This is a genomic window from Micromonospora sp. NPDC051006 (genome assembly GCF_044456245.1).
Classification (GTDB): Bacteria; Actinomycetota; Actinomycetes; order Mycobacteriales; family Micromonosporaceae; genus Micromonospora.
Genome location: NZ_JBITFP010000005.1, coordinates 1 through 114490 on the forward strand (window position 1 = coordinate 1; position 114490 = coordinate 114490).

At 72.6% G+C, this 114490-nt stretch carries 99 protein-coding genes and 2 pseudogenes (1 of these 101 cut by a window edge); 57 read left to right on the forward strand and 44 right to left on the reverse strand.

The window, feature by feature from the left end; translation table 11 throughout:
• Nucleotides 1-536 precede the first annotated feature (536 nt).
• Nucleotides 537-914, forward strand: coding sequence for an ArsC/Spx/MgsR family protein (locus ACIBBA_RS10795; RefSeq protein ID WP_396695951.1), 378 nt, complete (start codon nucleotides 537-539; stop codon nucleotides 912-914).
• A gap of 114 nt (nucleotides 915-1028) precedes the next feature.
• On the forward strand, nucleotides 1029-2699 hold the full coding sequence (locus ACIBBA_RS10800; protein WP_396695953.1) for a right-handed parallel beta-helix repeat-containing protein: 1671 nt from the start codon (nucleotides 1029-1031) through the stop codon (nucleotides 2697-2699).
• 22 nt (nucleotides 2700-2721) lie between these two features.
• Here ACIBBA_RS10800 and ACIBBA_RS10805 read toward each other — a convergent pair whose 3' ends face one another.
• Complete coding sequence (locus tag ACIBBA_RS10805) at nucleotides 2722-2904, reverse strand: hypothetical protein (RefSeq protein ID WP_357061080.1); 183 nt, start codon at nucleotides 2902-2904, stop codon at nucleotides 2722-2724.
• A 19-nt stretch (nucleotides 2905-2923) separates the two neighbouring features.
• Between ACIBBA_RS10805 and ACIBBA_RS10810 the strand changes: the two genes are divergently transcribed.
• From ACIBBA_RS10810 to pulA, 5 genes are all read left to right on the forward strand, one after another.
• Nucleotides 2924-3583 (forward strand): hypothetical protein, encoded by a 660-nt coding sequence (locus ACIBBA_RS10810; protein ID WP_396695955.1) that lies wholly within the window; start codon nucleotides 2924-2926, stop codon nucleotides 3581-3583.
• Between the two features lie 37 nt (nucleotides 3584-3620).
• The gene (locus tag ACIBBA_RS10815) at nucleotides 3621-4010 is read left to right on the forward strand and encodes a hypothetical protein (RefSeq protein WP_396695957.1); all 390 of its coding nucleotides are present in this window, start codon (nucleotides 3621-3623) and stop codon (nucleotides 4008-4010) included.
• 190 nt (nucleotides 4011-4200) lie between these two features.
• Nucleotides 4201-4818: a hypothetical protein gene (locus ACIBBA_RS10820; RefSeq protein ID WP_396695959.1), complete on the forward strand. Its 618-nt coding sequence runs from the start codon at nucleotides 4201-4203 to the stop codon at nucleotides 4816-4818.
• 59 nt (nucleotides 4819-4877) lie between these two features.
• A complete protein-coding gene (locus tag ACIBBA_RS10825; protein ID WP_396695961.1) occupies nucleotides 4878-5561 on the forward strand; it encodes a cellulose binding domain-containing protein in 684 nt (227 codons plus the stop codon).
• Nucleotides 5562-5698: 137 nt separating this feature from the next.
• On the forward strand, nucleotides 5699-11200 hold the full coding sequence (gene pulA, locus ACIBBA_RS10830; protein WP_396695963.1) for a pullulanase-type alpha-1,6-glucosidase: 5502 nt from the start codon (nucleotides 5699-5701) through the stop codon (nucleotides 11198-11200).
• A gap of 101 nt (nucleotides 11201-11301) precedes the next feature.
• On the opposite strand, the gene ACIBBA_RS10835 is transcribed toward pulA, so the two are convergent.
• The 3 genes from ACIBBA_RS10835 to ACIBBA_RS10845 form a co-directional block, all read right to left on the reverse strand.
• Entirely contained in the window at nucleotides 11302-12930 is a 1629-nt protein-coding gene (locus tag ACIBBA_RS10835; RefSeq protein ID WP_396695965.1) for a hypothetical protein, read from the reverse strand.
• A gap of 316 nt (nucleotides 12931-13246) precedes the next feature.
• Nucleotides 13247-15043 carry a right-handed parallel beta-helix repeat-containing protein gene (locus tag ACIBBA_RS10840; protein WP_396695967.1) on the reverse strand — a complete coding sequence of 599 codons (1797 nt, stop codon included), beginning with the start codon at nucleotides 15041-15043 and terminating at the stop codon, nucleotides 13247-13249.
• A 293-nt stretch (nucleotides 15044-15336) separates the two neighbouring features.
• On the reverse strand, nucleotides 15337-16818 hold the full coding sequence (locus ACIBBA_RS10845) for an aminopeptidase P family protein (RefSeq protein WP_396695969.1): 1482 nt from the start codon (nucleotides 16816-16818) through the stop codon (nucleotides 15337-15339).
• Between the two features lie 133 nt (nucleotides 16819-16951).
• On the opposite strand from ACIBBA_RS10845, the gene asnB reads away from it, so the two are divergent.
• Nucleotides 16952-18913 carry an asparagine synthase (glutamine-hydrolyzing) gene (gene asnB, locus ACIBBA_RS10850; protein WP_396695971.1) on the forward strand — a complete coding sequence of 654 codons (1962 nt, stop codon included), beginning with the start codon at nucleotides 16952-16954 and terminating at the stop codon, nucleotides 18911-18913.
• A 107-nt stretch (nucleotides 18914-19020) separates the two neighbouring features.
• Here the strand turns inward: asnB and ACIBBA_RS10855 are convergent, their stop codons facing one another.
• The 4 genes from ACIBBA_RS10855 to ACIBBA_RS10870 form a co-directional block, all read right to left on the reverse strand.
• Entirely contained in the window at nucleotides 19021-20097 is a 1077-nt protein-coding gene (locus ACIBBA_RS10855; RefSeq protein ID WP_396695973.1) for a lytic polysaccharide monooxygenase, read from the reverse strand.
• Nucleotides 20098-20373: 276 nt separating this feature from the next.
• Nucleotides 20374-22611 carry a xanthine dehydrogenase family protein molybdopterin-binding subunit gene (locus tag ACIBBA_RS10860; RefSeq protein WP_396695975.1) on the reverse strand — a complete coding sequence of 746 codons (2238 nt, stop codon included), beginning with the start codon at nucleotides 22609-22611 and terminating at the stop codon, nucleotides 20374-20376.
• Nucleotides 22608-23603, reverse strand: a complete 996-nt coding sequence (locus ACIBBA_RS10865; RefSeq protein ID WP_396695977.1) for an FAD binding domain-containing protein — start codon at nucleotides 23601-23603, stop codon at nucleotides 22608-22610. Before ACIBBA_RS10865 ends, ACIBBA_RS10860 begins: the two co-directional genes overlap by 4 nt.
• The gene (locus ACIBBA_RS10870; RefSeq protein WP_396696487.1) at nucleotides 23590-24087 is read right to left on the reverse strand and encodes a (2Fe-2S)-binding protein; all 498 of its coding nucleotides are present in this window, start codon (nucleotides 24085-24087) and stop codon (nucleotides 23590-23592) included. Before ACIBBA_RS10870 ends, ACIBBA_RS10865 begins: the two co-directional genes overlap by 14 nt.
• Nucleotides 24088-24263: 176 nt before the next feature.
• On the opposite strand from ACIBBA_RS10870, the gene ACIBBA_RS10875 reads away from it, so the two are divergent.
• Nucleotides 24264-25445 (forward strand): XdhC family protein, encoded by a 1182-nt coding sequence (locus ACIBBA_RS10875; RefSeq protein ID WP_396695979.1) that lies wholly within the window; start codon nucleotides 24264-24266, stop codon nucleotides 25443-25445.
• A gap of 153 nt (nucleotides 25446-25598) precedes the next feature.
• Nucleotides 25599-26534 carry a carbohydrate kinase gene (locus ACIBBA_RS10880; RefSeq protein ID WP_396695980.1) on the forward strand — a complete coding sequence of 312 codons (936 nt, stop codon included), beginning with the start codon at nucleotides 25599-25601 and terminating at the stop codon, nucleotides 26532-26534.
• On the opposite strand, the gene ACIBBA_RS10885 is transcribed toward ACIBBA_RS10880, so the two are convergent.
• Nucleotides 26524-27771, reverse strand: a complete 1248-nt coding sequence (locus ACIBBA_RS10885) for a multidrug effflux MFS transporter (protein ID WP_396695981.1) — start codon at nucleotides 27769-27771, stop codon at nucleotides 26524-26526. The genes ACIBBA_RS10880 and ACIBBA_RS10885 overlap by 11 nt on opposite strands.
• A gap of 79 nt (nucleotides 27772-27850) precedes the next feature.
• On the opposite strand from ACIBBA_RS10885, the gene ACIBBA_RS10890 reads away from it, so the two are divergent.
• Nucleotides 27851-28297 carry a MarR family winged helix-turn-helix transcriptional regulator gene (locus ACIBBA_RS10890; RefSeq protein WP_396695982.1) on the forward strand — a complete coding sequence of 149 codons (447 nt, stop codon included), beginning with the start codon at nucleotides 27851-27853 and terminating at the stop codon, nucleotides 28295-28297.
• Between the two features lie 73 nt (nucleotides 28298-28370).
• On the opposite strand, the gene ACIBBA_RS10895 is transcribed toward ACIBBA_RS10890, so the two are convergent.
• A complete protein-coding gene (locus tag ACIBBA_RS10895; protein ID WP_396695983.1) occupies nucleotides 28371-29201 on the reverse strand; it encodes an MBL fold metallo-hydrolase in 831 nt (276 codons plus the stop codon).
• Complete coding sequence (locus ACIBBA_RS10900) at nucleotides 29198-29602, reverse strand: thioesterase family protein (RefSeq protein WP_396695984.1); 405 nt, start codon at nucleotides 29600-29602, stop codon at nucleotides 29198-29200. The genes ACIBBA_RS10895 and ACIBBA_RS10900 overlap by 4 nt, the downstream gene beginning before the upstream one ends.
• 80 nt (nucleotides 29603-29682) lie before the next feature.
• Here ACIBBA_RS10900 and ACIBBA_RS10905 point away from each other — a divergent pair, with 80 nt between their 5' ends.
• Complete coding sequence (locus tag ACIBBA_RS10905; protein WP_396695985.1) at nucleotides 29683-30747, forward strand: phosphatase PAP2 family protein; 1065 nt, start codon at nucleotides 29683-29685, stop codon at nucleotides 30745-30747.
• A gap of 37 nt (nucleotides 30748-30784) precedes the next feature.
• Here the strand turns inward: ACIBBA_RS10905 and ACIBBA_RS10910 are convergent, their stop codons facing one another.
• From ACIBBA_RS10910 to ACIBBA_RS10920, 3 genes are read right to left on the reverse strand one after another with little or no spacing between them, the layout of a single operon-like run.
• On the reverse strand, nucleotides 30785-32359 hold the full coding sequence (locus tag ACIBBA_RS10910; RefSeq protein ID WP_396695986.1) for a PH domain-containing protein: 1575 nt from the start codon (nucleotides 32357-32359) through the stop codon (nucleotides 30785-30787).
• 43 nt (nucleotides 32360-32402) lie between these two features.
• Nucleotides 32403-32984 carry a PH domain-containing protein gene (locus ACIBBA_RS10915; RefSeq protein WP_396695987.1) on the reverse strand — a complete coding sequence of 194 codons (582 nt, stop codon included), beginning with the start codon at nucleotides 32982-32984 and terminating at the stop codon, nucleotides 32403-32405.
• A gap of 22 nt (nucleotides 32985-33006) precedes the next feature.
• Complete coding sequence (locus tag ACIBBA_RS10920) at nucleotides 33007-33237, reverse strand: hypothetical protein (protein WP_396695988.1); 231 nt, start codon at nucleotides 33235-33237, stop codon at nucleotides 33007-33009.
• 240 nt (nucleotides 33238-33477) lie between these two features.
• Between ACIBBA_RS10920 and ACIBBA_RS10925 the strand changes: the two genes are divergently transcribed.
• From ACIBBA_RS10925 to ACIBBA_RS10935, 3 genes are read left to right on the forward strand one after another with little or no spacing between them, the layout of a single operon-like run.
• Nucleotides 33478-34584, forward strand: a complete 1107-nt coding sequence (locus ACIBBA_RS10925; protein WP_396695989.1) for an AAA family ATPase — start codon at nucleotides 33478-33480, stop codon at nucleotides 34582-34584.
• Nucleotides 34563-35558 (forward strand): DUF58 domain-containing protein, encoded by a 996-nt coding sequence (locus tag ACIBBA_RS10930; protein WP_396695991.1) that lies wholly within the window; start codon nucleotides 34563-34565, stop codon nucleotides 35556-35558. Before ACIBBA_RS10925 ends, ACIBBA_RS10930 begins: the two co-directional genes overlap by 22 nt.
• Nucleotides 35555-36505, forward strand: coding sequence for a VWA domain-containing protein (locus tag ACIBBA_RS10935; RefSeq protein WP_350872808.1), 951 nt, complete (start codon nucleotides 35555-35557; stop codon nucleotides 36503-36505). The genes ACIBBA_RS10930 and ACIBBA_RS10935 overlap by 4 nt, the downstream gene beginning before the upstream one ends.
• 513 nt (nucleotides 36506-37018) lie before the next feature.
• On the opposite strand, the gene ACIBBA_RS10940 is transcribed toward ACIBBA_RS10935, so the two are convergent.
• The 4 genes from ACIBBA_RS10940 to ACIBBA_RS10955 all read right to left on the reverse strand — a co-directional run bounded on the left by ACIBBA_RS10940 (nucleotide 37019) and on the right by ACIBBA_RS10955 (nucleotide 41146).
• Nucleotides 37019-38200, reverse strand: coding sequence for an acyltransferase family protein (locus ACIBBA_RS10940; protein WP_396695993.1), 1182 nt, complete (start codon nucleotides 38198-38200; stop codon nucleotides 37019-37021).
• Nucleotides 38197-39162 (reverse strand): alpha/beta hydrolase, encoded by a 966-nt coding sequence (locus tag ACIBBA_RS10945; protein ID WP_396695995.1) that lies wholly within the window; start codon nucleotides 39160-39162, stop codon nucleotides 38197-38199. Before ACIBBA_RS10945 ends, ACIBBA_RS10940 begins: the two co-directional genes overlap by 4 nt.
• Nucleotides 39163-39260: 98 nt before the next feature.
• Complete coding sequence (locus ACIBBA_RS10950) at nucleotides 39261-39923, reverse strand: response regulator (protein ID WP_396695997.1); 663 nt, start codon at nucleotides 39921-39923, stop codon at nucleotides 39261-39263.
• Nucleotides 39920-41146, reverse strand: a complete 1227-nt coding sequence (locus ACIBBA_RS10955; protein ID WP_396695999.1) for a sensor histidine kinase — start codon at nucleotides 41144-41146, stop codon at nucleotides 39920-39922. Before ACIBBA_RS10955 ends, ACIBBA_RS10950 begins: the two co-directional genes overlap by 4 nt.
• A gap of 151 nt (nucleotides 41147-41297) precedes the next feature.
• Here ACIBBA_RS10955 and fabG point away from each other — a divergent pair, with 151 nt between their 5' ends.
• From fabG to ACIBBA_RS10980, 5 genes are all read left to right on the forward strand, one after another.
• The gene (fabG, locus tag ACIBBA_RS10960; RefSeq protein WP_281573264.1) at nucleotides 41298-42002 is read left to right on the forward strand and encodes a 3-oxoacyl-ACP reductase FabG; all 705 of its coding nucleotides are present in this window, start codon (nucleotides 41298-41300) and stop codon (nucleotides 42000-42002) included.
• Between the two features lie 36 nt (nucleotides 42003-42038).
• Nucleotides 42039-42806 (forward strand): enoyl-ACP reductase FabI, encoded by a 768-nt coding sequence (gene fabI / locus ACIBBA_RS10965; RefSeq protein ID WP_396696001.1) that lies wholly within the window; start codon nucleotides 42039-42041, stop codon nucleotides 42804-42806.
• Between the two features lie 77 nt (nucleotides 42807-42883).
• On the forward strand, nucleotides 42884-43915 hold the full coding sequence (locus ACIBBA_RS10970; protein WP_396696003.1) for a ferrochelatase: 1032 nt from the start codon (nucleotides 42884-42886) through the stop codon (nucleotides 43913-43915).
• Nucleotides 43916-43950: 35 nt separating this feature from the next.
• On the forward strand, nucleotides 43951-44730 hold the full coding sequence (locus tag ACIBBA_RS10975) for an HAD-IIA family hydrolase (RefSeq protein WP_350872822.1): 780 nt from the start codon (nucleotides 43951-43953) through the stop codon (nucleotides 44728-44730).
• 34 nt (nucleotides 44731-44764) lie between these two features.
• Nucleotides 44765-45133: a cyclic-phosphate processing receiver domain-containing protein gene (locus tag ACIBBA_RS10980; protein WP_396696489.1), complete on the forward strand. Its 369-nt coding sequence runs from the start codon at nucleotides 44765-44767 to the stop codon at nucleotides 45131-45133.
• A 33-nt stretch (nucleotides 45134-45166) separates the two neighbouring features.
• Here ACIBBA_RS10980 and ACIBBA_RS10985 read toward each other — a convergent pair whose 3' ends face one another.
• Nucleotides 45167-45442: a hypothetical protein gene (locus tag ACIBBA_RS10985; protein WP_396696005.1), complete on the reverse strand. Its 276-nt coding sequence runs from the start codon at nucleotides 45440-45442 to the stop codon at nucleotides 45167-45169.
• A gap of 168 nt (nucleotides 45443-45610) precedes the next feature.
• On the opposite strand from ACIBBA_RS10985, the gene ACIBBA_RS10990 reads away from it, so the two are divergent.
• On the forward strand, nucleotides 45611-45952 hold the full coding sequence (locus tag ACIBBA_RS10990; protein ID WP_396696007.1) for a hypothetical protein: 342 nt from the start codon (nucleotides 45611-45613) through the stop codon (nucleotides 45950-45952).
• Here the strand turns inward: ACIBBA_RS10990 and ACIBBA_RS10995 are convergent.
• Nucleotides 45921-46541, reverse strand: coding sequence for a DinB family protein (locus tag ACIBBA_RS10995; protein ID WP_396696009.1), 621 nt, complete (start codon nucleotides 46539-46541; stop codon nucleotides 45921-45923). The genes ACIBBA_RS10990 and ACIBBA_RS10995 overlap by 32 nt on opposite strands.
• Nucleotides 46542-46682: 141 nt before the next feature.
• Between ACIBBA_RS10995 and ACIBBA_RS11000 the strand changes: the two genes are divergently transcribed.
• The gene (locus ACIBBA_RS11000; RefSeq protein WP_396696011.1) at nucleotides 46683-47237 is read left to right on the forward strand and encodes a hypothetical protein; all 555 of its coding nucleotides are present in this window, start codon (nucleotides 46683-46685) and stop codon (nucleotides 47235-47237) included.
• Nucleotides 47238-47259: 22 nt separating this feature from the next.
• The gene (locus ACIBBA_RS11005; protein WP_396696013.1) at nucleotides 47260-47697 is read left to right on the forward strand and encodes a GNAT family N-acetyltransferase; all 438 of its coding nucleotides are present in this window, start codon (nucleotides 47260-47262) and stop codon (nucleotides 47695-47697) included.
• 104 nt (nucleotides 47698-47801) lie between these two features.
• On the opposite strand, the gene ACIBBA_RS11010 is transcribed toward ACIBBA_RS11005, so the two are convergent.
• Complete coding sequence (locus ACIBBA_RS11010; RefSeq protein WP_396696015.1) at nucleotides 47802-49298, reverse strand: FAD-binding oxidoreductase; 1497 nt, start codon at nucleotides 49296-49298, stop codon at nucleotides 47802-47804.
• Between the two features lie 378 nt (nucleotides 49299-49676).
• Nucleotides 49677-50471 (reverse strand): hypothetical protein, encoded by a 795-nt coding sequence (locus tag ACIBBA_RS11015; protein WP_396696017.1) that lies wholly within the window; start codon nucleotides 50469-50471, stop codon nucleotides 49677-49679.
• 241 nt (nucleotides 50472-50712) lie between these two features.
• Here ACIBBA_RS11015 and ACIBBA_RS11020 point away from each other — a divergent pair, with 241 nt between their 5' ends.
• Nucleotides 50713-51528, forward strand: a complete 816-nt coding sequence (locus ACIBBA_RS11020) for a DUF3097 domain-containing protein (RefSeq protein ID WP_350872834.1) — start codon at nucleotides 50713-50715, stop codon at nucleotides 51526-51528.
• A gap of 15 nt (nucleotides 51529-51543) precedes the next feature.
• Here the strand turns inward: ACIBBA_RS11020 and ACIBBA_RS11025 are convergent, their stop codons facing one another.
• Nucleotides 51544-52851: a serine hydrolase domain-containing protein gene (locus ACIBBA_RS11025; protein WP_396696019.1), complete on the reverse strand. Its 1308-nt coding sequence runs from the start codon at nucleotides 52849-52851 to the stop codon at nucleotides 51544-51546.
• A gap of 124 nt (nucleotides 52852-52975) precedes the next feature.
• On the opposite strand from ACIBBA_RS11025, the gene ACIBBA_RS11030 reads away from it, so the two are divergent.
• The 4 genes from ACIBBA_RS11030 to ACIBBA_RS11045 all read left to right on the forward strand — a co-directional run bounded on the left by ACIBBA_RS11030 (nucleotide 52976) and on the right by ACIBBA_RS11045 (nucleotide 57856).
• A complete protein-coding gene (locus tag ACIBBA_RS11030; protein WP_396696021.1) occupies nucleotides 52976-53449 on the forward strand; it encodes an NfeD family protein in 474 nt (157 codons plus the stop codon).
• 5 nt (nucleotides 53450-53454) lie between these two features.
• Nucleotides 53455-54558, forward strand: coding sequence for an SPFH domain-containing protein (locus ACIBBA_RS11035; RefSeq protein ID WP_350872839.1), 1104 nt, complete (start codon nucleotides 53455-53457; stop codon nucleotides 54556-54558).
• A 175-nt stretch (nucleotides 54559-54733) separates the two neighbouring features.
• Nucleotides 54734-55540 carry a hypothetical protein gene (locus ACIBBA_RS11040; RefSeq protein WP_350872841.1) on the forward strand — a complete coding sequence of 269 codons (807 nt, stop codon included), beginning with the start codon at nucleotides 54734-54736 and terminating at the stop codon, nucleotides 55538-55540.
• A 108-nt stretch (nucleotides 55541-55648) separates the two neighbouring features.
• Nucleotides 55649-57856, forward strand: coding sequence for a transglycosylase domain-containing protein (locus tag ACIBBA_RS11045; protein ID WP_396696024.1), 2208 nt, complete (start codon nucleotides 55649-55651; stop codon nucleotides 57854-57856).
• 53 nt (nucleotides 57857-57909) lie between these two features.
• Here the strand turns inward: ACIBBA_RS11045 and ACIBBA_RS11050 are convergent, their stop codons facing one another.
• Entirely contained in the window at nucleotides 57910-59298 is a 1389-nt protein-coding gene (locus tag ACIBBA_RS11050) for an endo-1,4-beta-xylanase (RefSeq protein ID WP_396696025.1), read from the reverse strand.
• Between the two features lie 306 nt (nucleotides 59299-59604).
• Between ACIBBA_RS11050 and ACIBBA_RS11055 the strand changes: the two genes are divergently transcribed.
• From ACIBBA_RS11055 to ACIBBA_RS11065, 3 genes and pseudogenes are all read left to right on the forward strand, one after another.
• A complete protein-coding gene (locus ACIBBA_RS11055) occupies nucleotides 59605-60486 on the forward strand; it encodes a TrmH family RNA methyltransferase (protein ID WP_396696491.1) in 882 nt (293 codons plus the stop codon).
• A 53-nt stretch (nucleotides 60487-60539) separates the two neighbouring features.
• Nucleotides 60540-61358, forward strand: a pseudogene (locus ACIBBA_RS11060) (PucR family transcriptional regulator ligand-binding domain-containing protein); the annotation flags it as partial.
• A 111-nt stretch (nucleotides 61359-61469) separates the two neighbouring features.
• Nucleotides 61470-62633, forward strand: a pseudogene (locus tag ACIBBA_RS11065) (PucR family transcriptional regulator); the annotation flags it as partial.
• A 148-nt stretch (nucleotides 62634-62781) separates the two neighbouring features.
• Here ACIBBA_RS11065 and ACIBBA_RS11070 read toward each other — a convergent pair.
• Nucleotides 62782-64134, reverse strand: a complete 1353-nt coding sequence (locus ACIBBA_RS11070; protein WP_396696027.1) for a hypothetical protein — start codon at nucleotides 64132-64134, stop codon at nucleotides 62782-62784.
• Between the two features lie 100 nt (nucleotides 64135-64234).
• Between ACIBBA_RS11070 and murD the strand changes: the two genes are divergently transcribed.
• On the forward strand, nucleotides 64235-65581 hold the full coding sequence (murD, locus tag ACIBBA_RS11075) for a UDP-N-acetylmuramoyl-L-alanine--D-glutamate ligase (RefSeq protein WP_396696029.1): 1347 nt from the start codon (nucleotides 64235-64237) through the stop codon (nucleotides 65579-65581).
• Between the two features lie 12 nt (nucleotides 65582-65593).
• Here the strand turns inward: murD and ACIBBA_RS11080 are convergent, their stop codons facing one another.
• Complete coding sequence (locus ACIBBA_RS11080; protein ID WP_396696031.1) at nucleotides 65594-66655, reverse strand: hypothetical protein; 1062 nt, start codon at nucleotides 66653-66655, stop codon at nucleotides 65594-65596.
• Nucleotides 66656-66794: 139 nt separating this feature from the next.
• Here ACIBBA_RS11080 and ACIBBA_RS11085 point away from each other — a divergent pair, with 139 nt between their 5' ends.
• From ACIBBA_RS11085 to ACIBBA_RS11105, 5 genes are all read left to right on the forward strand, one after another.
• Complete coding sequence (locus tag ACIBBA_RS11085; protein ID WP_396696033.1) at nucleotides 66795-67664, forward strand: hypothetical protein; 870 nt, start codon at nucleotides 66795-66797, stop codon at nucleotides 67662-67664.
• A 26-nt stretch (nucleotides 67665-67690) separates the two neighbouring features.
• Nucleotides 67691-68557, forward strand: a complete 867-nt coding sequence (locus ACIBBA_RS11090) for a hypothetical protein (RefSeq protein WP_396696035.1) — start codon at nucleotides 67691-67693, stop codon at nucleotides 68555-68557.
• 140 nt (nucleotides 68558-68697) lie between these two features.
• On the forward strand, nucleotides 68698-69999 hold the full coding sequence (locus ACIBBA_RS11095; RefSeq protein WP_396696037.1) for an aspartate aminotransferase family protein: 1302 nt from the start codon (nucleotides 68698-68700) through the stop codon (nucleotides 69997-69999).
• Complete coding sequence (locus tag ACIBBA_RS11100) at nucleotides 69996-71489, forward strand: CoA-acylating methylmalonate-semialdehyde dehydrogenase (protein ID WP_396696039.1); 1494 nt, start codon at nucleotides 69996-69998, stop codon at nucleotides 71487-71489. Before ACIBBA_RS11095 ends, ACIBBA_RS11100 begins: the two co-directional genes overlap by 4 nt.
• Nucleotides 71490-71695: 206 nt before the next feature.
• Complete coding sequence (locus tag ACIBBA_RS11105; RefSeq protein ID WP_396696041.1) at nucleotides 71696-71929, forward strand: hypothetical protein; 234 nt, start codon at nucleotides 71696-71698, stop codon at nucleotides 71927-71929.
• Here the strand turns inward: ACIBBA_RS11105 and ACIBBA_RS11110 are convergent.
• Nucleotides 71877-73319: an acyltransferase gene (locus ACIBBA_RS11110; protein ID WP_396696043.1), complete on the reverse strand. Its 1443-nt coding sequence runs from the start codon at nucleotides 73317-73319 to the stop codon at nucleotides 71877-71879. The two genes, ACIBBA_RS11105 and ACIBBA_RS11110, sit on opposite strands and share 53 nt — an antisense overlap.
• 206 nt (nucleotides 73320-73525) lie before the next feature.
• Here ACIBBA_RS11110 and ngcE (ACIBBA_RS11115) point away from each other — a divergent pair, with 206 nt between their 5' ends.
• From ngcE (ACIBBA_RS11115) to ACIBBA_RS11140, 6 genes are all read left to right on the forward strand, one after another.
• Nucleotides 73526-74944: an N-acetylglucosamine/diacetylchitobiose ABC transporter substrate-binding protein gene (gene ngcE, locus ACIBBA_RS11115; protein WP_396696045.1), complete on the forward strand. Its 1419-nt coding sequence runs from the start codon at nucleotides 73526-73528 to the stop codon at nucleotides 74942-74944.
• 68 nt (nucleotides 74945-75012) lie between these two features.
• Nucleotides 75013-75921 (forward strand): carbohydrate ABC transporter permease, encoded by a 909-nt coding sequence (locus ACIBBA_RS11120; protein ID WP_396696047.1) that lies wholly within the window; start codon nucleotides 75013-75015, stop codon nucleotides 75919-75921.
• On the forward strand, nucleotides 75918-76829 hold the full coding sequence (locus tag ACIBBA_RS11125) for a carbohydrate ABC transporter permease (RefSeq protein WP_396696049.1): 912 nt from the start codon (nucleotides 75918-75920) through the stop codon (nucleotides 76827-76829). The genes ACIBBA_RS11120 and ACIBBA_RS11125 overlap by 4 nt, the downstream gene beginning before the upstream one ends.
• A 51-nt stretch (nucleotides 76830-76880) precedes the next feature.
• Entirely contained in the window at nucleotides 76881-77255 is a 375-nt protein-coding gene (locus tag ACIBBA_RS11130; RefSeq protein ID WP_350872866.1) for a VOC family protein, read from the forward strand.
• Nucleotides 77248-77598, forward strand: coding sequence for an ArsR/SmtB family transcription factor (locus ACIBBA_RS11135; protein WP_396696051.1), 351 nt, complete (start codon nucleotides 77248-77250; stop codon nucleotides 77596-77598). Before ACIBBA_RS11130 ends, ACIBBA_RS11135 begins: the two co-directional genes overlap by 8 nt.
• Nucleotides 77591-78019 (forward strand): SRPBCC domain-containing protein, encoded by a 429-nt coding sequence (locus ACIBBA_RS11140; RefSeq protein WP_396696053.1) that lies wholly within the window; start codon nucleotides 77591-77593, stop codon nucleotides 78017-78019. Before ACIBBA_RS11135 ends, ACIBBA_RS11140 begins: the two co-directional genes overlap by 8 nt.
• A 183-nt stretch (nucleotides 78020-78202) precedes the next feature.
• Here ACIBBA_RS11140 and ACIBBA_RS11145 read toward each other — a convergent pair whose 3' ends face one another.
• A complete protein-coding gene (locus ACIBBA_RS11145; RefSeq protein WP_396696055.1) occupies nucleotides 78203-79192 on the reverse strand; it encodes an N-acetylglucosamine kinase in 990 nt (329 codons plus the stop codon).
• Nucleotides 79193-79393: 201 nt separating this feature from the next.
• On the opposite strand from ACIBBA_RS11145, the gene ACIBBA_RS11150 reads away from it, so the two are divergent.
• The 9 genes from ACIBBA_RS11150 to ACIBBA_RS11190 all read left to right on the forward strand — a co-directional run bounded on the left by ACIBBA_RS11150 (nucleotide 79394) and on the right by ACIBBA_RS11190 (nucleotide 90527).
• Nucleotides 79394-80356 carry a MurR/RpiR family transcriptional regulator gene (locus ACIBBA_RS11150; protein WP_396696057.1) on the forward strand — a complete coding sequence of 321 codons (963 nt, stop codon included), beginning with the start codon at nucleotides 79394-79396 and terminating at the stop codon, nucleotides 80354-80356.
• The gene (locus tag ACIBBA_RS11155) at nucleotides 80353-81102 is read left to right on the forward strand and encodes a sugar isomerase domain-containing protein (RefSeq protein ID WP_396696059.1); all 750 of its coding nucleotides are present in this window, start codon (nucleotides 80353-80355) and stop codon (nucleotides 81100-81102) included. The genes ACIBBA_RS11150 and ACIBBA_RS11155 overlap by 4 nt, the downstream gene beginning before the upstream one ends.
• 25 nt (nucleotides 81103-81127) lie before the next feature.
• Complete coding sequence (gene ngcE, locus ACIBBA_RS11160) at nucleotides 81128-82540, forward strand: N-acetylglucosamine/diacetylchitobiose ABC transporter substrate-binding protein (protein ID WP_396696061.1); 1413 nt, start codon at nucleotides 81128-81130, stop codon at nucleotides 82538-82540.
• 22 nt (nucleotides 82541-82562) lie between these two features.
• Nucleotides 82563-83504 carry a sugar ABC transporter permease gene (locus ACIBBA_RS11165; RefSeq protein WP_350872879.1) on the forward strand — a complete coding sequence of 314 codons (942 nt, stop codon included), beginning with the start codon at nucleotides 82563-82565 and terminating at the stop codon, nucleotides 83502-83504.
• A 12-nt stretch (nucleotides 83505-83516) separates the two neighbouring features.
• Nucleotides 83517-84470, forward strand: a complete 954-nt coding sequence (locus ACIBBA_RS11170) for a carbohydrate ABC transporter permease (RefSeq protein WP_396696064.1) — start codon at nucleotides 83517-83519, stop codon at nucleotides 84468-84470.
• Nucleotides 84471-84591: 121 nt separating this feature from the next.
• On the forward strand, nucleotides 84592-85128 hold the full coding sequence (locus ACIBBA_RS11175; protein WP_396696066.1) for a hypothetical protein: 537 nt from the start codon (nucleotides 84592-84594) through the stop codon (nucleotides 85126-85128).
• Nucleotides 85115-87850: a M48 family metalloprotease gene (locus ACIBBA_RS11180; RefSeq protein WP_396696068.1), complete on the forward strand. Its 2736-nt coding sequence runs from the start codon at nucleotides 85115-85117 to the stop codon at nucleotides 87848-87850. Before ACIBBA_RS11175 ends, ACIBBA_RS11180 begins: the two co-directional genes overlap by 14 nt.
• Before the next feature lie 84 nt (nucleotides 87851-87934).
• The gene (locus ACIBBA_RS11185; RefSeq protein WP_396696070.1) at nucleotides 87935-88786 is read left to right on the forward strand and encodes a hypothetical protein; all 852 of its coding nucleotides are present in this window, start codon (nucleotides 87935-87937) and stop codon (nucleotides 88784-88786) included.
• A gap of 28 nt (nucleotides 88787-88814) precedes the next feature.
• A complete protein-coding gene (locus ACIBBA_RS11190) occupies nucleotides 88815-90527 on the forward strand; it encodes a bifunctional 3'-5' exonuclease/DNA polymerase (RefSeq protein WP_396696072.1) in 1713 nt (570 codons plus the stop codon).
• A gap of 15 nt (nucleotides 90528-90542) precedes the next feature.
• Here the strand turns inward: ACIBBA_RS11190 and ACIBBA_RS11195 are convergent, their stop codons facing one another.
• Nucleotides 90543-90956, reverse strand: coding sequence for a winged helix-turn-helix transcriptional regulator (locus ACIBBA_RS11195; protein WP_396696074.1), 414 nt, complete (start codon nucleotides 90954-90956; stop codon nucleotides 90543-90545).
• Between the two features lie 80 nt (nucleotides 90957-91036).
• On the opposite strand from ACIBBA_RS11195, the gene ACIBBA_RS11200 reads away from it, so the two are divergent.
• The 4 genes from ACIBBA_RS11200 (at nucleotide 91037) to ACIBBA_RS11215 (ending at nucleotide 94141) form a co-directional block, all read left to right on the forward strand.
• Nucleotides 91037-91849, forward strand: a complete 813-nt coding sequence (locus ACIBBA_RS11200; RefSeq protein WP_396696076.1) for an NAD(P)H-binding protein — start codon at nucleotides 91037-91039, stop codon at nucleotides 91847-91849.
• Between the two features lie 161 nt (nucleotides 91850-92010).
• On the forward strand, nucleotides 92011-92604 hold the full coding sequence (locus ACIBBA_RS11205) for an NTP transferase domain-containing protein (RefSeq protein ID WP_350872884.1): 594 nt from the start codon (nucleotides 92011-92013) through the stop codon (nucleotides 92602-92604).
• A gap of 38 nt (nucleotides 92605-92642) precedes the next feature.
• Nucleotides 92643-93041: a hypothetical protein gene (locus tag ACIBBA_RS11210; RefSeq protein WP_396696078.1), complete on the forward strand. Its 399-nt coding sequence runs from the start codon at nucleotides 92643-92645 to the stop codon at nucleotides 93039-93041.
• A 140-nt stretch (nucleotides 93042-93181) separates the two neighbouring features.
• A complete protein-coding gene (locus ACIBBA_RS11215) occupies nucleotides 93182-94141 on the forward strand; it encodes a phosphotransferase enzyme family protein (RefSeq protein WP_396696080.1) in 960 nt (319 codons plus the stop codon).
• 355 nt (nucleotides 94142-94496) lie between these two features.
• On the opposite strand, the gene ACIBBA_RS11220 is transcribed toward ACIBBA_RS11215, so the two are convergent.
• From ACIBBA_RS11220 to ACIBBA_RS11230, 3 genes are all read right to left on the reverse strand, one after another.
• Nucleotides 94497-95279: a hypothetical protein gene (locus ACIBBA_RS11220; protein ID WP_396696082.1), complete on the reverse strand. Its 783-nt coding sequence runs from the start codon at nucleotides 95277-95279 to the stop codon at nucleotides 94497-94499.
• 474 nt (nucleotides 95280-95753) lie between these two features.
• Complete coding sequence (locus ACIBBA_RS11225; RefSeq protein ID WP_396696084.1) at nucleotides 95754-96383, reverse strand: hypothetical protein; 630 nt, start codon at nucleotides 96381-96383, stop codon at nucleotides 95754-95756.
• 145 nt (nucleotides 96384-96528) lie between these two features.
• A complete protein-coding gene (locus ACIBBA_RS11230) occupies nucleotides 96529-96921 on the reverse strand; it encodes a hypothetical protein (RefSeq protein ID WP_396696086.1) in 393 nt (130 codons plus the stop codon).
• A 456-nt stretch (nucleotides 96922-97377) separates the two neighbouring features.
• Between ACIBBA_RS11230 and ACIBBA_RS11235 the strand changes: the two genes are divergently transcribed.
• Complete coding sequence (locus tag ACIBBA_RS11235; RefSeq protein ID WP_396696088.1) at nucleotides 97378-98151, forward strand: phosphotransferase family protein; 774 nt, start codon at nucleotides 97378-97380, stop codon at nucleotides 98149-98151.
• Between the two features lie 170 nt (nucleotides 98152-98321).
• Here the strand turns inward: ACIBBA_RS11235 and ACIBBA_RS11240 are convergent, their stop codons facing one another.
• From ACIBBA_RS11240 to ACIBBA_RS11295, 12 genes are all read right to left on the reverse strand, one after another.
• Nucleotides 98322-99731: a GH1 family beta-glucosidase gene (locus tag ACIBBA_RS11240; protein ID WP_396696090.1), complete on the reverse strand. Its 1410-nt coding sequence runs from the start codon at nucleotides 99729-99731 to the stop codon at nucleotides 98322-98324.
• Nucleotides 99728-101959, reverse strand: coding sequence for an alpha-xylosidase (gene yicI, locus ACIBBA_RS11245; protein WP_396696092.1), 2232 nt, complete (start codon nucleotides 101957-101959; stop codon nucleotides 99728-99730). The genes ACIBBA_RS11240 and yicI overlap by 4 nt, the downstream gene beginning before the upstream one ends.
• Entirely contained in the window at nucleotides 101956-102849 is an 894-nt protein-coding gene (locus tag ACIBBA_RS11250; RefSeq protein WP_396696094.1) for a carbohydrate ABC transporter permease, read from the reverse strand. Before ACIBBA_RS11250 ends, yicI begins: the two co-directional genes overlap by 4 nt.
• Nucleotide 102850: 1 nt before the next feature.
• A complete protein-coding gene (locus tag ACIBBA_RS11255) occupies nucleotides 102851-103819 on the reverse strand; it encodes a carbohydrate ABC transporter permease (RefSeq protein WP_396696096.1) in 969 nt (322 codons plus the stop codon).
• Nucleotides 103820-103886: 67 nt separating this feature from the next.
• Nucleotides 103887-105191, reverse strand: coding sequence for an ABC transporter substrate-binding protein (locus ACIBBA_RS11260; RefSeq protein ID WP_396696098.1), 1305 nt, complete (start codon nucleotides 105189-105191; stop codon nucleotides 103887-103889).
• A gap of 90 nt (nucleotides 105192-105281) precedes the next feature.
• Complete coding sequence (locus tag ACIBBA_RS11265; protein ID WP_396696493.1) at nucleotides 105282-106379, reverse strand: LacI family DNA-binding transcriptional regulator; 1098 nt, start codon at nucleotides 106377-106379, stop codon at nucleotides 105282-105284.
• Between the two features lie 244 nt (nucleotides 106380-106623).
• The gene (locus ACIBBA_RS11270; protein ID WP_396696100.1) at nucleotides 106624-107526 is read right to left on the reverse strand and encodes an amidohydrolase family protein; all 903 of its coding nucleotides are present in this window, start codon (nucleotides 107524-107526) and stop codon (nucleotides 106624-106626) included.
• Nucleotides 107523-108332, reverse strand: a complete 810-nt coding sequence (locus ACIBBA_RS11275) for a metal-dependent hydrolase (RefSeq protein ID WP_396696102.1) — start codon at nucleotides 108330-108332, stop codon at nucleotides 107523-107525. Before ACIBBA_RS11275 ends, ACIBBA_RS11270 begins: the two co-directional genes overlap by 4 nt.
• 103 nt (nucleotides 108333-108435) lie before the next feature.
• On the reverse strand, nucleotides 108436-110283 hold the full coding sequence (locus tag ACIBBA_RS11280) for a protein kinase (protein WP_396696104.1): 1848 nt from the start codon (nucleotides 110281-110283) through the stop codon (nucleotides 108436-108438).
• Between the two features lie 52 nt (nucleotides 110284-110335).
• Nucleotides 110336-112153, reverse strand: coding sequence for a protein kinase (locus ACIBBA_RS11285; protein WP_396696106.1), 1818 nt, complete (start codon nucleotides 112151-112153; stop codon nucleotides 110336-110338).
• A 73-nt stretch (nucleotides 112154-112226) separates the two neighbouring features.
• Nucleotides 112227-113558 (reverse strand): glycosyltransferase family 4 protein, encoded by a 1332-nt coding sequence (locus tag ACIBBA_RS11290; RefSeq protein WP_396696108.1) that lies wholly within the window; start codon nucleotides 113556-113558, stop codon nucleotides 112227-112229.
• Nucleotides 113559-113696: 138 nt separating this feature from the next.
• On the reverse strand, nucleotides 113697-114490 hold the 3' end of the coding sequence (locus ACIBBA_RS11295) for an amylo-alpha-1,6-glucosidase (protein WP_396696110.1). 1150 nt of this gene lie beyond the right edge of the window; 794 of the gene's 1944 nt are visible here — the last part of the coding sequence; its start codon lies off the right edge, out of view; the stop codon is at nucleotides 113697-113699.

Consider the following 114490-nt stretch of genomic DNA (forward strand, 5'->3'; position numbering starts at 1 on the left):
TCAGAGCGGTCTTACGGATCAGATCGGTACGCATGATGGCGTGCTCCTCTGCTCGGGGGTGTCAGGTGCACGGACACGCGCATAAGGGGGGCGCGCAATGCCCGTAAGCAAGAAGGGGTCCCGGCGATCGTGGTGACCTGCTCGGGGGATGTCCCGGGGGGATGTAACCGTGCGGGCCGGCCAGCCATTCCGGCGGCGATCAGGCCCGGGTCTTGCGGGTACCGGGTAGTCAACCGAACCCAGCGGCCGGTCATTCCCGGCGGGGTTGGTCCCCGGCGCCGGCGGCGAGGCCGCGCGGCACACCATGTTCAACGACCCGGGCCCGCCCACGATTCCGCCGCCACGGTGACCCGAGCCACCGGACGGCCACCCCCAGACCGGGCAGCCGGCCCACCCGGGCAGTGGCGAACCGGACACCGGCCCCATCCAGCGCATTCGGATGACCCGGGACGTGGCCTCGGCTGCGCGGGATGGCGGGTGGGGTGCGGGGGACCGGCGTGGGTGGGGCGGATGGGTGGGCTGTCACCATGACGGTCATGGAGATCTGGAACAACCCGGCCTGTTCCAAATGCGCGGGTGCGCGGGAGACCCTGGACGAGGCGCGGGTGCCGTACCGGTTACGGGCCTACCTGGAGCAGCCGCCCAGCGTCGCGGAGCTGACCGAGGTGCTGCGCCGGCTCGGGGCGCGGCCGTGGGAGCAGTGCCGGACCCAGGAACCGGCTGCGGTCGAGCTGGGGATGGTCGACTGGCCCCGGGACGAGGCGAGCGAGTTGCGCTGGATCGAGGCGATGGTCGCCCACCCGGAGCTGATCCAGCGACCGATCCTGCTCCTCGACGACGGCGGCGCGCTGGTCGGTCGTACCCCGGAGGCACTGCGCGCGGCGGTCGACCGGTCCCCCGCGAAACAGGACTGACCCGCACCCCGCGCGGCCGGGCGGACGTCTCCGGTGCGCCGGGCCCGAGCGTTTCCGGCCAGGGGGAGCGGGAATGCGCGCGGCGGTCCATCCGAGCCGCGAGAGGAGTGCCAGGTGTCGCAGTACGGCCTGCCGAGTGTCGCGCAACGGCCCACGCCCGTCGCCGGAGCACCGCTGTACTGCGACGCGCGCGACTTCGGGTTGCAGGGCGACGGGGTGACCAACGACCAGCCGGCGCTCTCCGCCCTGGTGGACCGGCTCGGCGACGGGTACGCCGCCGACGGCCGCGCCCGGATCATCTACTGCCCGCCGGGCATCTACTCGATCCGGGACGCCGGCACGATCTGGCGCAGCGGTGTGTCGCTGATCGGGGCGGGCCCGCACGCCACCCGGTTCCTGCTGAGCAACGCGGGCAACCGGGCCGACCCGACGCCGCTGGCGTACTGGACCACCGTGCAGCACGGCGCGGACCGGGACCGGCACATCGCCGAGTGCACCTTCGCCGACTTCGAGATCGACGGCTCGGGCGTGGCGATGGCCGAGTACAGCTACCTCGCCAAGGGCCTCGGCCTGCAGTACGTCGTGCGGGGCATGTTCCGCAACCTCTACATCCACCACACCGGGGCGACCGGGCTCGGCTGCGACTTCCTGCAGGACAGCCTGATCGAGGGGTGCGTGGTCGTCGGCTGCGGCCGACTGGACAACGGCGAGGAGATCGGCGGCGCCGGGATCGGCATCGGCATCGGCGGCTGGGGGGAGATCGAGCGGCTCACCATCGCCAACTGCACCACGGTCGCCAACGGCACCAACGGGATCTTCCTCGAACTGCAGAAGGACTACTGGCCACAGCCCCGCGGCTACCGCATCATCGGCTGCCACAGCCAGGCCAACCGCTTCGGCATCTCGGACTGGGGCGCCGACGGCCTGATCGTGTCGGGCTGCACCCTCACCGGCAACCTGGAGGCCGGCTTCGACGTCTCCGCCAACGGCACCGCCGGGATCGCCGGCCGGGGCGGGATGCTGACCGACTGCGTCATCGACCGCAACGTCCACGACGGAGTCAGCATGGGCAACACGCCAGGCCCGTACACCGTTCGGGGCAACCGGATCAGCGGCAACGGCGCCCACGGATACCACGAGCACGACCTGGGCCACGGCTACCAGGGCGCCGCGTCGGACGTCGTCATCGACAGCAACGAGATCTGGGACAACGGACTCGACGGCATCCGGATCGACAGGCCGATGTCCGACGCCATCGTGGTCAACAACCGCATTCGCAACAACGGCCGGCGGTGTGCCCCGGCGGTGTCCGGAGGGGGTGACTCGGTGCGGTACGGCCACCGGGCCATGACGGACCGGTCGGCGCAGTGGTCGGTCGACGGGCACCGGGGCAAGGTGCTGCGGGTCGGCTCCCGGACGGCGGTGGTGGCCGGCAACACCGACAACGAGCTGGCCCTGGCCGAGATCCGCCCGGACGCCTGCACCGCCTGGAACGAGGACACCCCCGGCCCCGGAATGGAGTACCGGTTGCCGGAGCCGCCGCAGATCCGGGCCGGCATCACGATCAATGCCGCGGTCGACTCGGCCACCGTGCGCGGAAACCGGATCTGGGACCACCGCGACGAGCAGACCCAGACCTACGGTCTCTGGATCACCGCGCAGGGCAGCTGCGTCTCCTGCCGGATCGAGGAGAACGACTTCGCCGGCAACGCGGCGGGGCCGATCCGACTGGACACCCCGCCGGTCGGCGGGCGGTGGGACCGCAACTACCACGACGAGGACTGAGCGCCGGCGAGTGCGGGGCCGCTCAGCCGGCGTCGTCGCCGTTCGCCGTCGCCTCCGCGTGCCGGTCGCGCAGCCGCGCCCGGATCTCCTCCGGGGTGTACGCCCGACGGCGCCGTTCGGCCCGGGCGATGACCACACCGGACGCTGCCACACCGGCGAGGCCGGCGAGCCCGAGTACCTTCCACCACCGCATCCGTAGCCGCATCGGCTTAGGGTAGACCGTTATGAGCATCAGCCTGGACGAGGCGGTCGAGCTGACCCGCACCGGGGACGTGTGGGTGTTCCGCGGGCGTAGCGTGCCCGACCGCGCCATCCAGCTGACCACCAACAGCCCGGTGAACCACGTCGGCATGGCGGTGGTGCTGGACGACATGCCGCCGCTGATGTGGCACGCCGAGTTGGGAAAATCCCTGCGCGACCTGTGGTCCGGCAGTCACCAGCGCGGTGTCCAGCTGCACGACCTGCGGGACGCGGTCTGCGTCTGGGCGAACCGCTACGGGCAGCGGGCCTGGGTGCGCCAGCTCGACCCGGCGGCCGACGGGGAGATGGAGAAGGCGGTGCTGCGCACCATCGCGCGGCTGGACGGTACGCCGTTTCCGTCGACCGCCCAGCTCGCCTTGCGGTGGCTGCGCGGCCGGGTGCCGCAGCTGCCCCGGGCCGCCCGGTCGGCTCCCCGGCCCGCGGTGGCGGTGCCCGACCGGGCACTGGAGACGGCGTACTGCGCCGAGGTGGTGGCGGTGACCTACGAGGCGATGGGGCTGCTGCCGGCCGGCCGCCGTCCGAACTGGTACGACCCGGGCCGGTTCTGGAGCGGCGACGACCTTGACCTGGCCGCCGGGGCCCGGCTCGGCGCCGAGATCGAGGTACGCATTCCGCCGCGCTGAGGTTTGGCCAGCTCGGCGACCGGCAATTGCTTGCGCCGTGAGAGCCTCCACCGACCTGGACATGCTGGCCGACTTCTTCGACCGGTACGGCGTCGCGTTGACCGGTGGCGACCTGCCCGCCCTCGCCGGCTGCTATGCCCTGCCCGGGCTGGTGGTCGCCGACACGTACAGCTTCTCGTTCACCTCGCTTGCCGCGGTGGCGCTCTCCTTCGTCGGCGCCGCACCGGACTACCAGGAGCGGGAGCTGATCGCCGCGCACGCGCTCATCGAGGACGTGACGCCGGTCTCCGCGTTGCTCACCATGGTGGCGGTGGAGTGGGAGTTCCTGGACAGCCGCGGCGAGCGGGTGCCCGGCGAGCACTACCGCTACCTGCTGCGCACCACCGACGTCGGGCCGATCATCTGCACCGTGGTGCGCGCCGGCTGACCGGAGCGTCGCCGGACGGGCGCCGTTTTCCGTGCCGCACCGGCCGGTCGGTCCGTTCCCGCCGCCCGCTGTTCCGGCCGTGGCCCGGGCTGACTACGCTGGCGGACCGGCGCAGACGAGGGGGGACCAGATGCCTGTGCGGCCTGCCGGCGCAACGGAACCGGGGAACGGGCCCAGGGTGTTGGCATCGGTGCCGTGGATCGTGGTCCTGCTCGGCGTCGCGACCCTGGCGACGATCATGCTGGTCGCCTCGCTCTCCTTCCGCGGCCGCGAGCCGAAGCCGGTGGCCGCCTCGGTGCCACCGCTGGCGCTACCGATCCCGCCGGCCGAACCGAGCCCGTCGGTCACCGGTTCGCCGAGCCCGTCGCGGAGCCGGGTCACCGCCAGTGCCCGGCCGTCCCGGTCGGCGACCCGCTCCGCGCCCGCCACGACGCCCGCGTCCCGTCCGCCGTCCAGCCCGGCGACCGGGCAGCCGCTGGTCGGCACCGGGGCGCTGACGGCCACCTACCGGGTACGGGACGCCGACCGCGACGACGTCGAGGCGGAGTTGCTGGTCGAGAACCAGAGCGGCCGCGCCGAGGAGTGGACGGTGTCGTTCACGTTCACCGGCCGGGTCTGGGGCGTCCGGGTCTCCGGCGGCAGTTGGCCGATGCTGATCTACCGGGGCGACAACCGGTACGAGCTGCGCGGCACCGATCCGCTCCAGGACGGCGGGAGCATCGAGCTGGAGGTGCAGTTCAGTCGCCGGGACAGCGACGACGGACTCACCGGTTGCACGGTGAACGGTAGCGCCTGCACTCTCGCCTGAGCGGTCGGCCACCCGCCCGCGCTCGCTAACCTTGGCGGGCGGCCCGCGGAGGGAGGGACATGTCCGGCACCAGTCGCGCCCCGCGACCGTCCCACGGCAGGGCCATCGCGTCCTCGCCCTGGATCGTGGTCTTCGCCGGTGTGGTCGTCATGGTGGTGCTGCTGCTCGTCGCGCTGAGCGCCTACCGTGGCCGCAGTCCGGCGGCGCAGCTGCCGCCGGGGCCGAACCCGGCCGTGCCGCTGCCCGCGCCGTCGACCGCCGGCCCGAGCCCGAGCCCGAGCCCGAGTGCCACCCGGTCGGTGACGGTGCCGAGTCGTTCGCCGCGTCCCTCGGGACCGGCCGCGACGATCCGGGCGGGGTCGACGTCCCCGACCGGCCCCCCGCCGGCCGCGGCTCCACGGGGGTCCGTGCCCCCGCCGAGCCCGCCCGTGGTGACCGGCCGCTACCAGGTCGACCAGACGTTCGACGGTGGCTTCATCGGCACGGTGCTGATCACCAACGCGTCCGGGAGCGCTCGGGCATGGACGGTGCGGCTGACTTTCTCCGGCGGGCGGGTGGTCACTGCCTGGGTGGCGGGCGCGCCGCAGGGGACGCTGCGCGCGACGGACGACGGCGGTTACACGTACACCGGCGGGGTCGACGTGGCGGCCGGGGCCTCGGCGCGGTTGCAGTTCCATGTGGAGCGGGCCAGCACCCGCCCGGTGCTGTGCACGGTCAACGACGCGGGCTGCGCCGGTCTCTGAAGCCGCGGCCCGGCGCGCCGACGGTTGGTCTCTTACGCAAGCTCACTGTCGTGTTACGACGGTGTTTGCAAGGTATTGCAGAATGTTTCGGCAAGGGCTAGCGTGCGGGCCAATCAGCGACCAGAGGAAGGCCGTCGATGAAACCCCCGCCGATACCGCGCAAGGCCCTGCTCGCCCTCGTCTCCCTGCTCACCCTCACCCTCGTCGGTACCCCGGTCGCCGTCCAACAGCTCGGCGCGGACGCGACCGGCGGCTCGACCGACGCTCAGCCGGTGTCGGCCGTCGGCGCCGCACAGTGGCGCTCCGAGCCCTCCGCCGAGGCCCTGCTCAAGGCGGGCGACGACACCGCCCGGGCGGAGCAGTTCTACTTCGTCCTGCCGGACCGGTTCGCCAACGGCGACCCGCGCAACGACCGCGGCGGGCTGACCGGTGACCGGTTGAGCACCGGCCTCGACCCGAAGGACAAGGGCTTCTACCACGGCGGCGACCTCAAGGGTGTGATGGACCGGCTCGACTACATCCAGGGGCTGGGTACCACCGCCATCTGGCTCGCCCCGGTGTTCAAGAACCGTCCGGTGCAGGGCAGCGGCGACGACGTCTCTGCGGGCTACCACGGTTACTGGATCACCGACTTCACCCAGGTCGACCCGCACTTCGGCACCAACGCCGACCTGAAGCGGCTGGTCCGGCTCGCCCACCAGCGCGGCATCAAGATCTACCTTGACGTCATCGTCAACCACACCGCCGATGTGATCAGGTACGCCGAGGACAGGTACTCCTACGTGGACAAGGCCACCTCGCCGTACCGGGACGCGCAGGGACGGGCCTTCGAGGACCGCAACTACGCGGATGGCACCCGGAAGTTCCCGGCGGTCGACGCGACGTCCTTCCCGTACACCCCGACGTTCGCCACCCCGGCGGACGCCAAGGTCAAGGTCCCGGCGTGGCTGAACGACCCGACCATGTACCACAACCGCGGCGACTCCACCTTCGCAGGCGAGAACAGCGAGTACGGCGACTTCTTCGGCCTCGACGACCTGTGGACCGAGCGCCCCGAGGTGGTCCGCGGCCTGACCAAGGTCTACGCCGACTGGGTGACCGAGACTGGCGTGGACGGCTTCCGGCTGGACACCGTGAAGCACGCCAACCTCGACTTCTGGCCGCAGTTCAGTCAGGGCATCGAGCGGGCCGCCGAGCGCGCCGGCAAGGAGGACTTCTTCATGTTCGGCGAGGTCTACAGCGCCGACCCGGAGATCACCTCCAGCTACGTCCGGCGCGGCGGCCTGCCGGCCACCCTCGACTTCGCCTTCCAGGAGGCCGCCCGCGGCTACACCGTCGGGGCCGGCTCGGCGAAGGCGCTCGCCGACGTGTACGCCCGGGACGACCTCTATGCCGCCCGGGACACCGACGCGAACCGGCTCACCACCTTCCTCGGCAACCACGACATGGGCCGGATCGGCTCGTTCATCGCCGGCGGCGGCAGCGACCCGGCCAGCCACCTGCGCCGCGACCAGCTCGCGCACCAGTTGATGTTCCTGACCCGCGGCCAGCCGGTGGTCTACTCCGGTGACGAGCAGGGCTTCACCGGCCCGGGCGGGGACAAGGACGCCCGGCAGGACATGTTCGCCTCGCGGGTGCCCGACTACCTCGACGACGACCTGCTCGGCACCGACCGCACCCACGCCAGCGACCAGTTCGACCCGGCGCACCCGCTCTACCGCACCATCGCGGAGCTGGGCGCGCTGCGCCAGGCCCACCCGGCGCTGCGCGACGGCGTCCAGGTCACCCGGTACGCGGCCGACGGTCCCGGCGTCTTCGCCTTTTCCCGGATCGCGCCCGGCGAGCGCACCGAGTACGTGGCCGCGGTGAACAACGCCGACACCCCGCAAACTGTCACCGTGGACACCTGGTCGCCCGGCGCCACCTTCGCCGGCATCTACGGAGGCTCCGGTAGCGCGACCGCCGGGGCCGACGGCAAGCTGACCCTGACGGTGCCGCCGCTGGCCGCGGTGGTGCACCGGGCCGGCACGCCGATCGCGGCGCCCGCCGGCGCCCCCACGATCACCATCACCGCCCCGGCGCCGGACGCCCCGGTCGCCACCAGGGCCGCGGTCACCGCCCAGGTCGTCGGCGACCCGCTGGCCACCGTCACCGTCGCCGCCCGGGTCGCCGGCAACGAGTGGACCCTGCTGGGCAGCGCGCACCACGCGCCGTACACCGTGCACCACGACCTGACCGGGCTGCCCGGCGGAACCCGTATCGAGTACAAGGCGGTGGTCCGCGACGCCCGTGGCCGGACCGCCACCGCCCGCTCCACCGCCACCGTGGGCACGCCGGCGCAGGGCGCGTCGCGGGACTGGGCGGTGGTGCACTACCAGCGCCCCGCCGGCGGGTACGACGACTGGGGCCTCTACGCCTGGGGCGACATCGACCCGGCCTACGCCACCGAATGGCCCAAGGGTCAGCCGTTCGCCGGCGAGGACTCCTACGGCCGGTTCGCCTGGGTGAAGCTCAAGCCCGGTGCGAAGTCGGTGGGTTTCCTGGTGGTCGACGCCGACGGCAACAAGGACGTCGGCAACGACCGGAGCATCGACGTGACACAGACCGGCGAGGTCTGGGTCAAGCAGGGCGACGCGGCGACCTACCCGACCCGGCAGGCCGCCACCGGTGAGCCCGACCCGGCGGTGGAGGAGGGCACCGCACTGATCCACTACCGTCGGGCGGACGGCAACTACGACGGCTGGGGACTGCACCTGTGGGACGGCGCCGCCAACCCCACCGAGTGGTCCGACCCGCTGGAGCCGACCAGCATCGACGCCTTCGGCGCGGTCTTCCGGGTGCCGCTCGCGACCGGCGCGACCGGGCTGAACTACATCATTCACAAGGGCGACGAGAAGGATCTCCCGGACGACCAGCGGCTCGACTTCGCCAGCGCCGGGCGGGAGGTGTGGCTGCTCGCGGCCACCCCGGGCCGGTTGCTGCCGTCGACCGCCACCGGCGCCGGGGCGGATCTGGACATCGGCAAGCAGCAGGCGCACTGGATCGACCGCTCCACCGTCGCCTGGCGCACCGGACCCACCGACGGACGCACGTACGCCCTGGTGGCCGCGCCGGCCGGCGGGGTGAGCGTGGTCGACGGCGAGCTGGCCGGGACGTACACCACCCTGCCACTGGCCGCGCAGCGCAACGGGCTGACCGAGGACCAGCGCACGGCCTTCCCGCACCTGTGGGCGTACCGCGCCTTCACCCTCGGCCGGGGCGACCTGGCCAAGGTGCCGGCGGCGCTGCGCGGGCAGTTGCTGGTGACCGAGCGCGACGCCGACGGCAGCCTGCTCACCGCCACCGGCGTGCAGATCCCCGGAGTGCTCGACGACGTGTACGCCCGGGCCACCCAGGCGCGCCTCGGGCCGACCTTCGCCGGCGGGGTGCCCACCCTGTCCGTCTGGGCGCCGACCGCCCGGGACGTGTCGCTCCAGCTTTTCGACTCGCCCACCGCCGAGCCGAAGACCGTGGCCATGAGCCGGGACGACCGCACCGGCGTCTGGTCGGTGCGCGGCAGCCGGGCGTGGACCGGCCGGTACTACCGGTACCAGGTGCGGGCCTGGCAGCCGGCGGCCCAGCAACTGGTGACCGCCTCGGTGACCGACCCGTACTCGGTGGCGCTCGCGCCCGACTCCACGCACAGCCAGCTCGTCGACCTCACCGACCCGGCGCTCGCGCCTGCCGGCTGGTCGAGGCTGCGCAAGCCGGCGGCGGTGCCGCCGGGGCGTACGCAGATCTCGGAGCTGTCGGTGCGGGACTTCTCGATCGCCGACACCACCGTGCCGGCCGAGCGGCGCGGCACCTTCCTCGCCTTCACCGACCCGGCGACCGCCGGGATGACGCACCTGAAGGCGCTCGGTGCGGCCGGGGTGACCCACCTGCACCTGCTGCCGGCGTTCGACTTCGCCACCATCCCCGAGCGGCGGGCCGACCAGCGCCAGCCCGCCTGTGACCTGGCCGCGCTGCCACCCGACTCGCCGGAGCAGCAGGAGTGCGTGGCGGCGGTGGCCGGGACCGACGGCTACAACTGGGGGTACGACCCGCTGCACTACACCGTGCCGGAGGGCGGCTACGCCGTCGACCCGGCCGGGGCGAAGCGCACCACCGAGTTCCGCCAGATGGTCGCCGGGATCAACGGCGCCGGCCTGCGGGTGGTGATGGACGTGGTCTACAACCACACGTCCGCCGCCGGCACGGACCCGAAGTCGGTGCTCGACCAGATCGTGCCCGGCTACTACCACCGGCTGCTGGACGACGGTGCGGTGGCCAACTCCACCTGCTGCGCCAACACCGCCCCGGAGCACGCCATGATGGGCAAGCTCGTGGTGGACTCGCTGGTCACCTGGGCCCGGGCGTACAAGGTGGACGGCTTCCGGTTCGACCTGATGGGCCACCACCCGAAGGCGAACATCCTGGCTGTGCGCAAGGCGCTCGACGAGCTGACCGTGGCGCGCGACGGGGTGGACGGCCGGTCGATCCTGCTCTACGGAGAGGGCTGGAACTTCGGCGAGATCGCCGACGGCGCCCGGTTCGTGCAGGCCACCCAGGCGAACATGGCCGGCACCGGGGTGGGCACCTTCAACGACCGGCTCCGGGACGCGGTCCGCGGTGGCGGCCCGTTCGATGCCAACCCCCGGGTCCAGGGCTTCGCGTCCGGGCTCTTCACCGACCCGAACGGTGACCCGGTCAACGGCACCGCCGCCGAACAGCGCGCCCGGCTGCTGCACCAGCACGACCTGATCAAGGTGGGGTTGACCGGGAACCTGCGCGGCTACCGGTTCACCGACTCCACCGGCGCGCAGGTCACCGGAGCGCAGGTCGACTACAACGGCTCGCCCGCCGGCTACACCGCCGCGCCGGGAGAGGCGGTCACCTACGTCGACGCGCACGACAACGAGATCCTGTACGACGCGCTGGCGTACAAGCTGCCGCAGGACACCCCGGCGGCCGACCGGTCCCGGATGCAGGTGCTGGCGTTGGGCACCGTCGTGCTGGGCCAGGGCACCGGGTTCGTCACCGCCGGCAGCGAGCGGCTGCGGTCGAAGTCGCTGGACCGCAACTCGTACAACTCGGGGGACTGGTTCAACCAGATCCGCTGGGACTGCGCCCAGGGCAACGGGTTCGGCGCCGGCCTGCCACCGGCGGCGGACAACCAGGACAAGTGGTCGTACGCGAAGCCATTGCTGGCCGATCCGGGGCTGGTGCCGGACTGCGCGGCGATCGACACCACCGACGCCCGCTACGCCGAGCTGCTCAAGGTCCGCGCCTCCTCGCCGGTCTTCGGGCTCGCCACCGCGGAGCAGGTGCAGCGGCGGGTGGCGTTCCCGCTCTCCGGCCCGGCCGAGACGCCCGGCGTGCTCACCATGACGCTGGACGGTCGCGGGCTGGACCGGAACTGGTCGTCGGTCACCGTGGTGTTCAACGCGAGCCCGGATGCGGCGACCCAGCGGCTGCCCGGGCTGCGCGGTGCCGACGTGTCGCTGCACCCGGTGCTGCGCGCGTCCGCCGACCCGGTGCTGCGAAGCGCCTCGTTCGACGCGACGACCGGCACGTTCACCGTGCCGGCCAGGAGCGTGGCGGTCTTCGTGCAGCGCTGAGCGAAACGCGGACCGGCCCCCTCCCGCTGGTGCGGAAGGGGGCCGGTCCCTGTCTCGACCCGTCGTGCCGCCGGTGGCGGCCGTACGTCACCCGAGGGTGCTCAGCCGAAGCAGTTCGGCGGCGTGGCCGGGCTGCCGAGGCAGTTGGTCGGCCGGTTGCCGGTGACCGCCGACTTGTCGTCGATGATCACGCCGGAGTTGGTGGTGAAGATGCCGCCCGGCGGCCGGGTGGAGAAGTTGTGCGCCACCTTCGTCTTGTCCAGGTTGACCTGGCCCGCGACGTTGAAGATGCCGCCGCCGATGCCGATCGGGCCGACCGCACGGTTGCCGACGACCTCGCTCTTGCGAAGGACGGTGATGCTGCGCTCGTTGAACAGGCCGGCGCCGAAGAAGGCGGCGACGTTGTCCTTGATCGAGGTGTCCTCGATCGTGGCCCGGCTGCCGAAGGCGATCGCGAGGCCACCGCCGACACCGATGGTGCTGTTGCTCTCGACCTTGACGCCGTAGAGGTTCAGCGAGCTCTCGGCCGCGGCGATGCCGCCACCGGCGACCAGCGCGGTGTTGCGGCTGATCGTCGAGTGCTTGACCGTGGTGTTGCCCTCGATGTCGAGGATGCCGCCGCCGAAGCCGATCGTCTTGTTGCCGGTGATCTCGGTCTTCTCGACCCAGACCGTGCCGCCGTCGACGTCGTCGGTGAAGATCTCCGCGGCGCCGTTGGCGATACCGCCGCCGCCGATGCCGGCCTCGTTGTCCTTCACCTTGGCCTCGTACACCTTGAGCACGCCGGCGTTGAAGATGCCGCCGCCGAAGAAGAAGGCGGTGTTCTCGGTAACGGTGCTCTTGGTGATCCTGGTGGTGCCGAAGTTGGCCACGCCGCCGCCGTTGCCGCCGGACTGGTTCTGCACGACCTCGGTGTGCTCGAGGTCGGCACTGCCGCCCGGCTGCACCAGGAGGCCGGCGCCGTCGTTGAAGCCCGGCTCCTCGACCAGCGTCGAGACGCCGTCCTTCGGCGTCGCCTTCGGCACGGCCTTCAGCTCGGTCCGCGGTGCGACAGCCACGGCCTTGCCGGCCTTGGTCGCCGCCGCCGTCGTCTCGACCGAGGTCGAGTACGCCGACCAGACCGCGGCCGGCTCCGGCGCCATCAACCGGTTGAGGGTCTGGCCGCCCTTGATGGTCAGGCCCTTGAGCGTCAGGTGCCCGCCGGGGCCGACGTTGAGGATCCGGAAGTAGTCGGCGGTGGCGTCCCGGACGATCTTGGTCTTGTCACCCTTGAGGGTGATGTCCTCCGTGATCACCGGCAGGCCGTTGCCGTACTCGTCGGTCCGGGTCAGGTTGTAGGTGCACTTCTCCGCAAGCTTCAGCGTCGCGCCGTGGTTCTGGTTGGCGAATGTGATCGCCTGGATCAGCTTGTCGGTGTCGCAGGGCACCTCCTTCGCCCGGTCGTCGTGGTCCTTCTTGTCCTTGTCCTTGTCGCGGTCCTTGTCGTAGTCGTGCCGGTCGCGGCCCTGGTCGCCACGGTCCGCGCCCTGGTCGCCGTCCCGGCTGACCTGGGCGGTGGCCCACTTCAGGCCGTCGGCGCCGACTGCGCCCGCGCCGGTGGCGACACCGACCGCGGCAAGGCTGACCACGCCGGTCAACCCGGCCACGCCGCTGACGAGCCACAGCTTGCGGCGACGCTTCGCCCCCGCAGCCGGCTCCGCGGCTTCATTGTTGGTTAGGTAGTTGGACATCGGAGCTCTCTGCCCTCTCCTCGTACCAGACAGGGTCGCGCCGCCTCAGACGGCCGTCCCCTGCTACAAATCGGTTGTAGCTCCCGAAACCCAACGTATGAGAATGTTCTTCGTCTCGCGGTCAAATCCGAGAGAACCCCGCATTCGGTACACGTTCCGGTCGAGCGGGGACGGGCGGCCCGGCGAGGCGCGGACCCGGCGGAGCAACCCGGGCGGGCAGGCGGGGGCCGGATCCGGTGCAAACGGAAGAGCCCCTCCGTGCCGTCCGAAACGGCGCGGAGGGGCCTTCCGTTATGTGGATCAGCCACTCACCTGCTCAGGCGAAGCAGCGGGGAACGTTGAAGCAGTTGGTCGGCCGGTTGCCCTTGACCGCTGACTTGTCGTCCAGCTCGACCTCGCTGCTCGGCGAGTTGAAGATCCCGCCGGGCGGCAGGGTGGCGAAGTTCTCCGCCACCTTGGTCTTGGTCAACGTGACCGTGCCGTCGAAGATGTTGAAGATGCCGCCGCCGATGCCGAGCGGCCCGACGGCCCGGTTGCCGACCACCTCGCTCTTGCGCAGCGTGGTGGTGCTGTCCTCGTTGAACAGCCCGCCACCGAAGAAGCCGGCGACGTTCTCCTTGATGCTGCTGTCCTCGATCGTGGCCACGCTGTCGAACGTGACCGCCAGGCCGCCGCCGACGCCCACCGTGCTGTTCTTGGCGACCGTGGTGTGCTTGAGCGTGAGCTGGCTGTCCGCCACCGCGAGACCGCCGCCGGCGAGCACCGCGGTGTTGTCGGTGACCTTCGAGTGCTCCAGCTTGGTCTCACCCTCGACGTCGAGGATGCCGCCGCCGAAACCGATGGTCCTGTTGCCGGTGACCTCGCTCTTGTAGAGCCAGAGCGAGCCCCCGTCGACGTCGTCGAGGAGGATGCCCGGTGCGCCGTTGGCGATACCACCGCCACCGATCCCGGCCTCGTTGTCCTTGATCTTCGACTCGTCCACCTGGAGCACCCCGGCGTTGAAGATGCCGCCGCCGTAGAGGAAGGCGGTGTTCCTCATGACGGTGCTCTTGCTCAGCCGGGTGTTGCCGAAGTTGGCCAGGCCGCCACCCTTGCCGCCGGACTGGTTCTGCACGATCTCGGTGTACTCGATGTCGGCCCGGCCGCCCGGCTGCACCAGGATCCCGGCGCCGTCGTTGAACTCCGGCTCCTCGACCAGGGTGCCGACGTCGGCGGTGGCCGGAGCGGCCGGGGCCACCGCCGCACCCGGCTTGCCGACGGCGGGCGCCTCGGTCGCCGGCTTGGTGACGGCGGGCGCCTCGGTCGCCGGCTTGGCGGTGGCGGTCGCCTTGGCGGCCGTGGCCTTCAAGGTGTCAGCCTCGACCGTGGCGAACGTGCCCGCCTTGGCCGCGGCCGTCGCCTGGACCGAGTTCGAGTAGTGGGACCAGACGGTGGCCGGCTGGGTCGGCGCGCCCCGGCTGAGGGTCTGGCCGCCCTTGATGGTCAGGCCCTTCAGGGTCAGGTGCCCGCCCGTCCCGACGTTGAGAATCCGGAAGTAGTTCGCCGTCGCGTCCCGGACGATCTTGGTGTCGTGGCCCTTCAGGGTGATCTCCTGGGTGATCACCGGCAGGCCGTTGCCGTACTGGTCGTACCGGGTCAGGTTGTACGTGCAGCCCTTGGCCAGTTCCAGCGTCGCGCCGTGGTTCTGGTTGGCGAAGGTGATCGCTTGGATCAGCTTGTCGGTGTCGCAGGGCACCTCCTTGGCCCGGTCCTTGTGGTCCGAGTCCTTGCCCTTCTCGCCTCGGGCGTCGTCCTGGCCGCTCCAGTCGCCGCCGGACCAGTCGCCGCCGGACCACTCGTCCTCGCCCTTGCCCTCGCCTTTGCCCTCGTCCTTGCCGCCCTCGTCCGCCTTGCCGGCGTCGCTGACGTTCTGCTTGGGGGTGGACGCCTGCGCGTCCGAGAGCCGGTCCGGGCTTGCGGACTTGTCATCGCGGGCGGCCAGGCCACCCAGGGCCGCCAGGGCGACCACGCCGGTCAGCCCGGCGACCCCGGCGGCCACCCAGAGTTTCCGCCGCCCTGATCTGGGTGGGGCCGCAGCGGCTCCACCGTCAGGATTCGTTACGTCATTGGACATCAGAGCCTTCCGCCCTTTCCTGCTACCAGACGGGGCCGCGCCAGCCGAAGACGGCGCGACCAGCTACAAATAGGTTGCAGCCTCCGATATCCACCGTATGAGAAGGATCCTCGCGACGAGGATGTATCCGAGAAAACCCCGCATTCACCTTGCATCGGGCAGTGAACGGGGCAACCCGACGCGCCGGGCAGGAAGCGGGTGAGCAGCGCAAACGCGGCGAGCCCCGCCTCCGGCAACCGCGACGTCGCAAACGTCGCAGGCCGGTGACGGGGCTCGGCGCAGGGATGGGGCGGTCAGCCCGGCAGGCGGGGGCCCGCCTCACGCTGCTCGGCCAGCCAGGTCTCCACCTCGTCGGCCGCGCGCGGCAGCCCGGCCGAGAGGTTCACCGCGCCGGTCGCGGTCACCAGCACGTCATCCTCGATCCGGACGCCGATGCCGCGCAGCTCCTCGGGGACCAGCTCGTCCTCCGGCTGGAAGTAGAGCCCGGGCTCGACGGTGAGCACGTAGCCCTCGCCCAGGGTGCCGTCGCGGTAGACCTCCTTGCGGGCGTTGGCGCAGTCGTGCACGTCGATGCCGAGCATGTGCCCGAAGCCGTGCAGCGTCCAGCGCCGGTAGACGGTCGACTTCTCGTCCATCGCCTCGTCCACGCTCACCGGCAGCAGGCCCAGGTCGGCCAGGCCCTCGGCGAGCACCCGCATGCAGGTCAGGTGCACGTCGCGGAACTTCACCCCGGGCTTGATGGCGTCGATGCCGGCCTGCTGGGAGGCGTACACGACGTCGTAGACCTGGCGCTGCAGCGCGGTGAACCGACCGTTGACCGGCAGCACCCGGGTCACGTCGGCGGTGTAGAGGTTGCGGTTCTCCACGCCCATGTCCATCAGCAGCAGCTCACCCGGGCGGGTCGCGCCGTGGTTGTGCACCCAGTGCAGGATCGTGGCGTGCTCGCCGGCACCGACGATCGAGTTGTAACCGACGTCGTTGCCGTCGTGCCGGGCGCGCAGCGCGAAGATCCCCTCCAGCAGCCGCTCGGAGACGCCGCGGTCCGCCGGCAACGCCCGGGCCACGTCCTCGAAGCCCCGCACGGTGGCGTCGATGGCGTCCTGGAGCTGGGCGATCTCCCACTCGTCCTTGACCAGCTTCAGCTCCGAGATGGCGATCGCCAGCTCCCGGTCCCGGGCCGGCTGACCCTCGGCGCGCGCGCCGTCGTACGCGCGCACGGCCGCGTCCACCCCGGGGTCGAAACCGCGCAGCACCCGGGTACGCCCCGGCGCCAGATCGGCCAGCGCCGCGTCCAGCTCGGCGAGGTCCCCGGTCGGCAGGCCCAGCTCGGTCGACTTCTCGGCCAGCGTGTGCCGCCGGCCGACCCAGAGCTCGCCGTGCCGGCTGCGGAAGAACTCGTCGGTCAGCTTCGACGAGCGGGGCCGCATGTACAGCGTCGCGTCGTGGCCCGAGCCGGTCGGGCGCAGCACGAGCACGCTGTCCGGGTCGTGGTCACCGGTCAGGTAGGCGAAGTCGCTGCCCGGCCGGAACGGGTGGTCGGTGTCGTTGGCCCGTACCTTCTCCTTGCCGGTGGGGATGACCAGCGTCTCGCCGGGGAAGGCCGCCGAGAGCGCGGCCCGGCGCTTGGCGTAGTTGGGCACCTCCGGGCGGGGGGAGACCGGCAGTTCGGAGTCCCGCCAGCCCTGCCGCATGAAGGACAGGAACGCCTCCGGGAAGTCCGGGTCGTGCGATTCGGTGCCGTCGGCCGGCGTGCCTTCGGTGCGTTCCTCGGTCATGCTCGCTCCCTCCGCGTCATTGCTGGTCCCGACCGTACCTCCCGGGCGGAGGCCGGTGGACCCGGCGGGCGGCCCCCGCCGGATCGCCGGACGGCCGCGACGGGCGTTCGGCGCCCGTGGAAAGATGACCACCATGTGCGGACTCCTGGCCTTCTTCAGCGCGCGCGGTGACGCCGGCGCGCACCGCGACCACATCGCCGGCGCGCTGGAGTGCCTGCACCACCGCGGCCCGGACGAGACCGGCGTCGAGGTGGTCGGCGACGCCTCCGGCCGCTACGCCGACGGGGTGTTCGCCCACAAGCGGCTGGCGATCATCGACGTGGCGTCCAGCCACGAGCCGCTGCCCTACGCCGACGGCCGCTACCTGCTGACCTTCAACGGTGAGATCTACAACTACATCGAGCTCCGCGACGAGCTGGTCCGGACCTTCGGGGCGCGGTTCGCCACCGCCGGCGACGGTGAGGTGATCGTCGCCGGCTACCACTACTGGGGCGAGCAGGTGCTCACCCGGCTGCGGGGCATGTTCGCCTTCGTCATCTGGGACCGTCAGGAGCGGCGGGCGTTCGGTGCCCGCGACTACTTCGGCATCAAGCCGCTGCACTACCTGGAGACCGCCGACGGGCTCTACCTCGCCTCCGAGAAGAAGGCGCTGCTGCCCTTCGCGCACGCCAACTACCAGGGTGACGCCGGCATCGACACCGCCAGCCTCAGCCACTACCTCACCCTTCAGTACGTCCCGGAGCCCGGGACGCTGCACAAGGGGATCAACCGGATCGGCTCCGGGGAGTACCTCACCTGGACCCCGGGCGGCCGGATCGAGGTGCGCCGCTGGTACCGGCCGGTGTTCCGACCCGCCCCGGTCGACGACGAGCAGAAGCTCTTCCACGAGATCCGCGAGACGCTGCGGGAGAGCGTCCGGATGCACATGCGCTCGGACGTGCCGGTCGGCTCGTTCCTGTCCAGCGGCATCGACTCGACCGCGGTGGTGGCGCTGGCCCGGGACTTCAACCCGAACATCCTCACCTTCACCGTCGGCTACGACGTGCCCGGCTACTCCGAGATCGACGTCGCCCAGGACTCGGCCCGGCACCTCGACGTGACCACCATCCCGACCAAGATCGGGCCGCAGGACATGATGGAGGCGCTGCCGAAGATCGTCTGGCACCTGGACGACCCGGTGGCCGACCCGGCGCTCGTGCCGCTCTACTTCGTGGCCAAGAAGGCGGCCGAGCACGTCACCGTGGTGCTCTCCGGTGAGGGTGCGGACGAGTTCTTCGGTGGCTACACCATCTACCGTGAGCCGCTTTCGCTCAGCGGCGTCAACGGCCTGCCCGGCGGCGTGCAGAAGGGGTTGCGCGCGGTTTCCAAGGCGATCCCGCAGGGCGTGAAGGGCAAGAGCTTCCTGGAGCGCGGCACCACGCCGATCGAGGAGCGCTACTACGGCAACGCCCGGATGTTCACCGAGGAGGAGAAGCAGCACCTGCTGCGCCGCTACGACCCCTCGGTGCGCTACACCGACGTCACCGCGCCGATCTACGCCGAGGCGACCGAGCTGGACGACGTCACCAAGATGCAGTACGTCGACCTCTACACCTGGCTGCGGGGCGACATCCTGGTCAAGGCCGACCGGATCTCGATGGCCCACTCGCTCGAGGTGCGGGTGCCCTTCCTGGACCGGGAAGTCTTCGACGTGGCGGCGAAGATCCCGGTGGACCTGAAGCTGCCGCCCCGCTCCGACGCCACCAAGTACGCGATGCGCCAGGCGTTGCAGGGTGTGGTCCCGCCGGCGATCGTCAACCGCAAGAAGCTGGGCTTCCCCACCCCGACCCGGGTGTGGCTGCGCGGCGAGATGTACGAGTGGGCGCGGCACGTGATCGCCACCTCCGGCGCCGGTGACCTGCTCGACCTGTCGTACGCGCTGCGGCTGCTCGACGAGCACAAGCGGGAGGAGGCCGACCACTCCCGCAAGGTGTGGACGGTGCTGATCTTCTGCGTCTGGCACGCCATCTTCGTGGCGAAGACCCTCGACCCGGGCATCCAGCGCAACCAGTCCGCCCTGCTCACCAAGCCCGTGGTCGGCTCCATGGTCCGCTGACCGCCCGCCCCGACCCTGTTGATCAAGAGGTTTGCGTCACCGGAACGCCTCCGGATGACGCAAACCTCTTGATCATTTTGGGCCCACCGTCAGGGTCAGGCCTGCGGTCAGGTGCGGGCGCAGGTGATGGTTGGTAGCGGGTTGGTGCCGGTGGTGGTGGCCAGGAAGCCGAACGTGGTGGTGCCCTCCGGTGGGACGGTGCCGTTCCAGGAGACGTTGCTGGCTGTCACCGACGTGCCGGACGTGCTCTGGGTGGCGCTCCAGATCTGGTTGATCGACTGCCCGCCGGGCCAGGTCCAGCTCGCCCTCCAGCCGGCGAACGGTGTGCTGCCGTGGTTCATGATCGTGACTTCACCCTGGAAGCCGTCCTGCCAGGCGCTGACCACCCGGTAGACCGCCATGCAGTCCCCGCCGTGCGGCGGCGGGGTGGTCGGGTCCGGCGGCGGAGTGGTCGGGTCGGGCGGCAGGGTGCCTCCCGCTCCGACCCCGGTCACCTCCCCGTTGCCGCCGTCGAAGGCGACGTCCGAGCAGCCGAAGAAGTTCTCCTGGCTGTCCGAGCGCACCCAGCGCGAGTAGATGATGTGCCGGCCGCTCTTGCCGGTCGGCAGGTTGCCGCTGAAGTAGTAGTGCCCGTCGTTGGTGCCGACCGCGCCCCGCTGCGGTGGGTTGGTCACCGTCAGGAACGGCTGCTCCTCCAGGTCGCTCCAGGCCAGCGCGCGGGTCGGGCTCCAGCTGTCCTTGGTGACGTAGAAGTAGAACGTGCCGGGGTGGTGGGCCCAGTTGCTGTACCGGAACTCCATCCGCGCCCCCGCGGTCAGGTGGGTCAGCGGCCAGTCCGTGCGGGCCAGGTTGTAGCCGGTGTAGCCGGGGTTGTCGCCGCTGCACAGCTGCCCGTCCGGGATGAAGCCGACGGTCCGGCCGCCGGCGTCCGAGCGCAGCACGCTGAACCAGTTGTAGAGCGAGTTGGCGCCGCTCTGCGCCACGGCGGCGGAGCAGGCGGGGTTGTTCGGCCGGATCTCACCGGTCGGGCTGAGGCCGTCCTTCCAGCACAGGAAGGTCCGGCTGCCCGGGGTCATCGCGGCGCCGTGCGCGGCGGCCGGCTGCGGCCCACTGACCAGAGCGACGGCCCCCACCACGAGGGTCGCGGCCGCGGTGAGCAACGCGGCCGTACGGGAACGGTTCACGGGTTCTCCTGACTCGCGGAGCGCGCCCTGCGGACCGCCTCCCGCGATGCGGGGTGGCCCGACCGCCCCGCTGCGACGAGCGGATGCGACGGTTGCGGCGCCCCGCCCGGACGGGCGAGCGCCACCCACGGTCCGCCTCGCGGACCGGCGCCCTCGCGTGCTGTGGAACCCGGCTGCCGGCGGCAGCGGCAGCCCACCGCACCGCCCGGCATGCGCCATCCCACCACGCGGCGCGGCAGTGACGCAATAGCTCTTCCTCGATGTGTCAGTCCACCCTCAGAGCAGCTTCTCCAGGGTGATCGGCAGCTCGTACTGGCGGCGGCCGGTGGCGTGGTGCACGGCGTTGGCGATCGCGGCGGCCGCGCCGACCACGCCGATCTCGCCGACGCCCTTGATCCCGATCGGGTTCACCACCTCGTCGTGCATCTCGACGGTGTCCACCACCACGTCCGGGGCGTCCGCGTTGACCGGCACCAGGTAGTCGGCGAGGCTGGCGTTGGCCCAGCGCCCCATCCGCGGGTCCATCCGGGTGGCCTCCAGCAGCGCCTGACCCAGCCCCCAGAGCATCCCGCCCATCAGCTGGCTGTGCGCCATCTTGCGGTTGAGCACCCGGCCGGGGGCGAAGACGCCGACCATTCGGCGCACCCGGACCACACCGAGGTCGGCGTCCACCGCCACCTCGGCCATCTGCGCGCCGAAGGTGTGCACGCCGTAACCGGCGTCCTGCGGCGGCGGGTTCCAGGTGCCGAGCACCTCCACGTCCGGGGTCATGGTCCGGTGCATCAGGTCGGCGTACGTCTCCCCGACGTCGGGGCGGTCGCACAGCACCATCTTGCCGTCGCGGACCTCCACCCGGGCCGGGTCGGCGCCGCGCAGCGGCGAGTGGTCGTCGCCCACCGCGCGGCGGATCAGCTCGTCCCGCAGTTGGCACGCCGCCACGTGTACGGCCGACCCGACGGCGCTGGTGCCGGCGGAGCCGACCGCGGCGGTGATGTTGGGCAGGTCGCTGCTGCCCCCGACGAACCGCACCCGCTGCACCGGCAGGCCGAGCGCGTCGGCGGCGACCTGGGTCATCGCGGTGAACACGCCGGTGCCGAACTCCGAGACGCCGGCCTCGACGACGGCGGTGCCGTCGTTGTAGAGCCGGGCGCGGGCGCGCTGCGGGTTCACCGGCTGGGTCACCGGGTAGAGCGCGCTGGCCATGCCCGTGCCGATCAGCCACTGACCCTCCCGGCGGGAGCCGATCCGGGGGTCGCGGTCCCGCCAGCCGAACAGGTCGGCCGCGCGCTGGTAGCACTCCTTGAGCCCGCTGCTGGACCACGGCTGGCCGCTCTCCGGGTCGGTGTCGGAGTAGTTGCGCATCCGCAGTTCCAGCGGGTCGATGCCGATCCGCTCGGCCAGCTCGTCCATCGCGCACTCCAGCGCGAACATCCCGGTCGCCTCGCCGGGCGCGCGCATGAAGGTCGGGGTGATGGTGTTGCCGCGGACCAGGTGGTAGATCCCCTCGTAGTTCGGGCTGGTGTACGCCACCGCCGGGCTCTGCAGCGACGGCTCCGCCCAGTCGTCGAAGGGCGAGGTGAGGGCGAACTTGTGGTGGCGCAGGGCGGTGATCCGCCCGTCGGCGCGGGCGCCGATGGTGATCCGCTGCTCCTGTTCCTCCCGGTGCCCGCACGAGGTGAACATCTGCTCCCGGGTCAGCGCCAGCCGCACCGGGCGGCCCACCTGCCGGGCGGCCAGCGCGGCCAGCGCCGGGTGGTGCCAGACCATCGCCTTGGAGCCGAAGCTGCCACCGACCGCGTGGCTGACCACGCGGATCGAGATCGGCGGCAGGCCGAGCAGTTCGGCGAGGGTGAACTGGACCGAGTTCGGGCCCTGGGTCGAGTCGTAGACGGTCAGCCGGTCGGCGTCCTCCCAGACCGCGGTGCTGGCCGAGGGCTCGATCGGGTTGTGGTGGTTGGGCGCGAACCGGTAGCTCGTCTCCACGCGGATCTCCGCGTCCGCCAGCGCCTTGGCCACGTCGCCGCGCGACGCCTGCCCGGGCAGCAGGCCACCGAAGATCCGCTCCGGCACGTACGCGCGGTCACGGCCCTGGTCGAGCAGGGTGGTCGGGGTGCTGGTCTCGTACTCGACGCGGATCAGGGTGGCGGCGTGGTCGGCGCGTTCGATGGTGTCGGCGACGACGACGGCGATCGGCTGGCCGGCGTAGTGGATCGTCTCGTCCTGCATCGGGAAGAAGGTCTGCCCGGGTGCGGCCAACCCGGCCAGCGACGGCAGCAGCCGGGGCACGGTGGCGACCCGGTCCAGGGTGCGGTGGGTGAGCACGGCCAGCACCCCCTCGGCCCGCTCCGCCTCGCTGGTGTCGATCGTGGTGATCCGACCGCTGGCGATCTTCGCGTTGACCAGCACCGCGTGGGTCAGGTTGGGCACCGGCACCTCGGCGGAGTAGCGCGACTCGCCGCGTACCTTGAAGCGGCCGTCCACCCGGTTCAGGGTGGCGCCGATCGCCGGGCTCATGCCGTCTCCTCCCGTTGCGCCATCGCCGTCAGGGCGCGGACCATCGTCCGCCGGGCAAGTTCGATCTTGAACGCGTTCATGCCGTGCGGCACCGCCCCGGCCAGCTCGGCCTCGGCGGCGCGGGTGAACGATTCGACGGTCGCCGGGGCGCCGTCGAGCACCTGCTCGGCCGCGCGGGCGCGCCAGGGCTTGGTGGCCACTCCGCCGAGGGCCAGCCGGATCTCCGCGATGCGACCGCCGGCCACCGACATGGCCACCGCGACGGAGGCGAGCGCGAACTCGTACGACTCGCGGTCACGGATCTTGATGTACCGGGAGGTGGCCGCGACCGGGAGGGCCGGCAGGTCGATGCCGGTGATCAGCTCGCCGTGGCTCAGCGGGTGCTCCCGTTCCGGGGTCTGCCCCGGGAGCAGGTAGAAGTCGTCGATCGGGATGCCGCGTGACCCGCCCGGCCCCTCGGTGCGCACCACCGCGTCCAGCGCCACCAGCGCCACCGCCAGGTCGGACGGATGGGTGGCGATGCAGCAGTCGCTGGTGCCGAGCACCGCGTGTCCCCGGTTGACCCCGTCCAGGGCGCTGCACCCCGTGCCGGGGGCGCGTTTGTTGCAGGGCGCCTCGGTGTCCCGGAAGTAGCTGCAGCGCACCCGCTGCAGGAGGTTGCCGCCGAGGGTGCCCATGTGCCGCAGTTGCGGGGAGGCGCCGAGCACCAGCGCCTCGGTCACCACCGGGTAGCGCCGAGCCACCGCCGGCTGCTCGGCCACGTCGCTCATCCGGGCCAGTCCGCCGAGCCGCAGCCCGCCGTCCGGCAGTTCCTCGATCTGGTTCAACGGCAGGTCGTTGATGTCGACCAGGCGGCGGGGCTGCTCGACGTAGATGCGCAGCAGGTCGACCTGGGTGGTGCCGCCGGCCAGGAAGGCGCTCTCCGGGTCGGCGGCGACCGTGCCGATCGCGGTGCCGACGTCGGAGACCCGCGAGTAGCTAATCGGCCGCACGGTTGCCCTCCTCGTCGCGGACCCGCCGGATGGCGGTGCGGATGTGCGGGTACGCGGCGCAGCGGCAGATGTTGCCGCTCATCCACTCCCGGATCTCCGCGTCGTCGCCGGCGTGCCCCTCGTCCAGCAGCGCCACCGCCGACATGATCTGCCCCGGGGTGCAGTAGCCGCACTGGAAGGCGTCGGCGTCGAGGAACGCCTGCTGCATCGGGTGCAGCGTGTCCCCGTCGGACAGTCCCTCGATCGTGGTCACCTCGCGGTTCTCGCAGCTGATCGCGAGCGTGAGGCAGGCCAGCACCCGGCGTCGGTCCACCCAGACCGTGCAGGCGCCGCAGGCCCCCTGGTTGCACCCCTTCTTGGTGCCGGTCAGCTCGAGTCGGTCCCGCAGGGCGTCCAGGAGGCTGACCCGGGGCTCGACGAGCATCCTGCGGGCCGCCCCGTTGACCCGTAGCCGGACCTCCACCTCGCCCGGCCCCCGGACCACCGCGCTGTCCGGCGCCGGCGCGGTCCGCGTCGCCTGGAACGACTTCGCCACCTCGCACCCCCTCGTGTTCGGCCCGACCATATATTCCGAATCGTTGCGTCTTACGGCATATGGTCGGACTTGCCTCGGCCGGGAACGCCCGGCCGGACGACACGCCGGAACGGGGGCGGGGACGCGTGCGGGACGTCTTCGACGAGCTGCACCGCCACTGGCGGGCCGGCGAGCCGGTCGCGCTGGCCACAGTGGTGGCAACCTGGCGGTCGGCGCCGCAGCCACCCGGCGCCGCGATGCTGGTGGCCGCCGACGGCACGGTCACCGGCAGCGTCTCCGGCGGCTGCGTGGAGGCCGACCTCTACGAGCGGGCGCGGGCGGTGCTCGACACCGGCGTCCCCGAGCTGACCCGCTACGGCGTCACCGACGATGACGCGTACGCGGTGGGCCTGACCTGCGGTGGAGTGCTGGACGTCTTCGTGGAGCGGGTCGAGGCCGCCGGCTTCCCGCAGCTCGACGCGGTCGCCGCCACCCGCCGTGCCGGCCGTCCGACGGCCGTGGTCACCTGCGTCGAGGCGGACGCCGGAGACCCGCCCGGCACGGCGACACCTGCCGACCCGGCCAGCCGGCTCGGGCGGCGGCTGGTGCTGGCCGACGGCCGCGTGACCGGGTCGCTCGGCAGCGACCGGCTGGACGCCGCGGCCGCCGACGACGCGCTGGGCCTGCTCGCCGCCGGGCAGAGCGGGGTGCTCCGGTACGGCTACCACGGGGAGCGTCGCGGCAGCGGCGTCAGCCTCTTCGTCGCCGCGTACGCCACCGCACCACGGATGATCGTCTTCGGGGCCATCGACTTCGCCGCGGCGGTGGCCCGGATCGGGGCGTTCCTCGGCTACCGGGTGACCGTCTGCGACGCCCGAGGAGTCTTCGCGACCGCCCGGCGCTTCCCGGACGCGGACGAGGTGGTGGTCGACTGGCCGCACCGCTACCTGCAGGCCGAGCTGGACGCCGGCCGGGTCGACGGGCGGACGGTGGTCTGCGTGCTCACCCACGACCCGAAATTCGACGTGCCGGTGCTCGCGCTGGCGCTACGACACCCGCTGGCGTACGTCGGGGCGATGGGATCGCGGCGCACCCACGACGAGCGGCGCAAACGCCTGCGCGAGGCGGGGACCAGCCCGGCGCAGCTGGCCCGGCTCGCCTCACCGATCGGGCTGGATCTGGGCGGGCGCACCCCGGAGGAGACCGCGGTGAGCGTGGCGGCGCAGATCGTCGCGGGTCGCTGGGGCGGCACCGCCCGGCCGCTGGCCGAGCTGGCCGGCCCCATCCACCACCCCGTCGCGTCCGGGCCGGACCAGCCGGGCGGGTAGCGACCGACGAGGCGCGCGCGGCCGGGACGCCGGATGCTCGTTCTCTCGCGCGCCGTGCCGGCCACGTGCGACAGGATCTCCTTAGACGCGACGACGGGTTCGTGACCACCGCGACCGGGCGGCGCGGCAGCAGGCGACGAAGGGAGGACCGGGATGGGATACACCGTGGTGCTCGGCGAGGCACTGGTCGACCTGCTCGACACCGAGTGCGGTGGCGCGCCGGTCTACCGCCAGGCGATCGGCGGTGCGCCGCTCAACGTCGCGGTCGGGGTCGCCCGGCTCGGCGGAGCGGCGCAGTTCGTCGGGTCGTTCGGCGACGACGCGCTGGCCGGGCGGATCCGCGCCTTCCTGACCGCCGCCGGCGTGGGGCTGGACGGCGCGGTCACCGTGCCGGCGCCCACCGCGCTCGCGGTGGCCACCTTCGCCGGAGCGGAACCCGACTTCCGCTTCTACGGTGAGCCGCCCTCGTACGGCCTGCTCACCCCCGAGGACCTGAACGTCGCGCTGGTGGACGGCGCCGACGTGGTCTACTGCGGTTCGATCGTGCTGCTCCAACCGCCCGTGCTCGCCGCCGCGCGCCGGGCCTGGTCGCTCGCGACCGGCCTGCGGGTCTTCGACCCGAACGTGCGGCCCCGGCTGCTGGACGGGCCGGCCGCGCTCGCCGGGCTGCGTGACGTGGTGGCCGAGTTCGCCGCCGGGGCGCACCTGGTCAAGCTGAGTGGCGCCGACGCCGAGCTGCTCTATCCCGGTGAGCCGGTGGAGGGCGTCGCCGCGTACCTGCGCGAACTCGGCGCCGCCACGGTGGTGGTCACGCTCGGCGGTGACGGCGCGGTGCTCGCCGCCGCCGGGGCCGACCCGGTGCTGGTGCCGGCGCCCCGGGTCAACCCGGTGGACACCACCGGGGCCGGCGACTCGGTGATGGCCGCGCTCATCGCCGACCTGCTGGTCGACGGCGAGCCGACCGAGCCGGCCGGCTGGGTCGACCGGGTGGCGTTCGCGCTGCGCGTGGCCGGCCTGGTCTGCGAGTCTCCCGGCGGTGCCACCGCCATGCCCACCCGGGCCGACGTCCTGCAGCGCTTCACCCGCTGACCTTCGCCCCGCTCGCCGCGAGGGTGAGGACGGCGGTGAGCGAGAGAACGACCGCCCCCGCCACCACCGCGGCCATCGGCACCGCGCTGCCCTCGCCGCCCAGCCCGGCGAGCGGGGCGGCGAGCGCGCCGATCACCGACTGGACCGTACCCATCAGGGCCGCCGCCGTGCCGGCGTGGCGAGGATGCCGGTCCAGCCCCAGCGCCGTGCTGTTCGGTGTCACCATGCCGAGCGAGCCGACGAAGAGGAAGAGGCACGCCGCCACCACCCACGGGCTGCCGGCCACCGCGCCGACCAGCAGCCCGGCCGCGGCCACCGTGCCGACCATCAGGGCACGGGTCAGCAGACTGCGTGGGCTCGTCCGGTCGAGCAGCCGCGCGTTGGCCTGCCCGGCGGCGACCAGGGCCAGCGCGTTGAGCCCGAAGATCAGGCTGAAGACGGCGCCGGAGACGCCGAACACGTCCTGGAAGACGAACGACGATCCGGAGATGTAGGCGAAGAGACCGGCGAAGGCCAGGCCCTGGGTCAGGGCGTAGCCGAGGTAGACCCGGTCGCCGGCCAGCGATCGCATCGTCCGGGCGGTGGCGGCCAGACCGCCGCTGCTGCGCCGCTCGGCCGGGAGGGTCTCGGGCAGCCGCCAGGCCACCGCGGCGGCGAGCAGCAGGCCGATCACCGCGAGGACCACGAAGACCACCCGCCAGGAGCCGAACCGCAGCACCAGGCTGCCGACGCCGGGCGCGGCCACCGGGGCCACCCCGAAGACGAGGGTGAGCCGGGAGAAGTACTTCGCGGCAGCCCGCCCGGAGTGCAGGTCGCGGACCACGGCCCGGGCGACCACCACACCCATCCCGCCGGCGAAGCCCTGGGCGAAACGCGCCGCGGCCAGCGCCGGGGCGTTCGGCGCGATGGCGCAGACCAGCGACAGCAGGGCGTACGCGGCGACGCCGGCCAACACCGGCCGGCGGCGTCCCCACCGGTCGCTCAGCGGACCGGTGACCAGTTGGCCGAGGGCCATCCCGATCAGGCAGGTGGTGAGCGAGAGCTGGATCTGTGCCTGGTCGGCCCCGAGGTCCCGGGTCATCTCCGGGAACGCCGGCAGGTACATGTCCAGCGACAGCGGTCCGAACGCGGTCAGCAGGCCGAGCAGCGCCAGCAGGCCCGGGCCGGTCCGCGCCGGGCCGGTGGCCGGTTGCCCGGCCGGTGCCGACGGCATGGTCGGTTGGGTCGTCTGCGCCACGAGAGGTCTCCCCACAACGATCGTCTCGGGTACCTTAGCTCTGTGTTCAGAGGTATTTCCCGCCGAAGTGGGTGAGGTCATGTCGAACGGCCAGGACGCAGCGCGGCTCGGTGCTGCCGTGGGCGAGCTCTACCGGTTGCTGCGCCGGTCGGCGAACCAGCGGGCCAACCACGCCGCGTTGCCGCTGGCGCAGGTGGAACTGCTGCTGGTGATCCGCGCCCATCCGGGAGTGAGCGTCAAGGAGGCGGCCGGGCGGCTGCGCACGGCGCCGAACACCGTCAGCACGCTGGTGGGCGACCTCGCCACCGCCGGGCTGTTGGAGCGCGAGCGCGACGCGACTGACGGCCGGGTGGTGCGACTCCGGCTCACTCCGGCGGCCCGCGACCGGATGGCCGACTACGAACGGCACCGCACCGAGCTGCTCACCGAGGCGCTGGCCGAGCTCGACCCGGCCGCCCGGGACGCGCTGAACACCGCAGTTCCGCACCTGGACCGGCTCGCCGTGCTGCTGGGCGGACCCACCTGACCGCTCGACGCGCCAGCTCCGCTCGACGACGAGGCCGCCGCCCCGGCCGCCCACAGCCACCCGAAGACCGGCGTCAGAGGGTGCCGTCGAGTTCGGCGAGGCCGCGGCGGGCGGCGACCAGGGCAGCCTGGGGGCCGAACGGTGCGCCGGCGGCGATCTGTTCCGCCGGGGTGCCGGCACGGTGCCCGGACCGGATCAGCCCGGCCAGCTCGACCAGCTGCCGGTGCTGGGCCCGGACGAACTCCGTGCCGACCGGGGTGCCGTGCCCGGGGATCACCACCGTGCCGGGGGTGGTCAACCGGAGCAGGTCGGCGACGGCGTCCGGCCACCGCAGTGGGTAGGAGTCCTCGAAGGCCGGCGGTGCGCCCTGCTCCACCAGGTCACCGGCGACCAGCACGTCCGCGTCCGGCACGTGCACCACCAGGTCGCCGTCGGTGTGCCCCGGACCGGGGTGACGCAGCAGCACCCGCCGGCCGCCGACGTCGAGCACCGTCTCGCCGCGTACCGGGTGGGTGGGCGCGAGCAGCTCGGTGGCGGCCAGCGCGGGGGCGAGCGCCGGCCACCCGGCGCGCACCTCGGCGTACGCCTCCCGGCGCAGCCGCTCGGGGTGCTCGCGCAGCAGGGCCGCGACCCGCTCGTGCGCGTAGACCGGACGGGGCGGGTCGGCGGCGAGGGTGGCGTTGCCGAAGCAGTGATCGAAGTGGTGATGCGTGTTCACCACCGTCCACGGCGCGGCGGTGACCGCGCGGGCGGCGGCGGCCAGCTCGGCGGCCTGCCCGGTGGTGGAGAGGGTGTCCACCAGCAGCGCGGCGCCGTCGCCGACCACCAGCGTGACGTTCACCGCGAGCAGCGGCTCACGCAGCACGTGCACCCGGTCGGCGACCTCGACGAACCGGCCGGTCATGCGTGCCGCGCGGCGCGCTCCACGAACCGTCGGCGGTCGACCACCATCCGCTCCACCCGACCGTCGGCAACGATGCCATCGCCGTCGGTGACGGTCACCTCGAAGGCCAGCCGCCGTCCGTCGACCTCGGCCAGCCGGGCCTGCGCCCGGACCGTGCGCCCGATCGGGGTGGCGGCCCGGTGCTCCAGCTCGACCCGCAGCCCGACGGTGGTGGTGCCGGCCGCCAGCCGGGCGGCGGTCGCCGCGACCGTCGCGGCCTCGGCGAGCGCCAGGACGCGGGGCGTGCCCAGCACCGGCACGTCGCCCGAGCCGAGCGCCTGCGCGGTGTCGGCGTCGGTGACGGTCAACTCGACCACGGCGGTCAGCCCCGGGGCGAGCGCGGGGTCCGGCTGCTCCTGCATGGCCCACAGCCTAGGCGCTGCCTCGCCGCGCTGGTGGTCGGCGTCGGTCGATGCCCGGGCCGCCGCTAACCTTGACCGCGATGGCCGTCGTGACTGACCCCCAGCCCCCCGCCCGGACCGACCCGCCCGCGTCGCCCGACGGCGGGCGTCGCCGTCTGGTCGCCATGGCGATCTGGGGAGTCGCCTTCGTCGCCGGATGGCTGGCCATCGGCCTGCCCACCGACCCGGCGTACGCGTTCCTCTGGATCTGGGCCGGCACCATCGCCTGGAACTCGTCCCGGCCGTGGCGCAGTCACCTGCGCTTCGCCCGGGACTGGGTGCCGGTGGTGCTGCTCTTCGCGGTCTACAACCTCTCCCGCGGCTTCGCCGACAACGGGGCCACCCCGCACGCCTACGAGCTGGTCGTCGCCGACCGGTTCATGTTCGGCTGGGCGACCGGCGGGCAGGTGCCCACCATCTGGTTGCAGCAGCACCTCTACCGGCCGGAGGTGCACTGGTGGGACGTGCTGGTCAGCTGGGTCTACTTCTCGCACTTCGTGGTGGCGCTCACCGCCGCCGCGGTGCTCTGGCTGCGTAACCGGGCGCGCTGGGGGGCGTACATGCGCCGGTGGGGTTTCCTCTGCGCCGCCGGCCTGGTCACCTACTTCGTCTACCCGGCGGCCCCACCCTGGTGGGCGGCGCAGAACGGGTTGATCGAGGAGGTCGCCCGGATCTCCACCCGGGGTTGGAAGGAGTTCGGCATGCACGGCGCCGGCAACCTGCTCAACGCCGGCCAGATCGCGTCGAACCCGGTGGCCGCGATGCCGTCGCTGCACACCGCCTGGGCGCTGTTCGTGGTGCTCTTCTTCTTCAACACGACCCGTCGGCGCTGGTGGCCGCTGCTGCTGGCCTATCCGCTGGCGATGACCTTCACCCTCGTCTACTCGGGCGAGCACTACGTGATCGACGTGCTGGTCGGCTGGGCGTACGTCGGGATGACCTTCCTGGTGGTCGGCCTGGCCGAGCGCTGGTGGGCGGCCCGCCGGGCCCGCCGTGGACCGCCCGACGACCCGACCCCGGTGAGCGCGGCGGCGACCGATCCGGCTCCAGCCGGCGACGCGGTTTCGGCCGGCGACACACCGACAGTCTCCGCGACCACCCGCTGACGGGCCGGTCGGCGACCTGTCGGGCGCGCCGGCCGGGTCAGCCGGCCCGGCGGGCGGCGTGGCTCCGCCTCGTCAGCTCGGCGGCGATCGCCCAGGCCTCGGCGACGTCGCGGTCCTCGGCCGCCGTGCCCGGGCCGCCCGCGGTGTCCGCGTGCACCGTGGCCAGGCCGAGCCGCCGTTGCAGCGGCCCCTGCACCACCCGCACGCTCTGGATCCGGGCGTACGGCACGACGGCGGCCTGGCGGGTGAGCAGCCCGGACCGGACCGCGAAGACCCGCTCGTGCAGCCCCGCGCCGAGCGCGCCGCGACTGAGCGGGTGCAGCCAGCGTGCCCGCGGCGGCGGCGGGCTGAACGGCAGCCCGGCCAGCTGTACCCCGGGCAGCACCTCGGCGACGATCATCTCGGCGGTGGGCAGCCCACCGACCGGCAGCAGCCGGTCCGGGCGGTTGCGCTCGTCGGCCTCGCCGATCGAGTAGCCGGCCACCTCCAGGCGCAGCCGGAGCCAGCCCTTCATCCGCCAGAGCAGCGGCCAGGTGGCCCGCAGCGTCTGCACCCGGTCCAGCGGGACGGTCTGCGCCCGGGTCTCCAGCAGGCCGTTGCGCACCCGCAGCGTCCCCTCGTCGCGGGCCAGCCGGAAGTTCCAGTCGTCGAGCACCCGGCGCACCGGTTGCAGCAGCACACCGGCCATCGCGGTGAGGGTGCTCGCCACCGCGATGAACGACCAGGAGTCCTCGGAGAGGAACTGCGCCACCACGAAGGCCACGCCGAACGGCAGCAGGAACGCCTGCGGGGTGAGCAACTGGCTGACCAGCAGGTCCTGGTTGCGTACCGCGTGCAGCGGCCGGCCGGGCGGCACCGTCGCCGGCGTCGCCGGTGCACCCACCGCGACCGACGGCGGGGCGGTCGTGCCAGCTGCGGCGGCCGGGGCGGCGCCCGGCTGCCCGGCCCGGCCGGCCAGGATCAGCAGCCGTTCCCGCAGCGCGGCGGCGTCGGCCACGCTGAGGTACGCCAGCGGCGCCTCGGTCTTGCCGCCGCCGACCACCTCGAGGCGCAGCTCGGCGAGCCCGGTGAGCTGCGCGAGCAGTGGCCGGACCACCTCCACGGCCTGCAACCGTTCCAGCGGGATGGCCCGGGTCCGCCGCCAGAGCAGCCCCTCGTGGACGCGCAGTTCCCGGCCGACCACGTGGTAACCGGTGTTGTACCAGCTGATCACCGAGAGCACCGTCGCACCCAGCGCCAGGACGGCGACCATCGCGGCGAACCAGCCGAAGCCCACCCGGGACAGCGTCGACCAGGAGAGCCCGGCGATCACCACGACCAGTGACTTGGCCCCGTGCAGCGCTGGGCTCAGCGGGTGCAACCGCCGCCGCGGCTCCTCCGGGCCACCCGGCGTACCGGGGGCGGGCGGTGCGTACGGTCCGGCTGGCTGCGGCGCCCCGCCGGGCGGATACGCCACCACCGGGTACGGTGGCGCGCCGCCGTATGGCGGCCCGGGATGCGGCGGCGGCCCGGGGTACGGGACCGCCGGGTACGGCGCGGCGCCCGGCTCGCGGGGCGGCCCGGGGTCCGGCGCCGACGGACGGGGACCCGGCTCGGCCGGAGCGTCGCTCATCGGGGCGGCCCCACGGTCACCGGCGGCGAGCCGGGCCGGCCGGTCACAGCCCCTCCGCCCGATCTTCGCCCAGGGCGGTGAGCCGGTCGCGCAGCCGGGAGGCCTCGGCCGGCCTCAGTCCGGGCACCCGGGCGTCGCTGGCTGCGGCCGCGGTGTGCAACTGGACGGTGGCCAGGTCGAAGGCGCGCTCCAGCGGCCCGGCGCTGACGTCGACGAACTGCATCCGGGAGTACGGCACGATGGAGAGCCGGCGGACCAGCAGCCCGTGCCGGACCAGCAGGTCGTCGTCGCGCTCGGCGTAGCCCCAGGCGCGGACCGCCCGGACGATGGAGAAGGCCCGGACGGCGCCGAGCAGCAGGGCGACGGCGAGGCCCACGCCGAACAGCCAGTGCCCGCTGAGCGCCCAGCCGATCACCGCCACCAGCACCACGACGGCCAGCACCACGGCGAGCCGGACCAGCTCCACCCAGATCAGGTCCCGGGAGATCGGTTGCCACCGGACGGTCTCCGGCCAGGGTTCCAGCGGCCCGGGGACCGGGCCCGGCGGGGCGGACGGCGGGCCGGGCGTCGGCGTTGGCGGCGGTCCGGCGGCGGCCGGCCGCCCGGTGGACTCCGCTCCGGTCACCGTCGAGATCCGTTCTGCGCGCTCACGCTTCGAGCGTAGGCGATCCGGACAGCGGTGCGACCGCACGCAGGAAGCCCCGGGCGTCGAGAAAATCGCCGAGCGTCTCGCGGTGGGTGGCGCAGGCGAGCCAGGTCTTGCGCCGGTCGGCGTCGTGCAGGCGGGGATTGTTCCACCGCAACGCCCAGAGCGCCGGTGCGCGACATCCCTTGGCCGAGCAGATCAGCGGCTCGTCGGCGGGGGAGGGGGAGCTCATCCCGGCCAGTCTAGGTCGGCGGGGAGAGAAGTTGAGCGCCGGGCGGCCACGGGGGGAGCCGCCCGGCGACGGGGTGAATCGTACACGCGGTCAACCGGTACCTGTCCACCCCGAGAATGGCGATTCGACCGGCTGGGACGGCGCGGCGAAAATCGGCTTCTCCCCACCTCGGCACTCAGCCGGGCATGCGAGTCTTGATACGCACCACGCCGCGACAACCGATCATGCTGTGGAGGACCGGTGGCCCAGCCGACCACGCCCGACGCCCCGACACCGAACGGGGCGGCACCGCAGCCGCCCGCGCCGGCGACCACTCCCGCCGAGGACGCGACCCTGCTGGAACGGGCGCTCTTCGAGATCAAGCGGGTGATCGTCGGGCAGGACCGGATGGTGGAGCGGATGGTCGTCGCCCTGCTCGCCCGTGGTCACTGCCTGCTGGAGGGGGTCCCCGGGGTGGCCAAGACCCTGGCCGTGGAGACCCTCGCCAGGGTGGTCGGCGGCTCGTTCGCCCGGGTGCAGTTCACCCCGGACCTGGTGCCGGCCGACATCATGGGGACCCGGATCTACCGGCAGTCCAGCGAGAAGTTCGACGTGGAGCTCGGCCCAGTCTTCGTCAACTTCCTGCTCGCGGACGAGATCAACCGCGCGCCGGCCAAGGTCCAGTCGGCGCTGCTGGAGGTGATGAGCGAGCGGCAGGTCTCCATCGGCGGGGAGACCCACCGGGTGCCGGACCCGTTCCTGGTGATGGCCACCCAGAACCCGATCGAGCAGGAGGGTGTCTACCCGCTGCCGGAGGCGCAGCGGGACCGCTTCCTCATGAAGATCGTCGTCGGCTACCCGACCGACGCCGAGGAACGGGAGATCGTCTACCGGATGGGCGTCGCCGCGCCGGAACCGTCGGCGGTGTTCAGCACCCCCGACCTGATCGCGCTGCAACGCAAGGCCGACCAGGTCTTCGTGCACAACGCGCTGGTCGACTACGCGGTCCGGCTGGTGCTCGCCACCCGCGCCCCGGCCGAGCACGGCATGCCGGACGTCGCGCAGCTGATCCAGTACGGTGCGAGCCCGCGCGCCTCGCTCGGGCTGGTCCGGGCCACCCGGGCGCTGGCGCTGCTGCGCGGCCGGGACTACGCGCTGCCGCAGGACGTCCAGGACATCGCCCCGGACATCCTGCGCCATCGTCTGGTTCTCAGCTATGACGCGCTCGCCGACGACGTGCCGGCCGACCACATCGTGCACCGGGTGATGTCCACCATCCCGCTGCCCTCGGTCGCGCCCCGGCAGCAGGCCACGCCGACGCCGACCGTCGCGCCGCCGGGCGCCGGGTGGCCCGGGCCGCGCCCGTGACCTCAGCCACCCCTCGCCCCGCCACCGGTGACCGCTCGGAGGCCGTGCTCTCCCGGCTCCAACTGCTGGTCACCCGCAAGCTCGACGGACTGCTCCAGGGCGACTACGCCGGCCTGCTGCCCGGCCCGGGCAGCGAGGCGGGGGAGTCGCGCGAGTACCGGCCCGGCGACGACGTGCGCCGGATGGACTGGCCGGTGACCGCGCGTACCACCATGCCGCACGTCCGCCGGACGGTCGCCGACCGGGAGCTGGAGACGTGGCTGGCGGTGGACCTCTCGGCCAGCCTGGACTTCGGCACCGGGCAGTGGCTCAAGCGGGAGGTGGTGGTGGCCGCCGTGGCCGCGATCACCCACCTGACCGTCCGCGGCGGCAACCGGATCGGCGCGGTGGTCGGTACCGGCGGCGGCGCACCGTCGACCGGCCGACGCCGTGGCGTACCGCCGGCGCCCGGGCCGGGGGTGCTGACCCGGCTCGCCGCCCGCAACGGCCGCAAGGAGGCGCAGGGCCTGCTGCGTGCGATCGCCGGCACCGACGTCCGGCCCGGCCGCAGCGACCTGGGCGCCCTGGTCGACATGCTCAACCGGCCGCCCCGGCGGCGCGGCGTGGCGGTGGTCATCTCCGACTTCCTCGCCCCGCCCGAGCAGTGGGCGCGGCCGCTGCGCAAGCTGCGGGTACGTCACGACGTGCTGGCCATCGAGGTGGTCGACCCGCGCGAGCTGGAGCTGCCCGACGTCGGGGTGCTGCCGGTGGTCGACCCGGAGACCGGCGAGCTGCACGAGGTGCAGACCGGCGACCCGGCGCTGCGCCGCCGCTACGCCGAGGCGGCCACGGCCCAGCGGGCCGCGATCTCCGCCGCGCTGCGTTCAGCCGGCGCCGCCCATCTGCGACTGCGTACCGACCGAGACTGGCTGCTGGACATGGTGCGCTTCGTGGCCGCGCAGCGGCACGCCCGCACCCGGGGGACGACACGATGATCCGTTTCTTGCAACCGTGGTGGCTGCTGGCCGTGCTGCCGGTGCTCGCCCTCGCCGCGCTCTACGTGTGGCGGCAGCTGCACCGCCGGGCGTACGCGATGCGGTTCACCAACGTGGACCTGCTGCGCACCCTCGCCCCGAAGGGGCTGGGCTGGCGGCGGCACGTGCCGGCGACCGCGTTCCTGCTGTGCCTGCTGGTGCTGGCCACCGCCCTGGCCCGTCCTGCGGTGGACACCCGGGAGCCACTGGAACGGGCCACCGTGATGCTCGCCATCGACGTGTCGCTCTCCATGCAGGCCGACGACGTGGCGCCGAACCGGCTGGAGGCCGCCCAGGAGGCGGCCAAGCAGTTCGTCGGCGAGCTGCCGGAGAGCTACAACCTGGGGCTGGTCTCGTTCGCGAAGTCGGCGAACGTGCTGGTGCCGCCGACCAAGGACCGGGGTGCGGTGACCAGCGCGATCGACGGGCTGGTGCTGGCCGAGGCGACCGCGACCGGAGAGGCGGTCTTCACCTGCCTGGAGGCGATCCGGTCGGTGCCCGCCGACGGCGCGGCCGAGATCCCGCCGGCGCGGATCGTGCTGCTCTCCGACGGCTACCGGACCTCCGGCCGGTCGGTGGAGGAGGCGGCCGCCGCCGCGCAGGCGGCCAACGTGCCGGTCTCCACCATCGCGTTCGGCACCGACGGCGGGCAGGTCGACATCGGCGGGCAGTTGCAACGCGTCCCGGTGGACCGGCTGGCCCTGGCGGAGCTGGCCGAGACGACCGAGGGGTTCTTCTACGAGGCGGCGTCGGTGAGCGAGCTGAAGCAGGTCTACCAGGACATGGGCAGCTCGATCGGGTTCCGTACCGAACCTCGGGAGGTCACCCAGTGGTACGCGGGAGTGGCGCTGCTGCTCGCGCTCTGCGCCGGCGCGCTCAGCCTGCTCTGGTCGTCCCGGATGCTGTGACGGCCGGCCGTCCTCGTGGTCGGCCGGTTTGAACTCGGTCGACCGCGAGGGCGGCGGGTCGGTGTCGGGGAACCGGCGCGGTGTGCGGGTCAGTGACCGGCGAGGACGAAGACGACGGCCACCCAGACGGCGGCGAGGGTGAATCCGAGCGGGGCGATGTAGCGGCTCATGAGGGGGCTCCGGGTGGCGACTGGACGGCCCATGGGCAGGGGCGGTCCGTTGAATGGATCAGGACGCGCACACGAAGTCGTGACCGGGCGGCTCCCGGGGCCGCCCGGGGTGTGGGCAGCGCGGCTCACGATCCCCGGCGCGGGGCCGGGGAGCGGAACGGGCGGGAGCGGAGCTGGGTCAGCTCACCTGCTGGAGCCGTGGCTCAGCGGGGCTGACGATCGGCCCGGCCACGACTAGGAGGATCGCTATCTCGCACAGCGATCACCTCCTGCGGTCGGCGGGGCCCGGAACGTTGATGATCGTACACCCCGGGATGCCCCGCCGCGCACTCGGCCGACCGGCCTACCGCGCCCCCTCCCGGTGGCCGAGGCGCCCCGTGCCGGCCGGCTCCGGACACCGCCCGGGGTGGCCCGTGGAACGGGGTGGGCGGCCGGTCGGAGCGGGGCGCGTGTCGTCGCGCCGGGGGTGCGGCCACCGCCCGACGACCAGGGCCGCCAACAGCAGCGCCAGCACCGGCAACCAGCCGAGCCGGGCGACCACCCAGCCCGCGCCGTCCGGCGGGGTGTGCAGGCCGGGCAGCGCCGCGCCGGCGCGGGCGGCGAGCGCGCTGACCCCGACCAGCACCGGCTGGTGCCAGAGGTAGATCCGCACCGCGTTCCGGTTGACGGCCTCGACCGCCCGGCCGGGACCCCGCCGGGCGGTGAGCCGCAGCAGCGCCGGCCGGGCGAGCAGCCCCAGACCGATCTGGGTGCCCGCCAGGGCGACCGCGAGCAGCGACGGCGGATTCAGGTTGGACATCGCCGCACCGGGCACCCCGACGGCGCTCGCCGGATAGCCGGCGGCGATCAGGGCGGCGAGGGCGACCGCCCCGCCGAGCGCCAGCCCGGCCGCCGGCCGACGCCCGGCGAGCCGCCCGTCGGCATGTGCCAGCCCGAGCAGGTACGGCACCGCCCAGGCGGCCAGCAGGCTGACCGGCAGCAGCCCACCGGCCGTCGGCAGCAGCCGGGCGGCGAGGTCCGCCCCGGCCACCGCGGCGACCGCCGGCGCGGCGCACCACCACGGACCCCACCGGCGTACGGCGGCGCGCAGCGGGACGGTCAGCGCCACCAGGGCAGCGAGCGGCAGCAGGAACCACAGCGGGCTCACCGCCAGGGTCAGCGCGACCGCGAGGGTGCCGTCCGGGGTGCCGACGACGGTGGCCACCAGCAGCACCGCGGCGCCGGCGCCGAGCAGCGCGACGGTGGGCAGCACCAGCCGCCGCAGCCGCCGGGCGAGCCAGCCGGCCGGGCCGCCCCGGTGCCGGGCGACCGAGCGGGCCGAGGCGTACCCGGCGGTGAAGAAGAAGAGCCCGAGCGTCTGCAACAGCCAGGTGGCCGGTGCCAGGGCGGGCATCGCGGCGAGCGGACTGGCCTGGTGCAGCGACCCGTCGGAGGTGAGCACCAACCCGGTCACCAGCCAGTGCCCGAGCACCACCCCGCCGACGGCGTACCCGCGCAGGGCGTCGACGGCCCGGTCCCGGGTCATCGGGCCACCCCCGGGCCGGCGGTCCGGGCCGCGCCGGAACCGCCCGGCTGGTGGTCGCCGCCGACGGTGGCGGGCCGGGTGCCGGTGCTGCCGGTAAGCGCGACCGAGACCAGCGCGGCCAGCGTCGCGCCGCCGGGAACCAGGTAGCCGTCGTGTCCGTGGACGCCGGTCACCGGCAGGATGTGCGCCCCGAAGCCGGGGGCGGCCGGCCGTCGACCGTGCCCGAGACCGGGCAGCCGGACCGCCGGCACCCGCCGGACCCAGTCGTCCGCCGCCTCGGCCGCCCAGACCCGCCGGTCGGCGCCGAGCGCCGTCGCCCGGTCCGCCCCGGTGCCGATGCCGCCGAGGGTCACCACGTCAGTGACCTGCGCCGGGGCGTCCGCCGCGGCCAGCCCCACCACCAGCGCTCCGTAGCTGTGCCCGACCAGCGTCACGGTGGCCGCCGGACGGTGCGCGACCAGCGCGCCGAGCAGGCCGCCGAGCGCGACCGCGCCGTGTCGGGCGTCCGTCGAGCCGGCCGCGGTGAGCACCCCGTCCGGCGGGTCGTAGCCGAGCCAGGCCAGCACCGCCACCCGGGCGTTCGGGTCGGCCGCCCGCAGCGCCCGGTACAGCTCGTCGGCCTGCACCGCCGGGGCGCGCCGGGCCACCCCGCCCAGCCCCCGGTCGAAGTCGCGCAGGGTGCTGCCCACCCCGGGCACCAGCACCACGATCCGGTCCGCGGTGGTCAGATCGCCGCGCACCTCCACCGCGCGTCCGTCGCCGCGCGGGTCGAAGAGCAGGAACCGGCGGCCCTGGGCCGCCCAGTCGGCGTACGGGGGGCCGGCCGCGCGCATCGCCGCAGCGGTGACCGGGTACGCCTCGACGAAGGCGCCCGCCGCGACCGGCTCCGCCGGGCCGGGCAGGACCAGCCCGACGCCGAGCAGGGCGGCCAACCCGGCCCGAGTGGCACGTGTCCAGTTCATCGCGTCTCTCCCTTCCGGATCTTCCGGTGGGAGAGTGCGGGCGGCACCACGGTGTGGACGTCACCCCGCAGAGCCGGGTTCGCCCCGGTACCCGGGGACTACTCGCCGGCGGCGACCAGACCCGTCTCGTAGGCCAGCACCACCGCCTGGGCCCGGTCACGCAGGTGCAGCTTGGCCAGGATCCGTCCGACGTGCGTCTTCACGGTCTGCTCGGCGACCACCAGGTCGGCGGCGATCTCCTGGTTGGAGCGGCCCCGGGCGATCAGCCGCAGCACCTCGGTCTCCCGCGGGGTCAGCGCGGCCAACTCGACCGGGCGGGGTCGGCGCCGCTCCGGCCGGGCCGCGAACTCGGCGATCAGCCGGCGGGTCACCGCGGGGGCGAGCAGCGCGTCCCCGGCCGCGACCACCCGCACGGCCTGCACCAGGTCGGCGGCCGGGGCGTCCTTGAGCAGGAATCCGCTGGCCCCGGCGCGCAGCGCCTCGTAGACGTAGTCGTCCAGGTCGAAGGTGGTGAGGATGAGCACCCGCGGCCGCTCGGCGGGCCGGTCGCCGAGCAGCTTGCGGGTCGCGGCGAGCCCGTCCAGCACCGGCATCCGCACGTCCATCAGCACCACGTCCGGGTCGAGCCGGCGGGCGGCGGCGACCGCCTGCGCGCCGTCCGCGGCGTCACCGACCACGAGCAGGTCCGGCTGGGCGGCCAGCAGCGCCCCGAAGCCCTGCCGCACCATCGCCTGGTCGTCGACGATCAGCACCCGGATCATCGCTCCCCGTCCTCCCGGTCACAGGGCAGCAGCGCGTCCACCGCGTAGCCGCCGTCGTCGCTGGGTCCGGCGGTGAACGTACCGCCGAGGGAGACGGCCCTCTCCCGCATGCCGGTCAGCCCGTGCCCGCCGCCCCGCCCGGCCGGTCCTGGCGTGCCGCCGCCGTCGTTGACCACGCGTACGGCCAGCTCGCCGTCGCGGGCGCGCAGCGTGACGCGCACCACCGCGCCGGCGGCGTGACGGGCGGCGTTGGCCAGCCCTTCCTGGACGATCCGGTAGGTGGCCAGGCCCACCGGTGCCGGCGGCTCGGTGGGGACGTCGCTGTCCAGGGTCACCGCCATGCCCGCCCGTTCGGCGGACTCGACCAGCGCGGGCAGCTCGGCGAGGCCGGGCTGCGGTGCGGTCCGCGCCTCGTCCGACTCGCTGCGCAGCACGCCGAGCAGCCGCCGCATGTCGGTCAGCGCCGCGCGGGCGGAGTCGGCTATGGCGACGAACTCGGCCCGCGCCGGCTCGGGCACCGCGTCGAGCCGGTACGGCGCGGTCTCCGCCCGTACCGCGAGCATCGACATGTGGTGGGCGACCACGTCGTGCAGCTCCCGGGCGATCCGGGTGCGCTCCTCCAGCACTGCCCGGCGGGCCTTCTCCAGCTCGCTCAGCTCGGCCTGCTCGGCCAGCGCACGACGGGTGCGGACGTTGCGTCCCACCAGGTCGCCGAGGAGGAGAAGCACCAGGAACAGCAGGCAGACACCGACCTGGTTGTTCGGCGAGACGAAGATCCAGACCGGGATGAGGCTGAACAGCCCGACCCAGGCCAGGACGGCCCGGTCGACCCGTGCGGCCACGACGGTCAGCACCACGATGATGATCAGGATCTGGGTGGGGCTCCACGGCCAGTCGTCCGTCGGGCGCCGGTTGAACGTGCCGAACAACTGCCCGAGGAACATGATCCGCCAGGCCCACAGCGGCCGGGCCAGCAGGAGTGGCAGCGGTGCGACGGTGAGGATCGCGATCAGCCACGCGGTGGCGACGGGCAGCTTTCGCGAGTCGAGCAGGAACTGCGCGGTGATCAGGGTCAGCGCGACCAGCGCGAACAGCCCGACGGTCGGGGCGAGCGCGGCTGCCCGGGGCCAGCGCCGCAGCGGTAGCCGGACCGCCGGGTAGTCCGGCCCGGCGAAGGTGCGGCGCAGGGCGGCCAGGGCGCCAAGCAGGTGACGGCGATCCACCCTCCGCAGGGTAGTTCGGCAGGCCGGCCGGGTCGTGCTCCCGCAGGGTGATCCCGCGGGTCGTACCACGGTACGACGTCGGGGTGGTTAGTGATTACCCTGCGGTAACGCCTAGTCTCCAAGCCGCAGCGATCTTTGGAGAGGAACCACCGTGGCTCGTACAGTGCTGGTTACCGGAGGTAACCGGGGGATCGGCCTGGCCATCGCGCAGGCCTTCGCCAAGCAGGGCGACCGGGTAGCGGTCACGTACCGCAGCGGCGAGGCCCCCGAAGGCTTCTTCGGCGTCCGGTGTGACGTGACCGACGCCGAGTCGCTGGACGCGGCGTTCACCGCAATCGAGGGGGAGCTGGGGCCGGTCGAGGTCCTGGTCTCCAACGCCGGGGTCACCGACGACACGCTGCTGCTGCGGATGTCGGAGGAGCAGTTCACCCGGGTGCTGGACACGAACCTGACCGGCGCGTTCCGCTGCGCCAAGCGCGCCTCGGCCAAGATGCTCCGGGCCCGGTGGGGCCGCATGATCTTCGTCTCCTCGGTGGTCGCCCTGTCCGGCGGCGCCGGTCAGGTCAACTACGCCGCCAGCAAGGCCGGCCTGGTCGGTGTGGCCCGCTCGATCACCCGGGAGCTGGGCAGCCGCAACATCACCGCCAACGTGGTCGCGCCGGGCTTCATCGACACGGACATGACCGCCGTGCTGACGGACGAGCGCAAGGCGGAGATCCGCAAGTCGATCCCGGCGGGCCGGATGGCGACCCCCGACGAGGTGGCCGGCGTGGTCACCTGGCTGGCCGGCGACACCGCGGGCTACATCTCCGGCGCCGTCATCCCGGTCGACGGCGGCCTCGGCATGGGCCACTGACGCAGATCACCACGACTCAGACGGAGGAACTCCTGCATGTCCGGACTCCTGGCCGGTAAGCGGCTGCTGGTCACCGGCGTCATCACCGACGCCTCGATCGCCTTCTCGGTGGCGAAGCTCGCCCAGGAGAACGGGGCGCAGGTCGTGCTGACCGGCTTCGGGCGGCTCTCCCTGGTGGAGCGGATCGCCAAGCGGCTGCCCGAGCCCGCCCCGGTGATCGAGCTCGACGTGACCAACCCGGAGCACCTCGCCGGGCTCGCCGACAAGGTCCGCGAGCACGTCGACGGGCTCGACGGGCTGGTCCACTCGATCGGCTTCGCGCCGCAGAGCTGCCTCGGCGGCGGCTTCCTCGACGCCCCGTGGGAGGACGTCGCCACCGCGCTGCACGTCTCGACGTACTCGTACAAGTCCCTCGCGGTGGCCGCGCTGCCGCTGATGTCCGCCGGCAGCGCGGTGGTCGGGCTCACCTTCGACGCGACCAAGGCGTGGCCGGTCTACGACTGGATGGGCGTGGCCAAGGCCGGGCTGGAGTCGGCCTCCCGCTACCTGGCGCTGCACCTGGGCAAGCAGGGCATCCGCAGCAACCTGGTCTCCGCCGGTCCGCTGCGCACCATGGCCGCGAGGTCGATCCCCGGTTTCGACCAGTTCGAGGAGGCGTGGACCGAGCGCGCCCCGCTGGGCTGGAGCCTCACCGACCAGGAGCCGGCCGCCCGGGCCTGCCTGGCCCTGCTCTCCGACTGGTTCCCGGCCACCACCGGCGAGATCGTGCACGTCGACGGCGGCTACCACGCCCTCGGCGCCTGAGCCGCGCCCGTCGACGGCCCCCGGGTAATCCGGGGGCCGTCGCCGGGTCGGCATCGGCCGCGGGGAAGAATGAGGCCATGGCGTACGACGCGGTGGTGCTGGTGAGCTTCGGAGGACCGGAGCGACCCGAGGACGTGATGCCGTTCCTGCAGAACGTCACCCGGGGCCGCGGCGTGCCACCGGAGCGGCTGGCCGAGGTCGCCGAGCACTACCAGCACTTCGGTGGGGTCTCCCCGATCAACCAGCAGAGCCGGGAGCTGCTCGCCGCGATCCGGGCCGACTTCGCCGCGCACGGCCTCGACCTGCCGGTCTACTGGGGTAACCGGAACTGGCACCCGATGCTCGCCGACACCGTGACGCAGATGCGCGACGACGGGGTGACCAACGCGCTCGCCTTCGTCACCAGCGCCTACGGCGGCTACTCCTCGTGCCGGCAGTACCAGGAGGACATCGCCGCCGCCCGGGCCGCGGTCGGCCCGGACGCCCCGATGATCGAGAAGCTCCGCCAGTTCTGGGACCATCCGGGCTTCGTCGAGCCGCACGTCGACGCGGTGCGGGCCGCGCTGGAGCAGCTCGACCCGGCGAAGCGGGACAGCACCCGGCTGGTCTTCACCGCTCACTCGGTGCCCACCTCGATGGCCGCCAGCGCCGGCCCGCACGGCGGCCGGTACGAGGCGCAGCTGCGCGAGACGGCCCGGCTGGTGGCCGCCGCGGCGGCGCCCGACCTGCCGTACGACCTGGTCTGGCAGAGCCGCTCCGGCCCGCCGCACGTGCCGTGGCTGGAGCCCGACGTCAACGACCACCTGGCGGCGCTGGCCCAGGCGGGCACCACCACCAGCGTCGTGGTCAGCCCGATCGGGTTCGTCTCCGACCACCTCGAGGTGGTCTGGGACCTGGACACCGAGGCGCTGGAGACGGCCAAGCAGCTCGGCCTGGACTTCGTCCGGGCGGGCACTCCCGGCACCGACCCGCGCTTCGTGGCGATGGTCCGGGAACTGGTCACCGAACGGACCGACCCCGACGGGGTACGGCTGCGCCGACGCCTCGGCGAGCTGCCGGTCTGGGACACCTGCCCGGCGGTCTGCTGCGTGCCGCCCCGCCGCCCGTGACACCGACCCGACCCTCAGACCCCTTGGGATGACCGATGCATGACCGCAAGCCCGTGGAGAGCTGGCTCACCGACATGGACGGCGTCCTGGTGCACGAGGGGCAGCCCGTTCCCGGCGCGCCCGAGTTCATCAAGCGGATGCGCGCCTCCGGCAAGCCGTTCCTGGTGCTCACCAACAACTCGATCTACACGCCGCGCGACCTCCAGGCCCGGCTCAGCCGGATGGGGCTGGACGTGCCGGAGCAGGCGATCTGGTCGTCCGCGCTGGCCACCGCGCAGTTCCTCGGCGACCAGCGGCCGGGCGGCACCGCGTACGTCATCGGCGAGGCCGGGCTCACCACGGCCCTGCACGCAGTCGGCTATGTGCTGACCGACTTCGCCCCCGACTACGTGGTGCTGGGGGAGACCCGCACCTACAGCTTCGAGGCGATCACCAAGGCGATCCGGCTGATCAACGACGGGGCCCGCTTCATCTGCACCAACCCGGACGTGACCGGCCCCTCGGTCGAGGGCGCGCTGCCCGCCGCCGGTTCGGTGGCCGCGATGATCTCCAAGGCGACCGGCGTCGAGCCGTACTTCGTCGGCAAGCCCAACCCGATGATGATGCGATCCGCCTTGAACACCATCAACGCACACTCGGAGAGCACCGCGATGATCGGCGACCGGATGGACACCGACATCCTCTGCGGCCTGGAGGCCGGGCTGGAGACCATCCTGGTGCTCACCGGGATCAGCACCCGGACCGAGGCGGAGCGCTACCCGTACCGCCCGTCGCGGATCGTCGACTCCGTCGCCGACCTGATCGACGAGCTCTGACCCGGCCCGAGGCGCCGGGCGAAGGATGAGCGTGGTGGTCACCGAGAACCTGCCGCGGATCGTGCTGGTCGACGACCTCCGCTCGTTCGTCGACGGCCGGACGGCGCGGGTGGCCCGCACGAGTGCGGCTGGCGTCGTGGAACTGGGGCATCACCGCGGGCAGCGGTTGGACGAACTGTGGCTGGATCACGACCTCGGCGGGGACGACACCATCTGGCCCGTCGTGGAGGTGCTGGAGCAGGCCGCGTTCGAGGAGCGGCCATTCGACATCGGCGTCGTTTTCGTCCACTCGGCGAACCCTGCCGGCGCAACGAAGATCTTGCAGGCGCTGCGGCGCTGGGGCTACCACGTTCGCTCGGCCGCCGGAGCGCCGCAGGTCGGCTACCTTCCCGAGGCCGAGTAGCGACGGGCCGTCCGGGCGCTGGGCCTCCACGGGTCACTCGTAGCCGCTGGCCATGACGAGGGCTTCGGCGAAGATCTTCCAGGTGGGTTGGACGAGGAGGGTTTCACCGCGGTTGGCGTAGAGCTGTGGAAGGGCGTCGAGGGATGCTGACAGCGCGTCGAGGAAGCGTTCCAGGGTTGCGTTCTCCCACTCTCCCGGGTGTTCGCGGAGGTCGTTGAGCATCTCGTCGACGACGCGTGCGACGTCGGGTCGGGAGGTGACCTGGTCGAGGTCGGTGACCTCGGCGCCTCGGCCCGTGTCGTAGCTCATTGGAGCATCGTGCCTTCCTGCTTCGCGCAGCGCGACGTTCGGGGTTGCTGGCGTCCACCGCCCGGCTGGGCCGTCACCAGGCCGTGGTACGCCGACCAATGACGACCAGCAGCTGGTGGAGTCATCTTGCCAACGGCGGGCATACTGGGCGCCGTTCGGCTGAGGATGGTGGCGGTGGCGGAGACAGAGCTCGACCGGGCTGTTGCGCGGATCGAGGGCAGCCGCGGGTACCGCAACGTGGTCTGGGCGTACCGATGCCTCGCCGTCGGGTTGGTCTCCGGTTTGTTGGTCCTCGTGTCGGTGGTCTTTCGCTTCCTGCCGCTGACCCTCACGCTGTTCGCCGTGGCTCTGGTGGCGATCACCGCCGGGGTGGGTCTCTGCTGGGCCGGCATGATCAAGCTGTGGGCGGACCGGTTGATGCCGCGCGGCGGGACCAACCGACATCGGGCCCTGATGCGAGCACTGTGGCGGGATGTGATCAGGCCAGTGCGGCGCGGCCGTCAGGTCTAGCCGGAGGCGCCAGAAGGTCGACAGCATTGCCGGCGTCGAGGGCGGCCTGCTTCACGCGCTGGCGGTAGTCCAGCCACCATGACTCGTCGGCGGGGGGCAGGTTGTCGTTCCGGGGCAGCAGCCCGGCCGCGCCGTCGATGAGTTCGCGCACGATGTCAGCGTGGCCGGCGTGCCGTTGTGTTTCCGCGATGACGTGGACCAGGACGTGGTGCAACGTGACCGCTTCATCGCCCCACCACGGCACGCGGCCGACATCATTCAGCGCGAGGGCTTCAATGGTGGCGTCGGCGTGGGCGCTCGCGCGACGGTACAGAGCGACGATCTCCTCGCGGGTCTCATCCGCGGTCGCCCACATGTCGGCATTGGTTTCCGCTTCCTCGCCGACGTACGGCAGCTCCTGCTCGAACGGCCGGCCGAACACGACGCCGAAGTAGAGGATCTCGCAGGCCGCCGAGTGTTTCACCAGACCGAGCAGGTTGGTGGCGGTCCGGGTCAGCGGGCGGCGGATGTCGTATTCGCTGAGCCCGTCGAGCTTCCACAGCAGCGCGTCGCGGCCACCCTTCAGGTAACTGTGCAGGTCTTCCTTCATCGCGCCACTATGGCATCCGTCGGATGTCAGCACTGCCCCGCTCGCGGACGGACAGACCGGCCACGGCAGCCTGTTGTGAGCCGTCCGATGAGGACGTGGCCGGCTACAGAGGGCTGGCCGCTCTTGGCGATGATGGATCGCATGCAGGACACCGTCGCCGTCGCGCTGGTCGCATCCCTGTCCACGCTTGCCGCGGCCGCCATCACCGGGCTGATCGGTGTGTGGGCCTCCCGGCTGCAGATGGCCAACAGCCTTGCCGTCGCTCGTGCCGAGCGAGCGGAGCAGCGCACGGCGCGCAGGGACCAACTCCGCCGGGACTCATACGTGGGCTTTCTCAGCGCCTGTGATCAGGCCTATCGACGTCTCGACGGGAACTGGCTGCAGCAGGATCACGACGCGATTCGGTCGACGTCCAACGAGACGTATCTGGCCCTGCGGACCCTTGACGAGGCGTACAACCTCGTCCTCCTCGAGGGGCCCGATGATCTCGCCCGGGAAGCGGAGCTTGTCATGAGAAGCATCAACGAGGAGTGGCGCCTGCAACTCCGACTGATCCGCGATGCGCGTTCCGATTCGGCGGGTGTTCCGATCTCCGCCCTCTTCCAGCCGGAGCGGCTCACCGCGATCGAGGAGCGGACAAGGCGCAGGGACTCGTTCGTCACGGCGGCCCGTGCTGCCCTGGCTCAGGCTGCCTAGGGTCTGCGCTTACGCTCCATTTATGTTCCGTGCGGCTCGACCTGGCGACTTCGAGCAGATCATGCGCCTCTACCGGCAACTGCAGCCCGACGATCCGGTTCTCAGGGACGGCTCTGATGCGGCGGCCTTCCAGCAGATCCTGGACTCTCCAGCGCTGCATCTCTTCGTGCTCGAGCGGGATGGGGCCGTCGTCGCCACGACGTACCTCAATGTGATCCCCAACATCAGCCGGTCGGCGTCGCCCTACGCCGTCATCGAGAACGTCGTCGTCGAGGAATCGTGGCGGGGAACAGGCCTGGGCAAGGAGATCATGGCCGGCACGCTTCAGGCCGCCTGGGACGCGGGCTGTTACAAGGCGATGCTGATGACCGGCTCACGCAGGCCGGCGACGCACGCCTTCTACAAAGCCTGCGGGTTCTCCGACGACGTCAAGACAGCGTACGTGGCTCGACCGTCGTGACCCGGCGCGCCGGCGGCCACGGCCGGGCCGTCGGTCGGTCTCCGGCCTGGCCAGGTCACGAAGCTCGTGCCTGACCAGGACCGGGTCCCGAGGGTGACGGCGGTTCAGCACGACGCCGGTGGGATGCTCTGCTCGTACTGGAAGACGTTGTGCGGGTCGTACTTGCCCTTGATCTTGCGCAGCCGGTCGTAGTTGGGGCCCCAGTAGGCGGTTTCCCATTCCGCCATGCCGATGTTCGGCACGTTGACGTAGGCGCCGTCCACATAGGGTCGCAGCGCCTGGCTGAACTCGGCGATCCAGGTCTGGGCGATCGGGGTGAGGGCGTCGCCGCTGTCCGGCTCTCCGCGGGTGCCCCAGCCGGCGCCGGGCTCGGAGTAGAAGAGCGCGTCGCGATGCGGGAACGCCGCGCCGCCGCGCGGTTCCCTCGTCTGGGCTCCGGTGCCGAAGGCCTGGGTGAAGAAGTTGCTGTCCTCCGAGGGGGCCTTCTCCATGAATTCGCGGATCAGGCTGATCGCCTGCTTCGGGAAGGGCTCGTTGGTGAACTGTGAGAAGAACTTCCAGTTCGCCGGCTCGTCCTCGGTCGGGATCTGGAATCCGGCATACACGTCACCCCAGGCCCCGGTCTGCACGGTGACGGCGGGGTTGCCGATCGAGAGCAGCGGTTCCAGCAGTTCTCTCACCTCTGCCTCCCGTCCGTCCGCGAGGACGCCGAAGAGCAGGATCTGGGATTTGTGGATCTCAAGCTGGGTGCCGAGGCGGTAGTCGCTGAACGGTGCGATGCGCTGCCAGGTGTCGAAGACCTCGTGCAGGTTGTCGAGGCCCTCCCAGGTTGCCTGCAGGTAGGCGACCTTCTTCAGTGGAGTCACCTTGTAGGTGAGTGAGGTGACGATCCCGAAGTTGCCGTTTCCCGCTCCGCGGAGCGCCCAGAGCAGGTCCGAGTGATTGCCAAGGTCCACCTCGATCGCCCGCGCGCCGTCGGCCCCCCACGCGACGACGATCTCCGCCCCGATCAGGTTGTCGCAGGCCATACCGAGGTAGCGGGTGAGGAAGCCGAAGCCGCCGCCGAGGGTGGCACCGGACAGGCCAACGCTGCCTTCCGTTCCGGTCGTCACCGCGAAACCCTGGTCGCTGAGCGCGGTCACCGCCTCCAACTGGTTGAGCCCGGCGCCGACCTTCGCGGTGCGGGTGGCAGGGTCGATCTGGGCCGACTTCAGCTCGCTGACGTCGATGACGATGCCGTTGTCCACATTCGACCAGCCTTCCAGGCTGTGCCGGCCGCTTCGTACCCGCAACGCCACGTCGTTCTGCCGCGCCCAGGTGAGGGCGTTGACCACGTCCTGGGTCTCCTGGGCGAAGACGATGACCAGCGGATAGCGAACGAAGAGTTCGTCCCAGCCGAGGCTCGCCCGCGCATATCCAGGGTCGGTCGGCCGGACGATGCGGCCGGTCAGCTGCGCCGGTGGGCACTTCTCGGTGGAGGACCAGCCTGATCCGTCCGCAATGGCGGGAGTGCCTCCGGACACGAGGCCCGGGAGTACGACCGCTCCGGCGCCAACGGCTGCCGTCGCCTTGAGCAGTTCGCGGCGAGAAAGGTCGTGCATGGTCCGCATCCTCTCGATCGGGTTTCACCGGTCTTCGACCAAGAGGACTCTTGTCTTCCAGCCGGCGCGCTACCGACGGTAATACGAGAGGTTTGTCCGAGTTTGTGAGACCTTGTCACGGAACCCGGTCGGGTGACGTCGGACCGACTCCTGTGGGCGGACAGGCGTTGGCCGCTGAGGGTTTCCCGGCGCTCGGAGACTTTCGACCGTGGACTGACGCCCTGCCGGCAGCTCAAGGGTTGGCGCGACGTACCAGCGACTGTCGCTACCGGTCCGGCCTCGTCCGGCGCCTGATCACGGTGATCGTCCAGCCGAGGAACAGGACCTCGACGGCGGCGAGGGCCCAGGCGAGCGCGGTCTGCATCGCGGTGCCTCCCGTCAGGGGCGCAGCGGGGCGTTGCAGGCCGCGACCAGCGCCTGCCGGCACGCCGTGGTGAGTGGGCGCAGCGCCGCGTCGCGCTGCTGGGCCTCGTAGTTGTTGATCGCGCCGCCGGGTGCGGCGTGCCCGGCCAGCGCGAGCACCCGATCCAGCACTGCGGCCCGGGCGAAGAGCCGACGGGCCCGCGGGTCGAAGCCGGGCGGAAGGTCGGTGGCGCCGTCCGGGCGGCGCAGCGCCTCCAACGCCCCGGCCAACTCGGGCCGCCACTGGGCGACGTCGAGCCGGGTCAGAGCGGCCGTCGTCTCGGCCAGCGCGGCGGCCAGCTCCGCCTCCGCCTCTGCGGCGCCGGGCAGGGTCAGCGAGGCAGCCGGGGCGTTCGGGGGCAGTGGGTAGACCCGCCAGAGCACCGTCTCGAAGGTGTCGCCGGAGCCGGAGGTGTGCATGCGGACCTGCGGGATCAGGCCCAGGCTGCCGGCCACCACCGCTTCACCGGCGAGCAGCGCCGCGCCGGCGAAGTCGCCGGGGCCGGGCAGCCCGCGCGGGTCGCCCGGGGCGGGCAGCACCAGGCGGATCTCGTCGGGCGTGAGCTTGGCCAGGGTGGGCAGCGCGTCGCCGAGCGGGACGTCGGTCCAGGTGCCGGGGGCGTCGGCGACCAGGTGCTCCTCGTCGCCGGCGATCGCGTCGGCGACCTCGTCGTAGGGCACCAGCCCGGCACGCCATGCGCGTATCCAGGCAACGAACCGGCTCGACCGGCGGGGCGCCAGCGTCGCCGCGCCCGTTGCGGGGGTGGACATGCCGAAAGGGTACGTGGTCACCACCGGCCGTGTCTCGGCTGCCGCCCCGGCCGCGCCGCGTGCCCCCAACTGCCCGCTTCGCCCCCGTCGCGCTACCCAGCCCAGCGTCGATCATGCAGTCGTGGTGGGCGTTCTCGGCGGATCGTGACGGTTCGTGAGGCGCCACACCTGCATGATCGACACAGCGGGTCGGCGGCGCGTCGGGGTGTCGGGGGAGGCGACGGCGGTTAGCTTGATCTACATGGGGCGGCGGTACGAGAACGACGTGTTGGCGGGGGACTGGCGACGGCGCAAGGCCGTGCCGGAGGTCGACGCCGAGCCCGACCTGGTGGTCGAGGACGCGGACTCCGGCTTCTGCGGCGCGGTGGTCGGTTTCGAGCAGGGTGCGGTGGTGCTGGAGGACCGGCACGGCCGGCGGCGCAACTTCCCGATGCTGCCGGCGGCGTTCCTGCTCGACGGCCAGCCGGTGACACTGCGCCGCCCGACCCGGACCACCGCGCCGGCGCCGCGCCGCCGGACCGCCTCCGGTTCGATCGCCGTGCAGGGGGTACGCGCCCAGGTCGCCAAGGCGAGCCGGATCTGGGTCGAAGGGGTGCACGACGCCGCGCTGGTCGAACGGATCTGGGGCGACGACCTGCGGATCGAGGGCGTGGTGGTGGAGCCGCTGGACGGCATCGACGCGCTGGCCGCGGAGGTGCGGACCTTCGGGCCCGGGCCGGGGCGACGGTTGGGCGTGCTCGTCGACCACCTGGTGCCGGGCAGCAAGGAGAGCCGGATCGTGGCCGGGGTCACCTCCCCGCACGTGCTGGTCACCGGGCACCCCTACGTGGACGTGTGGCAGGCGGTGAAGCCGGCGGCGCTCGGCATCGCGGCCTGGCCGGTGGTGCCCCCGGGGCGGCCGTGGAAGGAGGGGGTCTGCGCGGCGCTCGGGGTGGCCGAGCCCGCCGACATGTGGCGGCGGATCCTGTCCCGGGTGGACAGCTTCGCCGACGTGGAGACCCCGCTGATCAACGCGATGGAGCGCCTGATCGACTTCGTCACCGAGCCCGCGGGCTAGAACGCCGCCCGGCGGTCAGGGCTCCTGGTCCGGAGTGCGGGTGAAGACGAACGTGGCGATGTCGAGCGCCCGTACGCGACCCGCCTCGTCGCGCAGCACCGAGAGGATCTCGCCGTTCTCCGGACCGGACCGGCCGCGCCAACGGTCCGGGCCCTCCGGGCTGAACCGGCTCGCCCGCTCGCCGCGCAGCAGGGCGCCCAGCTCACCGCTGGCCGCGTCCCAGGTCACGTCGAGCGGGACCCCCATCCACCACCAGCGGCCGGTCAGCTCGACGATCTCGGTGGGCGGGGCGGTGGCGGTCGGGCGCCAGGGCTGCGGAGGCGCCGGCTCGGCGTCGAGCACGGTGGTGAGGATCCGCTGGCCGAGGCGGCCGATGCCGAAGCCGTACGAGTTGGCGAAGCCGACCACGGCGGTGCGGGTGGGTCGGTGTACCGCCAGGGCGGCCACGTAGCCGGGCATCGAGCCCCCGTGCCCGACGTACACCCGCTCGCCTGCCCGGTAGAGCTCCACCCCAAGGCCGTGCCCACCGCTCCACGAGTCGAGGTCGCTGATCACCACCGGCGCGCACATCTCGGTCAGCGTGTCGGCGGCGAGCACCCGCGGCGCCGGCTCGGCCAGGAAGGCCGCCCACCGGGCCAGGTCCTCGATGCTCGCCCACAGCTGCCCGGCGGGCGCCATCGCGCCGGTGTCGGTCCGCGGCTCCTCGCGTAGCGTGCCGTGCCACGGGTGCACCACGTAGCCCCGGGCGAACGGCTCGATGGCCGCGTACGTGGTGCGGCGCATGCCCAGCGGTTCGAAGATCCGCTCCCGGAGCAGCTCGGCCCAGGGCGTCCCGGTGATCCGTTCCAGCACTCCGCCGAGCAGCCCGTAGGCCAGGTTGGAGTAGTGGTACGTCCGGTGCGCCGGGTAGGCGATCTTGTCGGCGGTCACCGCGGCCAGCAGAGCGGCCAGGTCGGAGCCCTCGGCCCGCTCCCACCACTCGCCCTCCGGCTCCCGTTGCAGACCGCTGGCGTGCCCGAGCAGTTGGCGCAGGGTGAGCGTGCCGACGGTGGTGCCGGGCAGGTGCCGCTCCAGCGGGTCGTCCAGGGCCAGCCGGCCCGCGTCGCGCTGCTGCATCACCAGGGTCGCGGTCATCGTCTTGCTGATCGAGCCGAGCCGGTACTGCAGGTCCGCGTCGGGTCGCGGGTGCTCGCCCGCGGCGGCGAGGTGGATCAGCTCGCCGGCGCGCACCACGCCCATCACGAGTGACGGCGTACGGCCGGCGAACTGCGCCTGCGCGACCAGGGCGTCGACCTCGCGGGCGGTCTCGGGCAGCAGGGACACGGGCGCCCTCTCCTCGGTTCGGTGTGGTGCGGTGCCGGCCCGGCGGGGGCGGGCGGCGGGTGCCGCCGAGCTTATCGATCATCGCGGGGCGGCCGCGCGTGCATTTGCGTGTCACGATCGTGGGGTGGACGCCGTGTTGTGGATCGTGTTGGGTGTGGTGCTGGCCGTCGCCGAGGTCTTCACGACGACGCTGTTCCTGATCATGTTCGCCACCGGTGCGTTCGCCGCCGCCGGCGCGGCCGCGCTCGGCGCGCCGTCGGCCGTACAGGCGCTGGTCTTCGCCGCGGTCTCCGCACTGACCGTGGTGGGGGTGCGGCCGATCATCCAGCGGCACCGCCGCTCGGCGCTGGAGAGCGGCGAGCAGCCGTTCGGGGTGGAGGCGATCGAGGGCTCCACCGCGCTGGTGCTGGAACGGGTGGACGCCGAGCACGGCATGGTCAAGATCGACGGTGAGCTGTGGACCGCGCGGCCGTACGACGCGACGCAGTCGTTCGACCCCGGTCAACGGGTGCGGGTGATAAAGGTCCGGGGCGCGACCGCCCTGGTCTGGCAGGACGATGTTTCTTCCGCCGGCGGGATGCCGGAAGCGAGAGGGTGAACGGGATGACAGCGATAACGGTGCTGGTGATCGCCGTGGCGTTGATCGCCGTGGTGACGCTGGCCAAGGCCGTACGGATCGTGCCGCAGCAGCGCCAGGACGTGGTCGAGCGGCTGGGCAAGTACAAGCGCACCCTCAACCCGGGGCTCAACCTGCTGGTGCCGTTCATCGACGCGGTACGCACCAAGGTCGACATGCGGGAGCAGGTGGTCAGCTTCCCGCCGCAGCCGGTGATCACCTCCGACAACCTGGTCGTCTCGATCGACACGGTGCTCTACTTCAAGGTCGTCGACTCGGTCCGGGCCACCTACGAGATCTCGAACTTCCTCCAGGCCATCGAGCAGCTGACCGTCACCACGCTGCGTAACGTGATCGGTTCGCTGGACCTGGAGCGGGCGCTGACCAGCCGCGAGGAGATCAATCGACACCTCTCCGGGGTGCTGGACGAGACCACCGGCCGGTGGGGCATCAAGGTCACCCGGGTGGAGATCAAGGCCATCGAGCCGCCGGCCAGCATCCGCGACTCGATGGAGAAGCAGATGCGCGCCGAGCGGGACCGCCGGGCGGCGATCCTCAACGCGGAGGGGCACAAGCAGTCGCAGATTCTCACCGCCGAGGGTGAGAAGCAGTCCGCCGTGCTGCGGGCCGACGGTGACCGGCAGGCCCGGATCCTCCAGGCGGAGGGCCAGGCGAAGGCGATCCGGACCGTCTTCGACGCGATCCACCAGGCCAACCCGAGCCAGAAGGTGCTGGCCTACCAGTACCTGCAGGCTTTGCCGCAGATCGCCAACGGCACCGCCAACAAGGTCTGGATCGTGCCGGCCGAGCTGACCAAGGCCCTCGAAGGTATGGGCGGCGCGCTCGGCGGGCTGAGCCGCATGGTCGGCGATGAGCCGGCGCCGGAGGCGGCCGACCACGCCAGCCAGGTGGAGCGCGAGGCGGCGGAGGCCGCGCAGGCAGCGGCCGACGCGGCCGCACAGATCCACGACGAGGTACGCGTCGCCGAGGCGCAGGCCACCGGCGGCACGCCGCAGGGGCTGCCCGCGCCGGAGCCGGTCTCCCCGGCGAGTCTGGTCAACGACCCGGCCGACCAGCGCGAGCGCGGCTGAGCTGACCCGGTCCGGCGGCCGGTCGTCGACTGAGTCGGCCGGCGTGGGGTAAATGCGAGAAAGACTCATGGGGCGCTCCGGTGCCTGCCACCATCGGTCCTAGGACGGGTGGTGACCAGGCTTCGGGGCGCCCCGGCGCGTCCCGCACCGCTTTGTCGGAAGAGCGAGGTGACGCATGAAGGACCCGGCGAATCGGATCTGGTCCTCGGCCCCGGTCCCCGGCGCGCACGATCCGACCGGTCCACTCGGCTCCCGGAGTACCGGGGGCGGGTTCGGGGTGCTGCCGTTCGTCGGCGAGCCGACGCCCGCCGGTCCGGCGACCAACGCCAGTTGGGCCTGGTCGGTCCGCCGGTTCGCCCGCGCCGCGGTGTGGCTGCTCCCCGCGTACGCCGTGCTCTACGGCGTGGTGGCGATGGCCAGCGACGGCGGGGTGGGCAACGACCCGTACCCGGCCGACGGTCGGCCGCTCTACCTGGTCGGCTGGGTGGCCGCGGTCTGGCTGGGCCTGCTCGCCCTGCTGGCCCTCACCGGGCTGCTCGCCGCCACCCGTAGTCGCCGGGCGGCCGCCGCCGGGCTGCTGGTGAGCATCGCCGGCACGGTGCTCATGCTGCCCTTCGCCGGGCTCGAGGAGCAGACCCCGGTCTTCGGTACCTCCGCGCGGGCCCTCGTGCTGGTCGGCGCCACCTGCTACAGCATCGGCTGGTTCCTCACCGGCTGGGCGGTGGCCCGCTCCGGCATGTTCAGCATGGGCGACGGGGTCATGTTGATCATCGCCGCGCCACTGCTCGGGCTCGGCGGCGCGCTGGTCGGCTCGTTGCAGACCTTCGGGGCGATCTTCGTGCTGATCGCCGGGATCGGCATCGGCTACCGCTCCGGCCGTCTGGTGCCGCGCGACATCGCCCGCGACGCGGCCTCGGCCAGCGTCGCCACCGCCGCGCCGCCGCCTCCCGCCACCCCCGGTGGCCCCCTCTCTCCCGCCTGACCCACCAGCCCGCCAGGTTGGGAAGTTGCTGGTGGGGCGCGGTGAAGTTGCTGACAAAACGGCGCGGGGGCTGGTCGGTTGGCGGCTTTCATGGCAACCCTGGGGACCATGGCCCCACCCCGCCCGCCGCTGACGCGGCTGTTCACCGTGCTGCTCGCCGGCCTGCTCGCCGGCCTCGCCCTCGCGGTGGCCGCCCTCCCCGGCAACCTGCTGCTCGGGGTGGTCACCAAGTCGGCGCTCGGCTCGTACGCGGCGCTGCCGGCGGCGCTGAAGACCCCGGCCACCCCGCAGCGCTCCTACCTCTACGCCAACGACGGCAAGACGCTGATCACCACGTTCTACGACGTGAACCGGACGGACGTCGCGCTGTCGGAGATCGCCCCGGTGATGCGGCAGGCGATCGTGGCGGCGGAGGACCGGCGGTTCTACTCGCACGGCGGCGCGGACCTGCGCGGGCTGGCCCGGGCGCTGGTCGCGAACGTCAAGGGCGGCGGCACCGAGCAGGGCGGCTCGACGCTGACCATGCAGTACGTCCGCAACGTGCTCAAGACCGACCCGAGCCGCACCGCCGAGGAGCGGCAGGCCGCGACCGACCAGAACGTGGGGCGCAAGCTCCAGGAGATCCGGTACGCGTCGGCATTGGAGCAGAGCCTCAGCAAGGACGAGATCCTCAACCGGTACCTGAACATCGCCTACTTCGGCTCCGGCGCCTACGGCGTGGCGGCGGCCAGCCAGCGCTACTTCGGCAAGGCCCCGGCCCAGCTGACCCTCGCCGAGTCCGCCCTGCTCGCCGGTCTGGTGCAGTCCCCGGAGGCGTACAACCCGATCGACGGTGACCGGGACGCGGCGCTGTCCCGCCGGGCGTACGTGCTCGACTCGATGGTCGAGACCGGGGCGATCACCGCCGCGCAGGCCGCGCAGGCCAAGGCCGAGAAGCTGACCCTGCACCCGACCGCGCAGCCGAACGGCTGCACCGCGGTCGCCCAGGGCCACGACGACTGGGGCTACTTCTGCGACTACCTGCGCCAGTGGTGGCTGACCCAGCCGGCGTTCGGCGCCACCGCCGAGGAGCGGGAGCAGGCGTTGCGTCGCGGCGGCTACACCGTGGTCACCTCGCTGGACCCACAGGTCCAGGCCACCGCGCAGCAGCAGGCCACCGCGGTGTACGGGTACGGCAACAAGCGCGCGCTGCCGATCGCCGCGGTCGAGCCGGGCACCGGCCGGGTGCTCGCGATGGCGGTCAACCGGCACTACAGCCTGGCCGCGAACCCGGCCGGGCAGGACAACCACCCGAACACCGTCAACCCGCTGATCTCCGGCGGCGACAGCGTGGACGGCTACCAGGCGGGCTCGACCTTCAAGCTCTTCACCATGCTCGCCGCCCTGGAGTCGGGCAAGACCCTCTCCACCGGCTTCGACGCGCCCGGCAAGCTCCCCACCCGGTACCCCGCCGAGGGCGAGGGCAGCTGCGACGGGCACTGGTGCCCGGCCAACGCGAACCCGGACTGGATGGACGGCTACCGGATGATGTGGGACGGCTTCGGCCGCTCGGTGAACACCTACTTCGTCTGGCTGGCCGAGCAGGTCGGCCAGGAGAAGGTGGTCGAGATGGCGCAGCGGCTCGGCATCACCTTCCGGGCCGACTCGGACGCCGCGTTCGCCCGCAACGACGCCGCCGACTGGGGTTCGTTCACCCTCGGCGTGGCCGCCACCACCCCGCTCGACCTGGCCAACGCGTACGCCACGGTGGCCGCCGAGGGGACGTACTGCACGCCGCTGCCGGTGGTCTCGGTGCGGACCTCGACCGGCGAGCAGGTGCCGGTGGGTGACCCGTCCTGCAAGCGGGTGCTCGACGCCGACGTGGCCCGGGCCGCCACCGACGCGGCGCGCTGCCCGGTGGGCCAGCAGTCGCCGTACGGGCAGTGCAACGGCGGCACGGCGACCTCGGTGAACGAGATCCTGGACGGCCGACCGGTCGCCGGCAAGACCGGTAGCTCGGAGGAGAACGCCACCGAGACGTTCGTCGGCTTCACCCCGCAGGTCGCGGTCGCCGGCATCGCCGCCAACCCGGACGACCCCACCGACTCGGTGGGCTCCGCCGTGCAGGCCAAGGTGATCGACGCGGTGGCCCGGGTGATCGCGACCGCGGTCAAGGGTCAGCCGGAGAAGAGCTTCACCGCGCCCAGCCGGGAGCTGGCCGGCGAGCCGCGCCGCCCGGTGGAGCGGCCGCCGGCGCGCCAGGAACGGCCGCGGACCCCCGACGACGACCCCCGGTCGCTGCTGGAGCGCTGGCTCGGCGGACGCGGACGCGGCTGACCCGAGCCGGGCGCCGGCGCGGAGGTGTGGACCTCCGCACCGGCGCCGCGGGTTCAGCTCGCGGTGCAGCTGGGGGTGAGGCCGGTGCCGGTGCCGTTGGCCTGGAACCCGAACTCGGTCGTCTGCCCGGCGGTGAGCCGGCCGTTGTAACCGACGTTGCGGAACTGGACCGCGCCGCTGGCGGCGCTGGACGTGGCGTTCCAGGTGTTGACCACCGTCGCCCCGGCGGGCAGCGTCAGGGCGACCGTCCAGCCGTTGGTGCCGGCCGCGCCGGCCGTCACCCGCACCGTCGCCACGAAGCCGCCGGTCCACGAGTTGAGGGTGACCGACGCGGAGCAGCCGCCACCCGTCGGCGGCGGGGTGGTGGGCGGCGGGGTGGTGGTCGGCGGCGGGGTGCTGCCGCCGTTGAGGGCGTTCAACGTGGCGGTGTACGCCGGCTTCTTGTTGCCGCCGGCGTCGAAGAGCAGCGGGGTGCCGCTGGCCCGCCACGAGTCGCTGTCCCGGATCCCCCAGACGGTGATGCCGGTGCAGCGGGCGACCGCGAGGCAGGCCCGCACCACCCGTCCGTAGTTGTCGGCCTGCGCGCTGCCGGAGCCCTCGATGTCCAGCTCGGTGATCTGCACGTCGACGCCGAGGTTGGCGAAGCGCTGCAGGTTCGCCTGGTAGTCGGCGGGCACCGGGCTCTGGGCGTTGAAGTGGGACTGGAAGCCGACGCAGTCGATCGGTACGCCGCGCGCCCTGAAGTCCTGCACCATCGCGTACACGGCGTTGCTCTTCGCGTTCTGCCCGTCGGTGTTGTAGTCGTTGTAGCAGAGCTTCGCGCCGGGGTCGGCGGCCCGCGCGGCCCGGAACGCCACCTCGATCCAGTCGTTGCCGGTGCGCTGCAGGTTCGAGTCCCGCCGGGCCCCGGTCCCGCCGTCGGCGAACGCCTCGTTCACCACGTCCCAGGAGTGGATCTTGCCCCGGTAGTAGGTGGCCACCTGGGTGACGTGGTTGACCATCGCCGAGCGCAGCGCGCTGCCGGAGAGGTTCTGCACCCAGCCCGGCTGCTGTGAGTGCCAGGCCAGGGCGTGGCCGCGTACCCGCATCCCGTTGGCCTGGGCGTGGTTCACGATCCGGTCTGCGTTGCCGAAGGTGAAGGTGTTCTGCGACGGCTCGGTCGCGTCCCACTTCATCTCGTTCTCGGGCGTGACCATGTCGAACTCTCGGTTGAGGATGCCCACGTAGGTGGCGTCGGAGAGCTTGTTGGCCGCCACCGCGGTGCCGAAGTAGCGGCCCTGTTCGGCGGCCGACGCGGCGAGCGTGGTGCCGGCGCTGGCGCTGGGCGCCAGGGCGATCGTCGCACCGGCGACGAGGGCGCCCGTCGCGGCGAGGACCAGCGCCAGGCGCCGTCGGGTTCGCGCGCGGGCCGGTCGGTCCGGCCGGACCGGAGGGTTGATCATCTGAGTGCCTTTCGAGTGTGGCGATGATTGGCCACGGCCCCGGCCCGGCGCCGCCCAATGCGCCGGGGCCCGGCCGTGCAGGCAGCACCGGATGCCCTGTCCCTCGCGTGCTCCGGCTCATCACCCAAACTCATCCGCGCGGGTCGATGTTAGCCCCGGCTTTCCGGAAGGTTCAAGCCTCGCCAAACGGCCCAGGCCGATGCCCCGCCGGCCGACCGGCGACGGTGCGCGGGCGTGAGCTGGCGCGCAGGTGATCGACAGCAGCGAGCGGGGTGGGCGGACCGGCCGGACAACTTCCGGAAATCGATGCCGGTCGGTGGCGGCGCGCCCCCGCCGGGGCCGTCCAGCGCCCGGACGCGCATCCGGCAGAATCGTCGGGTGCCCGTCCACCAGATCACCGACCCCGACGACGAGCGGATCGCCGACTACCGCGCGCTGACCGACGTCGAGCTGCGTACCCGCTGGGAGCCGCCGCACGGGCTGTTCATCGCCGAGGGAGAGTTGGTGCTGCGCCGCGCGCTGCGGGCCGGCTACCCGGCGCGGTCGTACCTGGTGGACGCCAAGCGGGTCGACCAGCTCGCCGACCTGGACACCGGTGACGCGCCGGTCTACGCCGCGACCCCGCAGGTGCTGCAACAGGCCACCGGGTTCCACGTCCACCGGGGGGTGCTGGCGTCGTTCCGCCGCCGGCCGGTGCCCACCGCCGCCGAGGTGCTCGCCGCCGCCCGCCGGGTGGTGATCCTGGAGGACGTCAACAACCACACCAACCTCGGGGCGATCTTCCGAGGGGCCGCCGCGCTCGGCATCGACGCGGTGCTGCTCTCGCCGACCTGCGCCGACCCGCTCTACCGGCGCAGCGTCCGGGTCAGCATGGGCGAGGTGTTCGCCATCCCGTACGCGAAACTGGAGCCCTGGCCCGGCGGCCTCGACCAGGTGCGGGCGGCCGGCTTCACCGTGCTGGCGTTGACCCCGGCCTCGGATGCGCTGCCGATCCAGCGGCTCGAACCGGCGCAGCGGGCCCGCGCCGCGCTGCTCTTCGGCGCCGAGGGCGCCGGGCTGACCGGCGCGGCCCAGCGCGCCAGCGACGTACGGGTGGCGATCCCGATGCGGCGCGGGGTGGACTCGCTCAACGTGGCCGCCGCGGCGGCGGTGGCGTTCTGGGAACTGGGACGCGACGACCCGCTGTGACCTGACGGCCGGGTCCGTCGAGTTCCAGGGTCACGCAGGGTAGCGTGTCGCCCGTGTTCCCTACCGTCCGTGAGGTCCTCGCCCTGGACCCGGTCCGCCACGGCGCCCCGCGCCTGGTCGCCGGGGATGCCGGGCTGGACCGGCCGGTGCGCTGGGTGCACGTGACCGAGGTGCCGGACATCGCCCCCCTGCTCGGCGGCGGCGAGCTGGTGCTCACCACCGGCATCGGGCTGCCCGGCGACGACGCGGGGCTGCGCGCCTTCATCGGCGACCTGGCCGACGTCGGTGTCTCCGGCCTGGTCGTGGAGCTGGGCCGCCGGTACGTCAGCGGGGTGCCCCGGGTGATGGCCGCCGCCGCCGAGCGGCGCGGGCTGCCCCTGGTCGAGCTGCGCCGGGCCACCCCGTTCGTGCGGATCACCGAGGCGGTGCACGCGCTGATCGTGGACGCCCAGCTCACCGAGCTGCGGGCCACCGAGGAGATCCACCAGCGGTTCACCGAGCTGTCGGTCGAGGGTGCAGGGCCCGGCGAGGTGCTCCGGCAGGCCGCCGAGCTCTCCGGTTGCCCGGTGGTGCTGGAGAACCTCTCCCGGCAGGTGCTCGCGTACGACCCGGCGGGGGAGAGCGCCGAGCTGCTGCTGGACGGCTGGGAGCAGCACTCCCGGCGGATCCAGCCCGCCGGGCGGACCGCGTACGACCCGGACAGCGGGTGGTTGGTCACCGCCGTCGGCGCGCGCGGGCAGGACTGGGGACGGCTGCTGCTGCGCTGGCCGGCCGGGGGCGACCTGGCCACCACCCGCCCCGCCGCCTCGGCCGTCGCGCCCGCCGCCCGCCCCGCCACCGGGCCGATCACCGCGCCCGCCGCCCGCCCCGACGGCACGTCCGCCGATGGCGCCGCCGCCGCGCCCGGAGGTAGCCCCGCCGCCGCGTCCGTCGAGCAGGCCGAGCCGGCGGTGGACGGGCAGGCGGCCTCGACGGCCGACACCGTCCCACCGACCCGGCTGACCATCCTGATCGAGCGGGCGGCCTCCACCCTGGCGCTGGGCCGGCTGATCCGGCGCGACGCCGAGGGGCTGGAGCGGCAGATCCACCGGACCCTGCTCACCGCGCTGCTGGACCACGCCCGGCCGGTGGACGAGGTGGCGCTGCGCGCCAAGGCGCTCGGCGTGGTCCTGGAGCGCCGACACCTGGTCGGGGTGATGGTGCGGCTGCGCGCCGACGACCCGGCGGGGGAGAGCGGGCCGGCAGGTGACCTCGGTGAGCCCGGCCCGGCGACCGGCCCGGCGAGGCTGCGGGATCTCGCCGAGGCGGTCGGGCAGGCGCTACGCGAGGCGAAGCTGACCGCGCTGACCAGCGCGGTGGACGACCACGCCGTCGGCGCGCTGCTCGCGCTCCCCGACGCGGCCGCAGAGGAGCGGGCGCTGGCCGCGTTCGCCACCGCGCTGCGCCGCGTTCGCCTGGACGCCCCGACGGCCCGCCCCGACGGCTCACCGCGACGCGACGGGGCGACCCGCCTCGACGGGGCAGGTCGGCACGACGGGGTTCCCCGGCACGACGCGGTCCGGCATGACGGGGTGGCCCGGCAGGACGGGGCCGCCCGGCCGGAGCTCGCGACGTCGCGCGCCGACGGGGCGGTGCGACAGGATCTGGTACCTCGGCAGGGCCGGCAGGACGGACGGGTGAGCGGAGCCGGCCGGCCGGCGGCCGTGATCATCGCCGCGGGCTCGGGGGTCGGCAGCCTGCGCGAGGCGCGCCGCTCGCTGATCGAGGCACGGCAGATCGCCGACGCCGCCCGGCGGGATCGGCGCGACCTGCCCATCTTCCGGCTGCCGCACGTCGGGCTGGCCGGGCTGCTGCACCTGCTCCGCGACGAGCCCCGGGTGCAGACGTTCGTCGAGCGGGAACTCGGCGCGCTGCTGGCGTACGACGCACAGCACCCCCGGGAGCAGTTGCTCGGCACCCTGCGGGCGTACCTCGAACAGGGCCGGAACAAGTCGGCGGCGGCCGCCGCGGCACACCTGTCCCGGCCGGCCTTCTACGAGCGGCTGGCCCGCATCGGCCGCGTGCTGGACGTCGACCTGGACTCGGTCGACGCCTGCCTCTCCCTACACGTCGCCCTACTGGCCCTGGACGCCATCCGCACCCCCTGACCCCCTCCCGACCCCGACCCCGACCGCCCTCCGGACCGCCCCCGGTGATCAAGAGATTTGCGTCAGGCATGGGCCGGATTCTGACGCGATTCTCTTGATCAACCTCAGTGTCGTGCGGACGGAGGGGGGTGGGGTGGGGTGGGGTGGGTCAGGTTAGGGCGGTCAGGGCTTTGGCGTAGGTGGGGGGAATGTGGTTGGGGCCGCCGCCGGGGGTGAAGACGTCGGAGGTGGCCACCGTCGACCACGCCGTCTCCGGAACCGCGTCGACCAGGGCGAGGACCACCGGGGCGTCGCGCCACTGCTCCTGCTCGGCGAGCAGGCCCAACGCCACCACCGACTCCTCCACTTCGCCGACGCACTCGAACGGCTTGTGCCCGTCCACGCCGAGCAGCTCCCGGTAGCCGGGGATCTGGTCGGGATCGGCGAGCAGGTCGCCACCGAAGATGTGGGTGATCCGTTCCCGGGACATGAACGGCGCCATGGCCAGGAAGACGAACCGGCACTTCGGGCAGTTCCGGCACCAGCGCTCGCTCGCGTCGCGCAGCTTGAAGGCGGCGTTGCAGCTGGTCACCACGTCGTCGTAGCGGTCGATTTCGGCGAAGAGCCGGGCGATGTGCAGCTCCGACAGCGAGCGCAGCAGCGAGAAGTACGGCTCGGTGAGCCCGGCGTGCTCGGCCAGCGCGGCCCGCAGCAGCCCCTCGGCCTCCACTCCCTTGGACCACTGGTGGTTGATCTCGTGGCCGTCCCAGACCAGGTTCGGGTCGGACGCGGACCGCTCGTTGGACATCACCACCGGGCCGAGCCCGTGCAGCACCGAGGTGGCGACAGCGATCAGCGAGTTGATCGCGGTGACCGGAATGTGCCCGTTGCGGGCGCCCGCGGCGTTCAGCTCGAAGAGCACCGGATCGATCCGCCGGCGGGCGGCCAGCGGGGTGAGCCCGGACGCCTCGTTCACCGAGACGATCACGTGGTTGGGGTTGACCGAGAACGGCACCGGGTCGAACCCGGACCGGCGCAGCGCCTCCAGGCTGACGATCGAGTCCTTGCCACCACCGACGGCCGAGAGCGGACGCCGGTCGGAGTTGTCGTACTCCCGGGCCGGCTTCACCCGGCCGGCCGGCACCTCCGGGGTCAGCTGCAACACGTGCGGCAGCTGGTTGCGGTAGGCGTACTCGGCGAGGCCCTTGGTGTAGATGCCGGTGATCAGCTCGGTGGCGGCCGGGCCGAGCGGCGCCGGCAGCACCAGCCGGCCCGGCGCGGCGGCCTTGTAGTAGCTGACCCCGGCGACCACGTGCAGGATTTCGAGAACCCGACCCAGGGTGGCCACCGTCTCGTCCGACGGCGGAGCCTCCGGCAACGGGAAGGTGATCACCTCGGTGAACCGCTGCTCCCCGGCGGGACCGGTCAGGGCGTAGTCGAACAGGGCCTCACCAGTGGAGAGGTCGATCGAGTAGGACGGAAATGTGAAGGCGTCCATCCGCCGCAGCTGCTCGTTGCGCACACGCCATACTAGGCCCTGGTTCGTCCGGCCGTGCCCGGCTGTGCCGGACCCGGCCCCGCAACGGCCCGTCGATGACCGTCCCGCCCCGAGGAGATCACCAGTGCGCCTGTCTGACCTGCGCGGACGTACCGTCGCCGTCTGGGGGACCGGCCGGGAGGGCCGGGCGGCGGTGACCGCGATCGCCGCGCACGGCCCGGCCGACCTGGTCGCCGTCGACGACAGCGCCAACTTCCTGTCGCTGCCCTGGGACGGCCCGCTGGCCGAGGCGGCGCCGCTGGTCACCGGCGAGGCCGGCTTCGAGCGGCTGGCCGCCGCCGACGTGGTGGTCCGTTCGCCGGGCGTGCCGCAGACCCACCCGTGGCTGGTCGAGCTGCGCCGGCTCGGGGTGCCGATCACCCAGGGCACCGCGCTCTGGATGGCCGACCACGCGGCCCGCACCGTCGGGGTGACCGGCAGCAAGGGCAAGAGCACCACCTCCAGCCTGATCAGCCACCTGCTCGCGGCGGTGGACCGGCCCAACGTCTTCGGCGGCAACATCGGGGTGCCCACGCTGGACCTGCCCGAGGCCGAGCTGTACGTGCTGGAGCTCTCCAGCTACCAGTGCAGCGACCTGACCGACTCGCCCCGGGTCGCGGTGGTCACCGCGCTCTTCCCGGAGCACCTGGACGCGCACGGCGGCGAGCGGGAGTACTACCGGGACAAGCTCAACCTGCTGGCGCACCAGCCGCAGACCGTGGTGGTCAACGGCGCCGACCCGCGGCTCGCCGCCGAGCTGGGCGACCGGCCCGCGGTGCGCGCCGGCTCGCCGGACACCACCCACGTGGCCGCCGGCCCGGACGGCGCGCCCTGGTTCCACCTCGGCGACCAGCCGCTCTTCCCGCGTACGGTGCTGCCCCTGGTCGGCCGGCACAACGAGGGCAACCTCTGTGTCGCGCTCGCCGTGCTCGACGCGCTCGGCGTCGACGTGGTGGCCCGCAAGGACACCCTCGCGGTCGCGGTCGCCGGGTTCCAGGGGCTGGCCCACCGGCTCACCGAGATCATCGACCCGTCCGGGCTGACCTTCGTCGACGACACCCTCGCCACCAGCCCGTACGCCGCCATGCACGCCATCGACGCGTACGACGGGCGGCCGCTCACCGTGATCGTCGGCGGCAGCGACCGGGGGCTGGACTACAGCCCGCTCCGTGAGCACCTGGCCGAACGCGAGATCAACGTGATCGGCATCCCGGACAGCGGCCCGCGCATCGTCGAGGCGCTCGCCGGGCTGCCCAAGGTGCGTACCGAGGTGGTCGAGGACCTCGTCGACGCGGTCCGGCTGGGCCGCGAGCTGACCCCGGCCGGCGGGGTGGTGCTGCTCTCTCCCGCGGCGCCGAGCTACGGCCGGTTCCGCAACTTCGAGCACCGCTCCGAGGTCTTCGCCGAGGCGGTACGCGACACCGCCGGCTGACCTCGCGCGCCGTCAGTCGGGAGGGTCGGCGACAGCCGGGCCGGGGGTCAGCAGGGCAGTGTGCAGCGCGCGCATGGAGCGGATCGCGGAGCGGATCTCCTGGAGGTAACGCCCCGGGGTCAGGGTCGGCTCGGGCAGCCGGGCCAGATCGGGTAGAGCCGGGTCGACGCCGACGGTGTCGATTCCGCAGCCGTACGGCAGGGCCAGGGTGCGCAGCGCGTCGCAGTGCTGGAACGGTACGTAGATCGGGGCGGTGACCAGCAGCACCGGGTCGCCGGCCGAGAGGCGGGCGTGCCCGGCCCAGAAGTGCTGGGTGTCGGCGGTGTGCGCGCGACGCCGCTCGGGCTCGCTGGACGGGGCGGCGAGCACCCGCACCGGCGGAAGGCCGGCCGGGCGGTAGGTCCGCGACGACCAGGAGTGGTGCGGGTGGCCCGTGTCCACGCCGTCGTGGTCGTCCGGCGCGTCCACCCCGAACACGAGCCGGACCCCGGCGTCGAGCGCGTCCACCTCGGTCGCGCAGCCGGTCACCCCGGCACCGGCCAGGGCGCCCAGCTCCACCTCGGAGAGCGGCCGGAAGCTGCCCAGCACCGCCACCTCGCCGGCCGCCCGGACGCCCCGGCGCAGCAGGTCCGCCGCGTACGCCACCCGGCGCAGGCAGGCGTGCGCCAACCCGCCGAGCACCAGCAGGTGGGCGTACCCGGGCCGGGCCGGCGGCGCCGGGCGGACCAGGCCGAGCGCGGTCGCGGCGGCGTGGACCTGCCCGACGGTGGCCGGGTCGAGGGCCGGCTCGCGCGCCTCGGGCCGTTCCCGGCCGCCCCGGAAGTCCCAGTGCCGCGCGGAGAAGTCGTCCAGCCCGGCCAGCACGGCGGCCAGGTCGCCGGCCGGCCAGTCGCCGCCGAAGCGGGTCACCAACCCGCGCAGCGGCGCGGCGTCGATCCAGCCGGCGATGCCGTCGACGATCGCCGTGCCGTTCCCCGGCAACGCGCCACCGGGCAGCGGCACCGGAACGCCGGTGACTGCAGCCGGCGGGGGGAGGGAGGCGCCGGGCGACGGTGGGACGGGACGCTCGGGCACGGTCCGGATCGTACCGGCCGACGGATCGGGGGCCGGCCCATCGTGGGGAGCCGCCACGCGGCGCGGCGACAGCCTGTGCGAAGCCGGCCGTGGCGGGTGGACCGTACCCTGACGGCAGCCGGCACCCGGGAGGTCGTCGATGGCCGAACTGCTCCGCCGACCGCGCGCCGGCCGGCCTGGCTCCCCGCTCGCGTTCGCACGGCTCGTCGCGCACACCGACCCGGTCGCGCTGATCGGCATCGGGCTGTCGATCTCGCTCTCCGTGGTGCTGGACCTGACCAACGCCGCCACCGGGGTGGAGTCCCTGCTCGCGGGTCTGATGGGTATCACCATCTCGCTGCTGGTGGACTCGCTCGCCCGCGCCGAGCGCCGGTTCCACCTGCGGACGCTGCTGGAGGGCCCGCCGTGGCTGGTGCAGGCCGTCCCGGAGGTGGTCGCCGGCGCCCGCGAAGCGGTCAGCCAGCATCCGGGCACCCGGGTGGCCGACGAGGCGCGGCGCCGCTTCGAGCGCTTTCACGCCGACGTCGAGCAGTTGCGGCACGGGCGGATCATCCGGCCGGGTCCGGACTGCCAGGACCTGATCGGTGCGACCCGGGACTGCGTACGGCAGTTGGACGCGCTGACCAACGTGATGCCACGCGCCAGCGGCGAGCTGAGCTGGTGGCGCGGCGACGTCGGCCGGCAGTACTGGGCGGCGAACTTGGCGGCGCTGGACCGGGGGGTGCGCATCACCCGCATCTTCACCTATGTCGAGCTGTCCGACGAGCTGGCCGAGCTGGTGGAGGCCCAGCGTCGGGCGGGCGTACGGGTCGGGCTGCTGCCCTCCGGCGCGGCCGGTCCGGAACTGCACGTCAACCTGGTCCGCTGGGACGGTTCGGCCTGCTGGACGGCGGGGATGAGCGCGCACGGGGAGATCACCGAGAACCGCTTCTCGGTCAACCCGACCGACCTCGCCCGGTCCGGCGAGACGTTCCAGGCCTGCGCCGCCCTTGCCACCTTTCCGGCCTGACCAGGCATCGGCCCGGGGAGCGACCGATGACCGTGCAGGGCGTCCTGCTGGTGACGGCGGTGGTGTGGGCGGTCAGCCTGATCCGCTCGGTGCGGCTGCGCGCGTTCGTCGCCAGCCTGCCGTTGCCGATGTCGGCGGCGCTGCTGGCCACCGGGTACCGGGTGGACGGGGCGCAGCTGCTCGGGGTGGTCGGGCTCAACCTCTTCTTCGGCCTGGTCGCTCTCACGCATCACCGGTTGCGCTGGCCGATCATCGTGGCCGACCTGGCCGGCGTCGCCGGCTACCTGGCGCTGGCGGTCGCGCTGCGCCCGCTCGCCGTGCCGTTCGCGCCGGCGCTGGCCGGCACGGTGGCGCTCTGGCTGCTCGCCATGCTGGTGCTGCACCGCCGCCCGGGCGGCCGCACCCTGCCCCGGAGCGATCCCGGTCGCGCCGGGGCGGACCCCGCACCCGCTCCGTCGGCGCGCGCCGCCGCTGCGGCCGAGCCCTCGCCGCCCGCACCGGCCCGGAAAGCATCGTCTCCGGTGGACGGTGGACCGGAGCGCAACCTGCCCGCGCTGGCGAAGCTGCCGCTGATCCTCGGCGGCGCGGCGCTGACCGGGCTGCTCGGCCAGCTGCTGCGCGGGCTGGTGGTGACCTTCCCGTACGCCGGAGTGCTGGTGGCCGTCGAGGTGCGCCGGGAGCTGCCGCGGTTCTGCCGGCACTTCGCGCGCAACAGCCTGGCCCTGGTCGGCTTCCTCAGCGGCGTCCACCTCGGTCAGGGCCTGTCACCGGCGGTGGGGCTGGCCGCCGGCTGGGCCGGCTTCGCGCTGGTGGCGGCGGGTCTGCATCTACCGGCGCGGCGGCGCGTAAAACGACGGTCGAAGGCGGATCTCACCACCGGATGCGCGCTCTGAACGCAAGCAGGCGACGAAAAACGCGGCCAGACCCGTTGACGTTCTGTCAGGCCGGGCGGATGCTCGCGCTACACGCTGACAGTTGTCTCTGCGGTGCAGCGGTGAAAGCGTGCGGTAACCGCGATGCGAAGGGTGCCTCGATGACCACCGACGATCTGCTGGCCCGGCACCGGGCCGTGCTTCCGTCCTGGATGCCGCTCTACTACGACGAGCCGATCGAGCTGGTCTCCGGCTCCGGACGCCGGGTCACCGACGCCCAGGGCCGGACGTACCTGGACTTCTTCGGCGGCGTGCTGACCAACATGATCGGCTACGACATCCCCGAGATCCGCGAGGCCGTCGAGCGTCAGCTGCGTACCGGGGTGGTGCACAGCTCCACCCTCTATCTGATCCGCCAGCAGGTCGAGCTGGCCGAGAAGATCGCCCAGCTCTCCGGCATCCCGGACGCCAGGGTCTTCTTCACCAACTCCGGCACCGAGGCGAACGAGGCGGCGCTGCTGGTCGCCACCAACCACCGCCGCTCGCACCAGATCCTGGCCGTGCGCAACAGCTACCACGGCCGGTCGTACGCGGCGATGGGCGTGACCGGCAACCGGGGCTGGTCGGCCAGCCCGCTGAACCCGCTGCAGGTGGCCTGGCTGCACTCCGCCGAGCGGCTGCGCGGCCTGCTCGCCCGGCTCAGCGCCGACGAGCAGGTCGACGCCGCGGTCGAGGACCTGCGCGAGGTGCTCGCCACCCAGACCGCCGGGGACGTGGCCGCCCTGATCGCCGAGCCGATCCAGGGCGTCGGCGGTTTCGTGCACCCGCCGGACGGGCTCTTCGCCGCCTGGAAGAAGGTGCTCGACGAGACCGGCATCCTCTTCATCGCCGACGAGGTGCAGACCGGTTGGGGGCGTACCGGCGAGCACTTCTGGGGCTACCAGGCGCACGGCGTCACGCCGGACCTGCTCACCTTCGCCAAGGGCATCGGCAACGGCTTCGCCCTCGCGGGCGTGGTCGGCCGGGCCGAGGTGCTCGAATCGGTGCCCGCGATCAGCTTCTCCACCTTCGGCGGCAACCCGGTCTCCACCGCCGCCGGCAACGCGGTGCTGGACTACCTCCTCGACCATGACCTGCAGGCCAACGCGGCCCGCACCGGCGCGATCCTCGCCGACGGCCTGCGCGCCGCGGTCGCCGATCTCGACTGCGTCGCCGAGGTACGCGGCAAGGGGCTGATGCTGGCGGTCGAGTTCGTCCACCCGGGCACCCGCGAACCCGATACGGCCCGCACGGTGCGGGCGTTCGAGGCGTGCAAGGCCGGCGGGCTGCTGGTCGGCAAGGGCGGCCTCTACGGCAACGTGCTGCGGATGGGCCCGCCGCTCACCCTCACCGAGGCGGAGGCCCGGGAGGGCCTAACCATCCTGGTCGACGCGATCCGCGCGGCGGCGGAGGTGCCGGCATGAGCGCGGTTATCGGTCACTTCGTCGAGGGCAAGCGGTTCGCCGGCACGTCCGAGCGGCGCGCGGACGTGTTCGACCCGGCCACCGGTCGGCGTACCGCTGAGGTGGCGCTGGCCTCGGCCGCAGACGTCGCCGTGGCGGTGGAGGCCGCGGCCCGCGCCGCCCGGGCCTGGCGGGACGCCTCGCTGGCGCGGCGCAGCGCGGTGCTCTTCGCGTTCCGGGAGCTGGTGCACGCCCGGCGGGACCGGCTGGCCGAGGTGATCACCGCCGAGCACGGCAAGGTGCTCGCCGACGCCGCCGGCGAGGTACAGCGCGGGCTCGAGGTGATCGAGTACGCCTGCGGCATCCCGTCCGCGCTGCGCGGCGCGTTCAGCGAGAACGTCTCCACCGAGGTGGACTCGTACACCCTGCGCCAGCCGCTCGGCGTGGTCGCGGTGATCTCGCCGTTCAACTTCCCGGTGATGGTGCCGCTCTGGTTCGTGCCGGTCGCGGTGGCGTGCGGCAACGCGGTGGTGCTCAAGCCGAGCGAGAAGGACCCGAGCGCCGCGCTGCTGTTGGCCGAGTGGTTCGCCGAGGCCGGCCTGCCGGACGGCGTGCTGAACGTGGTCAACGGCGACAAGGCGGCGGTGGACGCGCTGCTGGAGCACCCGGAGGTGCGGGCGGTGTCGTTCGTCGGCTCCACCCCGGTCGCCCGCTACGTCTACCAGCGCGGCACCTCCACCGGTAAGCGGGTGCAGGCGCTCGGCGGGGCGAAGAACCACATGGTGGTGCTCCCGGACGCCGACCTCGACCTGGCCGCCGACGCGGCGGTGAACGCCGGGTTCGGCTCGGCGGGGGAGCGGTGCATGGCGATCTCCGCGCTGGTCGCGGTCGAGCCGGTGGCCGACGCGCTGGTGGCGAAGATCGCCGAGCGGATGACGGGGCTGCGTACCGGGGACGGCCGGCGCGGCTGCGACATGGGCCCGCTGGTCACCGCCGAGCACGCGGCCCGGGTGCGCTCCTACGTCGAATCGGGCACGGCGGCCGGCGCGGTGCCGGTGGTGGACGGGCGGAGCGTCGAGCCGGACGGCGAGCCGGGCGGGTTCTGGCTCGGACCCACCCTCTTCGACCACGTCACCCCGAACATGTCGATCTACACCGACGAGATCTTCGGCCCGGTGCTCAGCGTGCTCCGGGTCGGCTCGTACGACGAGGCGTTGGAGCTGGTCAACGCCAGCCCGTACGGCAACGGAACCGCCATCTTCACCAACGACGGCGGCGCCGCCCGGCGCTACCAGCACGAGGTGGAGGTGGGCATGGTCGGGATCAACGTGCCGATCCCGGTGCCGATGGCCTACCACTCGTTCGGCGGTTGGAAGTCGTCGCTCTTCGGCGACCTGCACGCGCACGGCGAGGACGGGGTGCGCTTCTTCACCCGCGGCAAGGTGGTCACCAGCCGCTGGCTGGACCCCCGCCACGGCGGGGTCAACCTGGGCTTTCCCACCCAGAGCTGAGCGACCCGCGGCGCGTCGGCCCGGCCCCCTCACCAGGGCCGGGTCGACGCGCTGTGCCGTCCGCGCTCCGGCCCGCCGCCCGCCCGCTGGCACCGAGGTATGACGTGCCGGACCACCCCACGGTCCGATGTGGTTGGGCCGACGGTCGCGCCAGTATCGACGCCGACAGGGGTGGTTCACCCTCGGCGCGTCGAACGGAGCCCAACGTGCGTAGGACTGCATCGGTCATCGGCCTGGTCGTCGGCCTGTACCTGGTGGCCCGCGCCATCGTCGAGCCGTTCGTGATCGACATGACGGACCCGGCCACCTACCGGAACGACTGGGGCGGGCCCAGCCTGCTCGGTGTGCTGCTCGTCCACTGCGGCCCGGGCGTGCTCTCCGGGATCCTCATCGCCGTGGCGCTGCGCCGGCGTCGCGCCCGGATTCGCCGGCCGGAGTAACCGGGCTTCCCCACCCGCGCCTGAGCAGTCGCAGCGCGCCGGCTCCGGCCAGGTATGCCACCAGGGCCGGGACCGGCACGCCGAGCGGTTCGGGGGCCTCCTTCGGCGCCGCGCTGTTGGCCACCAGGCCGTACACCACGGCGACGAAGCCGGCAGCCGTCAGCAGGCTGCGGACGGTCGGCCGGAGTCGTCCGCGCTCCGACCGGTGCGCCGCGGTCCGCCCGCGCTGTCGGCCGCTGCGCGCCTCGATCCGCCCGAAAACGGCGACCAGGCCGGTCAGCACCACGGCCAGCATCAGCACCCAGGGCAGCCGCCAGGCCAGCCAGGCGGCCGAGCCCACCGGCGCGGTGGGCAGCAGGCGCAGCGCGTCCAGGGCGCCGACCAGCAGGATCGCGGCGGTCAGGTGCCAGAGGAAGACGGTCAGCACGACCGCGTTGACCGCGATCACCAGTTGCCACGGTCGGGGGCGGCGCAGCCAGCGTTCGGCGCGGTCGCGCAGCAGCAGGATCAGCCCGAGTTGGGCGGTGGTGAGCGTCAGCAGCGCCAGGCTCGGCGGTGCCGCGTTGTCGAGCCGCTCCCCGGGGACGTTGAGCATGCTGACCGGGTAGGGGCCGGCGGTGAGCAGCAGCGTCGCGGCCAGTCCCGCGAGCAGGGTCGTCCAGCCGGCCCGGCGGGACACCGGCAGTCGGCGGCCCCGCCGGACGGCCTGCTTCCCGGTGGCCGCCTCCCGGTCCTCCGAGCGCGTGTCGAACCAGGCGAGGCCGAGCTGGTGGACGGCCAACCAACCGAAGAGGTAGTTCGGGATGGCCAGCTCGGCCGGGCCCAGCGCCCGTCCCAGGTCACCGGCGGCGACCAACCCGGCCAGCACCAGCGGTACGACGAGGCCGAACCGCCGGTGCAGCGCCCACATCACCGGGGTCAACGGCACCACCAGCAGGTAGGCGGCGAGGAACCAGAGCGGGATGGTGGCGAACCAGGCGACGGTCCGGATCAGCGGGTCGGCCACGCCGGCGAGCCGGGCGACCAGCGCCCCGCCGACCAGCGCCAGCAGCAGCGCCGTGGTGGGCCGCAGCAGCCGGGCGCTGCGGCCGAGCAGCCAGCCGGTGGCATCCCCGCCCCGGGCCCGGCGGGCGGTCAGCGAGGCGGCGTTCGCGTACCCGCCGACCACGAAGAAGACCGGCATCACCTGGGCCGCCCAGGTCAGCGGGTACGCCCAGGGCAGGTCGGGCAGTGCGGAGCGGGCGCTGGGCCGGCCGGCGGCGTCCTCGCTGACGGCGGCGACGGCCCAGTGGCCGAGCACGACCACGATGATGGCGAGCGCGCGGAGCAGGTCGACGTAACGCTCCCGGCCGGCCGGCGTTGCCGCGGCGAGCTGGGCCGGACGGCGCATGGCCCGAGGGTATGCCAGCGCTGGTGTGACCACGCGGATAACGGTTCGGACGCCGGGCCTTGAAGTCCGCGCCGGACTGCCGTAGAAATTCTTCAGAAACATTGTATTAAGTGAAGACAAGCGACACTTGCCCCCCGTGCCTCGACGCCGCGGCCGCCATCCCCCAACTCCCGGCCGGCCGTCCGTACCCGAACCGAGGAGAAGTGATGAACAGGCGTGACATCCTGCGGCGCAGCGCCGCCGCCGGCCTGCTGGCCACCCCCGCCGCCGGTCTGCTCGCCGGCTGCGCGACCGGTGGTGGTGGCGACGACGACGGCGACACCGGCAGCTACAAGGGCACCAAGAGCGAGCAGAACCCGCTCGGGGTCAAGGAGGACGCCCCGCTCGAGGTGGTGATCTTCAACGGCGGGTTCGGCGAGGAGTACGCCAAGGCCCACGAGGCCATGTACACCGAGAAGTACCCGAAGGCCACGATCAAGCACAGCGCGACGCAGGAGATCAACAAGACGCTCCAGCCCCGTTTCGTCGACGGTTCGCCGCCGGACGTGGTGAACAACTCCGGCGCCGGTCAGATCGACTTCAACGGCCTGGTCTCCCAGAACGCCATCGCCGACCTGGGCGAGCTGCTCGCCGCTCCGAGCCTCGACATCCCCGGCAAGACGGTCAAGGACACGCTGCTGCCCGGCGCGGTCGAGGTCGGCTCCTACGACGGCAAGTTCCTGGTGTTGAACTACACCTACACCGCCTACGGCATCTGGCACTCCACGAAGCTCTTCGCCGACCGGGGCTGGCAGTACGCCAAGACCTGGGACGAGCACATCGCGCTCTGCAAGCAGATCAAGGCGGCCGGGATCGCGCCGTGGACGTACGCCGGCAAGCACCCCCGCTACATGAGCTGGCCGCTGATCGCGACGGCCATCAAGTTCGGCGGGCCCTCCGTCGCCACCGCGATCGACAACCTGGAACCGAACGCGTGGAAGTCCGACGCGATGAAGGCCGCGGCCGACGCCTGGCACCAGATCGTCAAGGACAAGTACATCCTCGACGGTTCGCCGGGCCTCGACCACGTGCAGTCCCAGACCGCGTGGTGCCAGGGCAAGGCCGCCTTCATCTCCTGCGGTTCCTGGCTGGAGAGCGAGCAGAAGAAGGTCACCCCCGAGGGCTTCAACATGACGATCCAGCCGACGCCCAGCCTCGGAGCCGGCGACAAACTGCCGTTCGAGGCGATCCGCGGTACCGCCGGTGAGCCGTTCATGGTGCCGGCCAAGGCGAAGAACCTCGCCGGCGGCCTGGAGTACTTCCGCGTCATGCTGTCGAAGAAGGGCGCCCAGGACTTCACGAAGAAGGTGTCCAGCCTGACCGTGGTGGCCGGGTCGACCGACGGCGTCGAGCTGCCGTTCGGCCTCAGCACGGTGGTGAAGGGGCTGGACGCCTCCGGCAGCAACGGCTTCAACTGGGTCTACAACAACTACTACCGCAAGCTGGAGCGCGAGCTCGTGGACGCGGCCTGTGGTGAGTTCTTCAGCGGCCGGATCGGCCCCGCGGAGTTCCTCGACCGGTGCCAGCAGGGCGCCGACTCGATCGCCCAGGACAGCTCGATCAAGAAGTACAAGCGGGCCGCGTGACGCCCGGCCGGTGGGGGCGGGCGCGCCCCGTCCCCACCGGCCCACCGCTGGGGGAGTAGGTCCTTCTCGTGAGACATGGCAAGTATCCGCTGATCATCACGTTCCTGGTGCCGCCGCTGCTGCTCTACGGCGTGTTCGTGCTCTCGCCGTACCTGCAGGCTTTCCAGATCTCGACCACCGGTTGGCTCGGCTACTCGGCGGAGGCCGACCCGGTGGGGCTGGCCAACTTCAAGGCGATGCTGGACGACGGGCGGGTGTGGAACGCGCTCAAGAACAACGCCTGGTTGCTCGCCGTGGTGCCGGTGCTGACCATCGGGTTGGGCCTGTTCTTCTCGACCATGCTCAACATGGGCGGACGCAAGGGCCGGGCCGGGGTGACCGGCGTACGCGGCACCTCGGTCTACCGGATGGTCTACTTCTTCCCGCAGGTGCTCTCGGTGGTGATCATCGCCCTGCTCTGGAAGGAGATCTACCACCCCAACAGCGGCCTGCTCAACGGCGCCCTGCGTGCCGTCGGCCTGCCCGCGCCGACCTGGCTCGGCGACCCCCGGACGGCCTTCTGGTGCGTGCTGGCGGTGATGGTCTGGAGCAACGTGGGCTTCTACGTGGTGCTCTTCGGCGCGGCCATGTCGGCCATCCCGCGCGACATCTACGAGGCGGTCATGCTCGACGGGGCGTCGCGGTGGGTCACCGTACGCCGGATCACCATCCCGCTGCTCTGGGACACCGTGCAGGTCGCCTGGATCTACCTGGCGATCGCGGCGCTGGACGGGTTCATCCTGATCCAGCAGATGACCAACGGCGGGCCCAACTTCTCCTCCGACGTCATCGGTCTGCGGATGTACGAGACCGCGTTCGGCAGCGAGAGCAAGTTCGGCTACGCCTCGGCGATCGGCGTGGTGCTGTTCTTCCTGACCCTGTCGGTGGCGGTGCTGGCACTGCGCACCGCCCGACGTGACCGGATCGAGTACTCGTGACCATCCTGGACAGATCCGCGACGCCGGACGGCACGGCCGAGGGCGCCGGTCCGGCACCGGCGCAGCGGAAGCTGCGCCGCGAGTCCGGCGTCGCCAACGTCTTCTCGCACGGGTTCCTGCTGCTCTGGGGCGCGTTGACCGTGCTGCCGCTGCTCTGGATGTTCCTCAGCTCCTTCAAGAGCGACGGGGAGATCCTCTCCGACCCGTGGGGGTTGCCCGGGGCGCTGCGGTTCGAGAACTGGGGGCGCGCCTGGACCGAGGCGCACATCGGGCAGTACTTCCTGAACAGCGCCATCGTGGTGAGCGGCTCGCTCACCCTCACGATGCTGTTGGGCTCCGCGGCGGCGTACGTCTTCGCCCGCTACACCTTCTGGGGGCGGCAGGTCCTCTACTACCTGTTCGTCGGCGGCATGATGTTCCCGGTCTTCCTGGCGCTGGTGCCGCTCTTCTTCGTGGTGCGCAACGCGGGTCTCTTCGGCACCTGGACCGGCCTGGTGCTGGTGTACGCCGCCTACTCGCTGCCGTTCACGGTCTTCTTCATGACCGCCTTCTTCCGCACCCTGCCCAACTCGGTCGCGGAGGCGGCGCTGGTCGACGGCTGCGGGCACTTCCGGCTCTTCTTCCGGGTCATGCTGCCGATGGCGCGTCCGGGACTGATCAGCGTTGCGATCTTCAACTTCCTCAGTCACTGGAACCAGTTCATCCTCCCGCAGGTGCTGATGCAGGGTGACGACTCCAAGTGGGTGCTGGCGCAGGGGCTCACCGCTCTGGCGGTCAGCCAGGGCTACCAGGGCGACTACAGCGGCCTCTTCGCCGGCCTGACCATCGCCACGCTGCCGGTGCTGGCCGTCTACGTCGTCTTCCAGCGCCAGGTCCAGGCGGGCCTGACGGCCGGTCAACTCAAGTGAGGCCGGGACGGTGGCTTGACCGGTAGGAAATCTCCTACCTATTGTGGCGGCATGACCGTGACCCACGTGCAGCTCGTCTCCGTACCCGTCAGCGACCAGGACCGGGCCCGCGACTTCTACCTCGACGTGCTCGGCTTCGACCTGGTCTTCGACAACCCGATGGGCCCCGGCGGCCGGTGGGTCCAGGTCGCGCCCAAGGGCGCCGCCACCGCCCTGACCCTGGTCACCTGGTTTCCCAGCATGCCGCCCGGCTCGCTCAAGGGCCTCGTGTTCGAGACCGACGACCTCGACGGCGACGTCGCGCTGCTACGGGAGCGGGGTGTCGTGCTCGCCGACGGCGGCATCCAGGACGCCCCCTGGGGGCGGTACGTCACCTTCGACGACCCGGACGGCAACGGCATCGTGCTCCAGTCCACCCGTGTCTGACCCGGCGCCCGTCGAACCGCGGCCCGGTTCCGGCGACATCTTCGCGGCACTGGCCAACCCGACCCGCCGCGAGCTGCTCCGGCTCCTGCTCGACCAGGGCGAGCAGCCGGTGCAGCGGCTGGCCGACCACTTCGCCATGCGCCGCCCGAGCCTCTCCGAGCACCTTCGGGTGCTCAAGGACGCCGGCCTGGTGGTCGAGCACCCGGTCGGGCGGCAGCGGCTCTACTCGCTGCGACCGGAGCCGTTACGGGAGGTCGCCGAGTGGCTCGGCCCGTACGAGCGGTTCTGGCGCGGCCGCCTGGCCGAGCTGCGCGACGTGCTCGCGGAGCTGCCCGATGAGTGACCCGAGCACCGTCGAGGTGGATCAGTACCTGCCGCATCCGCCGGCGAAGGTCTGGCGGGCGCTGACCGATTCTGATCTGTTGGCCCGCTGGCTCATGCCCAACGACTTCGTCCCGGTGCCTGGGCACCGGTTCACCTTCCACACCGACCCCCGGCCCGGGCAGGACTTCGACGGCACCGTGCAGTGCGAGGTGCTCGACCTCGACCCGCCGCACCGGCTGAGCTGGGCCTGGCGCGGCGGACGGTTGGACACGGTGGTGAGCTGGACGCTCGTCGCCGAGGGGCGGGGCACCCGGCTGTTCCTGGCGCACAGCGGCTTCGACCCCGACGACCCGGTGCAGCGTCGCACGCGCGACCTGCTCGGCGGCGGCTGGCGCTCCCACGTCCTCACCCGCCTGAACCACCTCCTGACCGCCCCCTGACCCCCCACCCCCTGCCCCCCGGCCCTGCCCGCCCGCTGGCCTGCCCGCCCGTTGGCTGCGAGTTGATCAAGAGGTCTGCGTCAGAATCCGGCCGGATTTGACGCGAACCTCTTGATCAACAGGGTGGCCGCGGGCGCGGGCGCGGGCGCGGGCGCGGGCTCGGGTGGGTGGGTGGGGGGTGGGTCAGGTGGGGGTGGGGACGAGGAGGGTGTGTAGGGCGGCCGGGTCGTCGACCTCGGGGAGGTCGAGGGCGGCGAGCCAGGCCGCTGCGGCCGCGCCGTCGCCGGCGGAGCACAGCGGCGCCTCCGGCCAGCGGTGGCTGGCCTCCGCCCGAACGGCGGCGGCGAGCGGGGTGTCTCCGGTGAGCAGCCCGCCGCCGAGCACGATCGGGGTGGTGGCCCCGGCCGGCCGGATCCGGCTCACACTCTCCGCGAGATGACCGGCGGCCTCGGTGATCAGCCCGGCGGCCACCGGCTCGCCGGTCACCGCGGCGGCGACCACCTGCGGGGCGAGCCGGGCCAGGTCCACCGGCGGGCGTCGGGTCACCGCCTGGATCAGCGCGTCGACGGTGTCCCGGGGGCGGGCGGCCACCTCGGCGGTGCCCATCAGATCGGTGAGCACCTGCCGGCCGAGGATTCCCGGTGCGCGGCCGCTGTCCAGGTCGGCGAGGAGTCGGCGGACCGCCTCACGGCCCAGCCAGAACCCCGAGCCCGCGTCGCCGAGCAGCCAGCCGTGGCCGTCGGCGACCCGGTCCAGCCGCAGGTCGCGTACGCCGGCGGCGATCGCGCCGGTGCCGGCGATGAGCACGGTGCCCGCCGGCGCGGCGGTGCCGCTGGCGTACGCGACGAGCGCGTCGCCGTGCACCGCGTACGGGCAGCGCAGGCCGGCGTCGTGCCAGGCCCGGTCGAAGGCGGCCCGCCCGGCCGGGTCGGCGAGCAGCCGGCCCGCCCCGGCCAGCCCGATCGTGCCGGCCCGCACCCGACCGGGGTCGACGGTGGCGAGCGCGCCTCGCAGCGCGGTCAGCAGCTCCTCGGCGGCCCGTTCGGCGCCGTGGCTGGTGGGGTTGCCGCCGCCGGCCCGGCCGGTGCCGAGCCGCTCCCCGTCCAGGGTGAGGGCGGCGGCCCGGGTGGACGTACCTCCGACGTCGAGTCCCACCACGACGGTGCCGGACATCCGCATGGACCTCCCTGAATCGCGCCTGCGACGGTGCGTTCATGCTGGTCGGCCCGGGGCCGCCGGGCAAGGCCGGTACGGCGCGGCGGGCCTGTGCGCCAGGTAACAGTTTGAAAACTTCGCCCACAGTCTTGACACAGAGGGCCCGTCAGTAAGAACTTTTACCACTAACAGTTAACAAGCTTTTCGGAAAGGCGTCCCATGGTTGATCACGAGGTGGACACCTCCGCGGGGACCGCGGTGGTCGACGCCGACGCGTTCGACCGACGGGGCGTGCTCGGCGCTCCCTCCGACGGCGTGCTGGCCCGGGTGCGCAGCGGCCTGGACGAGCTGACCGGGGCGCTGCGCCGGGTCGCCGAGCACGTGCTGAGCGACCCCGAGGCCGCCGCCCGGTCCACCATCGTGGAGCTTGCCGAGCGGAGCGGCACCTCGCCGGCGACCATCACCCGGTTCTGCCGGGCGATGGGCTTCGAAGGCTACGCCGACCTGCGGCTCGGCATCGCTGCGGAGACCGGCCGGGCCCGCTCCGCCGGCTGGACGGTGGACATCGGCCGGGAGATCCAGCCCGGCGACCCGCTCGCCCGGGTGCTGGACCAGATCATGGCCGCGGACACCCGGGCCATGCACGACACCGCCGCGTTGCTCGACCTGGCCGAGGTCGAGCGGGCCGCGGTCGCGATCGCCGGGGCGGACCGGGTGAACATCTTCGGTGCCAGCGGCAGCGCCCTGGTCGGCGAGGAGATGCAGTTCAGCCTGCACCGCATCGGTGTCGCCGCGTGGGCCTGGAACGACGTGCACGAGGGGCTGGCCAGCGCCGCGCTGCTGCGCCCCGGGGACGTGGCCCTCGGCATCTCGCACACCGGGCAGACCCGGGAGACGATCGAGATGCTGGCCGAGGCGGGCAGCCGGGGCGCCACCACGCTGGCGTTGACCGGCTTCCCCCGCTCGCCGCTGGCCGAGCTGGCCGACATCGTGCTGCTCACCGCCAGCCAGGCGACCACCTTCCGCCCGGACGCGCTCAGCGCCCGCCATCCGCAGCTGGTCGTGCTCGACCTGCTCTACATCGCCGTCGCCCAACGTACCCACGACCGCGCCCACGCGGCCTTCCGGCGTACCGCCCAGGCCGTCGACGGACACAAGGCCGCCAAGGGAGCCGTCGCATGATCAGCGCTCAGCGGTACGCGGACGCGGTCCGCCCGGTTCTCGACCGGCTGCTCGACACCCAGGCGGACGGGATCACCCGGGCCGCCGACCTGATCGCCGGCAGCCTGCGCGCCGGCGGCGTGCTCCAGGCGTTCGGCGCTGGGCACTCCGAGGCGTTCGCCGCGGAGCTGGTCGCCCGGGCCGGCGGGTTGGTCGCGACCAACCGGCTCTCGGTCCGCGACCTGGTGCTGCACGGCGACGCCCCGCGCGACGTGCTCGCCGACCCGAAGCTGGAGCGCGACCCCACCATCGCCCACCAGATCTACGAGCTCGCGGCCCCCCAGCCGCGGGACGTGTTCGTGGTGGCGTCCCAGTCCGGCATCAACGGCTCGGTGGTCGAGCTCGCGGCGCTGGTCACCGGGCGCGGTCACCCGTTGATCGCGGTCACCTCGGTCGAGCACTCCGCGCGGGTCGCCCCTCGGCACCCGTCCGGGCGGCGGCTCGCCGACCTCGCCGACGTCGTGCTGGACAACGGCGCGCCGTACGGCGACGCACTGCTGCCGCTCGAGGGCGGCGGCGCGGTCTGTGCGGTCTCCTCGGTCACCACCGCGCTGCTGGCGCAGCTGCTGACCGCGGAGGTCGTACGACGGTTCCACCAGGCCGGAGAGGTGCCCCCTATCTACCTCTCCGCCAACGTCCCCGGTGGGGACGAGCACAACCTCGCCCTCGAGTCGCGGTACGCCGGGCGTCTCCGGCGGACCGCCTGACCCGACACCACAAGGAGAGTCAGAGATGTCGGTTACCCCCGAGAACTTCGGTGACCTGAGTCGGCGGACCCTGCTGCGGCGTGCCGCGGCGGCCGGTCTGCTGGCCACCCCGGCGGTCGGCCTGCTCAGCGCCTGCGCCGGCAGCGAGCCGAGCAAGTCCGACAACACCGGCGGCGCGAAGAGCCAGGACAACCCGTTCGGCGTCAAGGACGGCAGCGCGGTCAAGGTGGTCGTCTTCAACGGCGGGCTGGGTGACCAGTGGGCCAAGGAAGACAAGGTCATCTTCAACGCCAAGCACCCGAACATCACGGTCAACATGAGCTCCACCCAGAAGATCAAGACCGAAGAACAGCCGAAGATGGCCACCCAGCCGAGCGACCTGGTGATGAACTCGGGTGCGGACATCATGGACCGCAGCACCCTGATCAACGAGGGCGCGATCGAGCCGCTCGACGACCTGCTCACCGCGCCGGCCTGGGACAGCGAGGGGACCGTCGCCGACTCCCTGCTGCCCGGCACCGTCACCGACGGCACTCAGAACGGCAAGTTCTACGTGGTGAACGTCGCCTACACCGTCTGGGGCAACTGGTACAACGCGGCGCTGTTCAAGAAGGAGGGCTGGCAGGCGCCGACGAACTGGGACGAGTTCTTCGCCCTGGCGCCGAAGATCAAGGCCAAGGGCATGGCCCCGTACGTGCACGACGCGGCCCACGGCTACTACCCGCGCTGGGCGCTCTTCGCGAGCATCTGGAAGGCGGTCGGCAAGCAGCCCGTCATCGACATCGACAACCTGAAGGACAACGCCTGGAAGGCCGACGGCATCGTCGCCGCGCTCGAGCCGTGGGAGAAGCTGGTCAAGGACAAGCTGCTGCTGCCGGGCAAGCTCGACCACACCCAGTCGCAGCAGGCCTGGCTCGACGGCAAGGCCGCCTTCATCCAGGTCGGCACGTGGCTGAAGAACGAGATGACCGCGACCATCCCGCCGGGCTTCGAGATGACCCTGTCGGACTACTGGAGCAAGCCCGGCGACAAGGCGGCCAAGGACGTCTTCGCCTCCTCCGGCGAGGGCTTCGTGGTGCCGAGCAAGGCGCCGAACAAGGAGGCCGCGAAGGAGTTCCTGCGGGCGATCCTGTCCAAGGCCGGCTCGGCCAAGTTCGCCGAGCTGACCAAGTCGCTGGCCTCCACCAAGGGCTCCGGTGACAACGTGCAGGACACCGCCCTGGCGTCGGCCAACGCGCTGATGAAGAGCGGCAGCACGGACCTGATCTCCTTCAAGTTCCCGGACTACTACGCCGACCTGGACAAGGAGAGCCAGAACCTCGCCGAGGAGCTGATGGCCGGCCGGCTCACCGCGCAGCAGTTCGTCGACAAGATGCAGGCGGCCGCGGACAAGGTCGCCAAGGACTCGTCGATCAAGAAGCAGACCCGCACCGCCTGACCCCTTTGAGAGAGTGAGTCCAATGCGGCACGGAGTCGCGCGTTTCGTCACGGGCTTCCTGGCCCTACCCGTCGCGCTGTACCTCTTCTACGTGGTGTGGCCGTTCGCGCAGGCGGCGGGATACTCGCTGACCGACTGGGGTGGATACTCGGACACCCAGAACTTCGTCGGTCTGGACAACTACGTCCGGCTGCTGTCGGACGAGTTGATCAGGAAGGCCTTCTGGCACAACGTGTTCTTCCTGATCACCGTGCCGCTGTTCACCATCGCGCTGGCCCTGTTCCTCGCGTTCCTGCTCAATGTGGGCGGACGCGAGGACAGGGCCGGCATCCGGGGTGTGTTCGGCTCCGGGATCTACAAGGTCATTTTCTTCTTCCCGCAGGTGCTGTCGCTGGTGGTCATCGCCGTGATGTGGCAGCAGATCTACCGCAGCGACGGTCAGGGCCTGATCAACGGTTTGCTGATCAAGGCCGGGCTGGTCGACGCGGACAACCCGATCGCCTTCACCGCCGACCCGGAGCCCTTCCTCGGCGTGCCGGCGGTGCTGTGGTGGCTGCTGCTGATCGCGGTCTGGAGCGGCGCCGGCTTCTACATGGTGCTCTTCTCCGCGGCGATGCAGTCCATCCCGAAGGACATCTACGAGGCGGCGCTGCTCGACGGGGCGAGCCGCTTCCACACCTTCTTCCGGATCACGCTGCCGCTGCTGCGGGACACCGTCTCGGTGGCCTGGGTCTACCTCGGCTTCATCGCACTGGACATGTACGCCCTGGTCTTCGTGATGACGCCCAGCCAGGGCGGGCCCAACCACGCCAGTGAGATCTTCGCGTCGGTGCTCAACTTCACCGCGTTCCAGAAGGGCCAGTTCGGCTACGCCTGCGCGATGGGCGTCGCCCTGGCGATCTTCACGATCCTGCTCGCTGCGGCGCAGCTGCGGATCACCCGTCGCGACCGTATCGAGTACTGAGGAGGCTGGACGATGAGCACTGCGACCCATGGTGGTCTGACCCGGCCCGATCAGAGCCCGGAGACCGGATCCGCCCCCGCACCGCGCGGCGGTGTCCGCACCGCGATCGGTGGCAAGATCTTCAACGGCTTCTCCCACGTGTTCCTGGTGGTCTGGGCCGTGATGGTGATCTACCCGCTGCTGTGGGTGGTGATGTCGGCGCTGAAGAGCGACTCGGAGGTCATCCGGGAGCCGCTCTCCCTCATCCCCGCGAAGCTGAACTGGGACAACTTCGCCCGGGCCTGGGGCGCGGGGCACCTCGGGTCCTTCTTCCTCAACACCCTGTTGGTGCTGGCCGGCAGCGTCACCCTCACCATGCTGCTCGGTTCGATGGCGGCGTACGCGCTGGCCCGCTACGAGTTCCGGGGCAACCGGCTGATCTACTACATGTTCCTCTCCGGTCTCACCCTGCCGATCTACCTTGCCGCGGTGCCGCTGTTCAAGGGCGTCTACAACACGGGCGTGGCCCTGCCGCTGCTCGGCCCGAACAAGCACGTCATGCTGATCATGGTCTACGTGGCCTGGTCGCTGTCGTTCACGGTCTTCTTCATGCACTCGTTCTTCCGGACGCTGCCCACGACCATCGCCGAGGCGGCGATGGTCGACGGAGCGTCGCACAGCCGGCTCTTCTTCAGCGTGATGCTGCCGATGGCCAAGCCCGGTCTGATCAGCATCGGCATCTTCAACGTGCTGGGCCAGTGGAACCAGTGGTACCTGCCGACCCTGCTCATGCAGTCGGTGGCGGGGGAGCCGAAGAACCAGGTGATCGCCCAGGGTCTGATCGAGCTCTCGGTCAACCAGGGCTACAAGTCCGACTGGTCCGGCCTCTTCGCCGGCGTCACCATGGCCATGCTGCCGGTGCTCATCGTCTACATCGTCTTCCAGCGCCAGGTCCAGTCCGGCCTGACCGCCGGCGTGGGCAAGTAGACCCAGGTTCCGACCGCGCGCCGCCCTCAGGTCGACGGAGGGCGGCGCGCGGCTTTCCGGCGAGGCGGGCTCCGTTGACGGCCCCGATAGATTGATGGCTGCCGTGCATCCATGAGGGTCTGTGGAGGAAGCCTTGGCCAGCGACTCGACCGGTCTGCCCGAGACCGTCAAGGCGGCCGACTTCGTGACCGACCTGGCCCGCCAGGCGACCCTGCGGCTCGCCCCGGCCGAAGCGGCCGTCTTCGACGAGGTCGCCGCGGCCTGGCGGTCGGGCGCTGCGAGCCGGCGGGCGCCGGGCGGCGGCGTCGGGTTCGGCATCGAGGAGACGCTGGTCAGCGCCGTGATCCTGCAGGTGGTGTCGCAGTGCCTCGCCGAGGTGCTGGGGCTGGGTGTCGGCACCGTGCGCTCGCGGTGGCGGCGGTGGCGCGAGCGCCGGTCCGCTGCGATCGGTCCCCGGTTGGCCACCGTCGAGACGCCCGCGATCGACGGGAAGATCGTCGTGACCGCGGCCCAGGCGGCCCGGCTGCGGGAGGTCGCCCGACACCACGCCACGGTCCTCGGTCTGCCCGGGCCCGAGGCCGAGGTGCTCGCCGACGCGATGGTCGGCGCCGTCCGCGTCCTCGGCGAGCCGGAACCACCGGGCGATGACGGCGCCTGATCCCGGCGCTCCCGCCGAGCGCCCGAGGCCACTGCTCTGGCTGTACGGCCTGATCGCGCTCACCCTGCTCAGCGTCGGTCAGGCACTGGGCTACTGGTTCTTCTTCGGCATGGAACGGCTCGTCGTGCCGTACGAGACGACCTCCCTCCGTTGCCGGGCGCTGTACGGGCGACCGGCCGCGACGCCCTCCACCTCGGCGTACGACAGCTGTATGGCCGGGCAGCTCCGGACCGTGGGCTACGTCCTCCTCGGCGGGGCGCTCCTGCTGGTGGCCTGTGCCCTGCTCCTCGCGGTGCTCGTACCCCGGTGGGACCAGCGTCGGCTGCGCCGGCACGGACGCTTCGACCTGCCACCGGCCGACCAGCGCTTCGCCGACCTGTGCCGGCGCAACGGCCTGACCGGCCGGCGCGCGCCCCGGCTGTGGGTGGCCGGCCCCGCGGTACGGCACGCGTTCACCACCGCCCTGCCGGGCCGGCGGCCGACCATCGTCGTGCCGGCGCGGCTGGCGCTCGAGCCCGGCGCCCGGTTCGACGCCGTGGTCACCCACGAGATCGGGCACGTGCTGGCGCGCGACGTCACCTGGGTGTCGGTCGTACGTGGGCTGTTGTGGCTTCTCGTGCCGGTGGCCGTCGTCGCCAGCGTGCCGGCCTTCAACCGGATCGGCTACTCCGCCCGCAACGCGACCGTCCTGCTGGAGGTGAGCCTGCTGGCGGTGGTCATGGCGGTGCTCACGGTGGCCCTGCTGCGGCTGCGTGAACATCAGGCCGACCGGTACGCCGCACGCGGCGGCGCCGAGACGGAATTGAGCATGATCTTCGGTAGGGCCGCCGAATCGACCGTCCGACCCGAGCGCAGCCGCATCGGTGCGGCGCTGCGCCGTCTGCTGTCCCGCCACCCGGATCCGGCTCGGCGACTGCTCGCGCTGCACGACGAGCGTACGTTCGAGGGCGGGTTCGCCCAGGCGCTGGCGGTCGGTTTCGTGGCCGTGATGGCCATGGGCACCGTCACGACCCTGGCCATGATGATCAAACCCGGGCTTTACGCCTGGGGGCAGGCCGTGATCGTCACCGCGGTCGGCGCCGCCGTCCTGACCCTGCTGCTCCCGTCGCTGTTCCGGCGCGCCCGCGAACGTGCCGCGCCTCCGTGGTGGCGGCCGGTGACCGGAACGGCCGCCGGGATGGCGCTCGCCGCGGTCGTCTCGCCGGTCGTCAGCGCGCCCGGGATGGTCGCGTACCCCGCGACCGAGTCGCGGCACGCCGCAGCCGCGGTGGCGATGCTCGCGCTGGCCGGCGCCGGGGTGTGCGCCGTCGCCGTCGGCCTGGCCACCCTGGCCGCCCGCGGTGAGCGGCCCACCGCACCTCGCGTGGGGCTCACCGCGGCCGGGCTGGTCGCGTTCGCCGGGACCTGGCCGGTCGCGATGGCCGCCGGGCTGGTGGAGCTTCCCGACGCCCTGCGGTCCTGGTGGGCGTACGGACTGATCCGCAATGCCTGGCCGGCCCTGGCGGTGGCGCTGTTCCTGGTCGCACTGGTGCTGCTCCGCGGGCAATCCCGGCACGGGGCACGGCCCGACCCTGACCGGTACCTTCCCTGGCTGGTGGCCTTCGCCGCGGCCGTCGTCGCGAGCATCGCCGCGATCCTGGTCACCGCGGAGCGGGCTGACCTCGCCGAGCAGGTGCAGGCCCAGCAGCAGCGGTGGTGGATCTGCGTCACCGCCGGTCTCGTGGTGCTGGCTGTCACCGCACTGGTGGCCCCCGGGCCGTACGCCTGGGCGCGGGGCGTCCTCGCCGCCACCGCGGCCACGGTCGGGGCCACCGCGGCGTACCACGGCTATGCCCGCCTGGCCGGGCGTCCGGCCGAGCCGGACGCCTCGGTCTTCGATCTCGGGGTGGCCCCGGTCTGGCTCTTCTACGGCACGGTGCTGCTGGCGCCGGTGCTCGTGCCACTGGCCGGCCGGTCCGCTGACGGTCCGGCGCGACGCTGGTCCTGGGTGTCCGCCTCGGCCTCGACGGTGGCCGCCACGGTGCTCGCCGTCCTGCTGGTCGTCTCGGTCGGCGTCCCGGGCGGCACCGCGCTGAACGCCCGGCAGATCGAGGTGGCGCTGCTCGCCGAGCGGTACGCCCCGGCCCGGCGGGTCCTCACCGACGCCCAGGCGGAGCGCGTCGCGCAGGCTGCCGTCCTGGTGCTGCCGCCCACCTGGAGCCGGCTCGACAACAGCCCGGTCGGCGACGGCATCGTGTCACCGCGCAGCCTCATCTCCGAGCGGGACTGCGAGCCGCTGATCAGGGAGCGGTTCCTCGCACTCGGCGCGCCGCACCTGAGGGCGACCGGCACGCGGACCTTCAGCAGCGAGGCCGGGGAGAGTCTGCGTTACACCGACCTGACCATCACCGTCTACTCGTACGACCGGGTGCTCGCCGAGACGATCCTCGGCGCCGCCCGCGACGCTCGCCTGACCTGCTCCGCGTTCGCACTCGGCGAGCCGCCGAACGCGCTGGACTTCACCGTCGAGCAGGCCGACCCACCCGGGATCGGGGAGTGGAGCTGGCGCTACGACGCCCCGATGCGCCGCGCGGAGGTCACCGGCAGCAACGCGTACGCCATGATCGCGGCGGGAAACACGATCATCGTGGTGCACATGCTGGCGTTGCAGGAGCCGCTCGACGAGCAACTGCTGCGGCGGGTGCTCGCCAACGCGCTGGACGCGCTGCTCCATCCGCTCTGAGCCGCACGACGGCCGTCGTCCGAGGTGTGACGCAGGCCGCAGCGGCGCCGGCGAACTCTCCGGCCACCCCGGCATCCTGATTGCGTGAACACCATGAGCGAGAAGCTGACCCCCGCGCTGGCCGAGGCGTCCGAGGCCGATTTTATGTACGCGTACGAGACGGGCGCGCCGCCGGTGGCTCGGGAGCGGCTCGGGATGTCCGCCGACCGGATCGGCGGCGGGGTGGTCCTCTCGATGCGCAACGACCCGGTCTCCTACTGGAGCAAGGCGCTCGGGTTCGGCTTCACCGAGCCGGTCACCCGCGAGCTGGTGGACCGGATCGTCGCGTTCTACCGGGCCGAGGGCACCCCCGAGGCGGTGATCCAGATCGCACCGTCGGCGCTGCCCCCGGAGTGGGACGACATCCGCACCGCGTACGGGATCGAACCGACGACGTCCTGGGTGAAGCTGGCGGCCCCGATCGAGCAGCTCCGGCCGGGCACCGGCACCCGGCTGCGGGTCGGCCCGGTGGGGGAGCACGACGCCGCCGAGTGGGCGCAGGTGCTCCTGCGCGGCTTCGGCATGCCGACCGAGGGGCTCGCCGAGATGCTGACGGCGAGCGTCGCGCATCCCCAGTTCCACCCGTACGGCGTGTGGAACGGCTCCGACCTGGTCGCCGGCGCGAACCTCTTCGTGCACGGCCCGGTCGGCTCACTCAACTCCGGTGCGACGCTGCCGAGTCACCGCAAGCTCGGGGCGCAGTCGGCGCTGATCGCGGCCCGCACAGAGGCGGCGCGGGCCGCCGGCTGCCGGTGGCTGGTCGCGGAGACGGGCCGCCCTGCGGAGGGCGCGACGAACCAGTCCCTGGTCAACCTGGAGCGCGCCGGCCTGCGCGTGCAGTACGTCCGGCAGAACTGGCGGTGGCGGGCCGACACCGACCCCACGTCGGCCGGCTGACGCGCCGCCGCTGCGGCGGCGGGCCGGCATGTCGGTGGCCCGAGGCAGAATCACGTCTGTGCTGGTGGCGGTGGTGGCGAGTGAGAGCGGCAGCGGCGGCGTGCTGCAGCCGCTCGACGCTGCCGGCCGCCCCGCCGGCCCGCCCGAGCCGGTGGCCGACCTGCCCGCCGCGGTCGCCGCCCGGGAGCGCGCCGAGCACCCCCGCTGGGTCTGGGCCTCCGGGGCCACCAGCTACCCAGGGCTGCTGCGCGCCGGGGTCCGGGTCGACCGGTGCCACGACGTGGAGCTGACCGAGGCGCTGCTGCTCGGTCACGCCGGCCGCTGGGGCGAGCCGCGCTCGCCGGCCGCCGCCTGGGCCCGGCTGACCGGCCGGTCGGTGCCGCCCGACCCGCCGCCGCGCCCGGCCGAGCCGCCCGGCCTCGGCCAGGGTGCGCTCTTCGACACCCCGTCCGGCCCGCCGGGGCTGGGCATCGAGGCCCTGGCCCAGGTGTACGCCGACCAGCTCACCCGGATCGCCGGCGCCGAGCACCCCGGCCGGTTCCGGCTGCTGGTCGCCGCCGAGTCGGCCGGCGCCCTGATCGCGGTCGAGATGGCCGCCGCCGGCCTGCCCTGGCGCGTCGACGTACACGACGCGATCCTCGCCGACCTGCTCGGCGAGGCGTCCCCGGTCGGCGGCCCACCGCGCCGGCTGGCCGAGCTGGCCGCCCGCATCGCCGACGCGTTCGGGGTGCGTCAACTGCACGCCGACTCCCCGGCCGAGCTGCTGCGCGCCTTCGCCCGGGCCGGGGTGGAGCTGCCCAACACCCGGGCCTGGGTGCTGCGCGGGGTGGACCACCCGGCGGTGCCGCTGGTGCTGGAATACAAGGAGCTCTACCGGATCTGGACGGCACACGGCTGGTCCTGGCGCGAGCAGTGGGTGCGCGACGGCCGCTTCCGGGCGGAGTACGTTCCGGGCGGGGTGGTCTCCGGCCGCTGGGCCACCCGTGGTGGTGGCGCGTTGCAGATCCCCAAGGTGATCCGGCGGGCCGTGGTGGCCGACCCGGGCTGGCGGTTCGTCGTCGCCGACGCCGGTCAGCTGGAGCCGCGGGTGCTCGCCGCGGTCTCCGGCGACGCCCGGCTCGCCGCGGCCGGCGGCGCCGGCGACCTCTACGCCGCACTGGCCGAGGACTCGTTCGGCGGCGACCGGCCCCGGGCCAAGGTGGCCCTGCTCGGCGCGATGTACGGCCAGACCGGTGGGGCCGCGGTGCCCGCGCTGGCGGTGCTGAAGCGCAGCTACCCGACCGCGTTTGGCTACGTCGAGGCGGCGGCGCGCACCGGCGAGGCGGGCGGCCTGGTCCGCTCCTGGCTCGGGCGGACCTGCCCGCCGGGCTCGGCGGGGTTCGCCGATCCGGGTGACGGCGCACCCGATCCGGACGGTGCGGCCGACCCGCACGGGCCGAGGGCGCGGGCCGCCCGCTCCCGCGGCCGGTTCACCCGTAATTTCGTCATCCAGGCCACCGCCGCCGAGTGGGCCTCGACCCTGCTCGCCACGCTCCGGGCAGAGTTGGCCGGCACCGACGCCGAGCTGGTCTTCTTTCAGCACGACGAGGTGGTCGTGCACGCTCCGGCCGAGCAGGCCGACGCGGTCGCGGCGGCGGTCAACCGCTCCGGCGAGCGCGCCGCCGCGCTGCTCTTCGGCGACACCCCGGTCCGCTTCCCGCTCGACGTGTCCATCGTCGACTGCTACGCCGACGCGACCTGATCCGGCGCGGCCGGGTCAGGAGACGGTCGACCCCGGGTTCGCCGCGTCCCATGCCCGGCGTGATCCGGCGATCGCGTCCTTGTGCGCCAGCGACCAGTCGGTCAACTGCCGGACCAGGTGGGTCAGGCTGCGGCCGCGGTCGGTCAGCTCGTAGGTCACAGTCGCCGGGACGGTCGGGAACACCGTGCGCAGCACCAGGCCGTCGCGCTCCAGGCGGCGCAGGGTCAGGGTGAGCATCCGCTGGGAGATGCCGTGGATGCTGCGTTGCAACTCGCGGAAGCGCCGGGTACCGACGGTGAGTTCGACGATCGCCAGCACCGACCACTTGTCGCCGAGGCGGTCGAGCACGTCGCGGATCCCGCAGTCCGGGTGCTCGGGCAGCCCACAGGGTTCCAGATCGGCGGTTACCGCGGTGTGGCCTGCTGACACGGAAGTGCCTCCTTGTGCCCGGTCCGGTGGTTCCCAACGATCAGGTTAGTTCCTGATCAGTACAACCGGAGAGGCTGCTCATGCTGCTGGTCACCGGTGCCTCCGGGCACCTCGGTTCGCTCATCCACGCCGGGCTGGTCGGACGAGGCCGGTCACCGTTGGCCGGTACCCGCGACCCCGCCCGGTTCGGCGCCACCGGTCGCGCCATGGACTTCGACGACCCGGCGGGCCCGGACCTGTCGGGGGTTCGGGTGCTGGTGCTCGTCTCCGCCGGCTACGGCGAGGACGACGTGGTCATCGCCCGCCACGACCGGGTCATCGCGGCTGCCGAGCGGTACGGGGTGGAACATGTCGTCTACACCAGCCTGGTCGGCGCCGGTGACCACCTGGCGTTCGCGCTGGCGCACCGGTGGACGGAGCGTCGGCTGCGGGGCAGCGCACTGGGGTGGACGATCCTGCGCAACGGGCTCTACGCCGAGTTGTTCGGGCAGCTGGCCGCGCCGGTCGATGGCGCCGTGACGGCCCCGTTCGGGACGGGCGGGTTGGCTGCGGTGGCCCGGCAGGACCTGGCCGACGCCGCCGTCCGCGTGGCCGAGGATCCGAACGCCCACCGCAACCGGGTCTACGAGCTGACCGGTCCGGTCGCGCTGACGGCGGCCGGTCTCGCCGCGGCGCTAGGGGTGCCCTATCGCCCGGTGCCGCTGGGTGAGCATCGGCGCGCCCTGGCAGGTCTGGACCTGCTGCCCTTCCAGCCGGCCATGCTCATGTCGATCCACTCGGCGACGGCGGCCGGATTCCTCGCCGGCCGGCACGCGGACCTTGCCGGTCTGCTCGGGCGGCCACCCCGCGACGCGATGCCGGTCGCGGTCGCCGCCGCGCGATTGTCGTCCTGATCGTCGGATCAGTAAGACCGGTGTATAACGGTTGCACTATTTCTCCTATTCGCACCGCCACCCATGGCTGTCCCTCCTCGTTGCAGTGTCGGTAGGACGGGACGGGCCGGAAGCGGCCCGTCCCACACTTGAGGGGGCGCAGGCTGAACCGGATCGCAGGAATGATCATCGCCGCGGGCGGGGGGCGCCGGATCGGTGGTCCCGAGGCGCTGTTGCACCAGGGGGAGAAGCCTCTGGTCGACCAGATGATCGACACGATGACCGAGGCGGGCTGCGAGCGGATCGTAGTGGTGCTCGGCGCCGCGGCCGACCAGGTACGCGAGACGGCCGACCTGGCCCGGGCCACCGTGGTGGTCAACCGGGCGTGGGGGACCGGGGTCGGCTCGTCCATCCGCGCCGGTCTGGCCGCGCTGGACGACGCGGGAATCGAGGCGGTGGTGGTGGTTCCGGTCGACATGCCGGGGCTGACCGTCGCCGCGGTACGCCGGGTCGCCGCGCTGCCGTACCCCGACGTGCTGGTCTGCGCCACCTACGACGGGCTGCGCGGCTACCCGATGCTCTTCGGCCGCCGGCACTGGTCCGGCATCGCCACCCTGGCCAGCGCCGACGTCGGCGCCCGGCCCTATCTGCTGGCGCACAAGGACCAGATCGTCGACATCGCCTGCGACTCGGTGGCCGACGGCAGCCGGATCGACTCGCCGGAGCTGATGGCGCTCTACGGGCTGACCGTGCCGCCGCAGCGGGTGGGTGTCTAGCCCTTAGCGCGCCGCCCCCACCGCGCCTGGCCGACGCGTTGGCCACGAACTCGGACCCGGGCGGGCCGCTGGCCGGTCCGATGTTGGTCCTGATCGCCGCAGTGCTGGGCGCCGTGGCGGTGCCGTTGCTGGTCGTACCCGCCGTCGTGGTCGGCGAGGTCGCGGCGCGCACCGGCGGACGCGTCCGCCGGATCCTCACCACCTGCGCCGCCGCGATGGTCCTGGCCGCGCTCTGCACGGTGGTGATCGCTCTCGCCACGGGTGTGTCGGCGGGTGGTGCCGTGCTGGCGGGCGCGGTCGGCGCGTTGGCGGTGGCGGGACCAGTGGCGGCCCACAGCGTGACGGCCGAGGGCGGCCGGCTGTTGGCGCGGGTGCTGGTCCGACGACGCAACGCCGTGCCCGCAGCCACCGGGCCGGCCCCGGGTCTGCCGTCATAACTCGCGATGGCTCGGTGGCGTCACCGGAGCTCGGCGACGGCCACGCCCGGTGGCTCGATGAAACGTGCACCTGGCTCTCGCCGCGCGGCGCGGGCCAAATCCCTTTGTCACCCGCGCCGCGGTCTGCGACGCTCGCGGCTGTGATCGACAAGCCGGGCACCGACGAGCGGTTGCTGGCGGCAGAGGTGGCCGACGCGTGGGGCCTGGCCGTCACCGGACTCGTGTTCCTCCCGATCGGGCTGGACGGGCAGGCCTGGGCCTACCGCGTCGACACGTCCGACGGCGCGCGCTACTTCCTGAAGCTGCGCCGCGGAGAGTTCACCCCGGGTGCCGTGCTGCTGCCCGGGTTCCTCCAGGCTCGAGGCGTCACGCAGGTCGTGGCGCCGATCGACCCGTCGGCCGGCGGGGCCGCTCACCGGTTCGGCGCCTACCAGTTGCTGCTCTACCCGTTCCACGACGGCGGCAGCCTGTGGCACCGCGGCCTCACCGACCGCCAGTGGATCGAGTACGGCGATTTCCTGGGTCGGCTGCACACGGTCACGCCGAGCGCGGACCTCACCGCGGCCCTGCCGGTCGAGACCTACCGGTCGACCGCCGGCGAGCGGCTACGGACGCTCGCCCCCCGGGCCGCGGCGAGCGACATCCTCGGCGCTTTCTGGCAACGGTACGGAGCGGCGCTGCATCAGCTGTCCGAAACCGTTGACGACCTCGCGTCCCGCGTGACGGGAGCGCCTCACGTCATCTGCCACGCCGACATCCATCCCGGCAACCTGCTCGCCGACGGCGACGGCCCGCTGCACGTCGTGGACTGGGACGGGCCGATCCTCGCGCCGCGTGAGCGGGACCTGATGTTCGTCTACAGCGGCGACTTCGGCGACCACCCGATCGACGCACACCGTGCCGAACTCTTCCGCGAGGGCTACGGGCCGACGGAGCCCGACCAGACGCTGCTCAGCTACTACCGCAGCGAGCGTCGCCTGGACGACGTCGCCGAGTTCCTGGCCAGCATCCTCAAGCCCGAGGCCAGTCCCGAGTCCCGCGCCAACGACCTGCACTGGCTGACCCGCATCGCCGAGGCGGTCACGGCTCGCCGGTCCTGAATCCGGGGGAGGCGGGCTAGCGCGAAGGCTTGGTAGCCGTTAGCTGCTTACGCAGGGCCCGTCGCTGGGCTGCCAGACGTTGAGCGAGGTGATCAGCGGCTGCCTTCACCAGGCGAGACGTTGCCGCGCGACGGCGTCACCACAGCTCATCAAGAGCGTGCGCTCGAGGTAGGCGATGGCCTGCATGCCCTGGAGCGAGAGCCCAGGAATGACCGAGGTCGTGCCGTCAAGTGGTCGCCGGTAGAGCGACTCGGCGCGCAGTTGCGCGGGTCGCTTACGCGGCATAGCCCTTTCGCGGGTTCGACATGCTGACCATCGTCGCATGCCCTGGGCGGAATCAGTTGCTTGGCGGGCTCTATGGGTTGCTGTCGGTTCCGGGCCCGGCGGTCGGCTCGGCGAGTTCGTCGCGCATCGCGTGGAGGAGGCGGCGGTATTCGCCCTCCGTGCCGATCGCTGCCCGACGCTCGGGGTGCGTCACATAGTGCCGGATAGCGTCCGCGATGAACCAGGCGTGGACGTTGTCGATGCGCAGCAGTCGCTGGCTCAGCACCAGGCCGCGGCGACGGACCAGCTCGGGGCGGCCATAAGAGAGGGCCAGAGTGCCTGCGCGTACCTCAGGCCGAAGCGGACAACCAGGTGCTATTGCTTCCCACGGCACGCTCACCGACCCGGTCAGCTCCCGCCACCGTAGGCCCTCAGGGCGTAAGCGGACACCCAATCCATGCCAGGCCCCAGCCAGGAGCAGACCAGACCCAGCTATCCAGGCGACCGCGAGAACCGCCTTCTCAAGCGGTAGGTCGTGCGACTTCACCGAGACGACCAGCGAGGCAACGTGCCCTGAGGCCGCAAACGTGAACAGAAGGGCGGTAGCGACTACCGGGGAGCTAGGCGGCGTGCTGAAGGACGGCCCTTCCGGCCGCACGATGAGTACCGCCGGTCGCTGCGCCAGAGAAGAGACGATCAGCAGCACCAGCGACATCACTAGGGCTGCCAGAAGCCCGAAGAACCACGAATCACCGAGGGCTTCATCGCCCACCGACCCGAACCATTGCCCTACCGGGTAGCCGGCAGACAGGGCCAGGGCAACCGCGAGGACTACCCGGCGGTGCCGGGCCATGGCGGCGAGGGACGCAGACACGCCGGCCAGAGTACGAGTCCCTCACTAGCGCCAAAGACCGCGACCACGCTGAAGGTTTGGCGGCTGGACGTGGGGGGTCGGAAAACGTGAACAGAAGGGCGGTAGCGACTACCGGGGAGCTAGGCGGCGTGCTGAAGGACGGCCCTTCCGGCCGCACGATGAGTACCGCCGGTCGCTGCGCCAGAGAAGAGACGATCAGCAGCACCAGCGACATCACTAGGGCTGCCAGAAGCCCGAAGAACCACGAATCACCGAGGGCTTCATCGCCCACCGACCCGAACCATTGCCCTACCGGGTAGCCGGCAGACAGGGCCAGGGCAACCGCGAGGACTACCCGGCGGTGCCGGGCCATGGCGGCGAGGGACGCAGACACGCCGGCCAGAGTACGAGTCCCTCACTAGCGCCAAAGACCGCGACCACGCTGAAGGTTTGGCGGCTGGACGTGGGGGGTCGGAGAGCGGGCCGTCCCGGACGTCACCGGATGAGGGTGCACCGGCTGGCAAGGGCGATCCAACCGCTCGTCGGGGGCGGCACCCAATTCGGCTGAATGGAGGTGTTCGCGGCTTGGACCGACAGCCAGATGCCGTGCGCCCTCTCGCCGAACGCCGCCCTGCTCACCGGCGGCAACCGGTGAGTGAAGACCTTCCGGGTTTTGTCGTACCGCATCCGAACCTCGCCCTGGTACTCCGCCCCAGAGACCCCGTAGCTGAGAGTGACCACCACGGCGGCGAGTTCCAGACCCGGCCCATCGACCCGGACGACCACCTCGGGCCGCTCTGGCGGGTCCGGAGGCGAACAGGAGAACGGATCCACCCGGTCCGGCGTCGCGACAATGGACCGAATCACAGGTACCGGCTGTGCCGCCGCGTCAGAGGAGGTGGTCGCCGTGGACATAGGTGCCACGGTCACCCGGGTCGGTGCCAGCGCGGGTGTGCCGGCGGGTGTGCCCTCCGCCGCTGGCGAAGGCACAGCCATCGCCGGGGTTTTACCCGGTGACCCGGCGCCGCGTCGGTCCTGGTCAAAACAGCTCGACAGGGCGGGCAGTAGGAGCAAACAGGCCGCGACGGCCACGCGCTGTCGGCTTGCCACGGCGATGATCGGCATGCGGGGAGGATAGGGCCTGGGCACATCTGTTCGTCGAACTCGGTCACAGATAGCTCAGGTGAAGCCAACCTGTAGCGCGTCAACCGGAGTGAGGCGGGCGGCTGCCGACAATGTGGATGCTCCTACTCACGTCAAACGTCGGCTACTACGCTGGCATGCCGCCGTGGGGGCTGTTGACAATCAAGCTTGCTGATCCTGGGTCCAGGTATGGGTGATCTGGGAAGTAGTCGACGTGTAGGTGGCCGCCGTCCTCGGCAGTTGCCATCGCCTCGAAGTTCGACGCGAGGATGGCCAGCGGGTCCGGAGCGCCGGAGATCTGGAGGATGCCGCCCGCGCCTGCCGAGATCAGTACCAGGCTGTTGGCTGAGGTCGAGACCTGGATCCGGGTCAGGGCGGTGCCGCCGAAGGCGTCGGTGGCGTCAGGCTCTGCAGCTTGGGTTCCACTTCCGGCCGCGACCAGCGCGGCGAGGGCGTGATACTCATCGGCGGTCCCAGAAAGGTCAACTTCACCGAACGCCGGGTACAGGAACGCCTTCATGAACTCACCGTCGGCTCGGACCTGTCGCCTGTGCACCCGGGCTGTCCGGGTGTATGCCCATGATCCCTAACTGGTCCGTCCGTGGCTACTTGGCAGTGTGTTCGCGATGAAGCGGGCCCCACCGGGTAGCTTGCCGCCGGCATCGGGCACAGTGGCGAGGCCTGGTCGGTAGGCTCGGCCGGTGCTCCGTCCGCCCCTGGATCTGGTGCCCGCCGACGTGCCGGCGGAGTCGCTGACCCACAACACGCTCAACGGCGTGACCGGGGGGATCTGGCGGACCCGACGCGCCGGCCGCCCGGCGGTGCTCAAGCTGCTGGCCCCGCCCGGCCGCCCCGGCCCGGCCCATTGGGCCGGCAGCGACGACCCGGGGCACTGGAACTACTGGCAGCGGGAGATCGAGGCGTACCGCAGTGGCCTGGCCACCACGGCGTACCCGGGCTGGCCGGGCCGGAGCTGTTGGCGGTCGATGAGCGACCGGACGGGACGGTGGCGCTCTGGCTGGGGGAAGCGACCGGGCGGCCCGGCACCACCTGCTCCCCTGTGGACCTCGGCGAGGTGGCCGGCCGGCTCGGCGCTGGCCACGCCCGGTGGCTCGGCGACCCGTCCAACTGGGTCTGGCCGGGCGGCGGGCGGACGCCGGACTGGTTGGCCCGCGACTGGCTGCGCGACTACACGCTCGGCCGGCCGGTGCCCGAGCCGGTGCCCTGGGAGCATCCGGTCGCCGTCGCGGCCTGGCCGGCCCCGATGCGGGCCGGGCTGCGAAGGATCTGGGAGCGCCGGTACGAGGTGGTGGCGGCCACCGACGGGCTGCCCCGGACCCTCTGCCACCACGACTGCTGGCCGATGAACCTGGTCTTCCCCGACGCCGGGCCGGTGCTGCTGGACTGGTCCGGTGTCGGGCCGGGCCCGGTCGGCGAGGACGCGGCGAACCTGGTGCTGGACACGTTCTTCGACGGGCTGGTCGACGTGGGTCTGCTGCCCGAGGTGGCAGCCACGGTGGTCGACCGGTACGCGGCCGGTCTGCGTGGGCGGGTGGATCCGGCCACGGTCACCCGGGCGGTCCAGCTGACCGGGGTGGCGAAGTACGTCTGGCTGGCCCCCCTGATGCTCACCCGGCTCGGTGGCGCCACCGGGCAGACGTACGACCGGCGCGACGAGGCCGGAATCATGGCCGGCCGCCGCCCGGTGCTGGAGCTGCTGGTCCGCTGGGCCGAGGCGGCGATGCGCTGACCGGCTGGGACAGCCGACGCCGGTATGCGCCGCGAGCGTGATACCGCAGCGGCATCAATATGCCTCTGCGGTATCACGCTCGCGTGTGTTGGTGTCCGCCCGCGTCGGGTACCGGCACTCGTGGCCGGCCCGGCGTCGCCACCGGTGGACGACGGCGACGCCGGGGGCGGTCAGCTGGCCGGCTGGTCCAACTCGCCGGTGGCGGCGAGCCGCCGGTACCAGTGGGCGCTGTCCTTCCAGGTGCGGACCTGGGTGTCGTAGTCGACCCGGATGATCCCGAACCGGCGGTCATAGCCGTAGCCCCACTCGAAGTTGTCCAGCAGCGACCAGACGAAGTAGCCCCGCACGTCCGCACCCTGTGCCCGGGCGTCGGCCATCGCGGCCACGTGCCGGCGGATGTAGTCGATGCGCCGGTCGTCGTGGATCCGGCCGTCGGCGGAGACCACGTCGTCGAAGGCCGCGCCGTTCTCGGTGATCATCATCGGCTGGCCCGGGTACTCGCGGTGCAGACGCAGCAGCAGCTCGGTCAGCGCGGGCGGGTCGATGTTCCAGCCCATCGCGGTGTACGGGCCGGGCTGGGGCAGGAAGTCGACGTTGTCGGCGGCCACCCACGGCGTGAACGCCGAGGCACCGTGCCCGTCGGCGTCGGACCGGGGCGACACCCCGTCCCAGGCCCGCACCAGCGTGCTGGAGTAGTAGTTCACTCCGAGCACGTCCAGCGGCACCGCGATCAGCTTCTCGTCGCCCTCCTGGACGAACGACCAGTCGGTGACCGGCGCGGTGTCGGCCAGCAGGTCGGCCGGGTAGGCGCCGTCCAGCATCGGACCGAGGAACGCCCGGTTGGCGAGCGCGTCGATGCGCCGTGCGGCGTCGCGGTCCGCGGCCGAGTCCGAGGCTGCTCGGATGACGTGCAGGTTCAGCGTCACCGACAGCTCGGCCGCCGGGGCCAGCTCCCGCACCACCCGGCCGGCCAGGCCGTGCGCGAGGTTGAGGTGGTGCACCGCGGCCAGCGCAGCCGCCGGCTCGGTACGCCCCGGCGCGTGCACTCCGGAGGCGTAGCCCAGGTAGGCCGAGCACCACGGCTCGTTCAGCGTGGTCCAGGTGTGCACCCGGTCGCCCAGCGCCCCGACGATGCCGGCCGCGTACTCCTCGAAGCGCAGCGCGGTCTCCCGGGCCGCCCAGCCGCCGGCGTCCTCCAGTTCCTGCGGCAGGTCCCAGTGGTACATGGTGGCCACCGGGCGGATCCCGCGCTCGAGCAGGCCGTCGACCAGCCGCGAGTAGAAGTCGATGCCGGCCCGGTTGAACGCGCCCGAGCCGCCCGGCTGCACCCGCGGCCAGGCGATCGAGAACCGGTAGGCGCCGAGGCCCAGCTCGGCGATGTGCCCGAGGTCCTCCGGCCAGCGGTGGTAGTGGTCCGCGGCCACGTCACCGGTGTCGCCGTTGAGCGTACGGCCGGGGGTGTGGCTGTAGGTGTCCCAGATCGACGGCCCGCGGCCGTCCTCGGTCGCCGCACCCTCGATCTGGTACGACGCGGTGGCCGAGCCCCAGACGAAGCTCTCCGGGAAAGTGTGCGCCGTCATCGCCGGGCCTCCTTGACCTCACAGGTGTACGCCGACGAGGCGCCGGCGACCAGCTCGACGCTGGCGGTCCCATCCTCGTAGTGCACGTCGAACTCCGCGCCGGGGCCCTCCCCGGGCGAGGGGATGTTGATCCGGGTACGTTGCCCCGAAGTCGGTGCGAAGAGCCGCAGCCGCACGTCGTCGGCCCACTCGTAGTCCGGCCGGTCGGTGCGGGCGCCGAACGGGATCACCGCGCCAGGCCGGGCCAGCACCGGCACGCTGTCGAACCCGTGCTTCTCGGTCACCCAGGCCGGCCCGGTGACCTGCTCGCCGGTCACCAGGTGCGTCCAGGTGCCGGCCGGCACGTAGTACGTCACCTGGCCGTCGGCGCTCATTACCGGCGCCACCAGCACGTCCGGGCCGAGCATGTACTGCCGGTCGAGGTAGGCCGCGGTCGGGTCGTCCGGGAACTCCAGCACCATCGGGCGCATCATCGGCACGCCGTCGCGGTGCGCCTCCTCGGCGGCCGTCGCGAGGTAGGGCATCAGGCTCATCTTGAGCTGGGTGAAGTGCCGCAGCACCTCGACCGCCTCCTCGTCGAACGCCCACGGCACCCGGTAGGAGTTGGAGCCGTGCAACCGGGAGTGCGAGGAGAGCAGCCCGAAGGCGATCCACCGCTTGAACACCGCCGGGTCCGGGGTGCCCTCGAAGCCGCCGATGTCGTGGCTCCAGTAACCGAAGCCGGACGCGGCCAGCGACAGCCCGCCGCGCAGCGACTCGGCCATCGCGCCGAACGTCGACTCGCAGTCGCCGCCCCAGTGCACCGGGAACTGCTGCCCGCCGGCGGTCGCCGAGCGGGCGAAGAGCACCGCCTCACCCTTGCCGCGCTCGGCCTCCAGCAGTTCGAAGACCGCCTTGTTGTAGAGGTGGGTGTAGTAGTTGTGCATCCGCTGCGGGTCGGAGCCGTCGTGCCAGACGACGTCGGTCGGGATGCGCTCGCCGAAGTCGGTCTTGAACGAGTCCACGCCCATGTCGAGCAGGGTCTTGAGCTTGCCGGTGAACCAGCGGACGGCGTCCGGGTTGGTGAAGTCGACCAGGGCCATGCCGGCCTGCCACTTGTCCCACTGCCAGACCGAGCCGTCGGGGTTGCGGACCAGGTAGCCGGCCTCACGCCCCTCCTCGAACAGGTACGACCGCTGGGCGATGTACGGGTTGATCCAGACGCAGACCTTCAGGTCGCGCTCGTGCAGCCGGCGCAGCATGCCCTCGGGGTCGGGGAAGGTCGCCGGGTCCCAGACGAAGTCGACCCAGTGGAACTGCCGCATCCAGAAGCAGTCGAAGTGGAACACCGAGAGCGGCAGGTTCCGCTCGGCCATCCCGTCGATGAACTCGGTGACGGTCTTCTCGTCGTACGAGGTGGTGAACGACGTCGACAGCCAGAGCCCGAACGACCAGGCCGGCACCCGGGCCGGCCGCCCGGTGAGGGCGGTGTAGCGGCGCAGCACGTCTTTCGGAGTGGGCCCGTCGATGAGGTAGTAGGTGAGCGACTGCCCCTCGACGCTGAACTGCGTCTGCGACACCACCTCGGAGCCGACCTCGAACGACACGTGCTCGGGGTGGTCGACGAACACCCCGTAGCCGCCGCTGCTCAGGTAGAACGGCACGTTCTTGTACGCCTGCTCGCTCGCGGTGCCGCCGTCGGCGTTCCAGATGTCCACGACCTGGCCGTTCTTGACGAACGCGCCGAACCGCTCGCCGAGGCCGTAGATCGTCTCGCCGACGCCGAGCTCCAGCCGGTCGTGCACGTAGTTGCGGCCCTCGCCGTCGGTGACGACGCCGACGCTGCGTGCGGTGGACGAGGTGAGCCGGTGGTCCCCGCGCAGGAAGTCGACCTGCCACCCGTCGATGAGCGACACCCGGGCGGTCAGCTCGCCGGTGGTCAGCGAGGCGCTGAGGCCGGTGACGTCGACGGTGACCGGGTGGCGGTCGAGGGTGTTCAGCTCGAAGCGGGGCTGCGGCGGCAGGCCCCCGGTGTGGTGGCTGATGGTGACGCCCACGACGCCGGGCGCCGGGGTGAAGAACCGGGCGGTGACGAGCGGCCGGTTCAGGGTGTCGCCGCGGCTGGTGAGTCGGGCGGTCGGGGCGAAGACGGTGAAACCGCGTTCGTCCGGCTCGACCGACTCGACGGTGGCCGGGCGCAGCACGGTGACACCGGGCCGCATTTGCCAGTACCCGTCGGTGAACTTCACTTCTCGGCTCCTGCTGTGATGCCGCGCGCGAGGGTGCGCTGGAAGATGAGGAAGAAGAGGATGGCCGGGACCAGGCTGATCAACGCTCCCGCGTTGGTGGTCGGGGCGTCCATGAGCCGGTCACCCTGCAGCGAGGCCAGAGCGACCGGGATGGTCTGCGTCTGGTTGTCGATCAGCATGACCAGCGGGATCAGGAACTCGTTCCAGGTCCAGATGAAGAAGAAGATGAGCAGCACCGCGAGAGTGGGCCGCAGGTTGGGGAAGACCACCCGCCACAGCACCGTCCACTTGCCGGCGCCGTCCAGCGAGGCCGCCTCCAGCAGCGAGCGCGGGAACGTGCTCATCACCGAGGCGAGCAGGTAGGTGCCGAACGCGCTCTGGATGACGGTGAAGATGATGATCACCGAGAGCCGGGTGTTGTAGAGCCCGATCTCCTTCGCCACGTAGTACAGCGGGTAGATCAGCGCCTCCTGCGGCAGCATGTTGGCCAGCAGGAAGAGCCCGACGATCCAGAGCCGGCCGCGGACCCGGCCGATGCCCAGGGCGTACGCGTTGAGCAGCGAGAGGGCGACGCCGAGCACCGCGACGGAGCCGGCGATGAGCGCGGAGTTCCACAGCTTCAGCGGGAAGTTCACCGTGGTCCAGTACGTGCGCAGACCCTTGGTGTAGAACTCCGTCGGCCAGCTGAGCGGGCCGCCCGTCGAGTAGTCGCCGGGCGACTTGAACGCGTTGAGCAGCATGAACGCGAACGGCACCAGCATCGCCAGCGCGGCGAGCGTGACCAGGGTGAGCACCACCCAGCGGGTGGCGCCGCGGTGGTGTCGGTCGCGACCGGGCCGGCTCGGACGCGGGGTGACCGCGCCCTCGGCCGGTGTGAGCGTGACGGACATTTCAGATCCCCCGATCCCGACGCTCGCTGCGGGCCTGCAGCCAGATGAACAGCACGGCCACCACCACGATGATCAACGTGAGCACGGTGGAGATCGCCGAGCCGTAGCCGACCTGGAGCTTCTTGAAGAACGTGTAGTAGGCGAAGTACGACGGCACGTTGGTGGCGTTCTCCGGGCCGCCCCGGGTCAGGGCGAAGATCGGCCCGAACACCTTCAACGCGGCGATGGTGGCGGTGAGGGCCACCACGAACGTCTCCGGCCGGATCTGCGGCAGGGTGATAGCCCGGAACCGGTGGAACCAGGTAGCGCCGTCCACCTCGGCCGCCTCGTACAGCTCGGGGTCGACCCGCTGCAGCGCGGCCATGAAGACCACCACCGGGTAGCCGATCTGCACCCAGATCATCACCGCCATGACGGCGGGCAGCGCGGTGCCCGGGTCGCCGAGCCAGTCGTGGCGCAGCGCGCCGAGGCCGATCGAGTCGAGCAGGCCGTTCAACGCGCCGTCGGGGCGCAGGATCCAGCCCCAGACGATGCCGGCCACCACGACGGGCAGCACCTGCGGCAGGTAGAACGCGGCCCGCAGCGCGGCGGCGGTGCGCGGCTTGAACCGGCGGCCGATGACGTCGAAGAGCACCGCGGCCAGGAGCAGCCCGAGCAGCGTGGGCACGACCACCATGGCGACGAGCATCGCGAGGGTGTTGCGGAACGACGCCCAGAACACCTGGTCTTGCAGCAGGTGCTGGTAGTTGTCCAGGCCCACCCAGGTGGGGTCGCCGACCCCGGACCACTTGGTCAGGGAGAAGTAGACGGTGCCGAGCAGCGGGGCGCCGATGACGAGGGCGAAGAGCACCGCTCCTGGGATCAGGTAGAGCCAGTACGCCCCCTTGCGGTCGCCGCGCCGGCGGCGGGGCCTGGGCGATGTCGGGGTGGCCGTCTGGTGTGTGGTGGCCACGGTCTCGGTGACTGCCATGGAAGATCCTTCCCGGCGGGGCGGGCGGGCGCGCCGGTGGTGCCGGTCGCGCCCGCCGCTCGCCGTGCTACTTGCCGGTGATCTCCTTGACGCCGTCCTGGTACGGCTTGGCGATCGAGTCGAGGACCTGGTCGGGAGACTTGGAACCGTTGATCAGGCTCTGGAAGCCGGAGACCAGCACGTCGTAGTAGCCGGGGACCGGCCAGTCCGGGTAGAAGGCCAGGCCGTCCTGCGCGCTGACGGTGTTGAAGTTCTCGATCAGCTTCCGGTCCTTCGGATCGGTGATCTTCGAGGGGTCACCGGCCACCGGGACGCCACCGTTGTTGCCGATCAGGTCCTGGATCTCCGGACGCAGGGTGATGTCGATGAAGTCGTACGCCAGCGACTTGGCCTTGCTGGTCTGCGGGACCACCCAGAGGTTGCCGGAGGAGCCGGCCTGCAGGGTGTTGCCGGGGAACAGGAAGCTGTCCCAGTTGGCCTTCATCTCGGCCTTGAACCGGCCGTACCACCAGCTACCCGAGACGATCATGGGAGCCTTGCCGCTGATGAACGCGGTGCCCATGTCCTCGGCCTTCAGGCTCGCCGAGTCCTTGGCGACATAGCCCTTACGCACCCAGTCGGCGAAGGTCTCCGCGCCGTACTTCAGCGGGTCGGCCTTGAAGTCGACCGGGTTCTTGTAGAGCTCGTAGTTGTTGACGAACTGCCGGTCCGCCTTGGCCAGCGCCAGCTGGTAGAAGAGCTGGCCGGCCGGGTACTCGGCGCCGCCCATGCCCAGCGGCGTGACGCCCTTGCCGACGAAGGTGTCCATCGCGGCCGTCATCTCGGCCATCGTGGTCGGCACCTTGACGCCGTACTTCTCGAAGAGGTCCTTGTTGTAGTAGACCGTCACGTACTCGCCGTAGTTCGGCACGCCGTACCAGTTGCCCGAGCCCATGACGCCCTTGTCGTCATAGCGGGCGGTGGTCTGCAGGCTGGGGCTGAGCTTGCCGGCCCAGCCGCGCTTGTCGGCCTCGGCGGAGAGGTCGGTCAGCAGCCCCTGGGAGGAGAGCAGGCCCGCGGTCGCGTTGCCCTTGTTGTACTCCATGATGTCCGGGCCTTCGGACGAGTTGATGATCATGCCCGCGTTCTGCTGGATCTGCTCGAACGCCTTGCGCTCGAACTGGACCTCGACGCCCGGGTGCTCGTCCTTGAAGATCTGGATCGCCCGGTCCCAGGCGATGCCCATGGCGCTGTTCGCGCTCTCGTAGTGCCAGAGCTTGAGGGTCTTGGCCTCGCTGCCGTCGCCGCCGCCACCATCGCCGCACGCGACGATGGTCGTCGCTGCGGTCGCGGCCAGCGCCACCGCAGCAGCCAGCCTGCCGAATCGGTGCATTGCTATCCTCCTGGTGAGTATCGAGTCGGTACTTGTGGTGCCCGTCACCGCGTGGCAGCGCGGTGGCGGGTTTTTTGGTCCTGGTGCGCGTTACCGCGTGGCAGCGCGGTGGTCGGCACCCTCGGTCGAGGTGGCTGGCGGGCCGGTGCCGGGCGGGCCCGTGTCGCCGCCGGGGGCGGGGGACAGGCGTACCGCTCCGCTCGACCCGCGGATCTCCAGCGCGCAGGGCAGTAGTTGCTGGTGGTGGTCGCCGCCGGCCCCCTCGAGTTGGCGCAGCAGGGCCTCGACCGCGATCCGGCCGAGCGCCGAGCCGGGCGAGGCCATCGCGGTCAGCGCGGGCGTGGCCAGCTCGGCCACCTGGGCCGACGTCACCATCGACACCACCGACACGTCGTCGGGCACGGCCACGCCGAGGGTGGTCAGCCCGCCGAGGATGCCGAAGATCGCGCTCTCGTTCATCGCCAGCACGGCGGTGAGGTCGGGGGCCTGGGCCAGCGCCTCGGCCAGGGCGGCGCGACCGCCGGCCGCGCTGTCCTCGGCGGGGGTCATCAGGGGCTCCAGGCCGTAGCCCTGCATCGCGGCGACGAAGGAGTCGCGGGTACGCAGCGCCGGGCCGTAGCCGGCCTCGATGGTGGCGGCCGAGTGGTTCACGTAGACGATGCGCCGGTGGCCGAGCTCGACGAGGTGGTCGACGGCGTCCCGGACGGTCTGGTCGAAGTCGATGTCGACGTAGGAGAGGCCGGCGGTGTCACCGGTGCGGCCGATCAGCACCAACGGCACCCCGGCCTCCTGGAGGGCGGTGACCCGCGGGTCCTCGACCTGCACCTCCATCAGCACCGCGCCGTCGAACATCCGCTGGCTGGCCAGCCGGCGCAGGTCGTCGGAGTCGGCGGCGCCGACCGGGGAGAGCACGAGGTGGTAGCCGGCGGCGCTGGCCGCGGCGGCCGCGCCGGTGACGAAGGCGGTCTCGGTGGCGCCCAGCCCACGCTCGTCCATCGGCATGAGCAGGCCGACGATCCGGCTGCGCCGACTGGCCAGCCCGCGGGCCATCGCGTTCGGCTGGTATTCGAGCTCGGCCATGGCCGCGAGGACCTTGTCCCGGGTCGCCTGGGAGATCGGCCGGGTGCCGGTGAGCACGTACGACACGGTGCTGACCGAGACCCGGGCGAGGCGGGCGACGTCGTGCATGGTGGCCACCCCGCACCTCCTTCGGCCGGCTGGTCGATCATCGTTGATCGCGCTTGTCGAAGCGTTTCGACTAAGCGTTTCGACAGAACCGTAGGTCAGTGTTACGGGATCGTCAATAGCCGGTGTCCAGCGTGCGTCGACGCGGTCGAAACGACCTTCCCGCCGCCCGGCGACTGCTCCGCCGAATGCGGGGGCGGGCCGGCCGGCAGGTGGTGTGCATCACAGCCCGGCCCGGCAGCCGTGTTCAGCCCAGGTCGAAGAGGGCGGCGGCGTTGTGCCAGCAGACCGCGCGCAGCCAGTCGTCGCCGAGGTCGAGGCGGGCCAGCCCGGTCAGCTGCTCGGCGTACGGGTAGGGGATGTTCGGGAAGTCGCTGCCGAGCAGCACCTTGCCGGCCAGCCCCAGCTCACGCAGCCGGGGCAGCTCCTCAGCCGGAAAGGGCAGGAACCGGTCGAAGAACGGGGTGAACGCCATCGTGGTGTCCAGCCGCACCCGCTCGTAGGACTCGGCGAGGTCGAGGAAGGCCCGGTAGTCGGGCGCGCCGAGGTGGGCCACCACCGCGGTCAGCGTCGGGTGCCGGGCGAGCAGCGCCGCGAACGGCTCCGGCCCGGTGTGCGCGGTACCGACCGGAGCGTGCCCGGCGTGCACCACCACGGGCACACCGGCGTCGGCGAGCAACCCCCAGACGTCGTCCAACGTCGGGTCGGTGGGTGGGAATCCACCGACCTGGACGTGCACCTTGAACACCCGTGCGCCGGCGTCCAGCGCCTCGGCGACGTAGCCGGGGGCCGCCGGCTCGGGAAAGAAGGTGGCCGAGGGCAGGCAGCCCGGCGTGGCCCGGGCGAAGTCGAGCGTCCACCGGTTCAGCTCGGCGGCCATCCCCGGCCGGTGCGGGTACGCCAGCGCGCTGAACGCGCGCACCCCGAGCCGCCGCAGGTGCGCGACCCGCTCCGCGTCGCTCCACCGGTAGCGGATCGGCCACTCGGTGCCGACCAGCGGACCGGCCGCGTCGAAGTACGCCCAGACCCGGCGCAGCAGCCGGGGCGGCAGGAAGTGCACGTGCACGTCGGCCAGCCCGGGCAGGCCGAGCCCTCGCCAGAACGCCGGGACACCGGCGTCGGCGTCCGGGGCGCTGGGCGCGCCGGTCATATCTCGATGTTGAACCGTTGCAGCACCGACGGCGCCACCAGCCCGGCCGTGGCCAGCAGCGAGATCACGGTCAGCACGGCGCGCAGCACGACCACCTCGGTCTTGCTGCCGGTACGCAGCGCGATGCCGTTGGGCAGGCCGACCATCATCCACATCCGACGCTTGATCGGGATCGGCCACAGAATGGGCACGCCGGCGCGGGTGATCATGTCGCCGAGGATGTGCACGAAACAGCCCACCCCCACCGCGGTGCCGATCAGGGGATAGCCCCGGCCACCCGGCAGGTTCGCGTAGGTGAACCACGCGGCGGCCAGCGACGCCAGGGTGACGATCACCCAACCGGCCCGCTCGGCCCACTTGTCGAAGAGGCCACGCAGGGCCAGCCCGATCATGAAGAACAGGATGCCGATGACCGCCCACTTGCCGTACGCCGCGCAGAGGGCGGTGGTGCCCCAGCCGACCAGCACGGTGAACGGAATGGTGTGGGTCAGCGTCCGGTGACCGTTGTTGCGCTTCGGGTCCCGGCTCAGCTTGGTCGCGTAGTAGACGCCGAGGGAGATCTTCTCCATCACCTCGGCGAAGAAGAGGCTGACCACGCCGAAGGTCCGGGCCACTGTGGCGCCACCCTGGTTGCGGGTCACCTTGCCGGAGAGGTCGAGGTCGGGGAAGAGCGCGCCACCGGCGCAGACCGCGGTGCCGACGGCGAGCGCGAGCGGTGACTGGTGATAGTCGGCGAACTGGTCCAGTGCCCAGGATCCGGCCAACCACACCGCCGCGCCGGACAGCGCGTGCGATGGTCCCATCATGTCGGCTCACCCTCCCCAGGGATCTTGAGCGCTAAAGCACCGTCACTCTAGTCAGAAGCGGGGTCGTGCGGGCAATCACCCGGACGGTCCACATAGGAGAGTTTCAGGGGGCGGGTGTGAAGCTCTGCCGGATCATTGCGAAGTATGTCGCGTTGACCTGCCAGTCGAACTCTTTTGTCAACCATGAGACGGTGTACGCGCGGTAGGCGGAGGTGTTCGCCAGCAGCCGGGCGGTGTGCACCCGCTCGCCCGCGGCATTGACCCAACCGCACTCCCAGACGGCGCCGCCGTGGAAGATGTCCATCGGGGATATGTCCACCTTGTGGTAACCCGGCAGCGCCCCGTCGTCGGTGAGCCGCCGCTCCTCGGCCTCCCACCAGGCCACCGGGTCACTGCGTCGGGCGCTCGCCTCCACGCTGAGCACCCGAGCGCCGCCGGGCTCGCGGAAACAGGTGACGGCGTCCTCGCTCCACCGCAGCCAGGTGACCGGAGCGGCGATCCGGAATCCGGTCGGGTCGGTGTACCACGTCCAGCCGGGCACCAGCCGGAACCGCGCCCCCGGCGGCGGCGGCACCGACGGCACCGGTTGCGCCGCCGGCGGGGGCGGGGTCGCGCAGGCGAAGGTGGCCGGGCGGGTGGAGTTGTCCCCGCCGCCGGAGCCCGACGGTCGTCGTTGCGGCTCGCCCCGGGCGTTCAGCGCCACGGCGGTACCCGCGGTGGCGAGCAGCACGAGGACGAGCCCCGCACCCGTGACCGCGAGCCGTCGGCGGCGCCCCCGATCCCGCCGGCCCTGCGCGCGCTCCCGCCGCCCCGGTACGCCGTCCACCACCGACCCCGCCGCCGCCTCCGGCCCGCCCTGCGCGCTCGGGGCATCTTCACCTGCCGGGGCGCCCGCGAGGGCCGGATCGCCACTGACCTGACCGTCCGCGGCGTCGGGAGCGGCCCGGCGTGACCGTGCCGCCGGCGGCTCGTCCTGGTGCTCCGGCTGGTGGCCGGGCGACGACAGGCCGAATCCAGGCGGCGGGGGGACGCCTGCCTTCCGGACAGGGGAGAGGTCAGGCGGCGGCAGGCCGAACCCGGGCGGCGGTGCCGTCGGGCCGATCGTGGCGGCATCCGGCCCGCTCGCCGCGGCACGCAGCAGCGGTTCGGCCTCGGCGGCGGTGAGCCGCCGCCACGGGTCGCGCTGCAACAGCCCGGTGAGAGCCGGGCGCAGCGGCCCGGCCCGGCGCATCGGGTCCGGCGGGTCGGTGGCCAGCGCGGTCAGCGTCGCCATCGCGCTGGACCGGGCGTACGGCGACTTGCCCTCCACCGTCGCGTAGAGGGTCGCGCCGAGCGACCACAGGTCGGTACGCGGATCGGAGACCCCGTCGCGGGCACGCTCCGGCGCGACGAACTGCGGCGAGCCGAGCACCATCCCGGGCCCGGTCATCGCCCCGTCCCCACCGGTGAAGGTGGCCAGTCCGAAGTCGGTCAGCACCACCCGCCCGTCGGCGGCGATCAGCACGTTGTGCGGTTTCACGTCCCGGTGCAGCACCCCGGCGGCGTGTGCGGCGCGCAGCGCGGCCAGCACGGCCAGCCCGATCCGGGCGGTCCGCCGTGGACTCAGCGGGCCCTCGGTGGCCAGCACCTGCTGCAGCGAGCGGGACTCGACGTACTCCATCACGATCCACGGGCTGTCCCGGTCGTGCACGACGTCGTAGAGCCGGACCACGTTGGGATGGCTGAGCCGGGCGGCCGTACGCGCCTCGCGCAGCGTCCGCAGCCGCAGCTCGTCGCGCTCGGCCTCGGCCAGCCAGGCGGGCGGGACGAACTCCTTGACCGCGACGTCGCGGTGCAGCATCTCGTCACGGGCCAGCCAGACGCGGCCCATCCCGCCGGTGCCGACCAGGTCGAGCAGCCGGTACCGACCTGCGATCAGCAGCTGCCGCACGGTCGCGTCCCCCTCGGTCACCCCCGGTTACACGATAGCCACCGGTCATGGTTTTCTCATCCGCCGTGGACGGTCAAGGTGGCGGGCGGAAGCTCGCCCGGATCGTCGACCAGTCCGCCCCGGCGGCGGCCCAGTCCGAGTCACCGGCGATCCAGCCCAGCGTCCAGCCCTCGGCGCCCGGCGGTGTCCCGGGCACCGTCTGGGTGCCGTGCAGCCGGTCGCCGTGCGGGGTGTCCCAGCGCAGCTCCCACACGGTGTCGCCGCCGCTCGGGGCGAGCCGCACCTCGTCGTAGTCGGGCAGCGCGCCCGCGTCCGCCGCCTCGTCGCGCATGGCGCGCAGCCGGGGGACCGCGTCGCCGCTCTCGGGCCCGGCGACGCCGAGCGCCCGGCCGGTTGCCGGGTCCTGAAAGCAGGTGATCGGGCCGTCCTGGGAGTACCGCCACCCGCTCGGCACGGCCACCCGGAATCCGCGGGCGTCGTCGTGCCAGAGCCAGCCGGGCGGTGGCCGGAACCGGTCGCCGGCGGCCGGACCGGCCGCCGGCACCGGTTGGCCGACGATGTCCGGCCGGACGCACGGAAACGGCGGCGGGGGCACCCCGGGACCGCCGGGCGGCGGCCGGTGCCGGTCCGGTCCGCGGTCGAACGGCCCGGAGGGCGGTGGGCCGGGCGGTGGGCCGGGATCACGTCGATCGGCGGCATTCGGCTCCCGGTGTCCGTCGCCGGTGACCGCCAGCGCGGTGCCGATGCCCGCCGCCGCGGCCACCAGCAGCGCCGTGGCGACCAGCGCGCCGCGACGCAGCAGCCGCCGACCGGCCCCACCGGCCAGCTCTCCGGCTGGCGGCGCGCGATCCCCGGCCGGTCCGGGCGCGTTGCCCCCGGTCGCCGCCGGGCGGTCGGCGGTGTCAGCCGGACTCGGCGCCCCCTCCGCCGGAGCATCGGCACGCCGCCCGTCGCCGGCCCCGTCGAGCGCCGCCGGCTCGGCGACGGGCGCCGTCGGGGACCAGCCGTCGACCGGTGCGGAGCCCGGCCGGTCGCCGCCGGTCGGTTGGTCGGCCGCCACCGGTGCCTGCGGCCCGACCCACTGGGCGGCGGCGGTCAGCCGGCGATGGGCCTCGTCGTGGTCGATCCGCTGCCGCGGGTCGCGGCGGAGCAGCCCGGCCAGCACCGGCGCCAGCGCCCCGGCGTGCGGCGCGGGATCCGGTGGCGCGCTCGCCAGGGCGCTGAGGGTGGCCATCGCGGTGCTGCGGGCGTACGGGGAACGGCCCTCGACCGCGGCGTGCAGCGTGGCACCGAGCGACCAGAGGTCGGCCTCCACGCTGGAGACTCCCTCGGCAGCTCGCTCGGGGGCGACGTACTGCGGCGAACCGAGCACCATGCCGGGCCGCGTCATCGCCCCGTCGCCGCCGTCGAAGACGGCCAGCCCGAAATCGGTGAGCATCACCCGGCCGTCGTGGGCGACGAGCACGTTCTGCGGCTTCACGTCGCGGTGCAGCACCCCGGCGGCGTGCGCGGCGCGCAGCGCCGCCAGCACGGCCAGCCCGATCCGGGCCGCCCGGGGCGGGTCGAGCGGCCCCTCAGCGTCGAGCACGTCCTGCAGGGTCCGGGACGGGACGTACTCCATGACGATCCACGGTTCGCCGTCGACCGGGACCACGTCGTAGAGCCGGACCACCCGCGGATGGTTGAGCCGGGCCGCGGTGCGCGCCTCCCGCAGGGTGCGCGCCCGCAACTCGGCCCGCTCGTCGTCGGCCAGCCAGGCGGGCGGCACGACCTGCTTGACCGCGACGTCGCGGTGCAGCATCTCGTCGCGGGCGCGCCACACCAGTCCCATGCCCCCGCGGCCCACCAGGTCGAGCAGCCGGTACCGGCCGGCGATCAGCACCTGCCGCACGCTCCTCCCCGCCGCTGTCCGATGTTCACCCTAGCCAGCGGATCGGAGGTGACCTATCGGTCGTACGCCTCGGTCAACAGGCCGTACCGTCGCGGACGAGCAGGTTTCCGTCCGGAATGGTGAGGTGCGGACGGCCACCGCCCAGCCGGGCGGCGGCCCGGCGGGCCTGCAACGGCCCGTGCTCCCGTCGGGCGGCGGCGTAGCTGCCGGCGGTGCGCGCCGCGATGGTCGCCCAGCCGTACCGCTCGCCGACCATGGTCCGGGCCCGGCGGGCGACCCGCCGGGCGAAGACCTCGTCGCCGAGGAGCTGGTCGACCGCGGTGGCGAGCGCGTCCGGGTCGCTGTGCGGGAACGTCACCCCGGTCACGCCGGGCTCGACGATCTCCGCGAGGCCGCCGGTGCGGGCCACCGCCAGCGGCGCGCCGGCCGCGGCCGCCTCCAACGCGACCATGCCGAACGGCTCGTAGAGGCTGGGCACCACGGTCGCGTCGGTGGCGGCGAGCATCGCCGGCAGTTGGGTGGTGTCCAGGAAGCCGGCGAAGCGGACGGTCGAGGTGAGCGCGAGCCGCCGGGCCTCCTCCTCCAACTCGCCCCGGTACGGGCCGTCGCCGGCGATCACCACCCGCAGCCCGGGGTGCCGCTGCCGCAGGTACGGCACGGCGTGCATCAGGTGCTGCACGCCCTTCTCGTAGACCAGCCGGCCGGCGTACCCCACCAGCGGCCCGTTCCCGGCGAACCGGGCCCGGGCGGAGGCGACGGCGCGCGGGCGGGCGCGCCACGCCCGGTCGTCGACCCCGTTGGGCACCACGTCGACCTGTGCGACGGGCACCTCGAAGAGGGTGGTGACCTGGTCGCGCATGTAGCCGGAGCAGGCGATCACCCGGGCGGAGGAGTTGCTCAGCCAGTGCTCGACGCCGTGGATGGTGCGGTTCATCTCCTCGGGCAGCCAGCCCTGGTGCCGGCCCGCCTCGGTGGCGTGGATGGTGGTCACCAGTGGCAGGTCGAGGTGCTCGGCGAGGGTGACCGCGGTGTGCGCGACCAGCCAGTCGTGGGCGTGGATGACGTCGTAGTCGCCGGCCTCGGTAGCGCGCAGGGCGGCCCGGGTGAGGGTGTGGTTGAAGGCCATGGTCCAGGCCAGCAGGCTGCCGGTGGCCAGCGGGAAGGTGACGGGATCTTCGGCGGCGCGCAGGATCCGCACGCCGTCGGCGTACTCCTCGAGCGGGGCGCCCTCGGCGTGGCGGGTGACGACGGTGACCTCGTGACCGGCGGCGGCCAGGGCGACGGAGAGGGCGTGCACGTGCCGGCCGAGGCCACCGACGAGCACGGGCGGATATTCCCACGACAGGATGAGCACCCGCTGGTGCCGGGCGGGGTGGATGTCGATCACGTCAGCGTCAGGTGACATGCGGCCCCCTTGGAGTTGTCCCCGGGCGCGCGCCGACCGACACCCGCGATGGTGTCCGTCGTCGCGTCTGGATCGGGGCCAATCCTGCCGCGACCTGGATAACCAGTGGCGACGGCGCCGTTGCGGTCGTGTAAAGCGCTAAGGGCCGGTGCGGCGGACCCGCAGCAACTCGGCGACCGACCACGCCTGGAACGGGCAGCCGGTGGCGCCGTGCGGCGGCAGACCGTCGGCCGTCTCGCTGACCGACCCGAGCCCGTACTCGGTGAGGTGGGCCTCGAGCCCCACGAACAGCTCGTCGACCGGGATCTTGGCCCGCCGGGCGGCGTCCACGTACGGCCCGAACAGCCACGGCCAGACTGTGCCCTGGTGGTAGCCGCCGTCCCGGGCGGCCGGCCCGCCCCGGTGCCGGCCGACGAACTCGGGGGCGTCGGGGGAGAGGCTGCGCGGGCCGAGCGGGGTGAGCAGCGCGCCGCCGATCCGGCGCACGGCCGCCTCGTCCGGCTCCAGCGGGGCGTACGGCAGGGACCAGGCGAGCAGCTGGTTCGGGCGCAGCGAGTCGTCGTCGTGGTACGCGGCCCCACCCAGCGGGTACGCCGGCGCGGGCGCGTCCAGCACGTCGTGCAGCCAGCCCGCCGGCGTCGGGTAGCGCTCCCGGAACGAGGCGGTGGCCTGCCGGTGCAGCCGCCACAGCTCGTCGGCGTCCGCGCCGGCCAGCTCGGTCAGCTCCGCCAGCCCGGCCAACCCGTTGATCCAGAGCGCGTTGACCTCGACCGGCTTGCCGGTACGCGGAGTCACCGGCACCCCGTGGACCCGGGCGTCCATCCAGGTGAGGGCGGTCTCCTCGGTGCCCTGGGTGAGCAGCCCGTCGGCCGGGTCGACGGCGATGCCGTAGCGGGTGCCGGCCCGGTGCGCGTCGACCACCGCGTGCAGCG

Coding starts and splice junctions, on each gene's coding strand:
- ACIBBA_RS10795 (WP_396695951.1), top strand. CDS start 537: ATGGAGATCTGGAACAACCCGGCCTGTTCCAAATGCGCGGGTGCGCGG.
- ACIBBA_RS10805 (WP_357061080.1), bottom strand. CDS start 2,904: ATGCGGCTACGGATGCGGTGGTGGAAGGTACTCGGGCTCGCCGGCCTC.
- ACIBBA_RS10810 (WP_396695955.1), top strand. CDS start 2,924: ATGAGCATCAGCCTGGACGAGGCGGTCGAGCTGACCCGCACCGGGGAC.
- ACIBBA_RS10825 (WP_396695961.1), top strand. CDS start 4,878: ATGTCCGGCACCAGTCGCGCCCCGCGACCGTCCCACGGCAGGGCCATC.
- pulA (WP_396695963.1), top strand. CDS start 5,699: ATGAAACCCCCGCCGATACCGCGCAAGGCCCTGCTCGCCCTCGTCTCC.
- ACIBBA_RS10835 (WP_396695965.1), bottom strand. CDS start 12,930: ATGTCCAACTACCTAACCAACAATGAAGCCGCGGAGCCGGCTGCGGGG.
- ACIBBA_RS10840 (WP_396695967.1), bottom strand. CDS start 15,043: ATGTCCAATGACGTAACGAATCCTGACGGTGGAGCCGCTGCGGCCCCA.
- ACIBBA_RS10845 (WP_396695969.1), bottom strand. CDS start 16,818: ATGACCGAGGAACGCACCGAAGGCACGCCGGCCGACGGCACCGAATCG.
- asnB (WP_396695971.1), top strand. CDS start 16,952: ATGTGCGGACTCCTGGCCTTCTTCAGCGCGCGCGGTGACGCCGGCGCG.
- ACIBBA_RS10860 (WP_396695975.1), bottom strand. CDS start 22,611: ATGAGCCCGGCGATCGGCGCCACCCTGAACCGGGTGGACGGCCGCTTC.
- ACIBBA_RS10880 (WP_396695980.1), top strand. CDS start 25,599: ATGGGATACACCGTGGTGCTCGGCGAGGCACTGGTCGACCTGCTCGAC.
- ACIBBA_RS10890 (WP_396695982.1), top strand. CDS start 27,851: ATGTCGAACGGCCAGGACGCAGCGCGGCTCGGTGCTGCCGTGGGCGAG.
- ACIBBA_RS10895 (WP_396695983.1), bottom strand. CDS start 29,201: ATGACCGGCCGGTTCGTCGAGGTCGCCGACCGGGTGCACGTGCTGCGT.
- ACIBBA_RS10900 (WP_396695984.1), bottom strand. CDS start 29,602: ATGCAGGAGCAGCCGGACCCCGCGCTCGCCCCGGGGCTGACCGCCGTG.
- ACIBBA_RS10905 (WP_396695985.1), top strand. CDS start 29,683: ATGGCCGTCGTGACTGACCCCCAGCCCCCCGCCCGGACCGACCCGCCC.
- ACIBBA_RS10910 (WP_396695986.1), bottom strand. CDS start 32,359: ATGAGCGACGCTCCGGCCGAGCCGGGTCCCCGTCCGTCGGCGCCGGAC.
- ACIBBA_RS10920 (WP_396695988.1), bottom strand. CDS start 33,237: ATGAGCTCCCCCTCCCCCGCCGACGAGCCGCTGATCTGCTCGGCCAAG.
- ACIBBA_RS10935 (WP_350872808.1), top strand. CDS start 35,555: ATGATCCGTTTCTTGCAACCGTGGTGGCTGCTGGCCGTGCTGCCGGTG.
- ACIBBA_RS10940 (WP_396695993.1), bottom strand. CDS start 38,200: ATGACCCGGGACCGGGCCGTCGACGCCCTGCGCGGGTACGCCGTCGGC.
- ACIBBA_RS10945 (WP_396695995.1), bottom strand. CDS start 39,162: ATGAACTGGACACGTGCCACTCGGGCCGGGTTGGCCGCCCTGCTCGGC.
- ACIBBA_RS10950 (WP_396695997.1), bottom strand. CDS start 39,923: ATGATCCGGGTGCTGATCGTCGACGACCAGGCGATGGTGCGGCAGGGC.
- fabI (WP_396696001.1), top strand. CDS start 42,039: ATGTCCGGACTCCTGGCCGGTAAGCGGCTGCTGGTCACCGGCGTCATC.
- ACIBBA_RS10970 (WP_396696003.1), top strand. CDS start 42,884: ATGGCGTACGACGCGGTGGTGCTGGTGAGCTTCGGAGGACCGGAGCGA.
- ACIBBA_RS10975 (WP_350872822.1), top strand. CDS start 43,951: ATGCATGACCGCAAGCCCGTGGAGAGCTGGCTCACCGACATGGACGGC.
- ACIBBA_RS10985 (WP_396696005.1), bottom strand. CDS start 45,442: ATGAGCTACGACACGGGCCGAGGCGCCGAGGTCACCGACCTCGACCAG.
- ACIBBA_RS10995 (WP_396696009.1), bottom strand. CDS start 46,541: ATGAAGGAAGACCTGCACAGTTACCTGAAGGGTGGCCGCGACGCGCTG.
- ACIBBA_RS11000 (WP_396696011.1), top strand. CDS start 46,683: ATGCAGGACACCGTCGCCGTCGCGCTGGTCGCATCCCTGTCCACGCTT.
- ACIBBA_RS11005 (WP_396696013.1), top strand. CDS start 47,260: ATGTTCCGTGCGGCTCGACCTGGCGACTTCGAGCAGATCATGCGCCTC.
- ACIBBA_RS11010 (WP_396696015.1), bottom strand. CDS start 49,298: ATGCACGACCTTTCTCGCCGCGAACTGCTCAAGGCGACGGCAGCCGTT.
- ACIBBA_RS11015 (WP_396696017.1), bottom strand. CDS start 50,471: ATGTCCACCCCCGCAACGGGCGCGGCGACGCTGGCGCCCCGCCGGTCG.
- ACIBBA_RS11020 (WP_350872834.1), top strand. CDS start 50,713: ATGGGGCGGCGGTACGAGAACGACGTGTTGGCGGGGGACTGGCGACGG.
- ACIBBA_RS11035 (WP_350872839.1), top strand. CDS start 53,455: ATGACAGCGATAACGGTGCTGGTGATCGCCGTGGCGTTGATCGCCGTG.
- ACIBBA_RS11040 (WP_350872841.1), top strand. CDS start 54,734: ATGAAGGACCCGGCGAATCGGATCTGGTCCTCGGCCCCGGTCCCCGGC.
- ACIBBA_RS11045 (WP_396696024.1), top strand. CDS start 55,649: ATGGCCCCACCCCGCCCGCCGCTGACGCGGCTGTTCACCGTGCTGCTC.
- ACIBBA_RS11050 (WP_396696025.1), bottom strand. CDS start 59,298: ATGATCAACCCTCCGGTCCGGCCGGACCGACCGGCCCGCGCGCGAACC.
- ACIBBA_RS11055 (WP_396696491.1), top strand. CDS start 59,605: ATGCCGGTCGGTGGCGGCGCGCCCCCGCCGGGGCCGTCCAGCGCCCGG.
- ACIBBA_RS11085 (WP_396696033.1), top strand. CDS start 66,795: ATGGCCGAACTGCTCCGCCGACCGCGCGCCGGCCGGCCTGGCTCCCCG.
- ACIBBA_RS11090 (WP_396696035.1), top strand. CDS start 67,691: ATGACCGTGCAGGGCGTCCTGCTGGTGACGGCGGTGGTGTGGGCGGTC.
- ACIBBA_RS11095 (WP_396696037.1), top strand. CDS start 68,698: ATGACCACCGACGATCTGCTGGCCCGGCACCGGGCCGTGCTTCCGTCC.
- ACIBBA_RS11100 (WP_396696039.1), top strand. CDS start 69,996: ATGAGCGCGGTTATCGGTCACTTCGTCGAGGGCAAGCGGTTCGCCGGC.
- ACIBBA_RS11110 (WP_396696043.1), bottom strand. CDS start 73,319: ATGCGCCGTCCGGCCCAGCTCGCCGCGGCAACGCCGGCCGGCCGGGAG.
- ngcE (WP_396696045.1), top strand. CDS start 73,526: ATGAACAGGCGTGACATCCTGCGGCGCAGCGCCGCCGCCGGCCTGCTG.
- ACIBBA_RS11130 (WP_350872866.1), top strand. CDS start 76,881: ATGACCGTGACCCACGTGCAGCTCGTCTCCGTACCCGTCAGCGACCAG.
- ACIBBA_RS11140 (WP_396696053.1), top strand. CDS start 77,591: ATGAGTGACCCGAGCACCGTCGAGGTGGATCAGTACCTGCCGCATCCG.
- ACIBBA_RS11145 (WP_396696055.1), bottom strand. CDS start 79,192: ATGTCCGGCACCGTCGTGGTGGGACTCGACGTCGGAGGTACGTCCACC.
- ACIBBA_RS11150 (WP_396696057.1), top strand. CDS start 79,394: ATGGTTGATCACGAGGTGGACACCTCCGCGGGGACCGCGGTGGTCGAC.
- ACIBBA_RS11155 (WP_396696059.1), top strand. CDS start 80,353: ATGATCAGCGCTCAGCGGTACGCGGACGCGGTCCGCCCGGTTCTCGAC.
- ngcE (WP_396696061.1), top strand. CDS start 81,128: ATGTCGGTTACCCCCGAGAACTTCGGTGACCTGAGTCGGCGGACCCTG.
- ACIBBA_RS11165 (WP_350872879.1), top strand. CDS start 82,563: ATGCGGCACGGAGTCGCGCGTTTCGTCACGGGCTTCCTGGCCCTACCC.
- ACIBBA_RS11170 (WP_396696064.1), top strand. CDS start 83,517: ATGAGCACTGCGACCCATGGTGGTCTGACCCGGCCCGATCAGAGCCCG.
- ACIBBA_RS11180 (WP_396696068.1), top strand. CDS start 85,115: ATGACGGCGCCTGATCCCGGCGCTCCCGCCGAGCGCCCGAGGCCACTG.
- ACIBBA_RS11190 (WP_396696072.1), top strand. CDS start 88,815: ATGTCGGTGGCCCGAGGCAGAATCACGTCTGTGCTGGTGGCGGTGGTG.
- ACIBBA_RS11200 (WP_396696076.1), top strand. CDS start 91,037: ATGCTGCTGGTCACCGGTGCCTCCGGGCACCTCGGTTCGCTCATCCAC.
- ACIBBA_RS11205 (WP_350872884.1), top strand. CDS start 92,011: ATGATCATCGCCGCGGGCGGGGGGCGCCGGATCGGTGGTCCCGAGGCG.
- ACIBBA_RS11225 (WP_396696084.1), bottom strand. CDS start 96,383: ATGCCGATCATCGCCGTGGCAAGCCGACAGCGCGTGGCCGTCGCGGCC.
- ACIBBA_RS11230 (WP_396696086.1), bottom strand. CDS start 96,921: ATGAAGGCGTTCCTGTACCCGGCGTTCGGTGAAGTTGACCTTTCTGGG.
- ACIBBA_RS11240 (WP_396696090.1), bottom strand. CDS start 99,731: ATGACGGCGCACACTTTCCCGGAGAGCTTCGTCTGGGGCTCGGCCACC.
- ACIBBA_RS11250 (WP_396696094.1), bottom strand. CDS start 102,849: ATGTCCGTCACGCTCACACCGGCCGAGGGCGCGGTCACCCCGCGTCCG.
- ACIBBA_RS11255 (WP_396696096.1), bottom strand. CDS start 103,819: ATGGCAGTCACCGAGACCGTGGCCACCACACACCAGACGGCCACCCCG.
- ACIBBA_RS11260 (WP_396696098.1), bottom strand. CDS start 105,191: ATGCACCGATTCGGCAGGCTGGCTGCTGCGGTGGCGCTGGCCGCGACC.
- ACIBBA_RS11265 (WP_396696493.1), bottom strand. CDS start 106,379: ATGCACGACGTCGCCCGCCTCGCCCGGGTCTCGGTCAGCACCGTGTCG.
- ACIBBA_RS11270 (WP_396696100.1), bottom strand. CDS start 107,526: ATGACCGGCGCGCCCAGCGCCCCGGACGCCGACGCCGGTGTCCCGGCG.
- ACIBBA_RS11275 (WP_396696102.1), bottom strand. CDS start 108,332: ATGATGGGACCATCGCACGCGCTGTCCGGCGCGGCGGTGTGGTTGGCC.
- ACIBBA_RS11290 (WP_396696108.1), bottom strand. CDS start 113,558: ATGTCACCTGACGCTGACGTGATCGACATCCACCCCGCCCGGCACCAG.